The 113,554-nt window shown below is 74.6% G+C and carries 105 protein-coding genes and 5 pseudogenes (2 of these 110 only partly in view); 76 read left to right on the top strand and 34 right to left on the bottom strand.

Annotation, left to right across the window (positions count from 1 at the left end):
* Together AFB00_RS28700 and AFB00_RS28695 are read right to left on the bottom strand one after the other, a co-directional pair.
* Positions 1-227: the beginning of an SRPBCC family protein gene (locus AFB00_RS28700; protein WP_068799772.1), read on the bottom strand. 259 nt of this gene lie to the left of the window's left edge; the window shows 227 of its 486 coding nt (coding positions 1-227); it begins with the start codon at positions 225-227; its stop codon lies beyond the left edge, outside the window.
* The gene (locus AFB00_RS28695; protein WP_068799771.1) at positions 224-595 is read right to left on the bottom strand and encodes an ArsR/SmtB family transcription factor; all 372 of its coding nucleotides are present in this window, start codon (positions 593-595) and stop codon (positions 224-226) included. Before AFB00_RS28695 ends, AFB00_RS28700 begins: the two co-directional genes overlap by 4 nt.
* A gap of 133 nt (positions 596-728) precedes the next feature.
* On the opposite strand from AFB00_RS28695, the gene AFB00_RS28690 reads away from it, so the two are divergent.
* A complete protein-coding gene (locus AFB00_RS28690) occupies positions 729-1,610 on the top strand; it encodes an SMP-30/gluconolactonase/LRE family protein (RefSeq protein WP_068799770.1) in 882 nt (293 codons plus the stop codon).
* A 9-nt stretch (positions 1,611-1,619) separates the two neighbouring features.
* Here the strand turns inward: AFB00_RS28690 and AFB00_RS28685 are convergent, their stop codons facing one another.
* Positions 1,620-2,327, bottom strand: a complete 708-nt coding sequence (locus AFB00_RS28685) for an alpha/beta fold hydrolase (RefSeq protein ID WP_231974121.1) — start codon at positions 2,325-2,327, stop codon at positions 1,620-1,622.
* Positions 2,328-2,455: 128 nt separating this feature from the next.
* Here AFB00_RS28685 and AFB00_RS28680 point away from each other — a divergent pair, with 128 nt between their 5' ends.
* The gene (locus tag AFB00_RS28680) at positions 2,456-2,932 is read left to right on the top strand and encodes a nuclear transport factor 2 family protein (RefSeq protein WP_442965830.1); all 477 of its coding nucleotides are present in this window, start codon (positions 2,456-2,458) and stop codon (positions 2,930-2,932) included.
* Positions 2,933-2,939: 7 nt separating this feature from the next.
* Here AFB00_RS28680 and AFB00_RS28675 read toward each other — a convergent pair.
* From AFB00_RS28675 to AFB00_RS28665, 3 genes and pseudogenes are all read right to left on the bottom strand, one after another.
* Positions 2,940-3,315 (bottom strand): annotated as a pseudogene (locus tag AFB00_RS28675) (MmcQ/YjbR family DNA-binding protein).
* Positions 3,312-3,692 (bottom strand): VOC family protein, encoded by a 381-nt coding sequence (locus AFB00_RS28670; RefSeq protein WP_068799767.1) that lies wholly within the window; start codon positions 3,690-3,692, stop codon positions 3,312-3,314. The pseudogene AFB00_RS28675 and the gene AFB00_RS28670 overlap by 4 nt, the downstream one beginning before the upstream one ends.
* A gap of 103 nt (positions 3,693-3,795) precedes the next feature.
* Complete coding sequence (locus tag AFB00_RS28665; RefSeq protein ID WP_068799766.1) at positions 3,796-4,623, bottom strand: helix-turn-helix domain-containing protein; 828 nt, start codon at positions 4,621-4,623, stop codon at positions 3,796-3,798.
* Between the two features lie 254 nt (positions 4,624-4,877).
* On the opposite strand from AFB00_RS28665, the gene AFB00_RS28660 reads away from it, so the two are divergent.
* From AFB00_RS28660 to AFB00_RS28645, 4 genes are all read left to right on the top strand, one after another.
* The gene (locus tag AFB00_RS28660) at positions 4,878-5,411 is read left to right on the top strand and encodes a CAP domain-containing protein (RefSeq protein ID WP_231974120.1); all 534 of its coding nucleotides are present in this window, start codon (positions 4,878-4,880) and stop codon (positions 5,409-5,411) included.
* Positions 5,412-5,531: 120 nt separating this feature from the next.
* Positions 5,532-6,449, top strand: a complete 918-nt coding sequence (locus tag AFB00_RS28655; RefSeq protein WP_156819885.1) for a metal ABC transporter substrate-binding protein — start codon at positions 5,532-5,534, stop codon at positions 6,447-6,449.
* Complete coding sequence (locus AFB00_RS28650; protein ID WP_068799764.1) at positions 6,446-7,189, top strand: metal ABC transporter ATP-binding protein; 744 nt, start codon at positions 6,446-6,448, stop codon at positions 7,187-7,189. The genes AFB00_RS28655 and AFB00_RS28650 overlap by 4 nt, the downstream gene beginning before the upstream one ends.
* Positions 7,189-8,046 (top strand): metal ABC transporter permease, encoded by an 858-nt coding sequence (locus AFB00_RS28645; RefSeq protein ID WP_068799763.1) that lies wholly within the window; start codon positions 7,189-7,191, stop codon positions 8,044-8,046. Before AFB00_RS28650 ends, AFB00_RS28645 begins: the two co-directional genes overlap by 1 nt.
* 12 nt (positions 8,047-8,058) lie before the next feature.
* On the opposite strand, the gene AFB00_RS35900 is transcribed toward AFB00_RS28645, so the two are convergent.
* Together AFB00_RS35900 and AFB00_RS35895 are read right to left on the bottom strand one after the other, a co-directional pair.
* A complete protein-coding gene (locus tag AFB00_RS35900) occupies positions 8,059-8,196 on the bottom strand; it encodes a hypothetical protein (RefSeq protein WP_335726586.1) in 138 nt (45 codons plus the stop codon).
* 107 nt (positions 8,197-8,303) lie between these two features.
* Positions 8,304-8,585, bottom strand: a pseudogene (locus AFB00_RS35895) (LysE/ArgO family amino acid transporter); the annotation flags it as partial.
* A 143-nt stretch (positions 8,586-8,728) separates the two neighbouring features.
* Here AFB00_RS35895 and AFB00_RS28635 point away from each other — a divergent pair.
* Positions 8,729-9,679, top strand: coding sequence for an ArgP/LysG family DNA-binding transcriptional regulator (locus AFB00_RS28635; protein ID WP_197519695.1), 951 nt, complete (start codon positions 8,729-8,731; stop codon positions 9,677-9,679).
* Here AFB00_RS28635 and AFB00_RS28630 read toward each other — a convergent pair.
* From AFB00_RS28630 to AFB00_RS28620, 3 genes and pseudogenes are all read right to left on the bottom strand, one after another.
* Positions 9,633-9,845 carry a hypothetical protein gene (locus tag AFB00_RS28630; protein WP_156819761.1) on the bottom strand — a complete coding sequence of 71 codons (213 nt, stop codon included), beginning with the start codon at positions 9,843-9,845 and terminating at the stop codon, positions 9,633-9,635. The two genes, AFB00_RS28635 and AFB00_RS28630, sit on opposite strands and share 47 nt — an antisense overlap.
* 35 nt (positions 9,846-9,880) lie before the next feature.
* A pseudogene (locus tag AFB00_RS36475) lies at positions 9,881-10,818 on the bottom strand (IS5 family transposase).
* Positions 10,819-10,885: 67 nt separating this feature from the next.
* Positions 10,886-14,029, bottom strand: a complete 3,144-nt coding sequence (locus AFB00_RS28620; protein ID WP_231974119.1) for a transglycosylase domain-containing protein — start codon at positions 14,027-14,029, stop codon at positions 10,886-10,888.
* A 496-nt stretch (positions 14,030-14,525) separates the two neighbouring features.
* Here AFB00_RS28620 and thrS point away from each other — a divergent pair, with 496 nt between their 5' ends.
* From thrS to AFB00_RS28580, 8 genes are all read left to right on the top strand, one after another.
* Positions 14,526-16,577: a threonine--tRNA ligase gene (gene thrS / locus AFB00_RS28615; RefSeq protein ID WP_068800777.1), complete on the top strand. Its 2,052-nt coding sequence runs from the start codon at positions 14,526-14,528 to the stop codon at positions 16,575-16,577.
* Positions 16,578-16,603: 26 nt separating this feature from the next.
* On the top strand, positions 16,604-17,164 hold the full coding sequence (locus AFB00_RS28610; protein ID WP_068799760.1) for an HIT family protein: 561 nt from the start codon (positions 16,604-16,606) through the stop codon (positions 17,162-17,164).
* 43 nt (positions 17,165-17,207) lie between these two features.
* Positions 17,208-17,822, top strand: a complete 615-nt coding sequence (gene pgsA / locus AFB00_RS28605; RefSeq protein WP_068799759.1) for a phosphatidylinositol phosphate synthase — start codon at positions 17,208-17,210, stop codon at positions 17,820-17,822.
* Positions 17,815-18,735: a phosphatidylinositol mannoside acyltransferase gene (locus AFB00_RS28600; RefSeq protein ID WP_083275902.1), complete on the top strand. Its 921-nt coding sequence runs from the start codon at positions 17,815-17,817 to the stop codon at positions 18,733-18,735. The genes pgsA and AFB00_RS28600 overlap by 8 nt, the downstream gene beginning before the upstream one ends.
* Positions 18,732-19,868 carry a glycosyltransferase family 4 protein gene (locus AFB00_RS28595; RefSeq protein WP_068799758.1) on the top strand — a complete coding sequence of 379 codons (1,137 nt, stop codon included), beginning with the start codon at positions 18,732-18,734 and terminating at the stop codon, positions 19,866-19,868. The genes AFB00_RS28600 and AFB00_RS28595 overlap by 4 nt, the downstream gene beginning before the upstream one ends.
* Complete coding sequence (locus AFB00_RS28590; protein WP_068799757.1) at positions 19,865-20,446, top strand: hypothetical protein; 582 nt, start codon at positions 19,865-19,867, stop codon at positions 20,444-20,446. Before AFB00_RS28595 ends, AFB00_RS28590 begins: the two co-directional genes overlap by 4 nt.
* A 17-nt stretch (positions 20,447-20,463) precedes the next feature.
* Positions 20,464-21,381: a pyridoxal 5'-phosphate synthase lyase subunit PdxS gene (gene pdxS, locus AFB00_RS28585; protein WP_068799756.1), complete on the top strand. Its 918-nt coding sequence runs from the start codon at positions 20,464-20,466 to the stop codon at positions 21,379-21,381.
* A 569-nt stretch (positions 21,382-21,950) separates the two neighbouring features.
* Positions 21,951-23,522, top strand: a complete 1,572-nt coding sequence (locus AFB00_RS28580) for a glycoside hydrolase family 16 protein (RefSeq protein WP_156819760.1) — start codon at positions 21,951-21,953, stop codon at positions 23,520-23,522.
* On the opposite strand, the gene AFB00_RS28575 is transcribed toward AFB00_RS28580, so the two are convergent.
* Positions 23,506-24,060 (bottom strand): helix-turn-helix domain-containing protein, encoded by a 555-nt coding sequence (locus AFB00_RS28575; RefSeq protein ID WP_068799754.1) that lies wholly within the window; start codon positions 24,058-24,060, stop codon positions 23,506-23,508. The genes AFB00_RS28580 and AFB00_RS28575 overlap by 17 nt on opposite strands.
* Positions 24,061-24,114: 54 nt before the next feature.
* Here AFB00_RS28575 and AFB00_RS28570 point away from each other — a divergent pair, with 54 nt between their 5' ends.
* The 12 genes from AFB00_RS28570 to AFB00_RS28515 all read left to right on the top strand — a co-directional run bounded on the left by AFB00_RS28570 (position 24,115) and on the right by AFB00_RS28515 (position 37,550).
* On the top strand, positions 24,115-24,813 hold the full coding sequence (locus tag AFB00_RS28570; protein WP_068799753.1) for an AzlC family ABC transporter permease: 699 nt from the start codon (positions 24,115-24,117) through the stop codon (positions 24,811-24,813).
* Positions 24,810-25,118, top strand: coding sequence for an AzlD domain-containing protein (locus tag AFB00_RS28565; RefSeq protein WP_068799752.1), 309 nt, complete (start codon positions 24,810-24,812; stop codon positions 25,116-25,118). The genes AFB00_RS28570 and AFB00_RS28565 overlap by 4 nt, the downstream gene beginning before the upstream one ends.
* A gap of 47 nt (positions 25,119-25,165) precedes the next feature.
* Positions 25,166-26,653 (top strand): DUF2867 domain-containing protein, encoded by a 1,488-nt coding sequence (locus tag AFB00_RS28560; protein WP_068799751.1) that lies wholly within the window; start codon positions 25,166-25,168, stop codon positions 26,651-26,653.
* Positions 26,654-26,784: 131 nt separating this feature from the next.
* Positions 26,785-28,062 carry a DUF4032 domain-containing protein gene (locus AFB00_RS28555; protein WP_068799750.1) on the top strand — a complete coding sequence of 426 codons (1,278 nt, stop codon included), beginning with the start codon at positions 26,785-26,787 and terminating at the stop codon, positions 28,060-28,062.
* A 61-nt stretch (positions 28,063-28,123) separates the two neighbouring features.
* Positions 28,124-29,530 (top strand): NAD-dependent malic enzyme, encoded by a 1,407-nt coding sequence (locus AFB00_RS28550; protein ID WP_068799749.1) that lies wholly within the window; start codon positions 28,124-28,126, stop codon positions 29,528-29,530.
* 3 nt (positions 29,531-29,533) lie between these two features.
* Entirely contained in the window at positions 29,534-30,571 is a 1,038-nt protein-coding gene (locus AFB00_RS28545) for a LacI family DNA-binding transcriptional regulator (RefSeq protein WP_083275901.1), read from the top strand.
* Positions 30,555-31,616: a LacI family DNA-binding transcriptional regulator gene (locus AFB00_RS28540; RefSeq protein WP_156819759.1), complete on the top strand. Its 1,062-nt coding sequence runs from the start codon at positions 30,555-30,557 to the stop codon at positions 31,614-31,616. Before AFB00_RS28545 ends, AFB00_RS28540 begins: the two co-directional genes overlap by 17 nt.
* 102 nt (positions 31,617-31,718) lie before the next feature.
* On the top strand, positions 31,719-33,023 hold the full coding sequence (locus AFB00_RS28535; protein ID WP_068799748.1) for an MFS transporter: 1,305 nt from the start codon (positions 31,719-31,721) through the stop codon (positions 33,021-33,023).
* 34 nt (positions 33,024-33,057) lie between these two features.
* Positions 33,058-34,563, top strand: coding sequence for a sulfatase-like hydrolase/transferase (locus AFB00_RS28530; protein WP_068799747.1), 1,506 nt, complete (start codon positions 33,058-33,060; stop codon positions 34,561-34,563).
* Between the two features lie 46 nt (positions 34,564-34,609).
* Complete coding sequence (gene pdxT / locus AFB00_RS28525) at positions 34,610-35,224, top strand: pyridoxal 5'-phosphate synthase glutaminase subunit PdxT (protein ID WP_068799746.1); 615 nt, start codon at positions 34,610-34,612, stop codon at positions 35,222-35,224.
* A 498-nt stretch (positions 35,225-35,722) separates the two neighbouring features.
* Positions 35,723-36,967 carry an XRE family transcriptional regulator gene (locus AFB00_RS28520; protein ID WP_156819758.1) on the top strand — a complete coding sequence of 415 codons (1,245 nt, stop codon included), beginning with the start codon at positions 35,723-35,725 and terminating at the stop codon, positions 36,965-36,967.
* Between the two features lie 106 nt (positions 36,968-37,073).
* Complete coding sequence (locus AFB00_RS28515) at positions 37,074-37,550, top strand: hypothetical protein (protein WP_068799745.1); 477 nt, start codon at positions 37,074-37,076, stop codon at positions 37,548-37,550.
* On the opposite strand, the gene AFB00_RS28510 is transcribed toward AFB00_RS28515, so the two are convergent.
* The gene (locus tag AFB00_RS28510; protein ID WP_068799744.1) at positions 37,523-39,694 is read right to left on the bottom strand and encodes a heavy metal translocating P-type ATPase; all 2,172 of its coding nucleotides are present in this window, start codon (positions 39,692-39,694) and stop codon (positions 37,523-37,525) included. The two genes, AFB00_RS28515 and AFB00_RS28510, sit on opposite strands and share 28 nt — an antisense overlap.
* A 48-nt stretch (positions 39,695-39,742) precedes the next feature.
* Positions 39,743-40,021, bottom strand: coding sequence for a DUF1490 family protein (locus AFB00_RS28505; protein WP_068799743.1), 279 nt, complete (start codon positions 40,019-40,021; stop codon positions 39,743-39,745).
* A gap of 240 nt (positions 40,022-40,261) precedes the next feature.
* Between AFB00_RS28505 and AFB00_RS28500 the strand changes: the two genes are divergently transcribed.
* Together AFB00_RS28500 and polA are read left to right on the top strand one after the other, a co-directional pair.
* Positions 40,262-41,011: a YebC/PmpR family DNA-binding transcriptional regulator gene (locus tag AFB00_RS28500; RefSeq protein ID WP_068799742.1), complete on the top strand. Its 750-nt coding sequence runs from the start codon at positions 40,262-40,264 to the stop codon at positions 41,009-41,011.
* 86 nt (positions 41,012-41,097) lie between these two features.
* Entirely contained in the window at positions 41,098-43,902 is a 2,805-nt protein-coding gene (gene polA, locus AFB00_RS28495; RefSeq protein ID WP_068799741.1) for a DNA polymerase I, read from the top strand.
* Between the two features lie 19 nt (positions 43,903-43,921).
* Here the strand turns inward: polA and AFB00_RS28490 are convergent, their stop codons facing one another.
* Together AFB00_RS28490 and AFB00_RS28485 are read right to left on the bottom strand one after the other, a co-directional pair.
* Positions 43,922-45,073 carry an alpha/beta hydrolase gene (locus AFB00_RS28490; RefSeq protein ID WP_068799740.1) on the bottom strand — a complete coding sequence of 384 codons (1,152 nt, stop codon included), beginning with the start codon at positions 45,071-45,073 and terminating at the stop codon, positions 43,922-43,924.
* A gap of 47 nt (positions 45,074-45,120) precedes the next feature.
* The gene (locus tag AFB00_RS28485) at positions 45,121-45,666 is read right to left on the bottom strand and encodes a kinase (protein WP_068799739.1); all 546 of its coding nucleotides are present in this window, start codon (positions 45,664-45,666) and stop codon (positions 45,121-45,123) included.
* Between the two features lie 397 nt (positions 45,667-46,063).
* Between AFB00_RS28485 and ruvC the strand changes: the two are divergent.
* From ruvC to AFB00_RS28445, 8 genes and pseudogenes are all read left to right on the top strand, one after another.
* Positions 46,064-46,684 (top strand): annotated as a pseudogene (ruvC, locus tag AFB00_RS35240) (crossover junction endodeoxyribonuclease RuvC); the annotation flags it as partial.
* 323 nt (positions 46,685-47,007) lie between these two features.
* Positions 47,008-47,610 carry a Holliday junction branch migration protein RuvA gene (gene ruvA / locus AFB00_RS28475; protein WP_068799738.1) on the top strand — a complete coding sequence of 201 codons (603 nt, stop codon included), beginning with the start codon at positions 47,008-47,010 and terminating at the stop codon, positions 47,608-47,610.
* Between the two features lie 68 nt (positions 47,611-47,678).
* Complete coding sequence (gene ruvB / locus AFB00_RS28470; RefSeq protein ID WP_083276183.1) at positions 47,679-48,698, top strand: Holliday junction branch migration DNA helicase RuvB; 1,020 nt, start codon at positions 47,679-47,681, stop codon at positions 48,696-48,698.
* Positions 48,699-49,059: 361 nt separating this feature from the next.
* Positions 49,060-49,437 carry a preprotein translocase subunit YajC gene (yajC, locus tag AFB00_RS28465; RefSeq protein ID WP_068799736.1) on the top strand — a complete coding sequence of 126 codons (378 nt, stop codon included), beginning with the start codon at positions 49,060-49,062 and terminating at the stop codon, positions 49,435-49,437.
* 94 nt (positions 49,438-49,531) lie between these two features.
* Positions 49,532-51,325 carry a protein translocase subunit SecD gene (gene secD / locus AFB00_RS28460; RefSeq protein ID WP_068799735.1) on the top strand — a complete coding sequence of 598 codons (1,794 nt, stop codon included), beginning with the start codon at positions 49,532-49,534 and terminating at the stop codon, positions 51,323-51,325.
* A complete protein-coding gene (secF, locus tag AFB00_RS28455; protein ID WP_068799734.1) occupies positions 51,322-52,488 on the top strand; it encodes a protein translocase subunit SecF in 1,167 nt (388 codons plus the stop codon). The genes secD and secF overlap by 4 nt, the downstream gene beginning before the upstream one ends.
* A complete protein-coding gene (locus AFB00_RS28450; protein ID WP_083275897.1) occupies positions 52,485-53,054 on the top strand; it encodes an adenine phosphoribosyltransferase in 570 nt (189 codons plus the stop codon). The genes secF and AFB00_RS28450 overlap by 4 nt, the downstream gene beginning before the upstream one ends.
* Before the next feature lie 100 nt (positions 53,055-53,154).
* Positions 53,155-55,443, top strand: a complete 2,289-nt coding sequence (locus tag AFB00_RS28445; RefSeq protein ID WP_068800771.1) for a RelA/SpoT family protein — start codon at positions 53,155-53,157, stop codon at positions 55,441-55,443.
* Between the two features lie 6 nt (positions 55,444-55,449).
* Here the strand turns inward: AFB00_RS28445 and AFB00_RS28440 are convergent, their stop codons facing one another.
* Entirely contained in the window at positions 55,450-55,974 is a 525-nt protein-coding gene (locus AFB00_RS28440; protein ID WP_231974118.1) for a helix-turn-helix domain-containing protein, read from the bottom strand.
* A 64-nt stretch (positions 55,975-56,038) separates the two neighbouring features.
* Between AFB00_RS28440 and AFB00_RS28435 the strand changes: the two genes are divergently transcribed.
* Complete coding sequence (locus AFB00_RS28435; protein WP_068799733.1) at positions 56,039-56,410, top strand: hypothetical protein; 372 nt, start codon at positions 56,039-56,041, stop codon at positions 56,408-56,410.
* 18 nt (positions 56,411-56,428) lie between these two features.
* On the opposite strand, the gene AFB00_RS35680 is transcribed toward AFB00_RS28435, so the two are convergent.
* The gene (locus AFB00_RS35680; RefSeq protein ID WP_068799732.1) at positions 56,429-57,232 is read right to left on the bottom strand and encodes a peptidylprolyl isomerase; all 804 of its coding nucleotides are present in this window, start codon (positions 57,230-57,232) and stop codon (positions 56,429-56,431) included.
* Between the two features lie 151 nt (positions 57,233-57,383).
* On the opposite strand from AFB00_RS35680, the gene hisS reads away from it, so the two are divergent.
* Both hisS and AFB00_RS28420 read left to right on the top strand, forming a co-directional pair.
* Positions 57,384-58,661 (top strand): histidine--tRNA ligase, encoded by a 1,278-nt coding sequence (hisS, locus tag AFB00_RS28425; RefSeq protein ID WP_068800769.1) that lies wholly within the window; start codon positions 57,384-57,386, stop codon positions 58,659-58,661.
* Positions 58,662-58,663: 2 nt separating this feature from the next.
* Positions 58,664-59,209, top strand: coding sequence for a class I SAM-dependent methyltransferase (locus AFB00_RS28420; protein ID WP_231974117.1), 546 nt, complete (start codon positions 58,664-58,666; stop codon positions 59,207-59,209).
* Positions 59,210-59,215: 6 nt separating this feature from the next.
* On the opposite strand, the gene AFB00_RS28415 is transcribed toward AFB00_RS28420, so the two are convergent.
* Positions 59,216-60,772 carry a YibE/F family protein gene (locus AFB00_RS28415; RefSeq protein ID WP_083275895.1) on the bottom strand — a complete coding sequence of 519 codons (1,557 nt, stop codon included), beginning with the start codon at positions 60,770-60,772 and terminating at the stop codon, positions 59,216-59,218.
* 132 nt (positions 60,773-60,904) lie between these two features.
* Here AFB00_RS28415 and AFB00_RS32460 point away from each other — a divergent pair, with 132 nt between their 5' ends.
* From AFB00_RS32460 to AFB00_RS28390, 6 genes are all read left to right on the top strand, one after another.
* Positions 60,905-61,846, top strand: a complete 942-nt coding sequence (locus AFB00_RS32460) for a hypothetical protein (protein WP_231974116.1) — start codon at positions 60,905-60,907, stop codon at positions 61,844-61,846.
* The gene (locus AFB00_RS35230; RefSeq protein WP_068799731.1) at positions 61,731-63,125 is read left to right on the top strand and encodes a hypothetical protein; all 1,395 of its coding nucleotides are present in this window, start codon (positions 61,731-61,733) and stop codon (positions 63,123-63,125) included. The genes AFB00_RS32460 and AFB00_RS35230 overlap by 116 nt, the downstream gene beginning before the upstream one ends.
* Before the next feature lie 11 nt (positions 63,126-63,136).
* Entirely contained in the window at positions 63,137-64,981 is a 1,845-nt protein-coding gene (gene aspS / locus AFB00_RS28405) for an aspartate--tRNA ligase (RefSeq protein ID WP_068800766.1), read from the top strand.
* Positions 64,982-65,022: 41 nt separating this feature from the next.
* On the top strand, positions 65,023-65,964 hold the full coding sequence (locus AFB00_RS28400; protein WP_068799730.1) for a DUF389 domain-containing protein: 942 nt from the start codon (positions 65,023-65,025) through the stop codon (positions 65,962-65,964).
* Positions 65,965-65,975: 11 nt separating this feature from the next.
* Positions 65,976-67,181: a hypothetical protein gene (locus AFB00_RS28395; protein WP_068799729.1), complete on the top strand. Its 1,206-nt coding sequence runs from the start codon at positions 65,976-65,978 to the stop codon at positions 67,179-67,181.
* Positions 67,182-67,271: 90 nt separating this feature from the next.
* A complete protein-coding gene (locus tag AFB00_RS28390; RefSeq protein ID WP_068799728.1) occupies positions 67,272-68,165 on the top strand; it encodes a helix-turn-helix domain-containing protein in 894 nt (297 codons plus the stop codon).
* Positions 68,166-68,207: 42 nt separating this feature from the next.
* On the opposite strand, the gene AFB00_RS28385 is transcribed toward AFB00_RS28390, so the two are convergent.
* Positions 68,208-69,023, bottom strand: coding sequence for an SAM-dependent methyltransferase (locus AFB00_RS28385; RefSeq protein ID WP_068799727.1), 816 nt, complete (start codon positions 69,021-69,023; stop codon positions 68,208-68,210).
* A gap of 214 nt (positions 69,024-69,237) precedes the next feature.
* On the opposite strand from AFB00_RS28385, the gene AFB00_RS28380 reads away from it, so the two are divergent.
* Complete coding sequence (locus AFB00_RS28380) at positions 69,238-69,459, top strand: DUF397 domain-containing protein (RefSeq protein WP_068799726.1); 222 nt, start codon at positions 69,238-69,240, stop codon at positions 69,457-69,459.
* 21 nt (positions 69,460-69,480) lie between these two features.
* Here the strand turns inward: AFB00_RS28380 and AFB00_RS28375 are convergent, their stop codons facing one another.
* The 3 genes from AFB00_RS28375 to AFB00_RS28365 are packed head-to-tail and all read right to left on the bottom strand — an operon-like array spanning position 69,481 to position 71,425.
* Positions 69,481-70,635, bottom strand: a complete 1,155-nt coding sequence (locus AFB00_RS28375; protein WP_068799725.1) for an aminotransferase class I/II-fold pyridoxal phosphate-dependent enzyme — start codon at positions 70,633-70,635, stop codon at positions 69,481-69,483.
* Positions 70,632-71,147, bottom strand: a complete 516-nt coding sequence (locus AFB00_RS28370) for an Lrp/AsnC family transcriptional regulator (RefSeq protein WP_068799724.1) — start codon at positions 71,145-71,147, stop codon at positions 70,632-70,634. The genes AFB00_RS28375 and AFB00_RS28370 overlap by 4 nt, the downstream gene beginning before the upstream one ends.
* A 56-nt stretch (positions 71,148-71,203) precedes the next feature.
* Positions 71,204-71,425: a hypothetical protein gene (locus AFB00_RS28365; RefSeq protein ID WP_068799723.1), complete on the bottom strand. Its 222-nt coding sequence runs from the start codon at positions 71,423-71,425 to the stop codon at positions 71,204-71,206.
* 175 nt (positions 71,426-71,600) lie between these two features.
* On the opposite strand from AFB00_RS28365, the gene AFB00_RS28360 reads away from it, so the two are divergent.
* Positions 71,601-72,728, top strand: coding sequence for a hypothetical protein (locus tag AFB00_RS28360; RefSeq protein WP_068799722.1), 1,128 nt, complete (start codon positions 71,601-71,603; stop codon positions 72,726-72,728).
* A gap of 40 nt (positions 72,729-72,768) precedes the next feature.
* Positions 72,769-74,130: a replication-associated recombination protein A gene (locus AFB00_RS28355; RefSeq protein ID WP_068799721.1), complete on the top strand. Its 1,362-nt coding sequence runs from the start codon at positions 72,769-72,771 to the stop codon at positions 74,128-74,130.
* 6 nt (positions 74,131-74,136) lie between these two features.
* On the opposite strand, the gene AFB00_RS28350 is transcribed toward AFB00_RS28355, so the two are convergent.
* The gene (locus tag AFB00_RS28350) at positions 74,137-75,198 is read right to left on the bottom strand and encodes a S1 family peptidase (RefSeq protein WP_068799720.1); all 1,062 of its coding nucleotides are present in this window, start codon (positions 75,196-75,198) and stop codon (positions 74,137-74,139) included.
* A gap of 256 nt (positions 75,199-75,454) precedes the next feature.
* Here AFB00_RS28350 and shbA point away from each other — a divergent pair, with 256 nt between their 5' ends.
* The 5 genes from shbA to AFB00_RS28325 all read left to right on the top strand — a co-directional run bounded on the left by shbA (position 75,455) and on the right by AFB00_RS28325 (position 81,505).
* Entirely contained in the window at positions 75,455-76,231 is a 777-nt protein-coding gene (shbA, locus tag AFB00_RS28345; protein ID WP_068799719.1) for an RNA polymerase sigma factor ShbA, read from the top strand.
* 18 nt (positions 76,232-76,249) lie between these two features.
* Positions 76,250-77,071 (top strand): hypothetical protein, encoded by an 822-nt coding sequence (locus AFB00_RS28340; RefSeq protein ID WP_068799718.1) that lies wholly within the window; start codon positions 76,250-76,252, stop codon positions 77,069-77,071.
* 77 nt (positions 77,072-77,148) lie between these two features.
* Entirely contained in the window at positions 77,149-79,809 is a 2,661-nt protein-coding gene (gene alaS / locus AFB00_RS28335) for an alanine--tRNA ligase (protein ID WP_068799717.1), read from the top strand.
* Entirely contained in the window at positions 79,806-80,237 is a 432-nt protein-coding gene (gene ruvX / locus AFB00_RS28330; protein WP_068799716.1) for a Holliday junction resolvase RuvX, read from the top strand. The genes alaS and ruvX overlap by 4 nt, the downstream gene beginning before the upstream one ends.
* 125 nt (positions 80,238-80,362) lie before the next feature.
* Entirely contained in the window at positions 80,363-81,505 is a 1,143-nt protein-coding gene (locus tag AFB00_RS28325; protein ID WP_083275892.1) for an endolytic transglycosylase MltG, read from the top strand.
* A 16-nt stretch (positions 81,506-81,521) separates the two neighbouring features.
* Here AFB00_RS28325 and AFB00_RS28320 read toward each other — a convergent pair whose 3' ends face one another.
* Together AFB00_RS28320 and AFB00_RS35540 are read right to left on the bottom strand one after the other, a co-directional pair.
* Positions 81,522-82,775, bottom strand: a complete 1,254-nt coding sequence (locus AFB00_RS28320) for a YcaO-like family protein (RefSeq protein WP_197519692.1) — start codon at positions 82,773-82,775, stop codon at positions 81,522-81,524.
* 64 nt (positions 82,776-82,839) lie between these two features.
* A complete protein-coding gene (locus tag AFB00_RS35540) occupies positions 82,840-82,965 on the bottom strand; it encodes a hypothetical protein (RefSeq protein WP_257785246.1) in 126 nt (41 codons plus the stop codon).
* 197 nt (positions 82,966-83,162) lie between these two features.
* On the opposite strand from AFB00_RS35540, the gene AFB00_RS28315 reads away from it, so the two are divergent.
* From AFB00_RS28315 to AFB00_RS28305, 3 genes are all read left to right on the top strand, one after another.
* A complete protein-coding gene (locus AFB00_RS28315) occupies positions 83,163-83,894 on the top strand; it encodes a class I SAM-dependent DNA methyltransferase (protein ID WP_068800764.1) in 732 nt (243 codons plus the stop codon).
* Positions 83,895-84,028: 134 nt separating this feature from the next.
* Positions 84,029-84,727, top strand: coding sequence for a DUF3291 domain-containing protein (locus tag AFB00_RS28310; RefSeq protein ID WP_335726548.1), 699 nt, complete (start codon positions 84,029-84,031; stop codon positions 84,725-84,727).
* A 170-nt stretch (positions 84,728-84,897) separates the two neighbouring features.
* On the top strand, positions 84,898-85,689 hold the full coding sequence (locus tag AFB00_RS28305) for a hypothetical protein (protein WP_068799713.1): 792 nt from the start codon (positions 84,898-84,900) through the stop codon (positions 85,687-85,689).
* Between the two features lie 19 nt (positions 85,690-85,708).
* Here AFB00_RS28305 and AFB00_RS28300 read toward each other — a convergent pair whose 3' ends face one another.
* Positions 85,709-86,578, bottom strand: a complete 870-nt coding sequence (locus tag AFB00_RS28300; RefSeq protein WP_068799712.1) for a spermidine synthase — start codon at positions 86,576-86,578, stop codon at positions 85,709-85,711.
* A 91-nt stretch (positions 86,579-86,669) separates the two neighbouring features.
* Between AFB00_RS28300 and AFB00_RS28295 the strand changes: the two genes are divergently transcribed.
* From AFB00_RS28295 to aroB, 4 genes are read left to right on the top strand one after another with little or no spacing between them, the layout of a single operon-like run.
* A complete protein-coding gene (locus tag AFB00_RS28295; protein ID WP_068799711.1) occupies positions 86,670-87,314 on the top strand; it encodes a prepilin peptidase in 645 nt (214 codons plus the stop codon).
* Positions 87,315-87,351: 37 nt separating this feature from the next.
* Positions 87,352-88,554, top strand: coding sequence for a chorismate synthase (gene aroC / locus AFB00_RS28290; protein WP_068800763.1), 1,203 nt, complete (start codon positions 87,352-87,354; stop codon positions 88,552-88,554).
* On the top strand, positions 88,551-89,258 hold the full coding sequence (locus AFB00_RS28285) for a shikimate kinase (RefSeq protein ID WP_068799710.1): 708 nt from the start codon (positions 88,551-88,553) through the stop codon (positions 89,256-89,258). The genes aroC and AFB00_RS28285 overlap by 4 nt, the downstream gene beginning before the upstream one ends.
* Entirely contained in the window at positions 89,255-90,376 is a 1,122-nt protein-coding gene (aroB, locus tag AFB00_RS28280) for a 3-dehydroquinate synthase (protein ID WP_068799709.1), read from the top strand. Before AFB00_RS28285 ends, aroB begins: the two co-directional genes overlap by 4 nt.
* Before the next feature lie 52 nt (positions 90,377-90,428).
* Here the strand turns inward: aroB and AFB00_RS28275 are convergent, their stop codons facing one another.
* On the bottom strand, positions 90,429-90,944 hold the full coding sequence (locus AFB00_RS28275) for a hypothetical protein (RefSeq protein ID WP_068799708.1): 516 nt from the start codon (positions 90,942-90,944) through the stop codon (positions 90,429-90,431).
* On the bottom strand, positions 90,941-91,660 hold the full coding sequence (locus AFB00_RS28270; protein WP_068799707.1) for an MBL fold metallo-hydrolase: 720 nt from the start codon (positions 91,658-91,660) through the stop codon (positions 90,941-90,943). Before AFB00_RS28270 ends, AFB00_RS28275 begins: the two co-directional genes overlap by 4 nt.
* 31 nt (positions 91,661-91,691) lie before the next feature.
* Between AFB00_RS28270 and AFB00_RS28265 the strand changes: the two genes are divergently transcribed.
* The gene (locus AFB00_RS28265; RefSeq protein WP_068799706.1) at positions 91,692-92,771 is read left to right on the top strand and encodes a M24 family metallopeptidase; all 1,080 of its coding nucleotides are present in this window, start codon (positions 91,692-91,694) and stop codon (positions 92,769-92,771) included.
* A gap of 15 nt (positions 92,772-92,786) precedes the next feature.
* Here AFB00_RS28265 and AFB00_RS28260 read toward each other — a convergent pair whose 3' ends face one another.
* The 3 genes from AFB00_RS28260 to AFB00_RS28250 are packed head-to-tail and all read right to left on the bottom strand — an operon-like array spanning position 92,787 to position 96,282.
* Positions 92,787-93,524, bottom strand: a complete 738-nt coding sequence (locus AFB00_RS28260) for a CPBP family intramembrane glutamic endopeptidase (RefSeq protein WP_083275890.1) — start codon at positions 93,522-93,524, stop codon at positions 92,787-92,789.
* 33 nt (positions 93,525-93,557) lie between these two features.
* Entirely contained in the window at positions 93,558-95,630 is a 2,073-nt protein-coding gene (locus AFB00_RS28255) for a sensor histidine kinase (RefSeq protein ID WP_068799705.1), read from the bottom strand.
* Positions 95,617-96,282, bottom strand: a complete 666-nt coding sequence (locus AFB00_RS28250; RefSeq protein ID WP_068799704.1) for a response regulator — start codon at positions 96,280-96,282, stop codon at positions 95,617-95,619. The genes AFB00_RS28255 and AFB00_RS28250 overlap by 14 nt, the downstream gene beginning before the upstream one ends.
* A 343-nt stretch (positions 96,283-96,625) precedes the next feature.
* On the opposite strand from AFB00_RS28250, the gene efp reads away from it, so the two are divergent.
* Together efp and nusB are read left to right on the top strand one after the other, a co-directional pair.
* Positions 96,626-97,186 carry an elongation factor P gene (gene efp, locus AFB00_RS28245; protein ID WP_068799703.1) on the top strand — a complete coding sequence of 187 codons (561 nt, stop codon included), beginning with the start codon at positions 96,626-96,628 and terminating at the stop codon, positions 97,184-97,186.
* 1 nt (position 97,187) lies between these two features.
* Positions 97,188-97,607, top strand: a complete 420-nt coding sequence (gene nusB / locus AFB00_RS28240; protein ID WP_068799702.1) for a transcription antitermination factor NusB — start codon at positions 97,188-97,190, stop codon at positions 97,605-97,607.
* Positions 97,608-98,097: 490 nt separating this feature from the next.
* Here nusB and bldD read toward each other — a convergent pair whose 3' ends face one another.
* Positions 98,098-98,589 (bottom strand): transcriptional regulator BldD, encoded by a 492-nt coding sequence (gene bldD, locus AFB00_RS28235; protein WP_068799701.1) that lies wholly within the window; start codon positions 98,587-98,589, stop codon positions 98,098-98,100.
* A gap of 543 nt (positions 98,590-99,132) precedes the next feature.
* Here bldD and pyrR point away from each other — a divergent pair.
* From pyrR to coaBC, 10 genes and pseudogenes are all read left to right on the top strand, one after another.
* A complete protein-coding gene (gene pyrR / locus AFB00_RS28230) occupies positions 99,133-99,723 on the top strand; it encodes a bifunctional pyr operon transcriptional regulator/uracil phosphoribosyltransferase PyrR (protein ID WP_068799700.1) in 591 nt (196 codons plus the stop codon).
* Positions 99,720-100,664, top strand: a complete 945-nt coding sequence (locus tag AFB00_RS28225; protein ID WP_068799699.1) for an aspartate carbamoyltransferase catalytic subunit — start codon at positions 99,720-99,722, stop codon at positions 100,662-100,664. The genes pyrR and AFB00_RS28225 overlap by 4 nt, the downstream gene beginning before the upstream one ends.
* A gap of 11 nt (positions 100,665-100,675) precedes the next feature.
* A complete protein-coding gene (locus AFB00_RS28220; RefSeq protein ID WP_068799698.1) occupies positions 100,676-101,968 on the top strand; it encodes a dihydroorotase in 1,293 nt (430 codons plus the stop codon).
* A pseudogene (gene carA, locus AFB00_RS35225) lies at positions 101,965-103,071 on the top strand (glutamine-hydrolyzing carbamoyl-phosphate synthase small subunit); the annotation flags it as partial. The gene AFB00_RS28220 and the pseudogene carA, both read left to right, overlap by 4 nt.
* 635 nt (positions 103,072-103,706) lie before the next feature.
* A complete protein-coding gene (gene carB / locus AFB00_RS28210) occupies positions 103,707-107,012 on the top strand; it encodes a carbamoyl-phosphate synthase large subunit (protein ID WP_068799697.1) in 3,306 nt (1,101 codons plus the stop codon).
* The gene (gene pyrF, locus AFB00_RS28205; RefSeq protein WP_068799696.1) at positions 107,009-107,881 is read left to right on the top strand and encodes an orotidine-5'-phosphate decarboxylase; all 873 of its coding nucleotides are present in this window, start codon (positions 107,009-107,011) and stop codon (positions 107,879-107,881) included. Before carB ends, pyrF begins: the two co-directional genes overlap by 4 nt.
* 419 nt (positions 107,882-108,300) lie before the next feature.
* Positions 108,301-108,615: an integration host factor, actinobacterial type gene (mihF, locus tag AFB00_RS28200; protein ID WP_068799695.1), complete on the top strand. Its 315-nt coding sequence runs from the start codon at positions 108,301-108,303 to the stop codon at positions 108,613-108,615.
* Positions 108,616-108,628: 13 nt separating this feature from the next.
* The gene (gene gmk, locus AFB00_RS28195; protein WP_068799694.1) at positions 108,629-109,249 is read left to right on the top strand and encodes a guanylate kinase; all 621 of its coding nucleotides are present in this window, start codon (positions 108,629-108,631) and stop codon (positions 109,247-109,249) included.
* Between the two features lie 48 nt (positions 109,250-109,297).
* A complete protein-coding gene (gene rpoZ, locus AFB00_RS28190) occupies positions 109,298-109,564 on the top strand; it encodes a DNA-directed RNA polymerase subunit omega (RefSeq protein WP_068799693.1) in 267 nt (88 codons plus the stop codon).
* A 9-nt stretch (positions 109,565-109,573) separates the two neighbouring features.
* Entirely contained in the window at positions 109,574-110,797 is a 1,224-nt protein-coding gene (coaBC, locus tag AFB00_RS28185) for a bifunctional phosphopantothenoylcysteine decarboxylase/phosphopantothenate--cysteine ligase CoaBC (RefSeq protein ID WP_197519690.1), read from the top strand.
* Positions 110,798-110,884: 87 nt separating this feature from the next.
* On the opposite strand, the gene AFB00_RS28180 is transcribed toward coaBC, so the two are convergent.
* Positions 110,885-111,385 carry an SH3 domain-containing protein gene (locus AFB00_RS28180; RefSeq protein ID WP_156819756.1) on the bottom strand — a complete coding sequence of 167 codons (501 nt, stop codon included), beginning with the start codon at positions 111,383-111,385 and terminating at the stop codon, positions 110,885-110,887.
* Positions 111,386-111,848: 463 nt separating this feature from the next.
* Between AFB00_RS28180 and metK the strand changes: the two genes are divergently transcribed.
* Positions 111,849-113,051 (top strand): methionine adenosyltransferase, encoded by a 1,203-nt coding sequence (gene metK / locus AFB00_RS28175; protein ID WP_231974115.1) that lies wholly within the window; start codon positions 111,849-111,851, stop codon positions 113,049-113,051.
* Positions 113,052-113,159: 108 nt separating this feature from the next.
* Positions 113,160-113,554 carry the beginning of a primosomal protein N' gene (locus AFB00_RS28170; RefSeq protein ID WP_083275889.1) on the top strand. The gene runs 1,699 nt beyond the window's last position, so only the first 395 of its 2,094 coding nucleotides appear in the window; it begins with the start codon at positions 113,160-113,162; its stop codon lies off the right edge, out of view.

Below are 113,554 nucleotides of genomic sequence, written 5' to 3'. Positions count from 1 at the left end.
AACTCCTGCTCGCCGTCGTGGTGGGTGTAGCGGTAGCCGCCGCCGGTCTCGGCGTCCCACCGCTGCACGGTCATCCGCAGCCGGCGCGGGCCGAGCCAGCGCCCTACCTTCTCGACGTCGACGTGGGCGTCGAACACCCGCTCCGGCGGGGCGTCGAACTCCCGGGTGATGCGGATGATCGGCAGGTCCGGGACGGCCTCGATGGTCGTGGGGGTGGTCGTGGTCATGATGCTGCTCCTTCGCTGTCCTGTCCGGTGCCGGTGGTCGCTGTGTCGTCGGTGTCCTCGGTGGCCAGCAGGTCGTCGAGGCGCCGGTAGCGCTCCTCGGCGTGGCGCCGGTACCGCTCGATCCAGGCCGTCATCAGGTCGAACACCTCCGCCTCGAGGTGCACCGGCCGCCGCTGGGCCTCCCGGCTGCGCCGGACCAGCCCGGCGTCGGCCAGCACCCTGATGTGCTTGGACACCGCCTGGACCGAGACGTCGTAGGGCGCGGCGAGCTCGTTCACCGTCGCGTCGTCGGTGGCCAGCCGGGCCACCATGTCGCGCCGGATCGGGTCCGCCAGCGCGGCGAACACCTTCGAGAGCCGGTCCTCCATGGTCGTTCTCCTTACTCAACCTCTCGGTTGAACATGACCGTAGCGGCTGCGGAGATCGTATTCAACCCGGAGGTTGAATGAAATGTCCCGCTAGGGTCACCGGTACCGCTGGTCGACGAGGACGGAGCAGGCGATGGAGCAGGCGACGGTGCTGACCGGGATGTCGTTCCTGGAGGGTCCACGCTGGCGTGACGGCCGGATCTGGGTCAGCGACTTCTACACCCACCGGGTGCTCTCGGCCCGGCCCGACGGCAGCGACCTGCGCACCGAGGCCGAGGTACCGGGCCGGCCCTCCGGCCTGGGCTGGCTGCCGGACGGGGACCTGCTGGTGGTGTCCATGCGGGACCGGACGATCCAGCGGCGCCGGGCCGACGGGACGCTGGTCGTGCACGCGGACCTGTCCGCCCACCTCTCCCCGCCGCTGAACGAAATGATCGTCGACGCCGACGGGCGGGCCTGGGTCGGCGCCTTCGGGTTCGACCTGATGAACGGCGCCCCGCGGGAGACCACGCCACTGGCCCGGGTCGACCCGGACGGCACGGTGACGACGGTGGGCGAGCCGCTGCACTTCCCGAACGGCATGGCGCTGGTGGGCTCCGACCTCGTCGTCGCCGAGACGTTCGGGAACCGGCTCTCGGCGCTGCGGATCGGCGCCGACGGGACGCTCGGCCCGCGCCGCGACCGGGCCCGGTTCGGTCCGGTGCCCGAGGAGCAGGACCCGCTCGTGGCGATCGCCGGGGTCGCGGTCGCACCGGACGGGATGTCGGTCCCCGACCGCGACGGCGGGATCTGGGTGGCCGACGCGGTCGGCAACCGGGCGGTCCGGGTGCTGCCCGACGGCGGGATCGCCGACGAGGTCTCCACCGGCGGGACCGGCACCTACGCCTGCCAGCTCGGCGGCGACGACGGCCGGACACTGTTCCTCTGCACCGCGCCCGGCTTCGCCGAGCACGAGCGGCGCGACACCCGGCTCGCGGAGCTGCGTGCGGTGCGGGTGGCGGTGCCCTCGGCGTGAGCGGCCGGCTCAGGGGAGCCCGTCGAGGAACCGGGTGACCACGGCGGTCGTCGTCGCCGGGAGCTCCAGGTGCGGGTCGTGCCCGCAGGGCAGCGTGGTCAGCGCGACCGGGCCCGCGGCGCGCTCGGCGACCGTGCGGACGTGCACGGCGCTGCCGTAGGGGTCGGCGTCGCCCTGGACGCCGAGCACCGGCGCGGTGATCGCGCCGAGCCGGTCCCGGACGTCCCACGCGCGGAACCCCGGGTCGAGCCACACGTCGTTCCAGTTGCGGAACGCCGCGTCCGGGTCGTCGTGGTGGCGGGCCATCCGCGCGCGCAGCCCGCCGTCGTCGAACGCCGTGCGGGCCGCCCGGATCGCGGTGAGCGCGAACTCCTCGACGAGCACGTGCGGGGCGAGCACCACCAGCCCGCCGACCGGCAGCACGGTCGCGGCGAGCAGGGCGATCGTCGCGCCGTCGGAGTGCCCGACGAGCACCGGCCGCTCCAGCCCGAGCGCCGCGCACAGCGCCGGGACGGTGCGGGTGGCCTCCTCACCCATGAACGACGGCGTGCGGGGCGAGCGGGGCGGGCCGGACCGCCCGTGGCCGGGGCGGGACCAGGCGACGGACCGCCGTCCGGTGGCCGCCGCGATCCGGCGGTGGAAGCCGCGCCACAGGCCGACGGAGCCGAGCCCCTCGTGCAGGAACAGCAGCGGGGCGCGCTCCCCGGTGCCCGGCACGTCGTCGTACTCGAGACCGACGCCGTCCAGCTCCAGGCGGGCGGCGCCCGGCCCGTGCGCGTCCGGGACGACGATGGCTCCTCCTCAGGACGATCGTCCTAGGCTAACCGGGAACGATCGTTCCGATCATGTCTGGAGCCGAGATGACCGACACCGGGGCCCGTCCGCCGTTCCCGCCGTTCGACGCCGGGTCCGCCGCCGCGAAGGTCCGGGCGGCGGAGAACGCCTGGAACACCCGCGACCCGCAGAAGGTCGCGCTGGCCTACACCCCGGACACGGTCTGGCGGAACCGGGACACCTGGCTCACCGGCCGCGCGGCCGTCGTGGAGTTCCTGACCGCGAAGTGGGAGCGCGAGCAGGACTACGCGCTGCGCAAGTCGCTGTGGGCGTTCTCCGGGAACCGCATCGCGGTGCGGTTCCAGTACGAGTGCCGTGACGCCGACGGGCAGTGGTGGCGCAGCTACGGCAACGAGAACTGGGAGTTCGCCGACAACGGGCTGATGGCCCGGCGGGAGGCCAGCATCGACGACGTCCGGATCACCGAGGCGCAGCGGCGGATCGTCGGGGCCCGGCCCGACGGCGACGACACCGACCTGCCGGTGTGACGCCCGGTCAGCCGTCGAGCAGCCGGACCAGGCGCGCGGGGGCGATGCACCGGTAGGCGTCGGTCACGATCTCGGTGATCTCGGACCGGTCGGGGGCGTCGTCGCCGGTCCCGTCGAGCACGACGCCGAGCCAGCCGCGATGGCCCACGTAGGCGGGCCGGAAGAACCCGGGCCGGGTCCTCGGCGATCAGCTCCTCCTGCACGCCGGGCGGCGCCGCGCACCAGAACGCGAGGTGCGGGTGCCCGTGGTGGCGGCCGACGTAGCTGACGAACATCCGGCCCGCGAACCAGGACGGCGATCCGTGGCTGACCCGCTCGGTCACCTCCGGCAGCGCGAGACAGATCTCGCGCAGCCACGGCAGCGGGTCCGCCGGCGGGGTCACGTGCCCGGCCGGTAGGTGCCCAGCGACCACACGTTGCCCTCCGGGTCGGCGACGGCGAACTCCCGCGACCCGTAGTCCTGGTCGGTGAGCCCCATGACCACGTCCGCACCGGCGGCGACGGCGCGGTCGTGCAGCGTGTCCGGGTCGTCGCAGGTCAGGTACAGCACCGCCCGGCCGGTGTCGAAACGGTCGTCCGGCCGGCGGGCACCGAGGGCGATCACCGCGGTGTCGTTGCGGTCGTCCCAGGCGAGCTCGGCGTGCACGAGGGTCCCGGCGTCGTCGGTGTGGATGTTCAGCTCGCGGAAGCCGAGCGCCGAGGTGAGGAACGCGATCGCGGCGCGCGGGTCGTCGTAGCGCAGTGTCAGGTGGATGCTCATGGCCGGTGATCCTCGCCGGTGCCGGGCCCGGTGTCTTGGACGGACGGGAACCCGGCACCGCGCGACTGCCCGGTGTACCCCTCCCGCGCGTACGGGGCGATCGTCACGACTGCCTCCCGGTCACCGGGTCGCCGAGCCACTCGCTGCGGAACCCGGTGGGTGTCGTCCCGGCGAGCGCGCGGAACTCCCGGGTGAGGTGCGCCTGGTCGGCGTACCCGCAGTCGGCGGCGATCCCGGCGAGCGCACCGGTCCCGCCACCGACCAGCCGGGCCGCGGCGGCGAACCGCAGCACCCGGCCGGTGGTCCGCGGGGCCAGCCCGATCTGCGAGCCGAACCGGTGCTGCAGGTGCCGCCGGCTCCAGCCGACCTCCGCGGCCAGCCGCCGGACCTGCACCGCCCCGCGGGAGCGGTGCAGGCACTCCCAGGCGTGGGCGACCTCGGGATCGGGACGGCGGGCGCGATCGGCCAGCAGCCGGGCCGCGAGAACCTCCGCCACGTGGGCGAACCGGTCCGTCCAGGTGGGCAGCTCCGCGAGCCGGTCGGGGAGCGCGGCCAGCACCGGGTCCTCCAGCTCGGCGAGCACCGGGACCGCACCGCCGGGCACCGGCCGCCCGCCGAGCAGGGTGAACATCCCGAGCGGGGTCAGGTCGACCTGGACACCGGCCTGCGGGCCGGAGAACTCGGTGAGCACCCAGGTGTCGCTCAGCCCACCGGCGAACGCGGCCGCCCGGGCCGTGCCGATCGCCGGGCCGGACAGGACGAGCGGATGGAAGCCGAGGATCAGCGCGACCTCACCGGCCGGGGCCTGGCGGCGGCGCAGCGGTACCGGCGCGTGCTCCCGGTAACCGAGGACGCGCCGGACGTAGGGCCGCAGCGCGGCCGGCGGCCGCCCCGACACGAACGCGGCCGGCTGCGCGCCGGTGTCCTCCACCCGGGCATCGTGCCAGCTCCGGGTGGGCGCCGGGTCCCGGAGTGCGCGGGTCGTCGTGGCGCAGCCTCAGGTGATGCTCCCGCCCGGTGACTCTCGGCGTGCACCCGGCCGCACCGGTGCGGGAGCGGTCGGGCACAGGAGCCCGCGAGTGCAGCGTCGGGCACCTTTCGTGCCACATCGGACCGGCACTCCCTGCGCGCGGCGCGCCCCGGTCCAGAATCAGGGCAGACCGGACGACGGAGAGGAACCTGCCTGTGCCCACGAGCCGCAAACGCAAGCGCTCGGACGGTTCCGTCGTCCGCATGCGCAGACGTGCCCCGGTGCGGAGAACGGGCACCGCGCCGGACGCGCCACCGCAGCCGGTGACGCCACCGGAGCCGGCCGGGCCGGCAGCACGGAGCCGGACCTACGCAGCGTCCAAGGAGGACGCCGTCGCGCGGCTCGTGAACGAGGCCAGGAAGCAGGCGGGCCTGGTCTCCCTGCGCACGGACGAGCAGTTGCGTACCGCGGCCAGGAGGCACAGCGTCGACATGGCCGAGCGGGGGTACTGCGCACACGAGAGCCCGGACGGCGTGACGCCGGGACAACGCATGCGGGCGGCCGGCCACCCCCGGCCCGGCGGTGAGAACGTGGCCACGGGGCAGGGGAGTCCGCACGCGGTGATGAGTGCCTGGATGAGGAGTCCCGGGCATCGCGCGAACATCCTCCACCCGGATTTCCGCACGATCGGTGTCGGCGTCGACCTGGGCCGCGGCGGTCCGTGGTGGACGCAGAACTTCGGTTACTGAGGTGCCCGGCCCGGGGTGAGCGGCAGGAGCCGGCGCGACCTCGGCCACAACCCCGGCCGGACGGTCTTGCTCGCCGTGGTGGCGTCCCGCATGATGTTCGCCGTGCCTAACTTCAAGAATATGGGCTGGCGAACTTCGTTGTTGCTGCTGGCTTGTACGGCGCTGGTCGCCGGGTGCGGGAGCCCGGCCGGGACCGCCGGTCCCGACGACGACCCGCGCCCGCTGGTCCTCGCCACCTTCACGGTGATCGCCGACATGGCCCGCGAGGTCGGGGGCGACCGGGTCCGGGTCGAGTCGATCACCCGGCCCGGTGCGGAGATCCACGACTACGAGCCGGTGCCCGGTGACCTGGTGCGGGGCGCGGGGGCCGATCTGGTCCTCGACAACGGCCTGGGCCTGGAGCGGTGGTTCGAGCAGTTCGTGGACCGTTCCGAGGCCCGCTCGGCGACGGTCAGCGACGGGGTCGAGGTCCTGCCCATCGTCGCGGGGGAGTACCGCGACCGGCCGAACCCGCACGCCTGGATGTCCCCCGACGCCGGCGTGCGCTACGTCGAGAACATCCGCGACGCGCTCGTCGAGCTGGACCCGGCGGGCCGCGACACCTACACCGCGAACGCCGCCGGGTACACCGAACGGATCCGGCAGGTCGGGACGGACCTGCGCGCCGAGCTGGGGCGGTTGCCGCAGGCGCAGCGGGCGCTGGTGACCTGCGAGGGCGCGTTCTCCTACCTGGCCAGGGACGCCGGTCTGCGGGAGTCCTACCTCTGGCCGGTGAACAGCGACGCCGAGGGCACCCCCGACCAGATCGCCGCCACGATCGGCTTCGTCCGCGACAACGCGGTGCCCGCGGTGTTCTGCGAGAGCACGGTGAACGACTCCGCCCAGCGCCAGGTCGCCGCGGAGACCGGGGCCCGGCTGGCCGGGCCGCTCTACGTCGACTCGCTGTCCGAGGACGGCGGCCCGGTCCCGACCTACCTCGACCTCCTGCGCCACGACGCCGGGGCGATCGCCGACGGCCTGACCGGGGACCGCCCGTGACGGCCGCGACCGGCCCGGTGCTCGCGGTCGAGGACCTGTCGGTGCGCTACGGCGAGGTGACCGCGCTGGACGGCGTGCACCTGCAACTGGGTCCCGGCACCGTCTGCGGGCTGCTGGGTACCAACGGGTCCGGCAAGTCGACGCTGTTCAACGCGGTCATGGGGCTCGTCCGCCCGTCCCGCGGCACCGTCTCGGTCCGCGGCGGGACGGTCCGTGCCGCCCGGCGCTCCGCGGCGATCGCCTACATGCCGCAGGCCGAGGCGATCGACCCGGACTTCCCGATCGTCGCGCACGAGGTCGTCATGACCGGCCGCTACGGCCACCTGGGGATCGGCCGCCGGGCCCGGGCGGGCGACCGCACGGCCGTCGCCGACGCGCTGGAACGGGTCGGGCTGACCGGGCTGGCCGACCGGCAGATCGGCCGGCTCTCCGGCGGCCAGCGCAAACGGGTCTTCCTGGCCAGGGCGATCGCGCAGGACGCGGCGCTGCTGCTGCTCGACGAGCCGTTCGCCGGTGTCGACCACGGCACCCGTGAGGCGATGACCGCGGTGCTGCACGAACTGCGCGACGACGGCCGGACCGTCCTGGTGTCCACCCACGACATCGCCGGTGTCGACCGGCTCTGCGACCGGGCCGTCCTGCTCGCCACCCGCCTGCTGGCCGACGGACCGCCGGCGGCGGTGCTCACCCCGGACGTGCTCGGCCGGGTGTTCGGCTTCGCCCCGGCGGGGGAGGCGTGATGGCCGCCTGGCTGCTGGAGCCGCTGCAGTTCGGGTTCATGCAGCGCGCACTGCTGGTCGCGGTCGTGGCCGGCACCGTCGGGGCGTTGCTGTCCTGCTGGCTGACCCTCGTCGGCTGGTCGCTGATGGGGGACGCGGTGTCGCACGCCGTGCTGCCCGGCGTCGTGCTGTCCTACATCGTCGGCATCCCGTTCGGGGTCGGGGCGTTCGTGTTCGGGGCGGGTGCGGTCGGCCTGATCGGGCTGGTCCGGCGCACGTCACGGGTGAAGGAGGACGCCGCGATCGGCGTCGTGTTCACCGGGCTGTTCGCGCTGGGGCTGATCCTGATCTCCCGCACGCCGAGCGACACCGACCTGTCGCACATCCTGTTCGGCAACCTGCTGGGTCTCTCCGCCGGTGACGTCGTGCAGATCGTGGTGCTCGGGCTGGTCACGATGGCGGTGGTCGCGCTGCGGCACCGCGACTTCACCCTGGTGGCGTTCGACCGGGTGCACGCGCACGCCGTCGGGATCGACCCGCGCCGGGTGGAGGCGCTGCTGCTCGGGTTGCTCGCGCTCGCCGTCGTCGTCGCGCTGCAGGCCGTCGGGATCGTGCTGGTGGTGGCGGTGCTGATCATCCCCGGGGCGACCGCATACCTGCTCACCGACCGGATGGAGCGGATGCTGCTGATCGCCGTGCTCGTCGCGGTGGGGGCCGGGGTGGTGGGCACCTACCTCAGCTACCACGCGAACGTCTCCACCGGCGGTGCGGTGGTGGTCAGCCTGGCGTCCGCGTTCGTGCTGGCGTACCTGTTCGGCCCGCGGCACGGCGTGTTGGCCAGGGCGCGCGCCGCCCGCCGCGCGTCCGTGGCCGGCTGAGCCGGGCCCGGCTCAGCCGAACGCCAGCCCGGCCGCCAGCCCGAGGACGACGACCGCGACGACGCCGTCGAGCACCCGCCAGGCGACCGGCCGGGCGAACAGGCCGGCCAGCCGGGCCGCGCCGAACCCGAGACCGGTGAACCAGACCACGCTGGCCGCGGCCACGCCCGCGGCGAACGCCACCGCCCGTCGGTGCCGTGCGCCGCGGCCAGCGAACCGAGCACGAGCACGTCCACCAGCACGTGCGGGTTGAGGAAGGTCAGTGCGGCCGCGCTGCCCAGCACGGGGGCGAGCGGTCGCGCCGCGCCCCGGGCGCCCGCGTCGAGCGTGCCGGGCCGCAGTGCCCGCCGGGCGGCGAGCAGCCCGTAACCCGCGAGGTAGACGACGCCGCCCCAGCGGGCCACCTCGGCCAGACCCGGCACCCGCGTCAGCACCAGCCCGACGCCGCCCACCGCCGCCGCGATGATCAGCAGGTCGGCGAGCACGCAGAACCCGACCACCGCCGGGACGTGCTCCCGGCGCAGCCCCTGACGCAGCACGAACGCGTTCTGCGCGCCGATCGCGGCGATCAGGGACAGGCCGGTACCGAAACCCACGACGATGCTCACCGGACGACCGTAGGTCGGCCCGGCCGGCAACCACGATCTCGTTCACGGATCTTCAGGACCCTAAGCTGTACTTCATGTACGACCGGGGCCGGCTGGCCGCGCTCAGCGCCGTCGTCGAGCAGGGCAGTTTCGAGGCGGCCGCGGAGCTGCTGTCGATCACACCGTCGGCGGTGTCGCAGCGGATCAGGGCGCTGGAGCGCCAGACCCGGCAGGTGCTCGTGCGCCGGTCCCGCCCGTGCGTGCCGACCGACGCCGGGCGGACGCTGCTGCGCCTCGCCCGGCAGGTCACGGTCCTGGAGGGCGAGGTCGACCGCTACCTCGCCGACGACCCCGACGGCGCGGTCCACCTCCCGATCGCGGTGAACGCGGACTCGGTCACGCACTGGTTCCTGACCGCCGTCGTGCCGCTGGCGGAGGCGCACGGCGTCCGGCTCGACCTGCACGTCGACGACGAGGAGCACACCGCGGCGCTGCTCCGCGAGGGCTCGGTGGTGGGCGCGGTCACGACGTCGTCGGTGCCGGTGCAGGGCTGCACGGTCCGTCCGCTCGGCGCCACCCGGTACCGGCCGGTGGCGGCCCGGGCGGTGTACGACCGGTGGTTCGCCGGACGCGATCCGGCGGCGGCGTTCCCGGTCGCGCCGCGCGTCGACTTCGGCCTGAAGGACCGGCTGCAGACCCGGTTCGTCCGGCAGCTCACCCACCGGCGGTGCAGCGGCCCCGCGCACCGGGTGCCGGCGGCCGACGGGGTACCACGCGGCCGTCCGGGCCGGGCTCGGCTGGGGCATGTTCACCGACGCCCCGGCCCGGGCCGCCGCCGACGCCGGCCGGTTGGTGCTGCTGAACCCCGACCGCTACCTGGACGTACCGCTGTTCTGGCAGCACTGGACGTTGCGGACCACCGTCCTCGACGCGCTGGCCGCCGCGGTCGGGACGGCGGCGGCCGGGGCACTGGTGCCCCCGCCGTGACCGGGCGCCGGGTCAGATCCCGGACCGCCAGGGCCGACCCAGCCGGATGTCGCAGGTGATCTCACCCGGCTCCATCCCGGTGAGATCGGCGATCAGGCCACGCACCGCGTCCTCCGCCGTCCGTGGGTCCTCGACCGTGGTCGAGGCCTCGATGCCCGGCACGTACAGGGTCAGCCTGCGGTCGGCCCGCCAGGCCACCACCTCGAAGTGATGGTCTCCGGTCACCGTGTCACGGTAGCCCGGCGCCGGGGCCCGGGGCACTAGGGCATGTCTCCCAATAGGCGTGACCAGGTGATGCAGGCGCTGAGGACGGTGGCGGCGCGATAGGTGATGGCGAGTTTGTCGTAGCGGGTGGCCAGCCCGCGCCACTGCTTGGTCAGGGTGAAGTGGCGTTCCACGACGTTGCGGCCCTTGTAGGTCTCAACGTCGAGTCCGGGTGGTCTGCCGCCGAGGGAGCCGCGGCGTTTGCGGGCGGCGATCTCGTCGCGTTTCTGCGGGATGACGGTGGTGATCGAGCGGCGGGCCAGTGCGCGCCGGTTGACCCCGGATGAGTAGGCCCGGTCGGCCACCACGGCGTCGGGTCGGGTGCGGGACCGTCCCGCGCCGAGGCGGGGGACGCGGATGTCGGCCAGGACCTGCTCGAGCATGGCGCCGTCGTTGCGCTGCCCGCCGGTCACCACCACCGCCAGCGGCCGGCCCCGCCGGTCGACCGCGGCATGGATCTTCGTCGTCAGCCCGCCACGGGAACGGCCGATGCCGTGACCTGCGGGTTCTCGCGGTCCGCCGAGCGGGCTGGGCATGAACCCGTCAGGGGATTTCGTGTAGTTCGACCGTGCCCCCTGTGTCCTGCTCGGGGCGGGTGGTGTTCGTGGCGTGCTGGTGCGCCCGGTTGATCGTGGCGTCCACCGACACCTGTCAACACCGTCCAGTCGATCTCGCCCTTGGCGTCGGCCTGGGCCAACAGTGCGGCCAGCACGGTGTCCCAGGTGCCGTCAGCGGCGTAGCGGCGGTGTCGCTTCCACACCGTTTGCCAGGGCCCGAACTGCTCCCGCGGCAGATCTCGCCAGGGGATCCCGGTTCGGTATCGGAAGATGATCCCCTCCACCACGCGGCGATCCTCGCCGAACGGGTGCCCACGCCGCCCGGCGTTGGAGGGCAGCAGCGGCCCGATCAACTGCCACTGAGCATCCGAGAGCAGCGCGAACCTCGACGAACTCACCGGCTCATCCTGCCGGCAGTCCGGACACCCATATGGGAGACACGCCCTAGCCGAACGTCGGCTCGGCGGCCCGGTCCTCGTCGTTCTCCGGGGGCTGGTCCTCGTCGGGAGCGCGCAGCGGGTCGAGGCCCGGGTCCGGCTCCGGGGTGCCGGTCGGCGCGGCGGGCGCCTCGGCCGGCGGCGGCTGCTCCGGCGGCTCCGGGGGCGGCGGCGCGGTCGTCGCGGTGGCCGTCGGTGTCGGGGGCGCGGTCGGCTCGTTCGCCGCGAGCTCGGACGGGGCGTCGCCGAGCGGCCGGAAGGTCGGGAACTCGACGGTGTCCCCGCCGCGGACGGCGTCGGCCATGAACCCCTGCCACACCTCACCGGGGAGGTCCTTGCCGTTGATCGGGTCGCCGGACGCGTTCTGGATCGGGTCGTTGCGGTCGGTGCCGACCCAGACGGCGGTCGCGATCCCCGGGGTGAACCCGGCGAACCAGGCGTCGTTGTTCTGGCCCTCGAACCGGGACTGGACCGTGCCGGTCTTCGCCGCGACCTCCTGGCCGCCGGGCAGCTCCAGGTCGTCGTTCGTCGCGACGTCCATCATCGCCTCGGTGACGTTGCGGGCGACCTGCTCGTCGAAGCGCTGCTCGCCCTCGCCGGGGGAGTACTCGTAGAGCACCCGGCCCTCGGAGTCGACGACCTTGGACACCAGGTGCGGGGCGTGCCACACCCCGCCGGCCGCGATCGTCGCGTAGGCCGAGGCCAGCTGGACCGGGGTGACCTCCTTGTTCCCGAGCGGGAGCCGGGCGTCCGGGTTCTCCATCGGGGCGGTGATCCCGGCGAGCCGGGCGGCGTCGGCGACCTTCTGCGGGCCGACCTGGGCCGCGAGCTTGGTGAAGACGACGTTGTTGGAGATCGTCATCGCCTGCTTGATGTCGCAGCGCTGGCAGTTGGCGCCGTCGGCGTTGCGCAGGCCCTCGCGCTCGGAGCCGTCGAACTCGGTGCCCAGGCCGACCGGCGGGTCCTCCAGCAGGCCGGCGAGCACCGCGAACGGCTTGAAGGTCGACCCCGGCTGCTTCATGACCTTGGCGTAGTCGAGTCCGGTCCCGTTCGCGCCGCCGTAGTAGCCGACGATGCCGCCGGTCTGCGGGTCGACGGCGACGGCCGCCGAGCGGAGCAGGTCGGGCTGGCCGTCCATCCCGGCCCGGACGGCGTCGGTGAGTTCCTGCTGGCGCTCCGGGGTGATCGTCGTGGTGACCTGCAGCCCGCCCTGGGCGAACGCCTGCTCGGAGATCCCGAGGGCACCCAGTTCCGAGCGGACCGCGTTCAGGATGTGCCCCCGCTCGTCGCCCAGCGACGAGGACCGGGAGGTGTTCTCCGGCGGGATCGTCTGCGGGAACACGGCCGCCGCGCGCTCCTCCGGGGTGAGCCAGCCCTGCTGGACCATGCCGCCGAGCACGAAGTTCCAGCGGTCGCGGGCCTTCTCCGGCGCGTTCGCGGGGTCCCAGTTCGACGGCGACTGGATGACCCCGGCGAGCAGGGCGCCGTCGCTCGGCGTCAGCTGCGCGGCCGGCTTGCCGAAGTAGGCGAGGCTCGCCGACTCGATGCCGTAGGCCCCGCGGCCGAAGTAGATCGCGTTCAGGTAGTCGTTGAGGATCTCGTCCTTGGACTTCTGACCGGAGACCTTCAGGGCGACGATGAGTTCCTTGTACTTGCGCCAGTACGTGGCGTCGTTGCCGACCAGCGTCGTCTTGACGAACTGCTGGGTGATCGTCGATCCACCGCCGACACCGCCGAGCACCTGGTTCATCGCCGCCCGCAGGATGCCGGTGATGTCGAAGCCCGGGTTCGAGTAGAACGACCGGTCCTCGGCGGCGAGCACGGCCTCGCGCACGTGCGGCGGGATCGCCTCCATCCCGACCTTGATCCGGTTGCCCTGTTCGGGCACCAGCCGGGCGAGCTGGCCCCCGTCGGCGAACGACACGGTGGCGATCTGGTTCTGCACGGCCTCGTCGGTGCTGGGGATCGGGAAGGCGATCCACCCGATCCCCAGCACCAGCAGCGGGACGAGGAACACCGACGCGGCGCCGCTGACGAGGGTCCAGCGGATCTGCTTGCGCCGCCGGGTCCGGCGCTGCTCCGGGCTGAGGGCGGCCTTCTGCTCGGCGTCGAGGATGCCGAGGCGGCGGCGGACCGGGCCGACGACCGGATCGGCGAACGCGAGCGCGCGCCCGACCGGGCCGCGGGCGGCCGGGGTGGGCTCGCCAGGGGTCTCCGGGCCGGCGGCCGGGGCCACGGCGGGGGCGAGCGCCGTCACCGGCTCCGGGGCGTCGTCGGGCTCCACCGGCGGGACGACCGTGGTGACCGGCCCTGAGGGCGGTGGCTCCGGACGGCGACGCCGGCCCGGGCGGGGTGCGGCGTCCGATCCGGCGCCGCCCGCCTCCCCGGCCAGTGGCCGCTCGCCGCGCCGGGCGGGGGCGGGCGCACCCGGCGGGACGGCGTCGTGCGGCGCTGCCGGCGGCGGGGCAGCGGCCGTGGCGGGGTCGTGCGGGCGCACCGGCGGCGGGCCGCCGGCCGGGGGCGAGTCGTGCGGGCGTACCGGAGCCGGGCCGCCGGGCGGGGGCGAGTCGTGCGGGCGCACCGGCGCCGGACCACCCGGCGGGAACGAGGAGTCGTGCGGGCGGGAGGGCCGCGGAACGGCCGGGCGCCGGGGCGCGACCGGTTCACGGGCACCGGGGGCCGGTGCGCCCCGGCGGGGGCCGTCGGGTGCCGGGGTGCCGGGGTCGCGGGGGACGGTGCCGCCCCGTACCCGCATGCCGACCTTGGCGGTGCCGTGCACACCCGTGCCGGGCTGCGGTCCACGGGCGGGCGGGGGCTGGGGGGCGCGGCGCTGCCCGCCGTCCGCCGGGCCACCCGCAGCTCCACTCGCCCCGTCGCCCGCTGCGTCGCTCTCCGCGCGCACGACGTCGGCGAAGGACCCCGGGCGTCCGTGCCGCGGCCCGCCCGGGCGGGGCTGCTCACCGGAGCCGTGCCGGCCGCCCTGCGGCGCACCGTGCCGGGGCGCGCCGCCGGACCCGTCCCTGGCGACCTGGTCGCTGCTGTGCCGCCCGGCCGGGCGCTCGTCGGTGCGCACGGCCCGGCCGCGGTCGTCGGCGCCGTGCCGGTCGGCGGAACGGCGGGACCGCGGTGGTGGGGGCGGGCCTGCGGTCAACCGCCTCTCCTCTCACGGGGCCAGTGTCCGGGCGGGGGCATGCGCATCCGGTGAACGAGTCACCGGCGGGGCGCGGTGTGCCCACCTGATCGACGTCACTCGATCGTCGGCACGTCATCGGGGTGTCGCGGCGGTGCGTGACCGGCTGGGGACGGTCCACTCCACCATGTGCACCAGCCTGCACGTTCCGCCGGGTGCGACGCGACGATGTGGATCAGTTCGTCGGGCAACGGCCGTCTGTATGCGCCGAGGCGCGGGCCCGCACGGAGGTCGCCGACCGGTGGCGCCCGGAGTGCGACGAGCAGCGCCGCCCCGGCGGTCGCCGGTTCCCGGCGGCGTGAGGTCCGGCCCGCGAAACCGGTTCGCGGTGGACTATTAGCATTCACGGGAACGCGCGGCCGCCGGATCTCGTCCGATGTTCCGGCCGCCGCGGAACCCACCCCCGCTGGAGGCCGTCACCGTGTCCGCACCGCCCGCACCGCCCGCGTCCGCCCCGATCCGGGTGCCGGCCGGGACGACCGCCGGCGCGCGCGTGCGGGAGGGCGGCCTGCCGACCACCGGGCCGGACGCGATCGTCGTCGTCCGGGACGCCGAGGGCGCGCTGCGCGACCTGGGCTGGGCCCCGGAGGCCGACACCGACGTCGTCGCGGTGCGGGCGAACACCGAGGAGGGGCGCAGTGTCATCCGGCACTCCGCGGCCCACGTGCTCGCCCAGGCCGTGCAGCAGCTGTTCCCGAAGGCGAAGCTGGGCATCGGCCCGCCGGTCACCGACGGCTTCTACTACGACTTCGACGTCGACACCCCCTTCACCCCCGACGATCTGAAGAAGATCGAGTCGGCGATGAAGAAGATCGTCAAGGCCGGGCAGCGGTTCGAGCGCCGCCGGTTCGCCGACAAGGCCGAGGCCCGCACCGAGCTGGCCGACGAGCCCTACAAGCTGGAGCTGATCGACCTCAAGGGCGGTGCCGACGCCGACGGCGAGGTCATGGAGGTCGACGCCAGCGGCGAGCTGACCGTCTACGACAACGTCCACGCCCACACCGGCGCCGTCGTGTGGTCCGACCTGTGCCGCGGCCCGCACCTGCCGACCACGAAGTACATCCCCGCCTTCACCCTCACCCGGTCCGCCGCCGCGTACTGGCGGGGCAACCAGGACAACGCCCAGCTGCAGCGCATCTACGGCACCGCGTGGGAGTCCCAGGAGGCGCAGGACGCCTACCTCGACCGGATCGCCGAGGCCGAGCGCCGGGACCACCGCCGGCTGGGCTCGGAGCTGGACCTGTTCAGCTTCCCGGACGAGATCGGTTCCGGCCTGCCGGTCTTCCACCCGAAGGGCGGGGTCGTCCGCAAGGAGCTGGAGGACTACTCGCGGCTGCGGCACGCCGAGTCCGGCTACGAGTTCGTCTACTCGCCGCACGCCACCAAGGGTCAGCTGTTCGAGCTGTCCGGGCACCTCGACTGGTACGCCGACGGCATGTACCCGCCCATGCAGCTGGACGAGGAGCGCGACGCCGACGGCAACGTCCGCCGGGCGGCCGTCGACTACTACCTCAAGCCGATGAACTGCCCGATGCACAATCTCATCTTCCGGTCCCGCGGGCGGTCCTACCGGGAGCTGCCGCTGCGGCTGTTCGAGTTCGGCACCGTCTACCGGTACGAGAAGTCCGGCGTCGTGCACGGCCTGACCCGGGCCCGCGGCTTCTCCCAGGACGACGCGCACATCTACTGCACCCGCGAGCAGATGGGCGACGAGGTCCGCTCGCTGCTGCAGTTCGTGCTGGACCTGCTGCGCGACTACGGGCTCGACGACTTCTACCTGGAACTCTCGACCCGCAACCCGGAGAAGTCGATCGGCTCCGACGAGTCCTGGGCCGAGGCGACCGAGGTGCTGCGGGACGCGGCGGAGAGCTTCGGCCTGGAGCTGCGCGACGACCCGGGCGGGGCCGCCTTCTACGCGCCGAAGATCTCCGTGCAGGCGCGGGACGCGATCGGCCGCTACTGGCAGATGTCCACCATCCAGGTCGACCTCATGCTGCCGGACCGCTTCGAGCTGGAGTACACCGCGAACGACGGGTCCCGGCAGCGTCCGGTCATGATCCACCGCGCGCTGTTCGGGTCGATCGAGCGTTTCTTCGGCGTGCTGACCGAGCACTACGCCGGTGCCTTCCCGGCCTGGCTGGCGCCGGTCCAGGTGGTCGGCATCCCGGTGACCGACGCCCAGGAGCCCTACGTGCGCGAGATCGCCTCGGCCCTGCGCGCGCAGGGGATCCGGATCGACGTCGACGCCGGCGACGACCGCATGCAGAAGAAGATCCGCACCCACACGCTGCAGAAGGTCCCGTTCCTGCTGCTGGCCGGCGGCCGGGACGTCGAGGCGGGCGCGGTGAGCTTCCGGTTCCGGGACGGCTCGCAGACCAACGGCGTGCCGGTCGACACCGCGGTGCGGGCGATCGTCGCGTGGGTGCGGTCGCGGAACAACGCCTCGCCGGACGCCGCGGCGTTCGCCGTGCAGCCCGCCCCGTCGTCCGCCGCGGACGCCACGGCCTGAGACCGGCGGGTCACTAGGATCGGCTCATGCCGCAGGAGTGGGTGCCGCAGGAAGGGGTCGGGACACCGGACGGGTTCGCCCGGCTGTGGACCCCGCACCGGCTCGCCTACATCAAGAGCACCACGGACACCGGCTGCCCGTTCTGCCGGATCGGGCGGGCGGAACCGTCCGCGGACGCGGACAACCTCGTCGTCGCCCGCGGTGACGCGGTGTTCGCGCTGCTCAACCTGCACCCGTACAACCCGGGGCACCTGATGGTGCTCCCGTACCGGCACGTCGCCGACCTGGAGGACCTGACCGATCCGGAGTCCGCCGAGCTGATGGCGTTCACCCGGCAGGCGGTGGTGACGATGAAGCGGGTCGCCGCACCGCACGCGTTCAACGTGGGACTGAACCTCGGCCACGTCGCGGGCGGGTCGCTGGCCGAGCACCTGCACCAGCACGTCGTACCGCGCTGGGGCGGGGACGCGAACTTCATCGCCGTCGTCGGGCAGACGAAGGTGATCCCGCAGCTGCTGGCCGAGACCCGGGCCCAGCTGGCCGGGGCGTGGGAGCCGCCCGGGCACGGAGGGGCCGACCGGGACTAGGCTGGCCCGCGTTCACCGTCCGCGAGGGAGAACGCCGCCCACGATGCTCAACCTGTTCGCCCGCGGGCACGTCAACCGGCTCACCGACCCGATCGGCCGGGGCCTGATCGGCCGCGGGATCAACCCCGACACGGTGACGATCGCCGGCACGCTGGGTGCCGTCGCCGCCGCGGTGCTCCTCCTGCCGTCCGGGTGGCTCGTCCTCGGCTCCGTGCTGGTGACGCTGTTCGTGCTCACCGACCTCGTCGACGGCGCCATGGCCCGGGCCCGCGGGTACGGCACGCCGTTCGGCGCCGTGCTCGACTCCACCTGCGACCGGATGGTCGACGGGGCGATCTTCGGGGCGCTGGCGTGGTGGGCGCTGACCGCGGGGGCCGAGCCGGTCGCCGGGGCCGCGGCGCTCGTCGCCCTGGTCGGCGGGCAGATCGTGTCCTACGTGAAGGCCCGGGCGGAGTCGGTCGGGCTCACGGCCGAGGGTGGGCTCGTCGAGCGGGCCGAACGGCTGATCCTCGGTCTGGTCGGTGCGTTCCTGTCCGGGATCGGCGTGCCCTACGCGCTGAGCGTGGCGCTCGGCGTGCTGGCGGTCGGGACGGTGGTGACCCTGGGCCAGCGGATCCTGGCGGTGCGCCGCAGCGCCCACGAGTCCAGCCGTGCCTGAGCGGACGCTCCCCGGCCCGGCGGCGCGCGCCCGCGAGATCCTCACCGCGGCGGCGTACGCGACCGGCTGGGCGGTCGCGGGCCGGCTCCCGGCCGGTGTCAGCGCGCCGGTGTTCGACGCCGGCGCCGACCTGTTCGCGCGGCGCCGCGGCCCGGGGGTCCGGCGGCTGCGGGCGAACCTGGCCGCGGTCCGGCCCGGCGCCGGCCCGGCCGAGCTGGACGCGCTCGCCGGGCGGGCGGTGCGCAGCTACGCGCGGTACTGGCGGGAGGCGTTCGCGCTGCCCCGCATGGAACCGGCCGCGGTGCACGCGGCCGTACAGCCGAACGTCCGGGGCATCGACGCCTCGCTGGCCACGCTGCGGGCCGGGCGCGGGGTGCTCTACGCGTTGCCGCACGCCGGCAACTGGGACGTCGCGGGCGTCTACCTCGTGCGCGAGCTGGACCGGCTCGGGCTGGAGCCGGGACTGACGACCGTCGTGCAGCGGCTGCGGCCCGAGGCGTTGTTCCGGCGGTTCGTGGCCTACCGGCGGGCCCTCGGCTTCGAGGTGGTGCCCGCCGACGAGCCACGGGCCGCGCACCGGGCGCTGACCGCGCGGCTGCGGTCCGGCGGCGTGGCGTGCCTGGTCGCCGACCGCGACCTGTCCGGGACCGGCGTCGACGTCCGGTTCCTCGGTGGCCGGGCCCGATTCCCGGTGGGGCCGGTCCGGATGGCCCGGCTGACCGGGGCGGCACTGCACCCCGCCTACCCGGTGTTCGCGGGCGACGCGTGGGGGGTGCACGTCGGCGCCGAGATCGCGGTCGCGGACCGGGCGGCCGAGCCGGCCGCGGTGCAGGCGCTCGCCGACGCGTTCGGAACGCTCATCGACCGGCGGCCCGAGGACTGGCACATGCTGCAGCCGATCGGCGCCGGATGAGGGTCGGGATCGTCTGCCCCTACTCGCTGGACGTGCCGGGCGGGGTCCAGAACCACGTCCTCGACCTCGCCGGTGCGCTGCGGGCGCGCGGTCACACCGCCGAGGTGCTCGCACCGGCGGTCGGGACCGTCCCGGAGTTCGTCACCCCGGTCGGCCGGGCGCTGGGCGTGCCGTACAACGGCTCGGTGGCCCGGGTGAGCTTCGGCCCGCGGACCCACCGGCGGGCCCGGCGCTGGCTCGCCGAGCACGACTTCGACGTCCTGCACCTGCACGAGCCGACGACGCTGTCGGTGTCGGTGTCGGTGCTCGCGCTGCTGCTCGCCGGCGGGCCGATCGTCGCCACCTTCCACACCTCGACCGAGCGCTCGCGCGCGCTGGCCGCGTTCGGCGGGATCGTGCGGCCGCTGATGGAGAAGGTCACGGCGCGGATCGCGGTCTCGGCCACCGCACGGCGGGTGCAGGTCGAACACCTCGGCGGTGACGCCACCGAGATCCCGAACGGCGTCGACATCGCCCGGTTCGCCGGCGGGCCCGCGCTGGACGAGCTGGTTCCCGGCCTGCGTCCGGGCGTCCGGGTCGGGTTCGTCGGTCGCTACGACGAGCCGCGCAAGGGGATGCCGGTGCTGCTCGACGCGCTGCGCCCGCTGGTGGCGGCCCGGCCGGACCTGCGGCTGCTGGTGGTCGGGCGGGGCGACGCCGGCGCGCTGCGCCACGCCGCGGGTCCCGCGCTGGCCGGGCGGATCGACGTGCTCGGTGCGGTGGACGAGACCACGAAGGCCGCCGCGCTGCGCGCGATGGACCTCTACTGCGCCCCGCACCGGCACGGCGAGAGCTTCGGGATGGTGCTCACGGAGGCGATGGCGGCCGGTGTGCCGGTGCTGGCCAGCGACATCGAGTCCTTCCGCGCCGTGCACGGCGGCGCCGGGCGGTCGGTCCCCCCGGCCGACCCGATCGCGCTCCGCGCCGCGCTGGCGGCCCTGCTCGACGACGGCGCCGACCGGGCCGCGATGGCGGCCGCCGGCCGGGCCCGGGTGGCCCGCTACGACTGGGCCGTCGTCGCCCGGGACGTGCTGCAGGTCTACCGGGCGGCGATCGCGGCCGCCCCGGTGCCGGCCCGGCGGCAGGCCCGGTGAGCACCGCCGTCCTCGGCCTCGTGGGGGTCGCGGTTCCGGTCGTGGCTGCCGTCACCGTGTGGTGCCTGACACGGGTGCGGCGGCTGCACCGGCTGCACGTGCGGGTCGATGCGGCCCGGGCCGCGCTCGCCGCGGCGCTCGAGGGGCGGGTGCGTCTCGCGCGCCGGGTCGCCGACGGGCTCCCTCCGCCGGCCGGGATGGCGCTGCGGAGGGCGGCGGACCGTGCGGCGCTCGGCCCCGCACCCACCCCGGACGGCCGGGACCCGGCCGGGACGCGGGCCCTGCGTGAGTCCGCCGAGAACGCGCTGACCAGGGAACTCGCCGCCGTCGGCCGGCCGGGACCGGCGAGGCTCGCCGCCGAGCTGCGCGACGCCCAGCACCTGGTCGTGCTGGCCCGCCGGGTGCACAACGACGCCGTGCGCGACACCAGAGCACTGCGGTCCCGGCGGCTGGTGCGCTGGTTGCGGCTGTACGGGACCGCCCCGGAGCCGGTGTACTTCGAGATCGCCGACCCGGAACCCGCAGCAGGTCCGCTCGGCGCTGACGTAGGATCGACCCGTCATCCGACAGCCATGTGAGGAGCTGGAGATCACCCGTGTCCGCAGCTGAGAACACCCCCGACAACGCCGGTCCGCAGCACGGCACCGCGCGGGTCAAGCGCGGCATGGCCGAGATGCTCAAGGGCGGCGTGATCATGGACGTGGTCACCCCCGAGCAGGCGAAGATCGCCGAGGACGCCGGCGCCGTGGCCGTCATGGCCCTGGAGCGCGTGCCCGCCGACATCCGTGCGAACGGTGGCGTGGCCCGGATGTCGGACCCGGACATGATCGCCGGGATCGTCGAGGCCGTGTCCATCCCGGTCATGGCCAAGGCGCGGATCGGCCACTTCGTCGAGGCCCAGGTCATCCAGTCCCTCGGGGTCGACTACATCGACGAGTCGGAGGTCCTGACCCCGGCCGACGAGGCGCACCACATCGACAAGTGGGCCTACACCGTGCCCTTCGTCTGCGGTGCCACCAACCTCGGTGAGGCGCTGCGCCGGATCTCCGAGGGCGCGGCGATGATCCGCTCGAAGGGCGAGGCCGGCACCGGCAACGTCGTCGAGGCGACCCGGCACATGCGGTCCATCCGCGCCGAGATCGGCCGGCTGGCGTCGCTGGACGCGGCCGAGCTGTACATCGCGGCCAAGGAGCTGCGGGCCCCGGTCGAGCTGGTGGCCGAGGTTGCCCGCACCGGCACGCTGCCGGTCGTGCTGTTCACCGCCGGGGGCATCGCGACCCCCGCGGACGCCGCGATGATGATGCAGCTCGGTGCCGAGGGCGTGTTCGTCGGCTCGGGCATCTTCAAGTCCGGTGACCCGGCGCAGCGCGCCTCGGCGATCGTGAAGGCCACGACCTTCCACGACGACCCCGACATGATCGCCAAGGTCTCCCGCGGTCTCGGCGAGGCGATGGTCGGCATCAACATCCCGGACATCCCGGAGGGCCAGCGGTACGCCTCGCGCGGCTGGTAGACCCACACCGCTCTCCACGGAGCCCCGCCCGGCAGCTGCCGGGCGGGGCTCTTCTCGTTGCCGGGCCACGAACCCGGCACCGCCGTCCTCCGACGGGCCGCCAGATCCGTACGGGTGAACAGGTTCGTCACTCGTCTGCGGGGTTGCGTCCGTTTCGTCCCATTGAAGCCTCCTCCGGGCAGGCGGTTGCTTACACAATCAGGTGACGTTGAGGCGCGTGGTGACGATGGGGCACTTATGTTGCTCAGGCAAGGATGGGACCAGTGAGGCGGAGGAGAGTGATGGGACGCTCTGTGCGAGTCGCTGCGGTCGCCGCCGCGATGCTGATCAGCCTCCCGGCGGCCGCGTTCGCCGATCCCGGGACGGCTGCCCGGCCCGGCGCGACGACAGCGGCCGTGGCGTGCCCGGAGCCGGACGCGGGAGCCCGGGACGGGGGTGCCGGGCCGGGGAAGCCCGACACCCCCGCCGACGGCGCCGTCGCCGCACCCGCTCCGGCGCCCGCGAACGGGAACGGGAACGGACCGTGTGAACCGCAGAGATCGGATGAAACCGGGAGCGTAGCCGGAGCCGTGGAGCCCGGGCCGGCCCCGGCGCCGTCGGAGCCGGACGACGTCACGCGAGTACCGGCCGATGCGCCGGCGGCGCCCCGTCCAGTCGCGGATCCCGGTCAGGACGAGCCGTCCGCCGCTCCGGCGTGCGCACCCGCCGACCCGGGCGCACCGGCGGACGCAGGGGCCGCGGGGCCGCCCGCCGAGCCCGGCGCGGACGAGAAGACATCCGACGGCTCGGCGCAGCCCGCCGAGCCGGCGGCTCCGCCCGCCTGTGCCTATCCCGGTGCGGACACCAGCGCCGCGACCCTGCTGGGCTGGGGCGAGCCGACGAAGGTCGACGACTTCGACGGGGACGCCCTGCAGGGCTGGAACCTCTACGACGGCGAGGGGCACGGCGGGAACGGGCGCCGGTCCCCGGACGCGGCCTCGGTGAAGGACGGCATCCTCACCATCAACGGCGACGCGGACGGCACCACCGGCGGCATGGCGTGGACCGACGGCAGCCAGAAGTACGGCCGCTGGGAGGGCCGGGTGCGGGCCCCGGAGTCGGACCCGTCGTACAACGCGCTGCTCCTGCTGTGGCCGACCGCGGAGGACTTCCCGGTCGGCGGCGAGATCGACTTCATGGAGATGACCGACCACACCCGGCAGAAGACCGAGCTCTTCCTGCACTACGGCGAGGACAACAGCCAGGTGCAGGGCGCGGTCGAGATCGACGGGACCGAGTGGCACAACTGGGCGGTCGAGTGGCGGCCGGACGGGGTGACCGCGTTCGTCGACGGCAAGGAGTGGTGGAGCACCGACGACACCTCGATCCTGCCCCCCGGGCCGATGCACCTGACGATCCAGCTCGACTGGTTCCCGGAGGGCGAGGGCGAGGTCGAGCCGTCGCTGATGGAGGTCGACTGGGTCCGGCAGTACGCGCTCCCGGAGTCCACGGGCAACGACCGGGAGTCCGGCTGCGGGGACGCCGCGAAGCCCGGCTCCGGTGGCGACGGGAAGTCCGGTCCGGGTGGCGATGGAGAGTCCGGCTCGGGCGGCGACGGGAAGTCCGGTCCGGGTGGCGATGGAGAGTCCGGCTCGGGCGGCGACGAGAAGTCCGGCTCGGGGGACGACGGCAAGGCCGCGCCGAGCAGCGACGGGAAGTCCGGCTCGGGGGATGAGGGCAAGCCCGTGCCGAGCGGCGACGGGAAGTTCGGTCCGGGCGGTGACGCCACGTCGGTCCCGGGCGCTGACGCGCGGTCCGGCTCGGCCGGTGCGGCCGAGCCCGGCCCGGGCGGTGTGGCCGAGCCCGGCTCGGGCGGTGGGATCGAGCCTGTTCCGGGTGGCGCCCCGAAGGCCGCTCCCGGCGGCGACCCGGCGTCGGATCCGGGGCCCGGTCCGGACGGCAACCGGCAGGAGCCCAGCCGGGCGGACCAGGAGTCCGCTCCCGCGGCCCCCGGTCCCGCACCGGTCCCCGGGACCGCGGAAGCCGCCCCGGGCGGCGGTGCCGAGGGGGCGCTCGACCGCCCCACCGGCCGGATCACCGAGGGTGCCCCGGACCCGGCGCCCGCGGTGGCCCCGCCGGCACCGGTCAGCGGTACTCCATGATCAGGACGGCCGCGGCTCCCGGGTCCAGCGCGCGGTAACGGTGGGGCCGGTCGGCGGGGAAGGTGATGTAGTCACCGGGATCGAGCTCGATCTCCTCGCCGTCCGGCCCGGCGACCCACCTCCCGGTCGCGACGACCATGTGCTCGATCGTCCCGGGGGAGTGGGCGTGCGCCTCCCGCGGCTCGCCCGGCTCCGAGGTGATCATGTGCACGTCGCGCCGGGCGCCCGGCGGGCACGCGGAGAGCAGTGCGCCGGCGAACGGTGAGTCCTGGGAGCGGATCGAGGGCCGGTCGGCCGCCCGCACCACCCGCACCGGCGACGACGGCGGCTCGACCAGCGTCGAGAACGGCACGTCGGCGACGACCGCGATCGCCCACAGCGTCTCCACGCTCGGGTTCCCGGTCCCGGCCTCGAGCTGGGACAGCGTCGACTTCGCGATCCCGGCGCGGCGGGCGAGCTCCGCCGAGGAGATCCCCAGCCGTTCCCGCTCGCGGCGGATGGCGGCGGCGATCGCGGCCAGGGGTGGCGTTCGATCCATCGGTACTCTCGTTCGGCTTGACGAACGGACACGGTCCCGTTCACTGTAGCGGTCATGCGTTCGGTGAAACGAACACGGCGCGCGGAGGACCGTTCGGATCTCCGCGACGCCGTGACGATCTCGGTGGCGGTGGGCCTGGTCGGCGTGTCGTTCGGCGCGCTCGCGCCGGCGGCCGGCCTCTCCCCGGCCATGACGATGGCGATGTCCGCGCTCGTCTTCGCCGGTGGTGCGCAGCTGCTGGTGACCGGCGTGCTCGCCGCGGGCGGCGGGATCTGGGCGGCGGTCGCCGCCGGTCTGGTGCTGAACCTGCGGCACCTGCCGTTCGGGCTGGCGCTGGCCCGGCACCTGGGCGGTGGATGGAGCCGGGTCCCGGCCGCCCACCTGGTCACCGACGAGTCGACGGCGTTCGTGCTGGCCCGCACCGACGGCGCCCCGGGCCGTCCGCGCCGCGCGTTCCTGACCCTCGGCGTGATCAAGTACCTGTTCTGGCAGGCCGGTACCGCCGGCGGGCTGCTGCTGGGCGCGGCGGTCCCGGACCCCTCCGCCTTCGGGCTGGACGCGGCGTTCCCGGCCGCGCTGCTCGCCATGCTCGTCCCGATGCTGCGCCGGATCGACGCCCGCCGGGTGGCCGGTGCGGCGGCCGCGGTCGGTCTCGCCTGCGCGCCGTTCCTCCCGGCCGGGCTGCCGGTCCTGGCCGGGCTGCTGGGAACGGCCGCCGCCGGGCGTCCCGGTCCGGGGGAGGAGTCGTCGTGACCGTCGCCGCGCTGCTCGTGCTCGCCGGGGGCACGTACCTGATGCGCCTGGTGCCGTTGCTGGTCCAGGGCCGGATCACGCTGTCCGAGCGGGCCGTGCGCCGGGTGGAGCTCGGTGCGGTCGCCCTGCTGGCCGCACTGGCGGTGACCGGCGCCGTGTTCGAGGGCCAGGAGCTCGCGGGCTGGGCACGGCCGGCCGGGGTGGCCGTGGCCGCGGCCGGGATCTGGCGGCGGCTGCCGTTCGCACTGGTCGTCGTCCTGGCCGCCGGGACGACGGCGGCGCTGCGCCTCGCCGGGGTGCCCTGACCCCGCCCCGCCGCGCGCCGACCCGCCGGGACGGCGAGGATCGGGCCATGCACGTCCTCGTCGTCGGCGCCACCGGCTACATCGGGTCGCGGCTCGTCCCGCGGCTGCTCGACGCCGGGCACGACGTCCGCGTCCTCGCCCGCACACCGCGCCGGGTCGACGAGCACCCGTGGGCCGGCCGGGCCGAGGTGCTGGCCGGGGACGCCCGGAACCCGGCCGACGTCCGGCGGGCCTGTGCCGGCGTCGGCGCCGTCGTCCATCTCGTGCACGCGATGGACGGCCCCGGCTACGCCGACCGCGACCGGGACGCGGCACGCGCACTGTCCGGCGCCGCCGCGGAACAGGGCGTGCGACGGATCGTCTACCTGGGCGGGCTGCAACCCGCCGACGACGAACGGCGCGTCTCGCAACACCTGCGGTCCCGGCGCGAGGTCGGCGAGATCCTGCTGGGCGGGCCGGTCCCCGCCGTCGTGCTCCGGGCCGGGATCGTCGTCGGCTCCGGGTCGGCGAGCTTCGAGATGATCCGGCACCTCACCGAGACGGCGATGGGTGGGCCGCTGCTGCTCCCGCTGCCGGACCGGGCCTGGAACCGGATCCAGCCAGTCGCCGTCGACGACGTGCTGCACGCCGTCGCCGGCTGCCTGGGGCTCGATCCGGCGGTGAACCGGGCGTTCGACCTCGGTGGGCCGGACGTGCTCACCTACCGCGGGCTCATGAGCGGCTACGCCGCGGAGGCGGGGCTGGCCCGTCCGGTGCCGCTGCCGGTGCCGCTGTCCGCGCCCCGGCTCACCGCCCGGGCGGTGGCCGCGCTCACCCCGGTACCGCGGGACCTCGCCGGGCCGCTTGTCGAGTCGATGCGGCACGAGCTGGTCGCCGACCCCGGCGACGTCGCGGACCTCGACGCACTGATCGGCGTCCCGCCGGGCGGTCACACGCCGTACCGGACGGCCGTCCGCCGGGCGCTCGACGGCACCGGAGCCGCCGGCACGGGCCCCGGAGACGCGCCCGGCAGCGGCCCGGCCGAGTGGGCGAGCACGGACGTCCACGACGTCGACGCCCCCGCGCACGCCGTGTGGTCGGTCGTCGAGACGCTCGGTGGTGCGCACGGCTGGTACACGGTGCCCGGCACGGCGACGCTGACCGGGATGCTCGACGCCCTGACCGGCGGTCCGGGCCGGGGACCGCGGGGACGGGCGTCCGGGCCGCTGCGCCCGGTCGTCGGGGAGACGCTGGACCGCTGGGTGGTGGAGGAGGTCGAGCCGGGCGCCCGGCTGCTGCTCCGCGCCACGACGGCGCTGCCCGGGACGGCGCGGCTGGAGCTGCGGATCGTCCCGACCGGACGGCTGGGCAGCCGCTACGAGCAGACGCTGCGGTTCCGCCCGCACGGCCTGGCCGGTCGGGTCGCCTGGCTCGCCGGTTACCCCGCTCACCGCTTCGTCCTGGCGGTGATGGCCCGCACCCTCACCGGCGTCGCCGAGACCCACTACGCACGCACCCTGCGCACCCCCGCCCCCGATCCACTCATGGAGCTCTAGCCCGGCCCCACCGGGCCGAAGCTCCATGAGTGGATCGGGATCGGCGCGGGAGTGGGGCGGGTCGTGATCGTTTCAGGGGCGGGGGTGCGGGCGGTAGGTTCGTGGGCCGACGGGTGAGGGGAGGGTGCCGGATGCAGGCACCGGAGCTGGTTCTGCGCAGCCCGGGGCGGGGGCTGCTCGCCCTGCCGTGGGAGCTGCCGCTCGCCGACTGGGACGAGACCGAGGTCCCGTTGCGCGACGTCGAGGTCGGCCCCAGCCGGCACCTGGTCCGGTTCGCCGAGACCGACGGCGTGCTCTGGGCGCTCAAGGACCTCCCGGAGCGCATCGCCCGGCGCGAGTACGACGTCCTGCGCCGGCTCGAGGACGACGGCCTGCCCGCCGTGCAGCCGGTCGGTTTCGTGGCCCAGCCCGAGCACGAGACCGCGATCCTGGTGACCCGGTTCCTGTCCGGGTCCTGGCAGTACCGGCGGCTCATCGCCCGGCTGCCACCGAACCGGCCGCGGCACCGGGCCCGGCTGTTCGACGCGATGATCTCGCTGCTCGTCGACCTGCACCGGCACGGCGTGTTCTGGGGCGACTGCTCGCTGAACAACACGCTGTTCGCCCGGGACGGGCAGACCCTGCAGGCCTACCTGGTGGACGCCGAGACGAGCGAGGTGCACCCGACCGGGCTGTCCGACGGCCAGCGGGAGTTCGACCTGTCGATCCTGGTGGAGAACGTCGCCGGGGGCATGATCGACCTGGCGGAGTCGCTGGACCGCCCGCCGGAGATCGTCCCGCAGCTCGTCGAGGAGGCGGCCGCGCTGCCGGACCGCTACGCCCAGCTGTGGGACGCGCTGCACGCCGCGCCGGTCTTCGCCTTCGGTGACCGGTACCGGGTCGAGGGCGTGATCCGCGAGCTGAACGACCTGGGCTTCGCCGTCGACGAGGTGGCCCTGCGCCCGCTGGGGGACGGCCGGTCCCGGCTCCAGGTCGCCGTCGGTGACCGGAACTACCACTCCGAGCAGCTGCGCCGGCTCGCCGGGCTCGACGTGGGGGAGGGGCAGGCCCGGATCCTGCTCGGCGACCTGGCCGCGCACCGCGAGTGGATGCGCCGGCGCACCGGTGAGGACGTGGCGGAGTGGGCCGCCGTGCGCAGCTGGACCGAGACCTGTCTGCACCCCGGGATGCGGTCGGCGCATCGGGCGCTGAACGGGGTCGGGTCCGAGGTGCAGGCCTACTGCGACCTGCTCGAGGTCCGCTGGCTGCTGTCCGAGCGGCACGGCGCCGACGTCGGCAACGAGGCCGCGCTGGCCGAGCTCGGTGCCGGGGCCCCGACCGACTCGGCCGCCAAGGGCGCCGTGGCGGACGCCCCGACCGGCGAGTTCCGGCTCTCGGCGATCGCCGACTACGCACGCGATCGCGAGTGACGCGTGTCGTCACACGGTTGACGCACCGGTAACCACACCGCCGGCGGTACTGTCCGCTCTCGTGTCCATTCCCGGTCCCGGTTACGCCATCACCGCTCGCGTCGACGCCCCTGCCAACCCCACCTCGACCGGCGACCTCACCGCCGCCGTCGGGCAGGTCGGCGGCGTCGTCACCGCCTACGACGTCGTCGAGGCCCGCACCGAGCACGTCGTCGTCGACATCTCGGTCAACGCGCGCAACACCGAGCACGTCGAGGAGATCAAGACCGCGATCGAGGCCCTCGACGGCTTCTCGGTCCGCAAGGTCTCGGACCGGACGTTCCTGCTGCACCTCGGCGGGAAGATCGAGATCAGGTCCAAGGTCAACCTCCGGACCCGTGACGACCTGTCCCGCGCCTACACCCCCGGTGTCGCGCGGGTCTCGATGGCGATCGCGGAGAACCCCGAGGACGCCCGCCGGCTGACGATCAAGCGCAACACCGTCGCCGTCGTCACCGACGGCTCGGCCGTGCTCGGGCTCGGCAACATCGGTGCCGCCGCCGCGATGCCGGTGATGGAGGGCAAGGCGGCGCTGTTCAAGCAGTTCGCCGGTGTCGACGCCTGGCCGGTCTGCCTGGACACCCAGGACACCGAGGAGATCATCCGCACCGTCCAGCTCATCGCCCCCGGCTACGGCGGCATCAACCTCGAGGACATCGCCGCGCCGCGCTGCTTCGAGATCGAGCGCCGGCTGCGCGAGCTGCTCGACATCCCGGTCTTCCACGACGACCAGCACGGCACCGCGGTCGTCGTGCTCGCCGCGCTGCGCAACGCGCTGCGGGTGGTCGGCAAGAAGTTCTCCGATGTCCGCGTGGTCGTCTGCGGCGTCGGCGCCGCCGGGTCGGCGATCATCCGGCTGCTCGGCTCGGAGGAGACCGCCGACGTCGTCGCCGTCGACGTCGAGGGCATCGTCCACCCGGGCCGCGAGGGCCTCGACGACAACCTCCGTTCGATCGCCGCGCAGACCAACAAGGAGGGCAAGCGCGGCTCGCTCGCCGACGCGCTGGTCGGCGCGGACGTGTTCGTCGGGGTGAGTGCGCCGAACCTGTTCGGTGCCGCCGAGCTGGCGACGATGAACAGCGACGCGATCGTGTTCGCGCTGGCCAACCCGGACCCGGAGGTCGACCCCTCGGTCGCGATGCAGCACGCGGCGGTCGTCGCCACCGGCCGGTCGGACTACCCGAACCAGATTAACAACGTGCTGGCCTTCCCCGGCGTGTTCCGCGGGCTGCTCGACGCGCAGGCGCACGACATCACCGACGAGATGCTGCTGGCCGCGGCCGAGGCGATCGCGAACGTGGTGGCCGAGCCGAACCCGTCGTTCATCGTCCCGAGCGTGTTCGACCAGAGCGTGGCCCCGGCCGTGGCCGACGCGCTGCGGGCCACCGCCACGAAGCAGGCCCGCAAGGGCCAGGTCGAGGCGGGCTGAGCGGTGGCCGCCCGCGGGCGTCCGACCCTGCGGGAGGTCGCGGAGCGGGCCGGGGTGTCCGCCCGCACCGTGTCGAACGTGGTCAACTCGGGCGTCCCGGTCCGGCCGGAGACCCGGGCCCGGGTCGAGCAGGTGATCGCCGAGCTCGGCTACCGCCCGAACCTGGCCGCGCGCCGGTTGCGGTCCGGTCGCTCGCACACCGTCGGGCTGGCCCTGCCCGGCCTGACCGTGCCGTACTTCCGCGAGTTCACCGACTCGATGCTGGCGGCGGCGCACCGGCACGGGATGTCGCTGCTGGTCGCCCAGACCGGCGGCGACGCCGACCGGGAGCGCTCCGTCGCCAGGGACCCGTACTTCCGCCACGTCGACGGCATCGTCCTGGCCGCGGTCTCGCTCGGGCACGACGACGTACCGGCGCTGTCCGGGCCGGTACCGGTGCTCGTGGCGGCGACCTCGTTCCGGCCCGCCGGGGTGGACACCGTGGACACCGACGCCGCGGGTGCGGCCCGCGCCGTGGTCGAGCACCTGTACGACGGTGGACGGCGGGCGATCGCCGCGGTCGTGCCCGGTGACGCCGGGCGGCCGACCGAGCAGGACGAGCGCTACCGCGGCTACGTCGCCGCCCTGCACGCGGCGGGCCTGACCGTCGACCCGCGCCGGGTGGTCGGCGCCGGCGCGGTCACGCCGTCCTCGGGTGCCCGCGCGGTCCGCACCCTGCTGGACCGCGCCCCCGAGACCGATGCGGTGTTCGCACTCGGCGACGCGCTCGGGCTCGGCGTCCTGCGGGGGCTGCGCGACGCCGGGCGCACGGTCCCGGATGACGTGGCCGTGGTCGGCTTCGGCGACGTGCCGGAGTCCGCGCACAGCAACCCGACGCTCAGCTCGGTGGACCCGGGCCAGCAGGAGATCGCCGGGCGCAGCGTCGCCCTGATCGCCGGGGGCCTGGCCGGACCACCGGGTGCCGCCGGACGCGCAGTCCTGCGGGAGACCGTCGGTTTCCGGCTCGTCGTGCGGGAGTCCTCACGTGCCCCGGGGGCCTGAGCCGGTGGCCGGGCCCGGCCGGATCCGGATGCGGGACGTGGCGGCGGCCGTCGGCGTCTCGGTGAAGACGGTGTCCGAGGCGCTCAACGGCACCGGCCAGGTGCGCGACCGGACCCGCGAGCGGGTGCTGGCCGCCGCGGCCGAGCTGGGGTACCGGCCGGACCCGGTCGCCCGCGGGCTCAACGCGGCCCGGACCGGCATGATCTGCCTGGCGCTGCCCCGGCTCGGCTACGGCTACTGCGCGCCGCTGGCCGCGGCGGTGTTCGACGCCGCCCGGGGGATGGGCCTGAGCGTCGTCCTGGAGCCGACGGACGGGGACCCGGTCCGGGAACGCGCGGCCGTGGACGGGGACACCCGGATCGCCGACGGCGTGCTGCTGGTCCCGCACGCGGTGACCGGCCGCGAGCTGGCCGCGACGGTGCCCGTGACCCCGGCCGTGGCGATGGGCCCGCGGCGCGTCGACGGTCCGTTCGACCGGATCCACTCGGCCGACGAACAGGCCGGGGAGACCGCGACCCGGGCGCTGCTCGACCGCGGCTGCACCCGGATCGTGCTGCTGGGCGGATCGTCGGGGGAGAGCGCGGGCGCGCGGGGTGCGGGCACCGACGCCGGTGCGGCGGGCCTGCGCAGCCGCGGGTACCGCCGTGCGCTGGTGTCCGGCGGACTGCCCGTCGTGCCCGAGCTGGTCGTGGGCGACGGTGCCCGGCAGGCCGGCGACGGCCGGGCCGCCGTCGCCGCGCTGCTCGCCGCCGGGGTCCGGTTCGACGGCCTGCTCGCACTCGAGGAACCCCTCGCCCACGGTGCGCTGCACGCGCTGCGGACGGCCGGTACGGCGGTGCCGGACGCGGTGCGGGTCGTGGCGTTCGGGACCGGCTCGCTCGCCGGGTACGCCACGCCGAGCATCACCACCGTCGAGCCGGACGTGTCCGCGATGGCCGGCCGCGCCCTCGCGCTGCTCGCCGGGCGGATCGGCGGGTACGCCGGCCCGTGGCGGACCGAGCGGACCGGGTACACCGTGGTCCATCGCGAGTCGACGGGGGCGTGACCGGCGCTCGGGAGGCATTGACGGCTCCGCGGACCGTTGCGTAGCGTCACGTTTCAACGGTTACGGTAACCGCTGCAGCGGCGCAGCGCGGACGGAGCGGACATGACACGGTCACGGACCCGGCTGGAGGCGCCGGCCCGGCGCACGGTGCTGGCGAGCTTCCTCGGCTCGACCTTCGAATGGTTCGACTTCGGGCTCTACGGCGTCACCGCCGCGCTGGTGTTCGACGAGGTCTTCTTCCCGACCGAGAGCATCGCGATCGGCTCGCTGCTGGCGCTGACCACCGTCGCCGTCGGCTTCCTGACCCGCCCGATCGGCGGCCTGGTCTTCGGGCACTTCGGCGACCGGGTCGGGCGCAAGAAGCTGCTCGTCCTCACGATGCTGCTGATGGGCATCCCGACGTTCGCGATCGGTCTGCTGCCCGGGTACGCGACGATCGGCGCGGCCGCACCGGTGCTGCTGCTGGTCATGCGGATCCTGCAGGGCATCGGGCTGGGCGGCGAGTACGCGGGCGCCGCGCTCGCCACCACCGAGTCGGTGCCGGGGGACCGGCGCGGGTTCTTCGGGTCGATCCCGCAGATCGGCAACCCGGTCGGCGGGATCCTCGGGACCCTGCTCGTGCTGCTGTGCACCACGCTGTCCACCCCCGAACAGTTCCGGGACTGGGTGTGGCGGCTGCCGTTCCTGTTCAGCGGGATCCTGCTGGTCTACGCGCTGTGGGCCCGGCGCCGGCTGACCGAGAGCGACGACTTCACCGCGCTCGCGAAGCAGGGCGGCGTGCAGAGGGCGCCGCTGGTGACCGTGCTCCGCGACCACTGGCGGCCGCTGCTGCTGGGCCTGGGCGCGCGTTCGGCGGACGCCGTGACCGGCAACATCGCCGGGCCCGTCCTGACCACCTACATCGTGACCTACCTGGGGCAGAGCGACAGCATCGGTCTGATCGGCACCGTCATCCCGAGCATCCTGGCCGTGCCGGTGATGCTCTACCTCGGGTCCCTCGGCGACCGCTTCGGCGCGCAGCGGACCTTCGTCGTCGGGGTGCTGTCGATGGCGCTGGCCACGTTCCCGATGTTCGGGCTGCTCTCGACGGCGTCGTTGCCGCTGATGGTGCTCGGCATCTCGATCTTCCGGCTCTGCAACTGCTCGCAGTTCGCGGTGCAGAGCGTCTTCCTCGCCGACGTGTTCCCGACCGAGGTCCGCTACACCGCGCTGTCGTTCGTCTACCAGGTCAGCGCGATCTTCGGTGGCCTCACCCCGCCGGTCGCGTTCGCGATCCTCGTGGCGTCCGGCGGCTCGCCGTGGTGGCTGGCGACCGGGATCGTCGGGGTGGTGCTGCTCAGCGCGGCCTGCGGTGCGGCGATGCGGACCACCTCGCCGGCTGCGGCCACGGCGACCGCCGTCCACTGAGACCGACCTCCGACCCCCGACAGGAGCCCGCACGGTGCCCGACACCCGTCCCGACATCGTCGTCGTCCTCACCGACCAGCAGCGGGCCGACCACAGCGCGCGCGAGGGACACCCGCTCGACACGACGCCGTTCGCCGACGAGCTGGCCCGCGAGGGCACCTGGTTCGACCGGGCGTACACGACCTCGCCGCTGTGCTCCCCGGCCCGCACCAGCCTGTGGACCGGCCGCTACCCGACCGCGCACCGGGTCACCCAGAACGCGGCCCGGGAGCACGCGGTGACCGGTGCCGACCTGTTCGGCGAGGCCAGGGCCGCGGGCTACACGACCGCGATGGTCGGGAAGAACCACACCTGGCTCGGCCCGGCCGACACCGACCACTGGGCCGAGTACACCCACGACGGCCAGGCGACCGGCGAGCCCGGCCCGGCGGAGCGCGAGTTCGACGCCTGGCTCGCCGGCCTGCGCCACCGCACCCCGGACGGCTCCACCCCGTTCCCGGTACGGGTGCAGCTGCCGCACCGCATCGTCGACGACGCGCTGCAGTGGGCCACGACCGTCGCCGACGACCGGCCGATGCTGCTGGTCGTCTCCTTCCCCGAGCCGCACAACCCGTACCAGGTGCCCGAGCCGTACGCCTCGATGTTCCCGCCGGGGGACCTCCCACCGGTGACCGCCGGGGCCGAGGTGCTGGCGGACAAGCCGTTCGCCTGGCGCTACCTGCGCGAGATCGGGGAGCGGTCGGTCGGCGACTACGAGGCGGCGATCGCCCCGTCCCGGTCGCACTACGCCGGGATGCTCCGGCTGATCGACGACGAGGTGCGACGCCTGCACGACGGCCTCGCCGCCCGGCACACCCGGCACGAGCGGCTGGTCGTCCTCACCTCCGACCACGGGGACTTCGCCGGGGACTACGGCCTGGTCCGCAAGGGTGCCGAGATCCCGGACGTGCTGGCCCGCGTCCCGCTGGTCGTACACGGCGACGGGGTCGCACCCGGCACCGGGTCGCGCCGCGACCACGTCTCGCTGGCCGACCTCATGCCGACGTTCTGCGAGGTCATGGGGCGGGACCTGCCGCCGGGGACGCAGGGCCGCAGCCTCCGGCCGATGCTGGCCGGCGAGCCGTACCCGGTCGCCGAGTTCGCCTCGGCCTACACCGAGCAGGGGATGGGCGGGCTGCCCTACGGCCCGGACGACGTCGGCACCGACCATCCCGGTCTGATCTACGACGAGCCGGGCGCCGCGCCCCGGTGGGACGAGCTCAACGCCGTCACCCAGAGCGGCCGGCGGCGCCGGGTACGCAGCGGCGACTGGTCGCTGCAGGCCGACGTGACCGGGGAGTTCCGGTTGTGCCACCTGCCCGGCGATCCCCTGGAACTGGTGGACCGGTGGGCGGACCCGGACGCGGCCGGTCCGCGCGAGGAGCTGCTGCGGCTGCTCGCGGTGTGGCAGATGCGGGCCGAGGACCCGTTGCCCGTCGTCGACGGCGGGTACCGGGTCAAACGGGACCCGCGCAACGTCGTCGCGGGGCCGTGGCGTTGACCTCGTCGGCGGGCCGGGGCCGCCGGGCCGTGGTTACCCTGGCGTCGTGTCCTCCCCGACCGTCGGCGTGCTCGCCCTGCAGGGCAACGTCCGCGAGCACGTCGCAGCCCTGACCGCTGCCGGAGCGACCGCGGTGCCGGTGCGCCGGCAGTCCGAGCTCGCCGCCGTCGACGGCATCGTGCTGCCCGGTGGCGAGTCCACGACCATGTCCAAGCTGCTCGACACCTTCGAGCTGCTCGACCCGCTGCGCGAGCGGCTCCGCGCCGGGCTCCCGGCCTACGGCTCGTGCGCCGGGATGATCCTGCTGGCCGACGAGATCCTCGACGGCCGCCCGGACCAGCACCAGCTCGGCGGGCTCGACGTCGTCGTCCGGCGGAACGCCTTCGGCAGGCAGGTCGACTCGTTCGAGACCGACCTGGAGTTCGACGGCCTGACCGGCGACCCGGTGCATGCGGTGTTCATCCGCGCGCCCTGGGTGGAGAAGACCGGCGGCGCGGTCGAGGTGCTCGCCACCGTTCCGGACGTGAACGGCGCGGGGGACGCGGCCGGGCGCCCGGTCGCGGTCCGGCAGGGCCCGGTGCTGGCGACGTCGTTCCACCCGGAGCTGACCGGCGACCGCCGGGTGCACGACCTGTTCGTGCGCATGGTGCGGGGGGCCTGACCCCCGGGCCCACGCGCCCTGGCCCGAGGCGGCGCGAGCGGGCCGTGAGCCGCCCCCGGGCCGCTGCGCCGGGATGCAGCTCGTGGGGGTCGAGCGCGCCGCCGGGCCCGCTCGCGTGCATCTCGGCGCGGACGCCCTCGGAACGCGGGGGTCACCTGCCGCGCGGCCCGGGGGAGGAGCCGCGGCGGACCGGGCTGGGCGTACGGCGGTGTGCCTCGGCCACAGGAGATCAGTCCGTCTCCGTGGTGTGCCCACACCCGGCCGTCCTGCCGCTCCTCCCGGGGAAGCAGGTAGATCGGGCGGCGGCAGTGTCGGCAGAGCGGTGCGACGGGCATGCGGAAGACCGTCACGGACCGGCGCTCCGGCGGGCAGGGGGCAGCGTGGGGTCACCGGTCGCGCTGTGGACAACCGGGGGCAGACGGCGCGGGGCAGCGGTGCCCCCACCGCAGCGGCAGCGATCGGCTCCGGCGGACGCCCCGCGCGCGGTAGCGTCGGCGCGTGCCCGACGATCAGCGTGAACGTCCGGAGTGGGCGTCCCGCCTGCGCCGCGCACGGGACGCCAGGGGCTGGTCGCAGGGCGACGCCGTCCGGGCGCTGCGGACGCACGCCGGCTCCCCGCTGCCGGACGGCCTGACCGATCAGTGGAAGCGGTGGGAGCGCGGCCGCAACCGCCCGGACGAGTTCTACCGCCCGTTGATCGCCGCGGCGCTCGGCACCGTCGTCGAGTCGTTGTTCCCCGAGGAACGCCCGCGGCCGCCGGAGCGGAACACCGAGGATCTCCTGCTCGCCCGCAGCGGTATGGGGACCGACGAACTCGTCGAGCGGCTACGGCGGTCCGCACTCGACACCGCCACCCTGGACGCGCTGGCGTTCACCGTCGAGCAGTTCTGCTGCGGCTACGCCCGCCGGGACCCGCTCGACCTGCTGTCGGAGACCCGCCGGTGGCTGTCGCGGGTGGCCGGCCTGCTGGAGCGGCGGACCACGTTCGCCGAGCACCGTGACCTGCTCGACGCGGCCGGGCAGCTCACCCTGCTCGCCGGTTGCCTGGAGTACGACGCGGGCCGGGCCGGGCCGGCGGAGGCCACCCGGCGCGCCGCGCTGGCACTCGGTACGGAGGCCGGCAACCCGCAGGTCACGGGCTGGGCGCACGAGATGAGGGCCTGGTTCGCGCTGACCGGCGGGCGGCACCGCGAGGTCATCGACGCGGCGCACGCCGGGCAGGACGCCGCACCGGGCCGCTCGGTCGCGGTCCAGCTGCACGCCCAGGAGGCCAAGGCGTGGGCCCGGATCGGCGACCGCCGCAACGTCCACACCGCGCTGGAGCAGGGCCGATCCCTGCTCGACGCGCTCCCGGCGCCGGATCGTCCGGATCACCACTTCGTCGTCGACCCGCAGAAGTACGACTTCTACGCGATGGACTGCCACCGGCTGATCGGCGACGACGCGCTCGCCGGGCTGCTGGCCACGGAGGTGCTGCGGCGGAGCGGCCCGGACGGGTGCGCCCCGTCCCCGATGCGGGCGGCGGAGGCCGAGATCACCCTCGCGGTCGTCGCGGCCCGCCGCGACGATCTCGACGCCGCGCTCGTCCACGGGACGAACGCGCTCGACGGCGCCCGCCGGTCCGCGCCGTCGCTGCGCATGGTCGGTACGGAGCTGGCCACGGCCCTGGAGGACCGGTTCCCCGTGGACTCGCGGGCCACCGACTTCCGGCGCGTACTGGACGAGGTCACCGCCCCCGTCTGACGCGCCGGGGGTGGGGGTGTCCCGACCCCGCTCGCGGGGGCCCGCCGTCTGGGGCCCGGCGCCCGGGGCGACGAGGCTGGACGGACCGTCGTCCAGGAGGTCCGTCATGAGCGCCACCGTCGCGGAGCGACCCGTCGATCCGGCCGGCCCGCCCGCCGCGGTGCGGCAGAGCGTCGTGCTGTGGCTGGGCGCGATCCTCGCCGGGGTCGCCGAGGCGCTCGTCCACCTCGCCGGTCCGGTCCCGCCGACCGGGCCGGAGCTGGCCGTGCGGGCCGGGATCTACCTCGTGCTCGCGGTGCTGGTGCTGCAGCTGCACACCGGCCGGGACGCGATCCGCTGGACCGTCGTCGTCGTGCTCGGGGTGTTCGGGACGCTGTCGCTGGTCGTCGAACCGTTCCGGGCGCTGCTCGCGGGGGCGTCGGCCGCGGAGTTCCTCGTCGCCGCGTCCGGCCCTGAACTGCTCGCGGCGGCACTGCGTGCGCTGCACGTCGCCGAGGTCCTCGCCGCGCTGGTCCTGCTGTTCCACCCGGCGGCGCGGCGGTTCTTCCGCGGTCCTCAGCGGGTCCCGGCGGGGATCCGGTAGCGGATCAGCCGGGAGCTGTTCGCGACGACGGCGACGCTCGACGCGTTGTGCAGGATCGCCGCGACCACCGGGGACAGCGCACCACCGGCGGACACGACCAGGCCCGCGGCGTTCACCGCGATCGACATCCCGTAGTTCTGCCGGATCAGGGTGATCGACCGGCGGCCCAGGTCACGCAGGTCGAGCAGGGCGTTCAGGTCGTCGGCGGCCAGCGCGACGTCGGCGGTCTCCACCGCGACGTCGGTCCCGGCCACCCCCATCGCGATGCCGATGTCGGCCAGCGCGAGCGCGGGGGCGTCGTTCGTCCCGTCCCCGATCATCGCGACGGTGTGGCCCTCGGCCTGCAGGGCACGGACCGCGTCCTGCTTCTGCTCGGGCATGACCTCGGCCCGGAACTCCTCGATGCCCAGCTCCGCGGCGACGGCCTCGGCCGTGCGCGGGTGGTCCCCGGTGAGCATGACGATCCGCGTGACGCCGTCGGCACGCAGCCGGTCGAGCACCTCGCGGGCCTCCGGCCGGACGGTGTCGCGCAGTGAGACCAGGCCGACCAGGGCACCGTCGACGGCGAGCAGCAGCGGGGTCTCGCTGGCGCGCTGCAACCGGCGCACCCAGTCGGCGGCCCGCCGGTTCACCGCGACGCCCTGGGCGCGGAGCAGCTCCCGGGACCCGATGAGCAGCACCCGCCCGTCGGCCTGCACCCGCATGCCCTGTCCGAGCAGTACCTCGCACTCCTCGTGCGGGGGGATCTCGATCCGGCGCTCCTCGGTGGACCGGATGACGGCCTGGGCCAGCGGGTGCCGGGAGTGGATCTCCGAGGACGCCGAGTAGGCCAGCACCTGCTCGGGGGTCCAGTCGTCGTGGAAGGAGATGACGTTCGTGACCACCGGGCGGCCCTGGGTGAGGGTGCCGGTCTTGTCGAACACGACCGCGTCGACCCGGCCGGCGGCCTCCAGGTGCGCACCGCCCTTGACCAGGATCCCGCGCCGGGCGCCGTTGCCGATCGCGGCGCTGATCGCGGTCGGGGTGGAGAGCCCGACCGCGCACGGGCAGGCGACGAGCAGCATCGTCATCGCCCGGCGCAGGTCCCGGGTCGCGACGAGGGTGAGCCCGGCCAGCAGGAACGACGCCGGCACGAACCGGCGGGAGAAGTTCTCGCCGACCGTCTGGATCGGGGCCCGGTCGTCCTGGGCCTGCTCGACCCGGTCGATGATCCGCCCGATCGCGGTGTCGGCGCCGACCGCGGTGGCCCGCACCACGAGCCGGCCGCGCAGCAGCACCGACCCGGCGTGCAGGGCGGTACCCGGCCCGACGGCGACCGGCAGCTGCTCGCCGGTGATCGCGGCCTGGTCGACGACACCGTCGCCCTCGACGACCTCGCCGTCGACCGGCAGCACGATCCGCTCGTGCAGCACGACCTCGTCGCCCAGTGCCAGGTCGGCGATGTCGACCTCGAACTCGGTGGCGGTGCCGTCCGGGGAGACCACCCGGGTCCAGGTGCGGGTGGTGGCACCGGTGAGCAGCTCCGAGATCGCCCGCCGGGACCGGCGCAACGTGAGGTCCTGCAGGTACTCGCCGATGTTGAGCAGCCACAGCACGGTCAGCGCGACGACGTTCTCCCGCAGCACCAGGCTGGCGAGCGTCGCCGCCGAGACGAGCGCGTCGGTGCCCGCACCGCGGCCGCCGGTCAGCGCGCGCAGCGCACCGCGCAGGAACGGGTAGCCGGTGAAGATCGTGACGCCGGTGGCGGCGGTACGGCCGGCCGTGCCGAGCACCGGCGGCCGGCGCAGCCCGTAGCGGCGGACACCGAGCGCGGCGAGTGCGATGCCGCCGACGATGAGCCGGGTCAGTTCCCCGGTGTGGGTGTCGGCGGAACGGGGGGTGCGGGCCGCGGTCGCGCCCGGGTCGGCGCCGAGCCCCTTGCCGATCGCCTCGACGAGCTCGGTCCGGTCGCAGCCGGTCCGGTACCAGACCACGACGTTGCCGGTCCGCGGGTAGGCGTGCACCTGGCGGACGCCGGTGACGTGGTCGACGGCGTCCTCGACGGCGACCGCCAGCGCGGCCCGGCCGCGCAGCTCCGGCACCGCGAACCGGACCCGGCCCGCCGCGTCACTGACCGCGTGCACCCCGGTGTCGGGGCTGCTCATCCGTTGCCCATCCGCGCTCGCCGGCTCCCGTCGGTACTGGTCTCGGGATCAGTGCTCGTGGCCGTGTCCCTGGCCGGAGCCGGGGGGCGGGGCCTGCTCGCCGATCCGCTCCCGGGCCTCGCTGACGATGTCCGCACCGGCCAGCCGGGCGCGTTCGGCGCCGGTCTCGGCGGCGCGGGCACCGCGCAGCCCCCACGCGGTGGCGGAGACGGCCGCCTCGCGGACCGCGCCGGAGCGCACGACCTTCTTGACGCCGTCGTACGCGACCGCGCCGGCCAGGCCGCTCACGACCAGCCCGACCGCCTTGCCTGCCACAGCTCCGAGCACGCGCCCGCTCCCCTCGTGGTCCTCCGGCCGCCACCGTAGCGCCGGGCCGCCCCCGGGCGCCGCGCGGCGGTGCCCGTCGTACCCGTGCGCGTGACGACCGGGCACCCGCCGGTAGCATCCAATGGTTCCCGCAGGTCGGGGTCACCCGGTCGGAACCCGGCCGCGGGACACGTCGGCCTGCCCCGGCCGCGCGGCCCGTGCCGGCGCCGGCCCGAGCACGAGAGGTGGGCAGACGAGCCGATGAGCGGCCACTCCAAGTGGGCGACGACCAAGCACAAGAAGGCCGTGATCGACGCCCGCCGCGGCAAGATGTTCGCCAAGCTGATCAAGAACATCGAGGTCGCGGCGCGCACCGGCGGCGGTGACCCCGAGGGCAACCCGACGCTCTACGACGCCATCCAGAAGGCGAAGAAGAGCTCGGTCCCGAACGACAACATCGACCGCGCGGTCAAGCGTGGTTCCGGTGCCGACGCCGGTGGTGCCGACTACCAGTCGATCACCTACGAGGGGTACGGGCCGAACGGCGTCGCGGTGCTCGTCGAGTGCCTGACCGACAACCGCAACCGCGCCGCGACCGAGGTCCGTACCGCCATGACCCGCAACGGCGGCACCATGGCCGACCCGGGCTCGGTGGCCTACCTGTTCTCCCGCAAGGGCGTCGTCGTGCTGCCCAAGGGCGAGCTGTCCGAGGACGACGTGCTGATGGCCGTGCTCGACGCGGGCGCGGAGGAGGTCAACGACCTCGGCGAGAACTGGGAGGTCGTGTCCGAGGCGACCGACGTCGTCGCGGTGCGCACCGCGCTGCAGGACGGCGGGATCGACTACGACTCCGCGGAGGCGACGTTCATCCCCTCCATGCAGGTGGAGCTGGACGTCGACGGTGCCCGCAAGGTCTTCCGGCTGATCGAGGCGCTGGAGGACTCCGACGAGGTGCAGAACGTGTACGCCAACTTCGACGTGTCCGACGAGGTCATGGCCGAGGTCGACTGACCGTCCTTCCTACACCCTGCGCGGCCGCGTCCCTCCACGGGCGCGGCCGCGTTCGTTGTCGGGGGTCGGTTCTACACTCGCCGCCGATGAGCCCCGCCACCCGAACCACAGCGAAGGGCGCAGCGCCGGGCCCCGAGAGCGCCGGCGCCGCGACCCGTCCCCGCCTGCTGCTGCTCGACGGCCATTCGCTGGCCTACCGGGCGTTCTTCGCGCTGCCCGCGGAGAACTTCCGCACCGGCACCGGTCAGACCACCAACGCGGTCTACGGCTTCACCTCGATGCTGATCAACCTGCTGCGCGACGAGGAGCCGACCCACCTGGCGGTGGCGTTCGACGTCTCCCGCACGACGTTCCGGTCCGAGCGGTACACCGAGTACAAGGCGAACCGCTCGGCCACGCCGGACGACTTCCGCGGCCAGATCGACCTCATCAAGGAGGTACTGGCCGCGCTGAACATCCCGGTGTTCGCGGTCGAGGGCTACGAGGCGGACGACCTCATCGCCACCCTGGCCACGCAGGCCGAGCAGCGGGGTTTCGGGGTGCTCATCACCACCGGTGACCGGGACGCGTTCCAGCTGGTGACCGACGACGTCACGGTGCTGTACCCGAAGCGCGGGGTGTCCGACCTCGGCCGGATCGACCCGGCGGAGGTCGACAAGCGCTACGGCCTCACCCCGACCCAGTACCCCGACTTCGCGGCGCTGCGCGGGGACCCGTCGGACAACCTGCCCTCGATCCCCGGGGTGGGGGAGAAGACCGCGGCCAAGTGGGTGCGCGAGTTCGGCTCGCTCGCCGAGCTGACCGACCGGGTCGACGAGGTGAAGGGCAAGGCGGGTGACAACCTGCGGGCGAACCTGGCGAACGTCCTGCTGAACCGGCAGCTCACCGAGCTGGTGCGCGACGTCGACCTCGGCTCCGAGCCGGAGCAGCTCGAACTGCGGCCGTGGGACCGCGACGCGGTGCACCGGCTGTTCGACGAGCTGGAGTTCCGGGTGCTGCGCGAGCGCCTGTTCGCCACCCTGTCCTCCGCCGAGCCGGAGGCCGAGTCCGGGTTCGAGATCTCCGCGGAGATCGTCGAGCCGGGTGCGGCGCGGGCCTGGCTGGCGGCCAACGCCCGCGACGGCCGGCGGATCGCCCTCGGTTTCGCCGGTGTCACCGGCCCGGTGGCGGGGCGCGACGTCGCGGGCATCGCGCTCGCCGTCGGCGAGCCGACCGTGGAGCAGCGGGCGGCCGGCGCGACGGCCGGCGTCCCGAAGGCCGGGTACCTGGCGCTGGCCGGACTGACCCCGGACGACGAGCAGGCGCTGGGCGACTGGCTGGCCGACCCCTCGGTGCCGAAGGCCGCGCACGACGTGAAGGCGGTGCTGCACGCGCTGCGCTCGCGCGGCTGGAGCCTGGCCGGGCTGACCAGTGACACCGCGCTCGCGGCGTACCTGGCCCGGCCCGGGCAGCGGACCTTCGACCTGGCCGATCTCGCGTTGCGGTACCTGCGCCGGGAGCTGCGGACCGAGGAGCCCGCGGACGGTCAGCTGTCGCTGCTCGGCGGGGTCGACGAGGCCGACGCCCAGGCCGCGGAGAAGGAGATGCTCGCCGCGTCGGCCATCGCCGAACTGGCGGACGCGCTCGACACCGAGCTCGCCGAGCGCGGCGGCACCGAGCTGCTGTCGGGGGTCGAGCTGCCGCTGGCGTTCGTGCTGGCCGACTGCGAGGCGGCCGGGATCGCGGTCGACTCCGAGGCGCTCTCGGACCTGGAGTCCGACTTCGGCGGGCAGGTCCGCGACGCCGCGCAGAACGCCTACCGGGTGATCGGCAAGGAGATCAACCTCGGCTCGCCGAAGCAGCTGCAGGTCGTGCTGTTCGACGAGCTGGAGATGCCGAAGACCAAGCGGACCAAGACCGGCTACACCACCGACGCGGACGCGCTGCAGAGCCTCTACGAGCAGACCGGTCACGAGTTCCTGCAGTTCCTCCTGCAGCACCGGGACGCGACCCGGCTGAAGGTCACCGTCGACGGGCTGATGAAGTCCGTCGCCGAGGACGGCCGGATCCACACCACCTACTCGCAGACGATCGCGGCGACGGGGCGGTTGTCCTCGACCGACCCGAACCTGCAGAACGTGCCGATCCGGACCGCGGCGGGCCGCCGGATCCGGGACACGTTCGTCGTCGGCTCCGGTCCCGGCGGTGCGCCCTACACCGAGCTGATGACCGCGGACTACAGCCAGATCGAGATGCGGATCATGGCGCACCTGTCCGAGGACGCAGCGCTGATCGAGGCGTTCCGTTCCCAGCACGACTTCCACGCCGAGACCGCGGCCCGGGTGTTCGGTGTCGACGCGGCCGCGGTGTCGGTCGAGCAGCGCGCCAAGATCAAGGCGATGAACTACGGCCTGGCCTACGGCCTGTCGGCGTACGGCCTGTCCGGGCAGCTGCGGATCTCCACCGAGGAGGCCAAGGGCCTCATGGACGACTACTTCGCCGGTTTCGGCGGGGTGCGCGACTACCTCGCGGGCGTCGTCGACCAGGCCCGCAAGGACGGCTACACCGCCACCATCCTCGGCCGCCGCCGCTACCTGCCCGACCTGACCAGCGACAACCGGCAGCGGCGCGAGATGGCCGAGCGGATGGCGCTGAACGCACCGATCCAGGGCAGCGCGGCGGACATCATCAAGGTCGCCATGCTGGGGGTGCACCGGGCGCTGCAGACCGAGAACCTGCACAGCCGGGTCCTGCTCCAGGTGCACGACGAGCTGGTGCTCGAGGTCGCCGAGGGCGAGCGGGAGCCGCTGGAGGCCCTGGTCCGCCGGGAGATGGCGGCCGCGGCCGAGCTGTCGGTGCCGCTGGAGGTCTCGGTCGGCTACGGCCGCAGCTGGGACTCCGCGGCCCACTAGCCCTCCGGCGGGGCACCGCTCACCGGCCGCCCGGGTCCTCCAGGAAGCGCAGTGCCGCCTCGCGGCCGAGCTGGGCGCCCGGGCTGCCGAAGGGCCGGTCGAAGACGTGGTCGGCGTACGGCACGGTCAGCAGCCGTCCCGGCACCCCGGCGTCGCGCAGCGCGCGGTCGTAGGCGGTCACCTCGTCCGGGAGCACGTAGTGGTCGGCGGAGCCGAGCAGGAGCAGGGTCGGCGGCAGGCCGGGCCGGACCTGCTCGGCGGGGGAGAGCAGGCGCACCAGACCCGGTGCCTGCTCCGCCGGGCCGCCGAACAGGGTCTGCTGCAGCTCCGGGTCGATCAGCGTGAGATCGACGGCCGGGTAGAACGCCAGGACGGCCGCCGGCGGGGGTCCCGGTGCCGGTGGTGCGGCGTCCGCCGGACCGGTCCCGCCGAACGCCGCGGGGGCCTCGGAGCAGGCCAGCGTGCCGTCGAGCAGCCCGGACGCCGAGCTGAGCGCGAGCGTGGCGCCCGCGGACTGCCCGCCGAGCACCAGCCGTGCCGGATCGAGCTCCCCGGCGATCCCGGCCCGGACGGCGTCGACCGCGCAGGCCACGTCGCGTTGCTGGTCACGGCCGATCGGCTCCGGGGGCGGCAGCCGGTAGTCGATCGCGGCGACCGCCCAGCCGCGGTCGGCGAGCCAGCGGTGCATCGCCGTGCGGTCCTCCCGGTCGCCGCTGGTCCAGCTGCCGCCGTGCACCCACACCATCGTGGGGTGCGGGCCCGGCCCGGCCGGCAGGTAGAGGTCCATGCCCCGGCCCGGGGCGTACTCGACCGACCGGTCCGGTGCACCGTCGGGCTGCCCGACGGTGGTCAGCGCCGCCGTCCAGTCCAGCCCGACGCCCTCGGCCGCGGCGGTGCGCCCCTGGGCCGCGAGCACCGCGACCATGCCGATCGTCGCGGCCAGCCCGACCGTCGCGGCGACCCAGCCGACCACCCGCGCACCGGCCCGGCGCGCCGCGAGCCCGATCAGGATCCCGGCGACGGCGGCGATGGTCGCGTGCAGCGGGTACCAGCCGGTGACGAACGACCCGGCGAACCCCGCGACCGGGATCTCCGGACGGAACGCGCCCAGCAGCACGAGCAGCAACAGCGCCGCCCAGACGAGCGCGAACCAGCGGAGGAAGGACGTCACCCGCGCACCCTGCCATCCCGGCGCGGCCCGGCCGGGTAGCGACCCGGCTACCCGGAGCCCAGCTCCGCGAGGATCCGGCGGACGACGTCGTCGAGGCCCGCCCGCCCGTCGATGACCTGCTCGCCCTCGACGCCGAGCAGGTCGTGCGGGCGGTACCAGCCACGGACGTCGTCGGCGGTGAACTCCCCGGCCTGCGGGCGCCCGGCGTGCCGGCGGAGGGTCTCGGCGAGCGGCACTTCCAGGTAGTGCACGGTGGTCCTCCCGGCGTGGTCGCGGACGAGCCGGTGCAGCATGTCGCCGTAGCGGTCGGCGGCGAGGATGCCCTCGCACAGCACGTGGTGGCCGGCGTCGAGGGCGAAGCGGGTCACCGTCTCGACGAGACCCGCCGCGTTCCCGCCGGGAACGTCGCGTTCGCGGAGCACGATGCGGCGCAGGTAGTCCTGCTCGACGAGGGCGAGACCGCGGCCGTGACGTCGGCGGACCTCACGCGCGATCGAGGACTTCCCGGCGCCGGAGTTCCCGCGCAGCACGACCAGCCGGGTGCCCGGGTGCCCGGTGGGAGCCGGTCCGCGCGGCCCGGACCCACGGGTCATGCCGCTCCACCTCCTCGACCGCGCGCACGGCACGGACCCGGTCATCATCCCGGCGACGCGCCCCGGCCGGGTTCGCGCGTCCTCCTCCGGCGTGCCGCGCCCCACCAGACGGGTGCGGCACGCCGGAGGAGGGAACCGCACGAGGGCCGGGGGCGCGGCACGCCACGGGGCGGGAGTCGTGCGCCGCCGGCGGCCGTGTCCGGTCGCCGATGCCGCGGCCGGACGCGCCGAGGTGCAGCGCAGCGGGCCGGGCACGCTCCCGGACCCCGCTCACGTGCATCTCGGCACCGGCGATCCGGGGCCGGTGGACCGATGCCCTCGGGCGCGCCACGGGCGGGTCCGGCGGGCGCGGCCGGTAACGTGCGCGTTCGAACGGACGTGCGGGAGGGGTGGCGCGGTGCGGGTGCTCGGGGTGGACCCCGGCCTGACCCGGTGCGGGATCGGGGTCGTCGAGGCCGGCGCGGGACAGGCGGTGTCGTTCGTCGACGTCGGCGTGGTCCGCAGCGGCCCGGACGTACCGCTGGAGCAGCGCCTGCTCACCGTCGCCGAGGAGGTGGAGCGCTGGATCGCGCGGCACCGGCCGGACGTCGTCGCCGTCGAGCGGGTCTTCAGCCAGCACAACGTGCGCACGGTGATGGGGACCGCGCAGGCCAGCGGGGTCGTCGCGCTCGCCGCGGCGCGTGCCGGGCTGCCGGTCGCGTTCCACACCCCGTCCGAGGTCAAGGCCGCCGTGACCGGCGAGGGCCGGGCGGGCAAGGCCCAGGTCACGACGATGGTCACGAAGGTGCTCGGCCTGGACACCCCGCCCAAGCCGGCCGACGCCGCGGACGCGCTCGCGCTGGCCGTCTGTCACTGCTGGCGCTCGCCGATGCTCGACCGGATGGCCCAGGCCCGGGCCAGGGCGGACGAGCTCGCCGCGGTGCACCGGGCCCGGCTCGCCGAGGCCCGGTCCGCGCAGGACGGCGGCGCACCCACCGCCGCGGCGCAGTGGGCGGCGGCCCGGGCCGCCGCCGAGCGCTCCGGCGGGGCGTGGACCGCGGCGGCCCGCCCCGACGGACCTCGGCCCCCGGCCATCGGCAGGTCCCCCGGGGCGCGCCGGCCCACCGTCGGCGCGGCGCGGGCCGGTGCCCCGGGGCGCAGCGCCGCGGGCGAGGGGACACGGGCCGGCGTCCGCCGAGATGCCGCCGGCGACGGGATCGCGGCGGGGCCCGGGGCCCGGCGCGCCGGCGCCGCGGGCACGCCCGGTGCGGCCGGGCGGCCGGGTACGTCGGAGCGGGGACCGTCGGAGGTGCCCGGTAGCGTCCCGCCCGGCACGACGGCAGGCAGGAAGGGGACCGGTCGGTGATCCACTCGGTGCGGGGCCCGGTGCTCGGGATCGAGCTCGACCACGCCGTCGTCGAGGTCGGCGGTGTCGGCCTGGCGGTGCACGCCACCCCGGCGACGCTCGGCGCCCTGCGGCGCGGCGAGGAGGCCCGGCTCGCGACCACGCTCGTGGTGCGGGAGGAGTCGCTGACCCTGTTCGGCTTCGCCGACGCCGAGGAGCGCGAGCTGTTCCTGCTGCTGCAGACCGTCTCCGGGATCGGGCCGCGGCTGGCGCTCGCCACCCTCGCCGTCCTGGAGCCGGACACCCTGCGCCGGGCGCTGGCCGACGGGGACCTCGCCGTGCTGACCCGGATCCCCGGGGTCGGCAAGAAGAGCGCGGAGCGGCTGGTCGTCGAGCTGCGCGACAAGGTGACCGCACCGGCGGCCGCGACCGGTGCGCCCGCCGCGGCGCCGACCGCGGTCCTGGGTGTGCGCGAGCAGGTCGTCGAGGCGTTGCTCGGGCTCGGCTTCCCGCAGCGTGCGGGGGAGCAGGCGGTGGACGCGGTGCTCGCCCAGCAGCCCGACACCGGTGCGAGCGTGCTGCTGCGCACGGCGCTGTCCTCGCTCGGCCGGTCGCGGTGACCGGTCCCGCCGGCGACCCCGACGACACGGGCGACCCCTACGCCGAGGCGTTCGACCGGGTCCGCGAGATCGAGGCCGTCGCACTGCCCGGCGAGGCGGACGTCGAGGCCTCGCTGCGGCCGCGCTCGCTGCACGACTTCGTGGGCCAGCCCCGGGTGCGCGAACAGCTCGAACTGGTCCTGGAGGGCGCCCGGCGGCGCGGTGACCCGCCGGACCACATCCTGTTCTCCGGTCCGCCCGGGCTCGGTAAGACCAGCCTCGCGATGATCGTCGCGCAGGAGCTGGGCGCCTCGATCCGGCTCACCTCGGGGCCCGCGCTGGAACGGGCCGGCGACCTCGCGGCGATGCTGTCGAACCTGGTCCCCGGCGACGTGCTGTTCATCGACGAGATCCACCGCACCGCGCGCCCGGCCGAGGAGATGCTGTACCTGGCGATGGAGGACTTCCGGGTCGACGTCGTCGTCGGGAAGGGGCCGGGTGCCACCTCGATCCCGCTCGACGTCGCGCCGTTCACCCTGGTCGGGGCCACGACCAGGGCCGGATCGCTGACCGGCCCGCTGCGTGACCGGTTCGGCTTCACCGGGCACATGGAGTTCTACGAGGACGGCGAGCTGGAGCAGGTGCTGCACCGCGCCGCCGGGATCCTCGGCATCGACCTGCGTCCCGACGGGGCGGAGGAGATCGCCGGGCGCTGCCGCGGCACCCCCCGGGTGGCGAACCGGCTGTTGCGGCGGGTGCGCGACTTCGCCGAGGTCCGGGCGGACGGCGTGGTCCACCGGGACGTCGCGCGGGCCGCCCTCGCCGTCTACGACGTCGACGACCTGGGCCTCGACCGCCTCGACCGTGCGGTCCTCGGCGCGCTGGTCCGCTCGTTCCACGGCGGTCCGGTCGGAGTCTCCACCCTCGCGGTCGCCGTGGGGGAGGACCCGGGGACCGTCGAGGAGGTCTGCGAGCCGTACCTGGTGCGGGCCGGGATGCTGGCCCGCACGCCGCGCGGCCGGGTCGCCACGCCGCTGGCGTGGACGCACCTGGGGCTGACGCCGCCGGCCGACGCCCCGGCGGGCCACCGCATCGAGCCGCTGTTCTGACCCCGTGGGCCGGCCCGCCGCCCGGCATGGGGGTGAGCAGGCGCACGCGTCCGATCGGTGACATGGGAGAATCCGGACGGATCGAACGGAACGGGCACCGGTTCGCCGTCCGTCGAGGCATCCTGGACCGTCCGCACGTCGCGCGACGGCAGCCGGGTGCCGAGCGGAGCCGCAGCCACTGCGGTGGGCGCACCGGGACGATCCGGGCATCGGGATCGTCCCGGCACGGGTCGGACGCCGGGTTCCGCCGTTCGACGTGGTGCGCCGCGACGAGCGGTCCACCACCGGGAGGGGGCCGCCCACCGGCCCCGGTCCCGGCTGGCACACTCACGATTACGAGACGAGACGGAGTACCCGCACCATGGATCTGATCCTCGCGCAGGAGGCCGGCGGTTCCAGCCTGTTCTCCCTGTTCCCCTTCGCCCTCATCCTGCTGCTGTTCATCCCGCTGTTCCTGAACGGCCGCAAGCAGCGCAGGCAGATGGCGGAGACCCAGTCCATGCAGCAGGCGCTGGAGGACGGCGACGTCGTCGTCACCACCTCCGGGCTGCGGGCCACCGTCGTCGACGCCTCGTACGAGGACACGCTCGACCTCGAGATCGCCGACGGCGTGGTCACGACCTGGCTGCGCGCCGCGATCCGGGAGAAGGTCGTCTCCGACGAGACCGCCGAGGTGCAGGTCGAGCCGGAGAAGGCCGAGCAGCCGGAACAGTCGGAGAACAAGCCGACCATTCACTGAGCACGCCGGGAGCGGGCCACGGGGCCCGTTCCGGCGGTCGCGGCGCACCGGTGGGGTGCGGCCGTCGCGCGAGTCGGATTCGGGAGAACACCACGTGGCAACGTCGTCGGGGCAGCAGCGTGTGCGCCCCTGGCGCTACCTGACGGCCTTCCTGGGCATCGTCGTCGTCCTCTACGCGCTGGTGCTGTTCACCGGCGGCGGGAACCTGGCGCCGAAGCTCGGGATCGACCTGCAGGGCGGCACCCGCGTCACACTGACCGCCCGCACCACGGACGGTGAGCCGCCGCCGCGGGACCAGCTGGTCCAGGCGCAGGAGATCATCGAGCAGCGGGTGAACGGGCTCGGGGTCAGCGGCGCCGAGGTGCAGCTGGACGGCAGCAACATCGTCATCACCGTGCCCGGCGACGAGGGCGAGCAGGCCCGCTCGCTCGGCCAGACCGCGCAGCTGCGCTTCCGCGAGGTCGTCCAGCAGGTCCCGGCGTCGGCGACCCCGCAGCCGCCCGGGGGGACCGCGCCCGGCGCGCCCCCGGCAGCGGGACAGCAGCCGGGTCAGGCGCCGGCCCAGCAGCCCGCACCGGCGCCGGCCGGGGAACCCGCACCCCCCGCCGGGCAGCCCGCCCCACAGCCACAGGGCATGGGCGATCCGGCCGCGCAGGAGCGGACGGTCGCGCCGGTGGCGCACACCGCCCCGCTGCAGGACCCGCCACCCGCCCCCGCGCCCCCGCCGGGCGGCGGCGCCGCACCCACCGACCCCCGGGTCGCGGCCGAGGTCGAGCAGTTGCGCGCGACCCGCCAGAGCGACGACCAGGCCGTCCAGCTGCAGGCGGTCCTCGCGCTGGACTGCAACGCCCCGGACCCGCTGCAGGGCTACGACGACCCGGCGAGGCCGCTCGTCACCTGCGGTGACGGCGGTGCGAACAAGTACGTGCTCGGCCCGTCGTTCATCGAGGGCACCGAGATCGCCTCGGCCCAGGCCCAGCAGGCCCAGAACGGGGCGGGCTGGGTGGTCAGCCTGACCTTCAAGCAGCCCGCCGCGGACCAGTGGGGCCAGTACACGACGGCGAACGTCGGCAAGCAGACCGCGTTCGTGCTCGACGGCGACGTCGTCTCCGCACCGCGGGTCAACGGCCCGATCTTCGGGCCGACCGAGGTCTCCGGGCAGTTCAACCAGGAACGCGCCCAGGACCTCGCGCAGACCCTGCGCTACGGCTCGCTGCCGCTGGCCTTCGACTCCGGTACCGCGCAGACGGTCTCGGCGTCGCTCGGGCTCGCGTCGCTGGAGGCCGGGCTGATCGCCGGGGCCGTCGGCCTCGCGCTGGTCTTCCTGTACTGCCTGTTCTACTACCGGCTGCTCGGCCTGCTGACGATCCTGTCGCTGGCCCTGTCCGGGATCGTGGTCTACGCGGTGCTGATCCTGCTCGGCCGCTGGATCGGGTTCACTCTGGACCTGGCCGGGGTCGCCGGGTTCATCATCGCCATCGGCATCACCGCCGACTCGTTCGTCATCTTCTTCGAGCGGCTCAAGGACGAGATGCGCGACGGCCGGACGTTCCGGTCCGCCGTCCCGCGGTCCTGGGAGCGGGCCCGGCGGACGATCCTCACCGCCGACGCGGTCAGCTTCCTCGCCGCGGCGGTGCTCTACATCCTCGCCGTCGGCGAGGTCCGCGGGTTCGCGTTCACCCTCGGCATGTCCACCGTGCTCGACCTCGTCGTGGTCTTCCTGGTGACGTTCCCGCTGGTCGTGCTCATCTCGCGGTCCCGGACGCTCGGCCGCCCGGGGCTGTCCGGCCTGGCCGCCGTCGACCGGATCGGAGCCCGGCACCGCCGGGACAAGCCGGTCGTCGGCCGGCGTGCCACCACCTCGACCTCGAAGGGGGCGGGAGCATGACGGCCCCCGAGCGGCTGTCGGGCTGGACCCGGCTGACCACCGGCACCGCGAACGTCGACATCGTCGGGCGCAAGAAGGTCTGGTACGTCGGCTTCGGCGTGCTGATCCTGGTGTGCCTGCTGTCGCTGGTGCTGCGTGGGTTCAACCTCGGAATCGACTTCACCGGCGGGTCGCAGGTCCAGATGCCGGCGACCGGTGCGAACGGGCCGATCTCGGTCCAGCAGGTGGAGGACGTCTACCGCGGCATCGTCGGCACCGACCCCGAGGTCGCGCAGTCGGTCGGTACCGGTGACGCGGCGTCGATCGTGCTGCAGTCCGAGCCGCTGACCTCCGAGCAGCTCGTGCCGCTGCGGGAGGCCCTGTTCACCCAGCTGCAGCCGCTGGGCGGGGACGGCGTGCCCAGCCAGGGCGCGATCAGCGACTCGCAGGTCTCCGGTACCTGGGGCGGCGAGGTCACCACCCAGGCGTTCATCGCGCTCGCCGTGTTCATCGTGCTGGTCACGCTGTTCCTGGCGGTGTACTTCGAGCGGGCGATGGCCGGTGCGGCGCTGGTCGCGCTGATCAACGACATCATCGTGACGGCGGGCGTCTACTCGATCATCGGCTTGGAGGTCACCCCGGCCACCGTGATCGGCCTGCTCACGATCCTCGGGTTCTCGCTCTACGACACCGTCGTGGTGTTCGACAAGGTGCGGGAGAACTCCCGTGGCCTGCTGAAGCTGACCAGACGGACCTACCCCGAGGCCGCGAACCTGGCGCTGAACCAGACGCTCATGCGGTCGATGAACACCTCGCTGATCGCGATCCTGCCGGTGCTGGGCCTGCTCGTCATCGGGGTCGGGCTGCTCGGGGTCGGCACGCTCGCCGACCTCGCACTGGTCCAGCTCGTCGGCATGATCTCCGGCGTCATCTCCTCGCTGCTGCTCGCCACCCCGGTCCTGGTCGACATCAAGATGCGGGACAAGCGGTTCCGCGACCAGGCGGACCGGGTCGCGGCCCGGCGCGCCCGTTCGGCGGCGGTACGCAACGGCGAGGCGGTCGCCGAGTCCGAGGAGCGCGCGGAGCCGACGTACGCGGCCGTGAGCAGCAGCTCGCGCTCGGCGCCGGCCGCCCCGCGCCCCGGTGCGCGGCCGACCGGGAAGAACCGCCGGAGGGGCCGGTGAGCGCGGTGACCGACATCCTCGTCGGTACCGGCGTCGATCCGGACTCGGCCGACGACCTGGCCCGGGTCGCCGAGCTCGTCCGGTCGGTGCCCGACCACCCCGAGCCGGGGGTGCTGTTCCGCGACATCACGCCGGTGCTCGCCGACGGTGCGGCGTTCGCCGTCGTCACGACGGAGCTGGCCGCCCACGCCGGCGACGCCGAGCTCGTCGTCGGGGTGGAGGCCCGCGGCTTCCTGCTCGCGGCACCGGTCGCGCTGGTCGCCGGTGTCGGGACGGCGCCGGTCCGCAAGGCGGGCAAGCTGCCCGCCGTCGCCGCGTCGCGCAGCTACGACCTGGAGTACGGCAGCGCCACCCTGGAGCTGCCCGCCGGGGTCGTCGAGCCGGGCACCCGGGTCTACGTCGTCGACGACGTCCTGGCCACCGGCGGCACCGCCGCGGCGGCCTGCGCCCTGCTCACCGACGCCGGTGCCGACCTGGTCGGATTCGGCGCGCTGATGGAGCTTCCGGCGTTGAACGGCCGGGCGAAACTGGGTGGCCTCCGGGTGGACGCCCTGTTGCGCGGCTAGGGACTATCCTTCCGGGACGGATCACTCCCGCGACCGGGCACGACGAGGAGGTGCGGTGACCGAGGTCGACCGGGCGAGCGCCCATCCCGCGACACGGCCGCTGACGCCGGCGGACGACGAGCCGCCCAGGCCGTCGGCCACCCGGCGGGTACGTGCCCGCATCGCCCGGCGGATGACGCCGCAGCGGGTCGCGATCGTCACCCCCGTCCTGGAACCGCTGGCCGCGGTGCACCGTTCGCTGCACCCCAAGGCCGACCTGGTGCTCCTGCAGCGTGCCTACGACGTCGCCGAGACCCAGCACGAGGGCCAGACCCGCAAGTCCGGCGATCCCTACATCACCCATCCGCTCGCCGTGGCCACCATCCTCGCCGAGCTGGGCATGGACACCACGACGCTGGTCGCCGCCCTGCTGCACGACACCGTCGAGGACACCGACTACGCGATGGAGCGGCTGCGCGCCGACTTCGGGGACGAGGTCGCGCACCTGGTCGACGGCGTCACCAAGCTCGACAAGGTCGAGTTCGGCACCGCGGCCGAGGCCGAGACGATCCGCAAGATGGTCGTCGCGATGGCCCGTGACCCCCGGGTGCTGGTCATCAAGCTGTCCGACCGGCTGCACAACATGCGCACCATGCGCTTCCTGCGGCCGGAGAAGCAGGTCAAGAAGGCGAACGAGACCCTGGAGGTGTTCGCCCCGCTCGCGCACCGGCTCGGCATGGCCACGGTGAAGCTGGAGCTGGAGGACCTCTCCTTCGCGATCCTGCAGCCGAAGAAGTACCAGGAGATCGTCCGGCTGGTCGCCGACCGGGCGCCGTCCCGGGACACCTACCTGCGCCAGGTCATCGACGAGGTGACCTCGCAGCTGGACTCGGCGCGGATCCCGGCGAAGGTCGAGGGGCGTCCGAAGCACTACTACTCGATCTACCGCAAGATGATCGTCAAGGGCCGCGACTTCGACGACATCCACGACCTGGTCGGCGTCCGGGTACTGGTCGAGGAGGTCCGCGACTGCTACGCGGCGATCGGCATGGTGCACGCGCTGTGGCAGCCGATGCCCGGCCGGTTCAAGGACTACATCGCCCAGCCCCGGTTCGGGGTCTACCAGTCGCTGCACACCACCGTCATCGGGCCGGACGGCAAGCCGCTCGAGGTGCAGATCCGCACGCACGCGATGCACCGCACCGCGGAGTACGGGATCGCCGCGCACTGGCGCTACAAGGAGATCAAGAACGGGCAGAGCAAGGAGGTCGAGGTCGAGGAGATGGCGTGGATGCGCCAGCTGCTCGACTGGCAGCGGGAGGCCGCCGACCCCGGTGAGTTCCTCGACTCGCTGCGGTTCGACCTCGCGGCCCGGGAGATCTTCGTCTTCACCCCGAAGGGCGACGTCGTCACGCTGCCCACCGGCTCCACCCCGATCGACCTGGCCTACGCGGTGCACACCGAGGTCGGTCACCGGTGCATCGGGTCCCGGGTCAACGGCAAGCTCGTCGCGCTGGAACGCCAGCTGACCTCGGGCGACGTCGTCGAGATCTTCACCTCCAAGGCCGAGGAGGCCGGTCCCAGCCGGGACTGGCTCGCCATCGCCAAGTCCCCGCGGGCCAAGGCGAAGATCAAGCAGTGGTTCGCGAAGGAGCGCCGCGAGGAGGCCGTCGAGGAGGGCAAGGAGGCGATCACCCGGGAGGCGCGCCGGACCGGGATGCCGCTGCAGCGGCTCATCTCCGGCTCGGCGATGTCCGCGCTCGCCCGGGAGATGCACTACAGCGACGTCTCCGCGCTCTACGCCGCCGTCGGCGAGCACCACGCCAGCGCCCAGCACGTCGTGCAGCGGCTGGTGGCCTGGTTCGGCGGTGAGGAGGAGGCCGAGGAGGAGCTGGCCGAGCGGGCGACGCCGTCCACGGTCCGGCACCGCAGGCCCGCCGGCAACGCCGGGGTCGTGGTCCAGGACTCCGACGGCCAGCAGATCGACGAGCTCTACGTCAAGCTCGCCCGCTGCTGCACCCCGGTCCCCGGTGACGAGATCCTCGGCTTCGTCACGCGCGGCGGCGGGGTGAGCGTGCACCGCACCGACTGCACCAATGCCGACGACCTGACCGCCCGCGAGGAACGCCTGGTCGACGTGGCGTGGTCGGTCTCGCCGGAGTCGGTGTTCCTGGTCGCGATCCAGGTCGAGGCGCTCGACCGGCACCGGCTGCTCTCCGACGTGACGAAGGTGCTGGCCGACGAGAAGGTCAACATCCTCTCCGCGTCGACGACGACGTCGCGCGACCGGGTCGCGGTGTCCCGGTTCTCCTTCGAGATGGGGGACCCGAAGCACCTCGGGCACCTGCTGCAGGCGGTCCGCAACATCGAGGGCGTCTACGACGTCTACCGAGTCACCAGCGCCGCCTGAGCCCGTTCACCGGTCCGGCATGAGCACCGTGGACAGGATCCGGCGGGTGCGCCCGGGTTCCTCGGTGTGCCCGAGGAACGGCTCCAGCGCCTCGACCAGCCGGGCCTGCATCCGGTCGACCTCGTCGTCGGAGAGCCAGAGCGCGGCCTGCCGGAACCCGACCCGGTCCCGCAGCGGCTCCGGCTCGCCGGTGGCCAGGTAGCGGTCGAAGTCGCCGGCCAGCCCGGCGAGGTAGACGGTGAACATCGTCCGCAGCTGATCGGGGCCGGGTGCGGTGTTGTCGGCGTCGGCCGCGGAGGTCTCCAGCTCGTAGGTCCGCTCCACCGCGCCGCGCACCCGGCGTTCCTCGGTGACCCGCAGGACCCCGGCCCGCACCAGCACGCCGACGTGCCGGTACAGCGTCGTGGTCGGGACGTCGGGCAGCTGTTCGGCGAGCTGGGTCGTGGTCAGCGAGCGCCCGATGAGGGCCTGCACCAGCCGCCACCGGACCGGCTGGTGCAGGAGGTCGGCCAGGGAGATCTCGGATGCCACACTCGTACTCCGTTTCCACTTCTGGTACCGTTCCCAGTGTTGGAAACAGTATAGGGGAGGCGACATGGCAAGCGTGCACGTCGACGACACGGCCGTCACGGTGGTGCTGTCCCGGGTGGAGTCGTGGTTCTGTGGCGGGCGGTCCCGGCTGGTCGTGCCGCTGTCGGAGGTCCGTTCCGTCGAGCGGGTGGACCGGCCGACCCGGGCGTCGGCGACCGGGATCGGCCGGGCCGGGCTCGCAGTGACCGGTGTGGTCAAGCTGGGCCGGTGGGGGATCGGGTCGCCGGTCAACCGGTTCGTCAGCGTCCGGCGGTGGACGCCGGCGCTGCGGGTGGTGGTCGGTGAGACCTACCGCCCGCAGCTCGGCTACCACGAGATCCTGGTCAGCGTCGCGGACCCGGACCGGGTGCTCGCGCAGCTGCCGGTGTCGCGCTGAGGACCGCCCGTGGCCGGGTCACTGCCCGGCCGCGGCCGCCTGGATCTCCACGGGGACGGTCGGGGCGCCGTCCCCGGACCCGGTCGACTCGCCACCCGCGGCGACCTTGTCGACGGTGGCCAGGCCCTCCTGGCCGATGGTCCCGAACGCGGTGTAGCTCGGCGGCAGCTGGGCGTCGCCGTAGATCATGAAGAACTGGCTGCCGTTGGTGTCCGGTCCGGCGTTCGCCATGGCGAGCACCCCCCGCTCGTAGGACGGCGGCGGGTTCAGCTCGTCGGCGAAGCTGTAGCCGGGACCGCCGGAGCCCCGCCCGGTCGGGTCACCGCACTGCAGCACCTGCAGGCCGGGCGTGGTGGTGAGCCGGTGGCACGAGGTGCCGGTGAAGTAGTCCTGCGCGACCAGGCTCTCGAAGCTCGCCACCGTGCACGGGGCCTTCGCCCGGTCCAGCGTCAGGTCGATCGGGCCCGCGCTGGTGGTCAGCGTGACCGGCACGGTGCCCTGGTTCGACACCGGACCGTTCGGCGGGGCCTGCACCGGCTTCGCCGCCGGCTCACCGGGGGAGTAGCTGCAGTTCACGGTGCCCGGCGCGGCCGGTGCGGCCGGTGCCGCTGCGGGCGCCGCGGCCTCGGGAGCCGGCTCGGGGCCGCTCCACGCGCTGGTCACGGCCCAGAGACCGGCCGCGACGATCGCGACGACGGCGACGGTGGCGACCACCGAGATCGTCGTCGTCCGCCGCCGCTTCGCCGCCCGCTCGGTCCGGTTGACCTCCTGGGCCGCGAGCTTCCGCTTCGCCGCGTCCCGGCGCTGCTCGTTCGTCGCCACGCTCCGCAACTCCCTGTTTGATCATTCGTACGCCGAGGGCGAGGGTAGCGAGGCGACCTGAGAGGAAACCTGAGAGACGGCGGTTCTAGGGTGGGGCCAGTCGTACCAGGAGGACGTGGAAGTGACCGCTGTGCCGTCAGCCGAGCAGGGGGTGCGGACGCGCCGGCCCGAGCCGTTCGCCGCGCCGAAGGGCATCCCCGAGTACCTGCCCACCGACTCGGCGGGCTTCACCCATGTCCGGGACACCCTGCTCGGGGCGGCCGACCGCGCCGGTTACGGGCACATCGAGCTGCCCGTGTTCGAGGACACCGGGCTCTACGCGCGCGGCGTGGGGGAGTCGACCGACGTCGTCTCCAAGGAGATGTACACCTTCGCCGACCGCGGCGACCGCTCGGTGACGCTGCGGCCCGAGGGGACCGCCGGCGTCGTCCGGTCGGTGATCGAGCACTCGCTCGACCGCCAGGGGCTCCCGGTGAAGCTGCGCTACGCCGGGCCGTTCTTCCGCTACGAGCGGCCGCAGGCCGGTCGCTACCGGCAGTTGCAGCAGGTCGGGGTGGAGGCGATCGGCATCGACGACCCGGCGCTCGACGCCGAGGTCATCGCCGTCGCCGACGAGGGGTTCCGGGCGCTCGGGCTGACCGGGTACCGGCTGGAGCTCACCTCGCTCGGCGACGCCGCGTGCCGCCCCGCGTACCGGGAGCGGCTGCAGGAGTTCCTGGCCGGGCTCGACCTCGACGAGGCAACCCGGGCGCGGGCCGCGATCAACCCGCTGCGGGTGCTGGACGACAAGCGCCCCGAGGTCCGGGCCGCGATGGCCGACGCGCCGCTGCTGATGGACCACCTGTCCGACGCCGCCGCCGAGCACCACGCCCGGGTGCTGGAGCACCTGGACGACCTCGGCGTCGCCCACACCGCCAACCCGCGCATGGTCCGCGGCCTGGACTACTACACGAAGACCACGTTCGAGTTCGTGCACGACGGCCTCGGCGCGCAGTCCGGGATCGGCGGCGGCGGCCGCTACGACGGGCTGATGGCGACCCTCGGCGGCGCCGAGCTGTCCGGTGTCGGGTTCGGCATCGGCGTCGACCGCACGCTGCTGGCCTGCGCCGCGGAGGGCGTGCAGCCCTGGTCGACGGCGCGCGCGGAGGTCTTCGGGGTGCCGCTCGGGGACGCGGCGAAGCGCCGGCTGGTCGCTGTGGCCGCGGCGCTGCGGGCGCGCGGGATCCGGGTGGACCTGTCCTACGGCGGGCGCGGGCTCAAGGGCGCCATGAAGTCCGCCGACCGCTCGGGGGCCCGGTTCGCGCTGGTGCTGGGCGAGCGCGACATCGAGGCCGGCACCGTCGGTCTCAAGGACCTCGGCAGCGGGGAGCAGCAGGACGTGCCGCTGGAGGCGGTGACCGACGCCGTCGTGACCGCCCTCGCGGGCTGAGCGTGGCGCTCGCCGACCAGGAACGGTGGGACGCCCGGCACCGCAGCGCCGGTCCCGGGGTGCCGATGCCGCCGGACGCGGTCCGCGGGCACCTGGACCTGGTGCCGGGTGCGGGGCGCGCGCTGGACGTCGCCTGCGGCCGCGGGTCGGTCGCGGTGTGGCTGGCCGCGCGGGGGCTCGACGTCGTCGCGGTGGACGTCTCACCGGCCGGTCTCGCCGCCGGCGCGACGCTGGCGGCCGGGACCGTTCCGGACGCCCGGATCCGCTGGGTGCGGGCCGACCTCGACCACGGTTTCCCGGCCGCAGACGACCGCTACGACGTCGTCGTCTGCCAGCGATTCCGGGCGCCGGAGCTGTACCCCGCGCTGGCGGCCGCCCTCGCTCCCGGCGGGCTGCTCGTCCTCACGCTGCTCTCCGCGGTGGACGACGAGCCGGGTCCGTTCCGGGCCGAGCCGGGGGAGCTGGTGCGCGCGTTCGCCGGCCTGGACGTCGTCGAGCACCGTGAGGGCGGCGGGGAGGCGCACCTGCTGGCCCGCCGGCCCGGCTGAGGCCGATCAGCGACGCGCGACGACGAGCGCGGCCAGGCCGGTCGTCACCGGGACCGCCGCCACCAGCCCGATGCTGCCCACCAGCGTGCGGACGATCTCGGTCGCGACGTCCTGGCTGGTGAGCACGTCGGCTACGCCCCCGGCCGCGACCGAGAACAGCAGCAGCAACGGCAGCGCGGCACCGGCGTAGGCGAGGACGAGCGTGTTCACCGCGGACGCCACGTGGTCACGGCCGATCCGCATCCCGGCGGCGAACAGCTCGCGCACGCCGAGGTCCGGGTTCGCCGCACCCAGCTCCCACACCGCGGAGGACTGGGTGACGGTGACGTCGTCCAGCGCACCGAGCGCCCCGATGACCAGGCCCGCGAGCACCAGCCCGCGGGGGTCGATCGGGACGCCGGGGCCGAGCGTGCCGATCAGGTTGGCCGTGGTGTCGTCGAGTCCGGTGAGCCGGGTCGCCGTGGTGAACAGCTGACCGAGGACGCCGATCAGCGCCAGCGAGGCGAGCGTCCCGAGCACGGCGCACGAGGTGCGGGCACTGAACCCGTGGGTCAGGTACAGCACCACGAACATGATCAGGCACGAGCCGGTGACGGCGACCGCCAGCGGTGGGCCGCCGGACAGGATCGACGGCAGCACGAACCACAGCAGCACCGCGAAGCTCAGCAGCAGGCCGACCAGCGCCGCGAGCCCGCGCAACCCGCCCAGCACGACCACCGCGAGCGCGAACACCGCGGCCAGCCAGCCCAGCGGGGGACCGCGCTGGAAGTCGTTGAGCTGGTAGGAGCCCGCCTCGTCCGGATTCCCGCCGGACCAGGCCATGGTGACCGGGTCGCCGACCGCGAACCGCGGGCTCGCCGGTTCGTTCGGGACCAGCTGGACCAGCTCGCGACCGGCCCGCGGGCCGTCGGACATGCCGACCGTGACCCCGGTGCAGGCCCCGTCGCCGGATCCGGGGGAGCAGTCGGCGACCTGGACGGCACTCACCGTGCCGTGCACCTGCCGGGTGGGCGGCAGGTCCGGCTCGGGTGCGGCACCCGGCCACAGGAGCACCGTCCCGGCGAGGGTCGCCAGCGCGCACGGGACGAGCAGCGCGACGAGCAGGTTCCGGATCCGCCGCCCGGCCGGTGACGGCGGGCCGTGCCCGTGTCCGTGTCCGTGACCGGCGGACCGCGGGGCGGTGGGACGGGCGGTCCCGGCCCGGCGGCGCCGAGGCGCGCCGGCGACGTCGTGTGCCCCGTCGTGCGGGGGCCGCGCGCCGCGGTGGTCCGGTTCGGCCGGCGGGCGGGGGTGCTCCCGGTGCTCCGGTCCGCGTGGACGGCCCGCCGGCCCCTCCCCGTGCGGCGTCCGGCGGTCCTCCGGCCGGCCCCGGCGCCCCGGCGCGGTCTCGTGCGGTCCGGCCGGTGGCGCGGCGGCGGGCCCCGGGACGGCGCGCGGATCGTGTCCGGGGGGCCGCTCGCCGTGCCGGGGGCGGCTGCCGTGGCGCCCGGACCGCTCCGCGGCACCCGCCTCCCGGTGGTCACCGCGCCGCGGGGGCCGGGGAACGGGATCGTCGGGATGCACACCCGCATCCTCGCAAGACGGTGCGCGGGGCTCCGACCGGTCCTCGCCCGGCCCGCACCGCCGGGCGACGACCGGTTGCCCGGTGTTCGAACTTGTGTTCGACTCGGGATCGTGCGGTGGGACGGACAGCAGGTGGGAATCGACGGGATCGGCGCGGACGCGGCGCTGCCGGGCATGCGCGGGCTGCTGCGCACGGTGCGCACGCCGGAGTTCGCGGGGACGGTGTTCCACGAGGTGGAGGCGCGGTCGGTGCTCAACCGGGTGTCCTCGTCGTCGCCGGTGCCGTTCGGGTGGACGGTGAACCCCTACCGGGGGTGCTCGCACGCGTGCACGTACTGCCTCGCGGGTGACACCCCGGTGCTGACCGGTGACGGCCGGACCCGGCCGATCGCCGAGCTGAGGCGGGGTGACGAGGTCGTCGGCACGGTGGCCGACGGCGCCGGCCGGCGGCGGTTCGTCCGTACACCGGTGCTCGCGCACTGGTCGACCCGGCGGCGTGCGCAGCAGGTGTCGCTGAGCGACGGCACGGAGCTGGTCACCTCCGCGGAGCACCGCTTCCTCACCCGGCAGGGCTGGGCGCACGTGCGGCCGGGCCGCTGCCGGGCGTCGGCGGACCGGCCGCACCTGCGCCCGGGGGCGGAGCTGGTCGGCCCGGGGGCGGCGGCGCTCCCGCACCGTGCGCACCCGCCGGGATACGAGGCCGGATACCTCTGCGGGCTCGTCCGGGCGGACGCGGTGCGCGGCCGGGTCACCGCCGAGCCGTTCCCGTCGGCCTGGGTCGAGCTGGAGGCCGTCGCCAGGGCGCATCACCTGCTGACCCGGGGCGTCGACGCCCCGGACCGGTCCGGGGCCGGCCGGACCCGGACCGCCGTCGCCTGCGGGGCCGGTGCGGCCGCGCCGGTGCGGACCCGTCGTGCGCCGGCCGGTCCGTCCGTGGTGTGTCGCGGACCGGCGCACGGTGCCGGCGGGGCCGGCCCGCCCGGCACCGGGACCGTCGCCGACGCAGTGGCCGCAGCGGCCCGGCCCGGGCTGGTCGGCCGGGTTCCTCGGCGGGATCCTCGACGCGTGCGGTGAGGTCTCCGCCGGGGTGTTGCGGATCGTGCCGGTCGACGCCGGGCTCACCCGCGCCACCGTCGACGCGCTGCGCCGGCTCGGCTTCCGGGTCGCGTCCGAGGCGTCGGGGCGGCCGGGCGTCCGTGCGCTGCGGGTGCTCGGCGGCGTGGCGGAGCAGCTCCGGCTGGTCGGGATCGCCGACCCGGCCGTCTCCCGCGTGCGCGACGTCGGCGGCGCCCTGGTCGAGGAACCGCCGGACGGTGCGCCGCGGGTGGTGGGGGTGCGCGACACCGGCCGGATCGTCCCGATGTTCGACATCACCACGGGCACCGGTGACTTCGTCGCGGCCGGCGTGGTCAGCCACAACTGCTTCGCCCGCAACACCCACACCTACCTCGACCTCGACGCGGGAGCCGACTTCGACTCGCAGATCGTGGTCAAGGTGAACGCGCCCCGGGTGCTCGAGCGGGAGCTGGCCAGGCCGTCCTGGCGGCGCGAGCACGTCGCGATGGGCACCAACACCGATCCGTACCAGCGGGCCGAGGGGCGGTACCGGCTCATGCCGGGGATCATCGCGGCGCTGAGCCGCTCCGGTACCCCGTTCTCGATCCTCACCAAGGGCACCGTGCTCGGCCGTGACCTGCCGGACCTGGCCGCGGCGAACCGGGACGTGCGGGTCGGGACCGGGGTCTCGGTCGCCCTGCTGGACCGCGAGCTCGGCTCCCGCCTCGAACCCGGGACACCGAGCCCGCAGGCCCGGCTCGATCTCGTCCGGCGGATCACCGCCGCCGGGCTGCCCTGCGGCGTCATGGTCGCCCCGGTGCTGCCGTGGCTCACCGACTCCGCCGAGGCGCTCGACGCACTGCTCGGCGAGATCGCGGCGGCCGGAGCCGAGCGGGCCACGGTGCTGGCACTGCACCTGCGACCGGGGACCAGGGAGTGGTTCCTGCAGTGGCTCGCCCGGGAGTACCCGGCGCTGGTGCCGCGCTACGAGCGGCTCTACCGGCGAGGGGCGACCGCCGACCGGGAGTACCGCTCCGCGCTGGCCCGCCGGGTGGCCCCGCTGCTGGCCCCTGGCCCGGCACGGCCTGGACCGGGCCGAGGCCGCCCCGCGCGATCCGGGCTGGACCCGGCAGCCGGACCGGGTGGAGACGGCACCGCGGGATCCGGGGCGGGCCGGTCGCCCGGGCCCGTCCGCGCCGTCCGGCGACCGGGGGCGGGAGGGGAGCGGCGGGCAGCTGAGCCTGCTGTAACGGACGGGAGGAAACCTGGTGGCGGGCGGACCGGTACCGGCCGATAGCCTTGTCCGTCGTGATGCGAACCCACCCCGTCGGCACGTTGCGTGCCGAGCACACCGGCCAGACCGTGACCCTCGCCGGATGGGTGGCCCGCCGCCGCGATCACGGCGGCGTGATCTTCATCGACCTGCGGGACCGTTCCGGTTCGGCCCAGGTCGTGTTCCGCGAGGGCGAGATGGCCGAGCGCGCCCACCGGCTCCGGTCGGAGTTCTGCGTGCAGGTCGTCGGTGAGATCGTCCGGCGCCCCGCGGGCAACGAGAACGCCGAGCTGCCCACCGGCGACATCGAGGTCACCGTCACCGAGCTGACCGTGCTGTCGGAGGCGGCCCCGCTGCCGTTCCCGATCGACGACCACACCGGCGTCGGCGAGGAGATCCGGCTGACGCACCGCTACCTGGACCTGCGCCGGTCCGGCCCGGCCGCGGCGATGAAGCTCCGCAGCGACGTGAGCAAGGCGGCCCGCGACGTGCTCGCCACCGAGGACTTCATCGAGGTCGAGACCCCGACGCTGACCCGCTCGACGCCCGAGGGGGCCCGGGACTTCCTGGTCCCGGCCCGGCTGCGCCCCGGCTCCTGGTACGCGCTGCCGCAGAGCCCGCAGCTGTTCAAGCAGCTGCTCATGGTCGGCGGCCTGGAGCGGTACTACCAGATCGCCCGCTGCTACCGCGACGAGGACTTCCGCGCCGACCGGCAGCCGGAGTTCACCCAGCTCGACATCGAGATGAGCTTCGTCGAGCAGGACGACGTCATCGCGCTGGCAGAGAAGGTGCTCGTCGCGCTGTGGAAGCTGGTCGGCTACGACGTGCCGCTCCCGATCCCGCGGATGAGCTACGCCGAGGCGATGGCGCAGTACGGGTCGGACAAGCCCGACCTGCGTTTCGGCTTCGAGCTGACCGAGCTGACCGACTACTTCGCGGGCACCGGGTTCCGGGTCTTCCAGAACCCCTACGTCGGCGCCGTCGTCATGCCGGGCGGCGCGTCCCAGCCGCGCAAGGTGCTCGACGGCTGGCAGGAGTGGGCCAAGCAGCGCGGCGCCCGCGGCCTGGCCTACGTCCTGATCGGCGATGACGGGCAGGTCGACGAGCGCGGCCCGGTCGTCAAGAACCTCTCCGAGACCGAGCGTGCCGGGCTGGCCGCCGCGGTCGGCGCGAACCCCGGCGACTGCATCTTCTTCGCCGCGGGCAAGCCGAACGACGCGCGTGCGCTGCTCGGCGCCGCGCGCGGGGAGATCGCCCGCCGGACCGGTGCGATCGACGAGTCCGCGTGGTCGTTCCTCTGGATCGTCGACGCCCCGCTGTTCGAGTCCGCCGCCGACACCGACGACGTCGCCGTCGGCGGGGGTGCCTGGACCGCGCTGCACCACGCCTTCACCTCGCCGACCCCGGAGTGGATCGACACCTTCGAGAAGAGCCCGGGCGACGCGCTGGCCTACGCCTACGACATCGTCTGCAACGGCAACGAGATCGGCGGCGGATCGATCCGTATCCACTCGGCCGACGTGCAGAAGCGCGTCTTCGAGGTCATGGGGCTGTCCGAGGCCGAGGCGCAGGAGAAGTTCGGCTTCCTGCTCGACGCCTTCGCCTACGGCCCGCCGCCGCACGGCGGGATCGCCTTCGGCTGGGACCGGATCACCGCGCTGCTCGCGGGGGTCGACTCGATCCGCGAGGTCATCGCGTTCCCGAAGACCGGTGGCGGGTTCGACCCGCTGACCCAGGCCCCCGCGCCGATCACCGCAGGCCAGCGCAAGGAGGCCGGTGTGGACGCGAAGCCGGCCGGTACCGCGCCCGGTGGGGCCGCTCCCGGGAAGCCGGGGGAGACCGGTGGCGGGGCGCCGGAGAAGCCCGGTCCGGCGGCGTAGGCCCCGGATCGGTCCGGCGAGGTCTGAGAAGGGCTGAGTAGGTGCTGCACCTGCGGGTCGTCTGCCCGTCCGAGCGGACCGCGGACGTCTGCGCGATCCTGACCCGCGAGCCCGGGGTGGCCCATCTGGTGGTCCACCCCGGGGCCGCGGTGCGCCCGCCCGGCGATCTCGTGGAGGCCGACGTCGCCCGCGAGTGCGTCGACGACCTGCTGGGCGGCTTCGCCGATCTCGGCATCGACCACGACGGCGGGATCAGCCTGGAGCAGCTCGACACCGTGCTCTCCGACCGGGCCGACGCCGCCGAGGAGGCGGCCCCGGGGGACGGGGCCGACGCCGTCGTGTGGGACGAGCTGATCATGCGGACCGGCGAGGAGTCGCGGTTGTCCGCCACGTTCCTCACCTTCCTGACGATCGCCTGCCTGCTGGCGGCCGTCGGCGCGGTCACCGACTCCCCGGTGACGGTCGTCGGTGCGATGGTGCTGGGGCCGGAGTTCGGCCCGATGGCCGCGGTGGCCGTGGGGCTCGTGCTGGGGCGTGCCGACCTCGTCCGGCGCGGCGCGATCGCGCTCGCCGTCGGCTTCCCGTTCGCGATGGTGGTGACGGCCGGGGCGACCCTGCTGTTCGACCTGTTCGGCTGGCTGTCCGCGGCCTCGCTCGACGACCTCGAACAGATGGACTTCATCTACGAGGTCGGCCCGTTCTCGCTGGTCGTGGCGGTACTCGCCGGGGCGGCCGGCATGCTGTCGCTGACCTCGGCGCGCTCGTCGGCGCTGGTCGGGGTGTTCATCTCGGTGACGACCGTGCCGGCGGCCGCCTACGGCGCCGTCGCGGCCATCGAGGGGCGGTGGACCGAGGCCGGTCTGTCGGTGCTGCAGCTCGGGCTCAACCTGGTCGGAGCGGTCGCCGCCGCGGCGGGAGTGCTCCTGCTGGCCCGCTCCGGATCCCGGCGTCGGGGGGCCGACCGCACGCTCTCCGAAGGGTAGGATCTTCGGCGATGACCGATCCGCAGGCGACCGACGGCGTGGTCGAGGCGGTGGCCGGGGCGGTGCGTCTGCTGTCCCGCCGGGCCGGCTCGGACGTCGAGCTCTCCGAGCCCGAGGACCTCGGCGGCAGCAGCCGGTCGGTGGTGGCCAGGGCCCGGATGGGCCAGAACCCGTTCACCGACCATCGCAGCGTGGTGATCAAGCACTACTCGCCGCGTTCCGGGCGGGAGGACCCGGCCGGCGTCGACCCGTTCCGCTGCGAGGTCGCGTCGTGCCAGCTGTTCACCGCGCTGCCGACCGACGTCCGGCCCAGTCCGGTGCTCATCGCGCACGATCCCGAGCAGCGGATCCTCGTTCTCGAGGACCTCGGCCGCACCATGACCCTGGCCGACAAGCTGTTCGGGCCCGAGCGCGACGCCGCCCGCAGCTGCCTGCTCGGGTGGGCGCGGGGGCTCGGCCGGATGCAGGCGGCCACGGCCGGGCGGGAGGGCGACTTCGGGGCCCTGCTGCGCCGCCTGGGCCAGCAGGTCCAGCGCGATCCGGTCGCCGACCAGGCCAGGGCCGCCCTGGCCGGGCTGCCCGAGCTGCTGGCCGGCACCCTCGGTGTCGAGGTGCCCGAGCTGGCCGTGCTGGAGGCCGGCGCCGGGATCCGGCTGCTCGGCAGCACCGGGTTCCGCGCGTTCAGCCCGTCCGACACCTGCCCGGACAACAATCTCGTCACCAGCCGGGGCGTGCGGTTCGTCGACTTCGAGGGCGGTTGCTTCCGTGACGTCCTGCTGGACGCCGCCTACGTCCGGATCCCGTTCCCGTCCTGCGCCAGCAGCTACGCGCTCCCGGACCCGCTGGCCGAGCAGATGCTCCAGGCGTGGCGGGCCGAGGTCGCGCCGGTGTGGCCGGAGCTCGACGACCCGGAACTGCTGGAGTCACGGCTGGTCGACGCGCAGCTGCTGTGGGTCTGGTGGTCGACCTGGCTGCTGCTTCCCCGGCTGCTGGAGCGCGACGGGCCGATCGGTGACGTCGCGGGCCGGTCGCCGCGGATCTCGACGGCGTTGCGCCACTACTGGCGCGGGCTGGGGGCGGCGGCCGCCGTCACGGACCGTCCCGCGACGGTCGAGCTGGCCGCCGCGCTCGTGGCCGTGCTCGACGACCGCTTCCCCGACGCCCCGTCCGAGCTTCCGCTGTTCCCGGCGTTCCGCACCGGGGATCGGCAGGTGTGAGCCTGTCGTCAGTCGGGGGAGCCTCGGATACCCTGGGCCGTCCGCATGGCACACTCTGTGTGTCCGAGCGCCCACGTCCCGAGGTGGTTGATGGATACCGGTGAGTCCCGTACCCGGGGTCCCGCATCGGCGGAGTCCTCGACCGGGCCGGTCGCGCTGCGGATCCTGGTCGGCACGCACCTGAAGCGCTTCCGCGAGGCAGCCGGGGTCAGCAGGCCGGAGTCGGCGGACCTGCTCCGTGGCTCCGAGGCGAAGATCAGCCGGATCGAGTCCGGGCGGGTCGGCTTCAAGCAACGCGACGTCGCGGACCTGCTCACGCTCTACGGCGTGACCGACGAGACCGAGCGCACCGACTTCCTCGCGCTGGCCCGGCGGGCGAGCGAGCCCGGGTGGTGGCAGCCGTTCAGCGACGCCATGCCGGAGTGGTTCTCCACCTACGTCGGGCTGGAGCAGGCCGCGGTCTCCATCCGCACCTACGAGCCCCAGCTCATCCCGGGCCTGCTGCAGACCGAGGGCTACGCGCGGGCGGTGATCGAGCTGGGCCGCCCGGCGCCGCTGGAGGACATCGACCGCCGGATCGCGTTGCGCATGGGGCGCCAGGAGATCCTCGAGTCGGCCACGGCACCGGGGTACTGGGCGGTGATCGACGAGGCGGCGCTGCGCCGGCCGATGGGCAGCGACCAGGCCATGCGGGACCAGCTGGAGCACCTGCTGAAGGTCTCGGACCTGCCGAACGTGTCGCTGCAGGTGCTGCCGTTCAACAAGAGCGGCGCGGCGGCGGCCGGTGGCCCGTTCATCCTGCTCCGGTTCGCCCACGCCGATCTGCCGGACATCGTCTACCTGGAGCAGCTGACCAGCGCGCTCTACCTGGACAAGACCTACGACGTCGAGACCTACCGGGTGCTCATCGACCGGCTCGCGGCGGTGGCCCTCACGCCGCAGCGGTCGCAGGCGATGATCGCCTCGTTGCGCGGGATGTTCTGACCCGGCGCGGGGCCCGGTGCACCGCACCGGGCCCCGGCGCGGTCACTTCTTGAAGGCGATGCCGCCGTACTCGATCCATTCCCGGGTCGTCTGCCGCTCGGGCTCGACGCCGTCGGGACGCCAGGTGGAGATCTCGACGAGCCCGGGCTCGACCACCGAGAGCGGGCCGAAGAACTTCTCGATCTCCTCGGGCGTGCGGACCCGGCCCCAGCTGCCACCGGTGTTGGCCAGCATCATCTCGGTGAGCTGACGGCGGACCTCGGGGTCGTTGCTCGCCAGGTGCGACATGACCACCGCGCTGCCCTTGGGCAGCCGGTCCATCACGCCCTCGACCAGCGAGGCCGGGTCGTCGGCGTCCGGGATGCAGTGCAGGAACGACACGAACAGCGCCGCCGTCGGCTTGCTGAAGTCCAGCATCCGGGCGACCTCGGGGTCGCTGTAGATGGTGCCGAAGTCACGCACGTCGGCCTGGACGACGGTGGACGCCTCGTCCTGCTGGAGCAGCGCGCGGCCGTGGGCCAGGACGATCGGGTCGTTGTCGATGTAGATCGTCCGCGACTCGGGAGCCACCGACTGGGCGACCTGGTGCACGTTGTCCTGGGTCGGCAGGCCGGATCCGTGGTCGATGAACTGCCGGATCCCGTGTTCCCGGGCGAGGTACCGGACCGCGCGGATCAGGAAGCGCCGGTTGTTGATCGCCAGCGCCGCGGTGCCGGGTGCGGCGTCGGACAGCGCCGCACAGGCCTGCCGGTCGACCTCGTAGTTGTCCTTGCCCCCCAGGTAGTAGTCGTACATCCGCGCCACGCTCGGGGCGCTGACGTCGACCTCCGACGGAGTGGCCGCCCGGGCTCGATCCATACCTGCATCGCTCCTGACCTCGTCGTACGTCCAGGTGTCCGGTGCCACATCGTGCACGCACGGTGCACGACCGGCTCCGTGCTGCTGACGATGGTAGCGGCCGCCACGCACTGTGAACGTCGCACCCGGAGGACCGCCTGCGCAACTGGCGGATGATCAAATAGCTGCTACGGTTGCAATTGCATCCGTACTTGACGTTGGAAAGGTGCATCCGATGAGCGAGATGGAACTCCCGGGCGACCTGCGGTGGCGCAAGAGCGTCCGGAGCAACCCCAACGGTGCCTGCGTCGAGGTCGCCGCCCTCCCCGGCGGCGGTGCCGCCGTGCGCAACTCCACCCGTCCGGACGGGTCCTACGTGACCTACACCCGCGCCGAGATCACGGCGTTCCTGCAGGGCGTGCACGACGGCGAGTTCGACGACCTGATCGCCCCCTGACCCGGTGACCGGTGCGGCGGATCAGAGCCGCCGCAGGAAGTTCCCGATCCGCGTGACCGCCTGCTCCAGCTGGGGCAGCGCGGTCGCGTACGAGCACCGGACGTGGCCCTCACCGGAGGGGCCGAACACCGTCCCCGGTACGACGGCCACCGACTCCTCCCGCAACAGGCGCTCGGCGAAGGTCTCGGAGTCCAGCCCGGACGCCCGGATCGAGGGGAACGCGTAGAAGGCGCCGGCCGGCTCGGCACACTCCAGCCCGGCCTCGCGCAGCCCCTTGACGAAGACCCGGCGTCGGCGGTCGTAGTCGGCGACCATCTCCGCGACGTCGCCCTCGGCGCCCGACAGCGCCTCCACCGCCGCCACCTGCGACACGTGCGGGGCGCACAGCATCGTGTACTGGTGCACCCGCAGGCACAGCTCGGCGATCCGCCGCGGCGCGGCCAGCCAGCCCACCCGCCACCCGGTCATCGCCTGGGCCTTGGAGAACCCGCCCAGGACCACGGTGCGTTCGCGGGCCCCGGGCACGGCGCCCAGACAGGTGTGCGTCCCGGTGTAGGTGAGCCGGTCGTAGATCTCGTCGGAGAGCAGGTACAGGTCGTGGCGCTCGGCGAGTGCCACGAGCTCCCGCAGCACCTCGGGTGGCTGCACGGCGCCGGTCGGGTTGGCGGGGGAGCCGATGAGGACCGCCTTGGTCCGCGGCGTGACGGCGGCCTCCACCGCGGCGACGTCGATCGCGAAGCCGTCCTCGGCCCGGGTCGGCACACCGACCGGCGTGCCACCGGCGAACGCCACGCACGGCTGGTAGGCCACGTAGCAGGGTTCGGGCACGATCACCTCGTCGCCCGGGTCCAGCAGCACCCGCAGCGCGAGGTCCAGCCCCTCGGAGACACCGGTGGTGACCAGGCACTCCGTGGCCGGGTCGTAGTGCGCGCCGTACCGGCTCGCGAGGTCGGCGCAGATCAGCTCGCGCAGCCGGGGCAGCCCGGCGTTGCCGGTGTAGGTGGTGTAGCCGTGTTCGAGCGCGTAGATCCCGGCCTCGCGGATCCGCCACGGCGTCACGAAGTCCGGCTCGCCGACCCCGAGCGAGATGACGTCGTCCATCTCGGCGGCGATGTCGAAGAACCGCCGGATCCCGGACGGCGGGATCGCGCTGATCGTGGTGTTGAGCGGCTTCACGGGGTCACCGGGAGCCGGTGGTCCGCCTCGGGCTCGGCGAAGGCGTCGCCGTCGCGCTTGTGCGTGGCCAGCACGAAGTGGGTGGCCGTGGACCGGACCCGGTCGATCGTCGACAGCTTCTGGGACACGAAGTCGCTGACCGCGCGGATGTCCGGGCCGACGACGGTGCAGCGCAGGTCGTGCCCGCCGGAGACGAGGTAGCAGTCGCGGACCTCGGCGAAGCGGGAGATCCGGGCCGCGACGTCGTCGAAGCCGACGCCGCGTGCCGGGGCGACCGCGACGTCGATGAACGCGGTCACCGCGGCGCCCGAGCGCCCGGCCCCCTCGACGCCGTCGGCGCCGTCCTCGTAGCGGCCCCAGTCGACGACGGCCTTGTGCCGGCGGATCACGCCGGTGCGCTCCCAGCCGGCGATCAGGGCATCCACCTCGGACCGGGGGAGGCCGACCATGGTGGCGACGGTGTCGTGGCTCAGCGACGCGTCGCGTTCGAGCAACTCGAGGATCTCGCGCACCCCCGCGACCCTACGGCGCCGCCGGCCGGTCCCCGGCGGTGGTCACCCGGTCGCGGTCAGGCTGCGCGGTGTTCCGCCGGCTGCGCGACCGGCGGCACCGGCCGGGTGCGGACGGGGTCGAGCAGGCCGCACTCGAGGTCGGCGAGCCCGGACCGGGTGCACGGCCCGCAGACGTAGCCGACGCCGGACGGGCCGTGGTGGCTGCTCCAGGCGAGCCCGCGGGCGTCGGCCGGGGTGCGGGGGCGGGAGCAGAGCGGGCAACCCGAGAGCGTGTCCATGTCCGGTGAGCATGCACCGCGACCGTTGCCGGGCGGTGACGGGGTGCGTCGGGAGCGTTGCGTTCCGGCGACGATCCGGGGTCGTCCCCGATCGGGCGGCACCGGGTCACGAGACGGGTTCGACCCGGCGCACCGGGTCCCCCGCGGAGCCGGTGCGCGACTAGGGTCCGCGCACATGAGCACCGAACCGCCGCAGGGCGGCGATCCCTCGCCCGGCGCCGGGAGCCCGTCGGCGGACCGGCCCTCCGCGCAGCCGCAGGGCTACCCGCCGCCGTACGCGGGTGGGCCGTACGGCGGTGCCCGGCCGTACCCCGGGCAGCAGCAGCCGTACGGCTACCAGGAGTACCCCGCCGGGGTCCGCTACGGCGAGGGACAGCCGCCCGCCGGGCCGTACGGGTACCCCGCGGGGGCGTACCCGCCGCCCCACGGCGGGCACCCGCCCTACGGCGGCCCGCAGCAGGCGCAGGTCGGCCACCCGTTCCCGAGCACCTCGCCGGACCCGCTGGTCCCGTTCTCGCTCGGCGACTGGTTCGCCAAGGTCGTCGGCACCGTGGGCCGCAGCCTGAAGCCGCTGCTGCTGATCCAGGCGCTGGTGTTCGTCCCGATCCTGCTGACCCAGCTGGTGCTGCTGTTCCTCGGGCTGAGCACGGGGCCGGGCTACCTCGGGCGCGGCTTCGCGAGCGCGACGGTGCTGAGCGGCGCGACGCTGCTCGTCGCCCTGCTCACGGTGCTGACCGTCGTGGTCTACGCGCTGGGCGCGGTGGCGTCGGTGTTCGTCGTGGTCCGGGACGCCGCGCGCCGGCCCTACACCCGCGACCAGGTGCTCGCGTTCGTCCGGCACCGGTCGTTGCCGGCCATCGGCTGGACCGTCGCCGCGGCGGCCGTCGTGTCCGTCGGGGGTGCCGTGCTGGGCGGGCTGCTCGGGTTCTTCTCGCTGCTGCCGGTACTGGCCGGCTCGCTCTACGCCGGCACGGTGCTGAGCGCGCTGCCCGGGGTCGTCGCGGTCGAGCGGGGCGGGATCGCCCGGATCTTCACGCTCACCCATCCCCGGTTCTTCCCGACGCTGGGCCGGCTCGTGCTGGCCGGACTGGCGTCCGTGGTCGTCGTGGTCGTGATCGGGGTCGTCGCCGGGCTGGCGTCCGTCGTGGGCCCGGTCGTCGGGACCATCGTCGGTGTGGTGCTGGCGGTGCCGGTCGCCGTCGTCGCGAGCGCGGTGGTCGTGGTGGTCTACGCGGAGAACCGGTTCCACGAGAACCACGCCGTGCACACGCCGGTGCTCGCCGACGAGATCGACCGACCCTGAGCACGCTCACCGGCCGGTCGCTCTGACAGGCTGGTCGGTGATGAGCACCGACGGCCTGTTCGACATCGACCCCGGACCGGACGGCGACCCGGACGCGGCCGACGACGGCCCCCGCCCGGACGCACCGCTGGCGGCCCGGATGCGCCCGCGCAGCCTCGACGAGGTCGTCGGGCAGTCCGAGCTGCTGGCCCCCGGTGCGCCGCTGCGCCGGCTGCTCGACGGCGGCGCCGCGGCGTCGGTGCTGCTCTACGGCCCGCCGGGGACCGGGAAGACGACCCTGGCCCGGCTGATGGCCGGAGCGGGCGGCGGGCAGCGGCACTTCGTCGCGCTGTCCGCGCTCTCGGCCGGGGTGAAGGAACTGCGCGCCGTCATCTCCGAGGCGCGGACGCGGCGGGACCGCAGCGGGACCTCGACCGTGCTGTTCATCGACGAGGTGCACCGGTTCTCCCGCACCCAGCAGGACGCGCTGCTCGGCGCGGTGGAGGACCGGCTGGTCCTGCTCGTGGCGGCGACGACGGAGAACCCGTCGTTCTCCGTCGTGTCCCCGCTGCTGTCCCGCTCGCTGGTGCTGCAGCTGCAGTCGCTCGGCGAGGACGACGTCCGGGCCCTGCTCCGCCGCGCCGTCGCCGCCGAACGCGGGCTGAACGGCACCGTCGTCCTCGCCGAGGAGGGCGAGGACGCACTCGTCCGGCTGTCCGCGGGGGACGGGCGGCGGGCGCTCACCGCGCTGGAGGCCGCAGCGGACGGCGTGCTGGGCGCCGGCGGGGACGCCGTCGTCGACCTCGACGCGGTCGAGCGGGCCGTGACCGAGGTGGCGGTCCGCTACGACCGGGCCGGTGACCAGCACTACGACGTGATCAGTGCGTTCATCAAGTCGATCCGGGGCTCGGACCCGGACGCGGCGCTGCACTACCTGGCTCGGATGATCGTCGCGGGCGAGGACGCCCGGTTCATCGCGCGCCGGCTGATGGTGCACGCCTCGGAGGACGTCGGACTGGCCGATCCCACCGCGCTGCCCGCCGCGACGGCGGCCGCGCAGGTCGTGCAGCTCGTCGGGATGCCGGAGGCGCGGATCGCGCTCGCCCAGGTCACCGTGCACCTGGCGACCGCGCCGAAGTCCAACGCGGTGATCACGGCGATCGACGCGGCGATGGCGGACGTGCGCTCCGGCAAGGTCGGCGGGGTGCCGCCGCACCTGCGCGACGGCCACTACGCCGGGGCCCAGAAGCTCGGCAACGCCGTCGGCTACCGCTACCCGCACGACGACCCGGACGGCGTGCTCCGCCAGCAGTACCCGCCGGACGACGTGGTCGGGACCGACTACTACACGCCGTCCGGCCGCGGGTACGAGCGCACGCTCGCCGAGCGCCTGCCGAAGCTGCGCCGGGTGGTGCGGGGCTGACCCGGCTCAGCCGGTGCTCAGCGTGACCCCGAGGGCGTCGGTCGCGGTCGCGATCGGGGTGAAGTAGCTGGTGCAGTTGTCCGGGCCACCGGCGCCGGTGTGCACGCCCTGGGCCTGCCCGCCGGAGGTGATGTAGGGCGCGCCGGAGTCGCCCTCCTGGGCGCAGGTCGCCACCGAGGTGAGCCCGGACTGCTGCTGGCCCTCGAAGTTCACGGTGACGTCGGTGCGCTCGACGGGACCGCAGGACCGGCCGCTGGTCGAGCCGTAGAAGCACACCGAGGCGCCGACCGGGGCCGCGGAGCTGCCGGCGACCGGGGTGCCGGCCACCGTGGGCGACGCCGTGCCGGACTCGACGGCGATCATGCCGACGTCGATCCCGCCACCGGCGGTCCGGCTGGTGCTCCCGATCGGGTTCTGGGCCTCGTCGTACCAGGTCGCGGAGCCGCCGCGGGTGCAGTGCCCGGCGGTCAGCAGCCAGTCGCCCGCCGAGTCCGAGGCCACGAACCCGGCGGTGCAGCGCTGGGCCCCGTCCCGGATCGTGTCGCCGCCGGACACCGCCTGCCGGTGCGGTGCGGCGGGCACCCGCTCGACCCGGTACGCGGCGGGGTCCATGCCCGAGGTCAGCTCGCCGGCCAGCGTGTCCGCCCCGGGACCGTCGACCATCTCCAGCACGACCTGCTCGGTCCGCGGGTCGACGCCGTAGGCGGCCAGCCCCTCGGGCATCGCGTCCGCCGTCCGGGCGGCCAGCTCGCCGAGCACAGCGGCCGGGTCGCGGCGCGGCTCGTCCCGCACGACCGGGGTGGCGCCGAGCCCGCTCAGCACCGGGGCGAGCGCCGGGTCCCAGGTCCCGGCCATCAGCTTCCCGTCCTCGAACCAGGTGCCCGCCAGCGCGCCGCCGCCGGCCTCGGTGACCGCGGGGAGCAGACCGGCCGCGGCGTCCTCGGTCAGGGCCGGCAGGCCGACCGGCAGCGTGGGGGCCGCCGTCGCGGGGACGGCCACCCCGATCCCGATCGCGGCGGTGGCGCCGAGCACGGTGAGGAGCAGGCGGCGTGGGTGACGCAGGGGCACTGAGGATCCTTCGGCAGGGAGCGGGCGGGGGGAGCGGACACGGACATCCGGCTCAACGACGCGGACCCGGCCGGGTCACGGTTGCGTTCGTATCTCGCGAACCCGCCGGACGGCGCTCGCGGCGTACCGCAAATTGAGCATCTGCATTGACCCCGTTCGGAGGCGTGGCCAGGGTTGAACGCAGGCCGGACGGATGGTCCGGCACGGGGGGACGGGCGCGGCGGGCAGGTCGCACCCGAGGGGAGCTCTGGACAGGATGCCGGACCGGGCCGCGGCCGTCGCCGCACCGACCGTCGTCGACGGCGGTCGTGGAGCACCGGGCCGGGCCCCGGGCGCCGAACCGTTCCCGGCCGAGCTGCTGGAGTCGGCCGTCCACGGTGATCCGGACGCGGTGGCGCTGCTGCTGTCCCGGGTCCATCCGCTGGTCCAGCGGTTCTGCCGGGGCCGGCTCGGCCGCCGGGAGACGGTCGCCGGGTCGGCCGACGACGTGGCCCAGGAGATCTGCATGGCCGTGCTGGCCGTGCTGCCCGGCTACACGCTGTCCGCGCTCTCGTTCCGCGCGTTCGTCTTCGGCATCGCCCGGCACAAGGTCGCCGACGTGTTCCGGGCGATGGCCCGCAACCGGTGCGACGCGGTGGAGGAGCTGCCCGAGCGGACCGGCGACGCGGACGACCCGGAGCAGGTGCTGCTCGACGCCGAGCGCAGCGAGCGGCTGAGCGGGCTGCTGGCCGTGCTCGGCCCGCGGCAGGCCGAGATCGTGACCCTGCGGATCGCCGTGGGGATGACGGCGGAGGAGACCGCCGAGGCGGTCGGCTCCACCCCCGGCGCCGTGCGGGTGGCCCAGCACCGGGCCCTGCAACGGCTGCGCCGCGAGCTCGACGCGCTGGAGGTCCGCCGGGAGAGCGCCCGGCCGGGCCCGCCGGTGCCGGTCGCGGTCCCGGCCCAGCGGTCCCGGTCGTCGAGTGACCGGTTGATCACGAAGCGTGCTCTTTCGGGTATCCCTCCGGCGATCCCGCGGGCCCGGGAGGCGTAGCCGTCTACGTTGCGCGCCATGGCCGATCGCTACGACACTGCGCCGCCCCCGCCGGACGACCCGCTCGTCGCCCGGGACCTCGGTGCCTGGTTCGGGCGGAGCGTGGCGGTCACCCGGCGCAGTCTCGTGCCGTTGACGGTGATCCAGCTGCTGGTGTTCGTCCCGGTGGCGCTGGTCGTCGGGGTGCTGGGCGGCCTCGGGGTGTTCGACGGTGCCGAGGCGCTGGCCCCCGGCTACGGGTTCGACTACGCGCTGTCGACCGACGTCGGCCTGGTGCGTGTGGTGTCCGCGGTGCTGGGCACGCTGGGACTCACCGCGTCGGTCTTCGTGATCGTCCGGGACGCGGCCGGGGTGCGGTGGACGCCGGGCGAGGTGCTCGGGTTCGCCGGTCGGCGGTTCCTGCCGCTGCTGGGCTGGACCGTCCTCAGCGCCGTCCTGACCGTCATCGGGTACGTGCTGCTCGTGCTGCCCGGCGTGTACCTGACGATCGTGTTCGGCGGGGCGCTGCTGGGCGTCGTCGCCGTCGAGCGGTCCGGACTCGGCCGGACGTTCACGCTGGTCAACCAGCGCTTCCTCGGCACCGTCGGCCGGTTGCTGACGCTGTTCGTGATCACGGTCGGCTACGGCGTCGCCGCCGTCCTGCTCGGCGGGCTGTTCTCGCTCGGCTCGTCGCCGGGGGACCCGGAGCTGGTCGTCAGCCAGCTGGTGATCAACCTGCTGACGATCCCGCTGGTCGTGTTCACGACCTCGGCGCTGGTCGTCCTGTACTGCGGGCTGCGCGCCGACGAGGCGCCCGGGACCGGCACCCGGACCTTCCTGGCGGAGATCGACCGCCGGTGACCGGCGGAAACCTCCTCGCACACGGGGAGTAGCCTCGAACCGCCAGCCATCGCCGTACCCGTCACGAGAGTCCTCCGGTGCAGACCCACGAGATCGTCCGTCGTTTCACCGCCCACTTCGAGGGTGCCGGGCACACCCCCGTCCCGAGCGCCTCGCTGATCCTCGAGGATCCGCAGCTGCTGTTCGTCAACGCGGGCATGGTGCAGTTCAAGCCGTACTTCCTCGGTGACGTCCCGGCTCCGTACCCGCGGGCCACGTCGATCCAGAAGTGCGTGCGCACGCCGGACATCGACGAGGTCGGCAGGACGACCCGGCACACCACGTTCTTCCAGATGGCCGGGAACTTCTCCTTCGGCGACTACTTCAAGCGCGGCGCCATCGAGCTGGCCTGGACGCTGATCACCAACAGCCAGGCCGACGGGGGTTACGGCTTCGACCCGGAGCGGATCTGGGTGACCGTCTACAACGACGACGACGAGGCCATCGGGATCTGGCGCGACGTCGCGGGGCTCCCCGAGGAGCGGATCCAGCGTCGCGGCGGCGACGACAACTACTGGGACATGGACGTGCCCGGTCCCGGCGGCCCGTGCTCGGAGATCTACTTCGACCGGGGCCCGGAGTTCGGCGCCGAGGGCGGCCCGGAGGCCGACGAGGACCGCTACCTCGAGATCTGGAACCTCGTCTTCATGCAGGACGAGCGCGGCGAGCTGTCCCCGAAGAAGGGGCACCCCCCGATCGGCACGCTGCCGCACAAGAACATCGACACCGGCATGGGCGTCGAGCGGGTGGCCTTCCTGCTGCAGGAGGTCAACAACGTCTACGAGACCGACCTCGTCCGCCCGGTGATCGCCAGGGCCGAGGAGCTCTCCGGCCGGCGCTACGGCGCCGACGAGGCCGACGACGTCCGCTTCCGGGTCATCGCCGACCACGCCCGGTCCAGCCTGATGATCGTCGGCGACGGCGTCACCCCCGGCAACGAGGGCCGCGGCTACGTGCTGCGCCGCCTGCTGCGCCGGATCGTCCGCTCCGCCCGGCTGCTCGGCATCACCGGGCCGTGCCTGGGCGAGTTCGCCGCCGTCGTGCGGGACACGATGGCCCCGACCTACCCGGAGCTGGCCGCCGACTTCGAGCGGATCTCGGCCGTCATCCTGGCCGAGGAGGAGACCTTCCGCGGCACGCTCACCGCCGGGGAGAAGATCTTCGCCGGGGCCGTCGCCGAGGCCCGATCGGCCGGGCGTTCGACGCTGCCGGGCGACCAGGCGTTCGCGCTGCACGACACCTACGGCTTCCCGATCGACCTCACCCTGGAGATGGCCGCCGAGGCCGGGCTCGCCGTCGATCGCGAGCGCTTCACCGCGCTGATGGGGGAGCAGCGGGCCAGGGCCAAGGCCGACGCCGCCGGGCGCAAGGTCGGTTTCGTCGACGCCTCGGTGTACCGGGCCGTGCTCGACACCCACGGGGTCACCGACTTCCTCGGCTACCAGACGCTGAACTCCGAGGCCCGGGTCGTCGGCCTGCTCCGCGACGGGCAGACCACCCCGGTCGCCGAGGAGGGGCAGCCGGTCGAGGTCCTGCTCGACCGCACGCCCTTCTACGCCGAGGCCGGTGGCCAGCAGGCCGACACCGGCGTGCTCCGCGGCGGGTCCTTCGAGGTCCGGGTGGACGACGTGCAGGCCCCGGTGGCCGGGCTGCGGGTGCACCGCGGCGTGGTCACCGCCGGCACCGTCACCCTCGACGCGGAGGTCGTCGCCGAGGTCGACCCTGCGCGGCGCACTGCGATCTCCCGCGCGCACACCGCGACCCACCTGGTGCACGCCGGTGTGCGCGGTGCGCTGGGCAGCTCCGCCGCCCAGGCCGGCTCGCTGAACGCCCCGGGCCGGCTGCGCTTCGACTTCACCTCGCCGACCGGGGCCGTCTCCCCGGCCGCCCTGGTCGAGGTCGAGGAGGAGGTCAACACGGTCCTGCAGTCCGACCGTGAGGTCCAGACCTACGAGACCTCGATCGACGAGGCCCGCACCCTCGGCGCCATGATGTTGTTCGGCGAGAAGTACGGCGACCGGGTCCGCGTGGTCGACATGGGCGACTACTCCCGCGAGCTGTGCGGTGGCACCCACGTGCGCCGCACCGGCGAGCTGGGCCTGGTGCGGGTGCTCTCCGAGTCCTCGATCGGTTCCGGTGTCCGCCGGGTCGAGGCCCTGGTCGGGCTGGACGCGTTCCAGCACGCCACCACCGAGCACCTGCTGGTGAACCAGCTCGCCGAGCAGCTCAAGGCCCGCCCGGAGGAGCTGCCGGACCGGATCTCCGGCCTGGTGGAGCGCCTGCGCACCGCCGAGCGGGACCTGGAGAAGCACCGTGCCGACGCCGTGCTCGCCTCCGCGGGGAGCCTGGCCGGTGCGGCCGAGGACCTGGACGGGACGGCGCTCGTCGCCGTCACGGCTCCGGACGGGGTGGCCGGCAACGACCTGCGCACCCTCGCCGCCGACGTCCGCGGCAAGCTCGGCGACCGGCCCGGCGTGGTCGCGCTGTTCGCCGTGGCCGACGGCAAGGTGTCCTTCGTCGTGGCGACGACGAAGGCCGCCCGGGACGGCGGTGTCGCCGCCGGGAAGCTGATCGGCGAGTTCGCGCCGGCCGTCGGCGGGCGCGGCGGAGGCAAGCCGGACCTGGCCCAGGGCGGCGGCACCGACCCGTCCGGGATCGACGCCGCGGTCCAGAAGCTTCGCGCCGCGCTGCGCCCGTGATCCGGCCCCGCGGCCGGCGCCTCGGGATCGACGTGGGCGCCGTCCGGGTCGGGGTCGCGATGTGCGACCCCGACGGGATCCTCGCCACCCCGGTGGAGACCGTCGCGCGCGACGTCGAGAACGGCTCGGACGTGCGCCGGATCGCGGAGCTGACCGCGGAGCACGACGTCGTCGGCGTGGTGCTCGGGCTGCCCCGCAACCTGCGCGGCGAGGACGGCCCGGCGGCGCTGGCGGCCCGGGAGTTCGCCGACGCGCTGACGGCCGGGCTGGACGTGCCGGTCGAGCTGACCGACGAGCGGATGACGACGGTCGTCGCGAGCCGCCAGCTCTCCGGCCGCGGGGTGAAGGGCCGCCGGCAGCGGGCCGTCGTCGACCAGGCCGCCGCGGTGCAGATCCTGCAGGGCTGGCTGGACCGCACCCGGGGCTGACCGGCGGATTCAAGATCGACTTTCCCGGGTGCCTGCCGCGCGTGGAACTCCGACCGTTACCCTCGGAGGCGTGACGGCCCCGGCGAGAAGCACGTGAACCGACGTACCCGGGCACGGGCCCGGGTGTGAGCACCCCGGTGACCGCGCCGCCCGTCCGCCACCGCTCGACGCCCGTCGACTTCCGACGTCGCCGGCTCGCGCTGCTCGCGTCCGCGTTGCTCGCGGGCGCGGTGCTGGTCGCCGTCTCGGTGATGCTGCTCGGCCCGGACGACTACCCCGGCGCGGGCAACGGTTCGGTCGTCGTGCGCGTCGCGTCCGGCGACTCCACCAGCGCGATCGGGGACGCCCTCGTCGCGCAGGGGGTCGTCAAGTCGCGCGGGTCGTTCGTCTCGGCGGCCGCGGAGGAGCCGGGAGTCGCCCGCGTCCAGCCGGGGTTCTACGAGCTGCGGGCGCAGATGTCCGGCGCGGCCGCCGCCGAGGCGCTGGTCGACCCGCAGCGCCGGGTCGGGTTCATGGACGTCAAGGGTGGTGTGCAGCTCGACGACACCCGCGCCCCGGACGGCACGGTCAGCCCCGGCGTGCTCTCCCAGATCTCGCAGGCGACCTGCCTGGGCGCGGCCGACGGCGACGCCGAGTGCACGGCCGTCGAGGACCTGCGGGCGGCGATGGCCGCCGCGGACCCGGCCGCGATCGGGGTCCCGGAGTGGGCCCGGGCCGGATTCACCGCCGCGGCCCCGGAGCGCAGGCTCGAGGGCCTGGTCGCCCCCGGCACCTACGACGTCGACCCGCAGGGCTCCCCGGAGGACCTGCTGCGCGAGGTGCTGGCCGTGTCCGCGGAGCGGCTCGCCGACGCCGGGCTGTCGGGCGAGAACGCCTACCGGACCCTCGTCCTGGCCTCCATCGTGGAGAAGGAGGCGCTCGTCCCGGACATGCCGAAGGTGGCCCGGGTGATCGAGAACCGGCTCGCCGTCGACCAGCGTCTGGAGATGGACTCCACGGTCAACTACCCGCTCGACGTCCAGGCGCTGCGGACGACGGCCGAGGCCCGGGGGACGGCCGGCCCCTACAACACCTACATGACCACCGGGCTGCCGCCGACGCCGGTCGCGTCGGTGTCGACGGCGGCGCTGCAGGCCGCCGAGGCGCCGGAACCGGGGCAGTGGCTGTTCTTCGTCCGGTGCACCACCGAGGGCACCTCGTGCTTCGCCGTCACCTTCGACGAGCACCGGGCCAACGTGACCCGGGCCCGGGAGGCCGGCGCGTTCTGAGCCGGCTCCGATCCGGTCACCGGCGCGCGGCGGCCCGGCCGCGGGCGCCGGGCACGACGATCTCGTCGTCACCGACGATCATGAACCGCTCCAGCCCCGGCACGTGCACGGTGACCACGGCCAGGTGCTCGCCCACGTACTGCTCCCGGGCCCACACCTGGTGACCGTGCCCGGCGAGGAGGTCGAGCAGCCGGTCCCGGTGTCCCCGCGGTGTGCCGGGCGTCTCCCGGCCGGCGAACGGGACCCGGGTCGCGCCCGGCAGCCGGTCGGACAGATCGGCCAGGTAGCAGCGGTGCAGCGCCGGGTACGCGGCCGTGCGGACCGGCTCGGTACCGCTCGCCGACGGGGTCGCGTGCAGCCCGGAGTGGCACTGGACGAGCTCGTACAGCGCCCGCTCGACGGCGTAGCGGGGTGACAGCGACGCCCCGCAGCCGCGGAACCGGGACGGCTGCCCCGGCGTGGGCGCGACGTAGGCCCAGTAGGCGGGCACGCCGAGGTCGGTCGTCATGTCGAGCAGCCACACCCGGGTGCCGACGACCCGTTCGGCCGTCGCGTGCAGCTCGGCGAGGCCGCCGGGCAGGGTGGCGGGATCCAGCACCGACAGGGTCCCCGGCGGGTCGGCGAGGAACTGCCGGACCAGCAGCAGGGACATGGCGTCCCGCTCGACGATCTCGTTGAGGGCGTGCACGACGGCCTCGTCCGGGGTGCGCCCGGCCGCCCAGCCGTTGTTCGTCGAGTACCGGGCGACGACGCCGTAGTCGTAGGTGTCACCCGCCGCCGCGCGTACCGCGGGCGGCTGCAGCAGGTACCCGGGCATCGAGACGAAGGCCGGTACGTCCAGGTCGGCACCCCCGGTCAGCGAGCGGTGGGGCAGGCAGGCCAGCGGCCGGTCCGGCCCCTCGGCCAGCAGGGCGAGCAGGGCGTCCCCCGCATCGGCGGGGACGGCGACCTCGTGCGCGGTCCGCAGCACCAGCTCCCGGGGGTCGGGCACACAGCCCAGATGGTGTTCCAGCGCCTCGTAGACCGCCCCCACCCGGGCGGCCGCATCCGCACCCTTCCCGGAGCCGCGTCCGTACTCCAGGGCGACACCGTCCCGGTGCAGGACGCAGTGCCAGGCGCCGGTGCCGAGACCGGGCCGGGCGGCGGGGACCGGGGTCAGCTCGGCCGTCAGCCCGAGTGCGGCGACCGCGGCCAGCGCGTGGTGGTGGGCCTCGGCGAGCGGGTGCGCACGCTCGCCGTCCTGCGGTGCGTCGACGTCGGTGATGGGCACGGGACTCCCGTCGGTACGCGGGTGACGGTGGTGGTGCGGGAGGTCCCGCACCACCACCCGGACGTCAGGCCGAGCCGGAGGTGTCCGGCCGGTCCCGGCCGGCGTCCCCGGTCAGCTCGGCCAGCAGCTGCTCCTCGCTCGCGGCGAGCTGCACCTCCTCGCGGGGCGGCGGGAGACGGTCGATACCCATGTGCAAGCCCATGTCGATCACCTTTCGCGTGGTCGCCCACCGGGTCCGATGGAGCCCCGAACGTCGCACGCACGGTCGTCGCCACGCCCGGCGCGGACGCGGGACGGGTACGCATGCCGCCCGTGCGGGCAGGAACCGGGCACCGTGGTGGAGGGAATCCCGTCGCCGCGGGCCGGGTCGGTGCCTACCGTGACCGGATGCCCGACGCGCTCTACGACCATCCCCGGCTGGCACCGGTCTACGACGCGTTCGAGCCCGACCGCCGGGACCTCGACGCCTACGTGGACCTGGCCCGCGAGCGCGGGGCCCGCCGCATCGTCGACCTCGGGTGCGGGACGGGCGTGCTCGCACTGCGGCTGGCGGGTCCGCGGCGTCACGTCACCGGTGTCGATCCGGCCGCCGGGTCGCTGCGGGTGGCCCGGTCGAAGCCGGGTGCCGACGCCGTCGGCTGGGTGCACGGCGACGCGCGCGCGATCCCGCCCGGCTCCGACGTCGACCTGGTGACGATGACGGGCAACGCAGCCCAGGCCGTCCTGACCGACGACGGGTGGGCCGCGATGCTGCGGCACGTCCGCGCCGCGCTGCACCCGGACGGGTGCTTCGTCTTCGAGACCCGCCGCCCGCAGGCGCGGGCGTGGGAACGCCGGGCGGGCGACGGGGTCGAGACGGCCGAGGTGGCGGGGATCGGCCGGGTGCAGCGCCGGCACCGGCTCACCACGGTCGACCTGCCGCTGGTGACGTTCACCTACACGTACCGGTTCTCCGCGGACGGCACGACGCTCACGTCGGAGTCCACCATCCGGTTCCGCGAGCGCGACGAGATCGAGCGGACGCTGCAGGACGCGGGCCTCGGTGTGCACGAGATCCGTGACGCGCCCGACCGGCCGGGGCTGGAGTTCGTCGTCCTGGCGGTCCCGCGGGGCGGGTGACCCGGGCACGGTCTCGACTGCAACGTCCGGCGGAACCGCACGGTGGGAACTCTGCTTCTCGGTCGGCGCCGCTACGACCACTTCGCGCCGTTCTGGTGTTCCGGAGTTCGGAATCTCGGCTCACAGTGTGCTCGATGGAAAGCGGAATCCTCGACGAGATCCGCATTCTGGTACACCTCGTCCTGCCAGGTCACGGACATCGCATGCTGGCCGGTGCAGGGCGGCGGACGGCGTTCACGGCCGGCTTCCCGGCGGCGTGCTCATCGGGAAACGTGCTCACCACCTCTCGGCCGATCGAAAGGCGTTCCGGGCTGTATAGAGTTCTCGGTATGGCCGACTGGGAGATCGCACAGGTGAACATCGGACTACCCACGACCCCGTTGACGGAACCGGAGATGGGGTGGTTCACCGGGGCGCTGGATTCGGTCAACGCGGTCGCGGACTCCGCACCGGGATTCCGATGGCGCCTGCAGACCGAGGACGGCGACGCGACGGCGATCCGGGCCTTCGGGGACGACCGGCTGATCGTCAACATGTCGGTGTGGGCCTCGGTGGAGGCGCTCGCGGACTTCGCCTACCGGAATCCGGAGCACCTGGCTGTGCTGCGCCGGCGACGGGAGGGCTTCCGCCGCCTCGGCCGGCCGCACCAGGTGCTGTGGTGGGTTCCGCGGGGCCACCGGCCGTCGGTGGCCGAGGCCGAGGAACGCCTGGACCATCTGCGCGAGCACGGCGCGACGGCCCGGGCCTTCACGTTCCGGGAACCGTTCCCCGCTCCCGGGGCCGTCGTGGAGCAGGCCCGGGCCGGCGACCCCGGGTGGCGCTACACGGTCTGATCCGCGGTGGCGGCCACCACCCGCGCGCCCGCCGCGGAGAGCACGAGCGGATCCGCCGACCGGCCATCGTCATTCCGCCACCCGGCGCACCCGTTGCGTGCCAGAATCCCGCCGGGGTGCGGGATCGACCTGCCGGAACGTCCTCCGGCGGCCCGGCCCGAGGGGGAATCATGCGTATCCGACCGTGGGCGGTCGCCACCGCCGTCCTGGCGCTCGCCGCCGTCGCGAGCTGCTCGGGGCCGGCCGCGACGGCCGATCCCCGCACGGAGCTCGCCGGCCAGGTCGAGCAGGCGCGCTCGGCGGGCTCGGTCCTGTTCGACACCCGCTACGAGTCCCCGCAGACCCCGCCGCTCGCGTTCACCGGGGGCCTGGCCTGGGCGGACGGGCTCACCGGCGAGATCAGCGGCTCGGGGATGACGGTGCGCATCACCCGGGACGCCCTGTACTCGCCGCTGCCCCAGGGACTGCCCGCGATGGGCCCGCTCGCCGGGAAGTCGTGGATCGAGCAGAGCTTCGCCGACCTGGAGCAGCAGTTCGGTCCGCTGGGCACCACGTTCCGCGCCGCCTTCGAGCGGACCGACCCGATCCGCAGTGCCGCGCTGCTGGTGCAGGCCGGGGACCTGCGCGTGGTCGGCGAGGAGGACCGGGGCGGGGTGCCGACGACCCACTACGCCGGCACCCTCCGCTTCCACGAGGCCGTCGTGGACCTCCGGCTCGGCCTGGACCAGGCGACGCTCGACGGCCTGCGCGCGCAGTACCCCGGCGACGACAGCCAGACCCTCGACCTGTGGGTCGACTCCGACGGGAAGCCGGTGCGGGCGGAGAACCGGGCTCCGGACGGCACGGTGATCAGCGCCGACTACCGGGACTACGGCGCCCCGGTGTCGGTCACCGCGCCACCGGCCGACGAGGTCGTCGGGGCCGATCAGCTCCGCTCGGCGTTCGGGCTGCCCGGCAACTGACCGTCGGCGGGCCGGGGCGTCACTGCCCCCAGAAACCCGCCGGCGGCCGCGGCGACGGCACCGCCGTCGCGTCGGTGACGACGGTCCCTGCGTGCGCGCGGACGGCGGCGTCGTCGAGCACCCGGGCCGGGAACGGGTCCGCCGCAGCCCGGCGCACCAGGTCGTGGACCGGCAGCGCCCGGTCGGCGCCGACGAGGACGAGGTTGCCGAAGCGCCGTCCCCGCAGCACGTCCGGCGCGGCGATCGCGGCCAGCTCCGCGAAGGCCGAGCCCAGGGTGGCGACCTGGCCGGGGAGGAACGGCCACGGGGCGCCGTCGCCCAGGTTCGCGACGTACACCCCGTCCGGTGCGAGCACCCGGCGCACCTCGTGCAGGAACTCCACGGTCGTGACCTGGGCCGGGGTCCGCGCGCCGGCGAAGACGTCCAGGACGACCAGGTTGTACGCCCCGGCCGCGAACGACGCCAGGCTCGTCCGCGCCTCGGCGGTCACGACCTCCAGCCCGTCGGAGTCGCCCGGTCCGGGCAGCCGGTGGGCCACCATGTCGGCCAGCGCCGCGTCGAGCTCGACGACCGTCTGTGCCGAGCCGGGCCGGGTCGCCGCGAGGTAGCGGGCCAGCGTCCACGCGCCGCCCCCGAGGTGCAGCACGCGCAGCGGCACCGCCGGTACCGCCACCAGGTCCGTGACGTGCGCGATCCGCCGGACGTACTCGAACTCCAGGTGCTCGGGATCGGCGAGGTCGACGTGCGACTGCGCGGTGCCGTCGAGCAGCAGCGTCCAGGACTGCGGCCGGTCCGGGTCCCGGACCAGCTCGGCCACACCGTGGTCGACCTCGGCCCGGATCACCGCCGCGGCGTCCCGTTCCGCCGCCCGTGACGCGCCGCTGTCCATGCCGCCATCCTGCCCGCCCACCGGTCGCGGAGTTGTCCACAGGTACCGGGATCGTGGGTGCAACCGGCTCCGCAGGCGGCAGGCTCGATCCGTGGACCTCCTCGCCGCACTCCCCGTCGTCCTCACCGCCGCCGTGGCCGGGGCGCTGTCCGGCGCGCTCACCCGGCGGTGGCTCGCGCGCCTGCGGCGCGGGGCACCGGTCGCCACGGGGTGGTGCGAGACCGGCCTGGGCGCGCTGTGGGCGGCCGTCGCGCTGCTCGTCGCAGACGGTGTGGTCGCCGCGGCGTGGGCGCCGGTGCTCGCGGTGCTGGCCTGGCTCGGTGTCGCCGGCTCCGCGACCGACCTGTTGCGCCGGCGGCTGCCGAACGCGCTGACCGTTCCGGCCCTGCCCCTGGTGGTGCTCGCGCTGGTCCCGGCCGGCGGTGCCGCGGTGCTGCGGGGCCTGGTCGGGGCCGTGCTGCTGGGCGGGGCGTACGCGACGGTCCACCTCCTGGTGCCCGGCTCACTCGGAGCGGGTGACGTGAAGCTGGCCGTTCCGGTCGGGGCGGCGGTCACGGGTCCCGCCTGGGGTGCGCCGGTGCTGGTGGCGTGCCTGGCCGCGGTGTTCTCGCTGATCGTGGCGGGCTGGGCGGCGGGTACCGGCCGGGCGCACTGGGGCGACGGGCTGCCGCACGGCCCGGTGCTGCTCGCCGCCGCGCTGCTGACGGCCGGGGCCGGTGCGGCGGTCCGAGGCTGACCGGGGTCGCGGAAGTCCGGGTGGAAGAATGAGCGCCGTGCTGCGATGGATCACCGCCGGGGAGTCCCACGGTCCGGCCCTGGTGGGCGTGCTCGAGGGCATGGTCGCCGGAGTCGGCGTCACCACCAAGGAGCTGCAGGCCGAGCTGGCCCGCCGCAAGCTGGGCTACGGCCGGAGCCCCCGGATGGCGTTCGAGGCCGACGAGCTCGAGGTGATCGGCGGCCTCCGGCACGGCGTCACCCAGGGCGGGCCGGTGGCGGTGCGTGTCGGCAACACCGAGTGGCCCAAGTGGGAGACGGTGATGTCGGCCGATCCGGTCGATCCGGACCTGATCGCCCACCGCGCCCGGAACGCGCCGCTGACCCGGCCGCGTCCCGGCCACGCCGATCTCGCCGGGATGACCAAGTACGGCTTCGACGAGGCCCGCCCCGTGCTGGAGCGCGCCAGCGCCCGCGAGACCGCGGCCCGCGTGGTGCTCGGCACCGTCGCGAAGGCGTTCCTCGACCAGGCGCTCGGTGTGAAGATCGTGTCGCACGTGGTCGGGATCGGTGCCGTCGACGCGCCCGACGACGAGCCGCTGCCCGGCCCCGAGGACCTCGACCGGATCGACGCCAACCCGGTGCGGGCGTTCACCGACGGGACCGGTGCCCGGATGGCCGCCGAGATCGACGCCGCGCACGACGCGGGGGACACCCTCGGCGGGGTCATCGAGGTCATCGCCTACGGGATGCCGGTCGGCGTCGGGACCTACGTGCAGGCCGACCGCCGGCTCGACGCGCAGCTCGCGTCGGCGCTGATGGGTATCCAGGCCATGAAGGGCGTCGAGATCGGGGACGGCTTCCGCACCGCGCACCGCCGTGGCTCCGTCGCGCACGACGAGATGGTCCCGGCCGGTGCGCCGGGCGAGGGGCCTGCGGGCACCGTGCCGGTCACCCGGGTCAGCAACCGCGCGGGCGGCATCGAGGGCGGCATGACCAACGGCGAGCCGGTCCGCGTGCGGGTCGCGATGAAGCCGATCTCCACCGTGCCCCGGGCGCTGCGGACCCTGGACACCGTCACCGGCGAGGAGGCGACGGCGATCCACCAGCGGTCGGACGCCTGTGCCGTCCCGCGGGCCGGGGTCGTCGTCGAGACGATGGTGGCGCTGGTGCTGGCCAACGCCGCGCTGGAGAAGTTCGGCGGCGACTCGCTCGCCGAGACCCGGCGCAACGTCGCCGCCTACCTGGCGGGGGACCGGTGAGCGGCCCCGGCCCGGACGCCGAGGGTCGCCCGTACCTGGTGCTGGTCGGCCCGCCCGGCTCGGGCAAGTCGACGATCGGCACCCTGCTCGCCGATCGGCTCGGGCTCACCTTCGCCGACACCGACGCGGCGATCGTGCAGCGGATCGGCAAGCCGATCTCGGAGATGTTCGTGCAGGAGGGCGAGCCTGCGTTCCGGGCGCTGGAGCGGGAGGTCGTCGCCGAGCAGCTGCGTGCCGGGCACGGGGTGCTCGCACTCGGCGGGGGTGCGGTCCTCGCCGCGGAGACCCGGGCCGTGCTCACCGGTCACCGGGTCGTCGCGCTCGACGTCGACCTCGCCGACGGCATGCGCCGCACCGGGATGTCGACCGCGCGCCCGCTGCTCGCCGGGGTGAACCCGCGGGCGACGTTCCGCGCGCTGCTCGCCGAGCGGACCCCGCTCTACGCCGAGGTCGCCACGGTGCAGGTGCAGACGGCGCGGCGCAGCCCGAACCAGGTCGTCGCCGCGGTGCTGGCCGAGTTCGGGCTCCCCGGCGGGGCCGGCGCGGACACCGCCGCCGATCCGCACGCCGCCGATCCGCACGACCGGCCCACCCCGCGCCAGGACGCGGCGCTGCCGACCCCCGGCTTCGGAGCCGCGTCCGGGCCGTCCGACGGCACCACCGACGGCACCGACGGCACCGACGACCGGGTGGAGGCCCGATGAGCACCGACCTGCCCGACACCTCCGGCACTCCCGGCGCCGACGGCGCCGTCCGGATCGACGTCCGGGCCGAGCGCCCGTACCCGGTGCTGGTCGGAGCCGGAACGTCGTCGCGCCTCGCCGCGACCGTCGCCGGGACCGGGGCGGGCCGCGCGCTCGTCGTCCACCCGCCGACGCTCGCCGACCGGGCCGCGGCCGCCCGCGACGAGCTGAGGGCCGCCGGGATCGCCGCGAGCACCGTGCAGGTCGCCGACGCCGAGGCCGGCAAGTCGCTCGACTCCCTGGCGACCTGCTGGCAGGCGTGCGCGGACGCCGCACTGAGCCGGTCCGACGTCGTCGTGGGGCTCGGCGGGGGCGCGGTCACCGATCTCGCCGGCTTCGTCGCCGCCACCTGGATGCGCGGCATCGGCGTGGTCCAGGTGCCGACGACGCTGCTGGCGATGGTCGACGCCGCCGTCGGCGGGAAGACCGGGATCAACACCGCGGCCGGGAAGAACCTGGTCGGGGCGTTCCACGAGCCGTCCGCGGTGCTCGTCGACCTCGACACCCTGCGGACCCTGCCGCGCGCCGAGCTCGTCGCCGGCTCGGCCGAGGTGTGGAAGGCGGGCTTCATCGCCGACCCGGTGATCCTGGACCGGGTCCGGGCCGATCCGACCGCCGCGCTGGACCCGGCCGGGCCGGTGCTCGGGGAGCTGGTGCGCCGCTCGATCCGGGTGAAGGCCGACGTGGTCGGTGCCGACCTGCGCGAGTCGCACCTGCGGGAGATCCTCAACTACGGCCACACCCTCGGCCACGCCATCGAGCGTCGCGAGGACTACCGCTGGCGCCACGGCAACGCGGTGTCGGTCGGTCTGGTGTTCGCCGCCGAGCTGGCCCGGGCCGCCGGCCGCCTCGACGACGCCACCGCGGACCTGCACCGCGAGGTGCTGGAGCTGGTCGGCCTGCCGACCTCCTACCGGGCGGGTGTGCTCGACGAGCTGACCGAGTCGATGCGCGGGGACAAGAAGTCCCGTGCCGGCACCCTGCGCTTCGTCGTGCTCGACGGGCTCGCCGAGCCGGGGCGGCTGGAGGCGCCGGAACCGGCGCTGCTGGAGGCCGCCTACGCGGCCGTCAGCGGCTGAGTCCGGCCCCGGCAGCGGGCGGACGAGCCGAGTCGGGCGCCGGGCGGTCCGGTCAGAGCCCGAGGTCGTCGAGCACGGCGCGCAGCGGCGCCGGGACGGCCTCCGGGGCGAGCGCCGCGGCCAGCAGCGCGCCGTAACGCTCCTTGCGCCCGGACCGGGTGCCGAGGAAGCGGTGCAGGTGCTGGGCCGGGCTGCGGTCGCGGTGCGCGGGCTGGCGCTCGAGGATCTGCAGGCCGGTCAGCTCTCCCTGGCCGGCCACGATCTCCCGGACCCGCTCGACGCCGAGCGCGCGGATCAGCTCGTCCTCGAGATCGGTGTGGCATACCCGGCAGCGCCCGTCCTCGCCCAGCGCCCGGCGGACCCAGGCCTCGGCCCCGGCGTCACAGAGTACCGTGACCCGGGCGGGTGCGGCCGGGGCCAGCGCCCGCAGCGCGCTGCCCAGGTTGGTGTAGCCGTGCAGGACGACGATCGCGACGCCGTCGACGGGGCGGCCGCCGCGCCGGGCGAGGGTCTCGATCGCCGCGGCGTCACTGGCCCCCTCGACCAGGACGACCGCCCGCGGCGTCATCCCCCGAAGGCAGCCACGAACTGCTCCGCCGAGCCGGCCCGGTAGACCGTGTTGGTGCGCTGCACGTCGGCCAGCGGCGAGTGCGCCGCGTCGGTGTAGCGGTGGCCGGGGTACACGGTGGGGTTCCCCTTCAGCGCGGCGAGCTGCTGGAGCGAGTGGTACATCTGCGCCGCGTCCCCGCCGGGGAAGTCGGTGCGCCCGCAGCCCTGCAGGAACAGCGTGTCGCCGGCCACGAGCTTGTCGCCGCCGTCCGGGTCCGGCACCAGGAAGCACTGGCTGCCCGGGGTGTGGCCGGGGGTGTGCAGCAACCGGATCGCGACGGCGCCGACCTCGAGCACGTCGTCGTGGTCGTGCGGGGTCAGGTCGGTGGCGGACAGGCCGGTCACCCGGGTCACGTAGTCGGCCTCCGGGTGCTGCACGTGGATCGGCACCGGGTGGGTGCCGAGCAGGTCCGCCACCCCGACGAGGTCGAAGCCCATCATCGAACCGCCGACGTGGTCGGGATGGTGGTGGGTGGCGAGCACGCCGGTCAGGCGCATGCCGTCCGCGTCGAGGGTGGCGAGCAGCTCGCCGGGGGAGTAGGCCGGGTCGACGACGACCGCCTCACGCGTCTCCGTGTCGCCGATCAGGTAGGAGAAGTTGACCATCTGCGTGGCCACCGGGTCGCCGACGGCATAGTCCTGGCCGGAGAGCAGCTGGCGGAAGTACAGGCCCATGCGGCGCACCCTAGGACATAGGGTCGGGCGCATGGGCCACACCGACCGCCGCGCGGCGCTCCGCGCCCACCTGCACACCGCCGGCCTGGACGCGGTGCTGGTCACCGACCTGCTCGACGTCCGCTACCTCACGGGGTTCACCGGCTCGAACGCCGCCGCGGTCGTCGCCGCCGAACCGGCCGGCGACCTGCTGTGCACCGACGGGCGCTACCGGATCCAGGCCGCCGAGCAGTGCCCGGACCTGGAGGTGCTCGTCGACCGGCCGAGTGCGCCGGCCGCCGCCGCCCGGGTCCCGGCCGGGCGGGTGCTGGGCTACGACTCGGCCACCCTGACCGTGGACGGGCTAGCCGCCGTCCGCGACGCCGTCCCCGGCCGCCGGCTGCGCCGGGCACCGGGGCTGGTGGCGGCGCTGCGCGCGGTGAAGGACGACGCCGAGGTCGCCGCGGTCCGTGCTGCCTGCGAACTGGCCGACACCGCCCTGCTCGACCTGCTCGCCGCGGGGGGACTCGCCCCCGGGCGGACCGAGCGGGCGGTCGCGACGGACCTGGAGGACCGGATGCGGCGGCTCGGCGCGGCCGGACCGGGGTTCGAGACGATCCTCGCCGCCGGGGCGCACTCGGCGATCCCGCACCACCGCCCCGGCCCCGCCGAGCTGCGCCGCGGTGACCTCGTGAAGATCGACTTCGGGGCGGAGCTGGACGGCTACCACTCCGACACCACCCGCACGTTCTGCCTGGGTCCGGCCGCGGACTGGCAGCGCGAGCTGCACGCGCTGGTCGACACCGCGGCGGCCGCCGGGCGGGCCGCGCTCGCCGACGGGGCCGGGACCGCCGAGGTGGACGCCGCCGCCCGCGGGGTGATCGAGCGGGCCGGGCACGGTGCGGAGTTCCCGCACGGCCTCGGGCACGGAATCGGCCTGGCGGTCCACGAGCCGCCGTGGCTGTCGCGGGCGGGTACCGGGCGGATCGCGACCGGCCAGGTCGTCACCGTCGAGCCGGGGGTCTACCTGGAGGGTCGCGGCGGGGTGCGGATCGAGGACACCCTGCACGTCGTCGCCGGCGGGCCGGCGGTGCCGCTCACGACACTGCCCCGCGAGCTGGTCGAGATCTGATCCACGACCGGCGTACTACGACAGCAGCGCCGCCAGCAGGAACCCCGACGCGTTGAACACGGCGTGCGTGACGACCGCCGGCCAGATCGACCGGCTGCGCTCGTAGAGCAGCGCGCACACGACACCGAGCACGAAGGCGACCGCCAGCACGATGTTCAGGCCGTGTGCGAGAGCGAACAGGGCCGCGGCGGCCGGGACGGCCACCCGTGCCCCGTACCGGCGCAGCGCGCCGTAGCCGATCCCGCGGAACAGCAGCTCCTCGGCGAACGGCACGAGCAGCGCCCCGGCCAGCATGACCCCGCCGAGCGTCACGAGATCGCCGCCCGCGAGCGACGTGCCGATGAACGCCTGCGGGTTCGAGGTGTCCCCGGTGAGCTGCTGGTAGCCCCAGCCGATGCCGGCCGCGACCACCCGGGTCAGCAGCCCGGCCGCGACACCGGCGAGCACCCAGCCGGTCGTCGTGCGGCGCAGGCCGGCAGCGGGCAGCCACCGCACGCGCAGCGCGAGCACCGCGCAGGCCGTCAGCAGCGTGCAGGCGCCGCCCAGGGCCAGCACCGGCACGGCGGAGCCGAGCACGTCGCCGCCGCCGACGACGTACAGCACGATCCCCGACGCCCCGCTGAGCAGCAGGTAGAGCGGGATCGCGACCAGCAGCTCGGTCCAGCCGACGGACGGCCCGCCGGCCCGGCCCGCCCCCGGTACCGGGACGGCACCCCTCGTCGCCGTCCCGGTCGTGTCCGTCGTCCCCGTCATCGCCCACCGCCCCCGTCGTCTCCCGGGACGAGGCTAGGGATCCGACGGGTCGGTCCGGATCGGCGCGGAGGACGAGATCGGGGCCGCGCCGACCTCGTCCGCGCGGAGGAGCGGCGTCCGCGGCAGGACCGCGCGCACGGTCCAGCCGCCGTCACCGCCGGGGCCGGCGTCCAGTGATCCGCCGAGCAGCTCGACCCGCTCGCGCATCCCGACCAGCCCCAGGCCGGAGCCGTGCCGGTCGCCCCGGTGCCCGGGGACGGGGCCGCGGTCGGTCACCTCGACCAGGATGTCCTCCGGCCGGTGCACGATCCGCACCCGGGTCGGTGAGGGGCCCGCGTGCCGGAGTGTGTTGGTCAGCGACTCGGTGACGATGCGCTGGGCGAACAGGTCGGCGTCGCCGTCGGGGGCGACCGGCTCGCCGTCGACGCTGACCGCGACCGGGAGCCCGGCCTCCCGCGACGGCCCGACGACCGCGCCCAGCCCGGTGTCGTCGAGCACGATCCCGTGCGGGTCCGGGGTCAGCCCGGCCAGCTCCGGCAGCGCCTCGGCGACCCGCCGGCCCGACTCGACGACGTGCGCGACGGCATCGGCCCGGGCCGCGGGATCGGCGACCATCCGGGCCGCGCCGGCTTGCACGGCGATCGCACTGACGTGGTGGGCGACGACGTCGTGCAGGTCCCTGGCGACCCGCAGCCGCTCGCGGGCGACCGCCTCCCGGTCTCCCGCCGCGGCCCGTTCCCGGTGCCGGCGCTCGGTCTCCCGGCGGTGCCGCCGCACGAGCACCCCCGCGATCCACACCGGGACGGAGCCGAGGCCGGCCAGTACCAGCCCGCCGGGGCCACCGGCGGCGTACGCGTACCCGAAGACGACGCCGCCGCCCACCCAGACCGCCGTCGAGACCACGATCGCCACCGCGGACCGCCACGGCGGCGCGTACGCGGCGGCACCCCAGAGCAGCACCAGCCAGGAACAGTCCGCGACCAGGTTGGTGGCCCCCAGCCCGGCCGAGACGACGCTGGCCACGCACGCCAGTACGAGCGCCGGGGCGGGTGCGGTCCGCCACCAGGCGACGAGCACGAACTGGGTGGCGACGGTCAGCAGACCGAGCGGGGAGTCGAGGGGCAGCGCCATGGCCCGCAGCGGCGCGGCGAGCGCCGGGTCGAGACCGGGTGGCACCGTGACCGCGGCCAGCGGCAGGGCGACCAGGATGACGGCGGCCTGCACGACCAGCCCGGCCCGGTCCGGCAGCGGCAGCACCGGCCGGCGGCGGGCCGGTCCGCCGCCGGGGCCCGGCGCCGGCGGATGCTCCTGGGGCTCGGACGAACGCAGGACGCCGAGCACCCGCCGCATCGCGGCGAGCACCGACCGTGCCCGGTCCCGGACGTCTCGCAGTTCCGCCTCGGTGGCGGCGGGGGCCGTGGCGCCCGGCCCGGCGGGCGCCCAGCGCCGGGTCAGCTCCACCAGCCGGCCGAGCCCGGCCAGCACGCCGCTGCCGATCTCCTCGGCGATCCGGGCCCGCTCGGCGTGCAGCGCGGCGGCCCGGCGGGCCTGCTCACCGGCCGTCCGCTGCCGCTCGGCGCGCTCGGCCGCGGCCCGGGTGTAGCGGCCCGCGAGCGCGCCGGCGAGGATCATCACGCCCAGCACCCCGCCGCCACCGACCGCGGCGCCGAGTGCCGTCGCCGGGTCCCCGAACACTCCGGCACCGGCCGCGGCGAACCCGGCGACCAGCGCCAGCCAGCCCGCCAGCAGCGGGAGCAGCGCCCGTCCGGGTGCCCGGGCCACGGCGAACGCGACGACCGGCCAGACGTAGGTGGGGGGCACGGCCGCCGCGACGTAGAGCAGCACGGAGACGACCCCGGCCAGCGCGAACGCCTGCCGGGGCCGGTACCGGCGCAGCAGGACGGCGCCGGCCTGCCCGAGCGCCCCGGCGGTCCCGGCGACCACCGCGGCGGTGCCGGACAGCAGGGCGGGCAGGATCGGGACCCCACCGGGCCGGGCGGAGAGGAACTCCACCAGCGCGATGAACAGGATCACCGACGCCAGCGCCGCGTCCCCGGCCCGCGTCCCCGGCACCTGCGCCGGGCGGCCCGCCTCAGCCGGTGTCACCGGCCGGTCCCACCAGGCCGTGCTCGTAGGCGAACACCACCAGCTGCACCCGGTCGCGCAGGTCCAGCTTGGTCAGCAGATTCGACACGTGCGTCTTCACCGTGGTGCCGCCGAGGACCAGCCGGTCGGCGATCTCGGCGTTCGACAGGCCGGTCGCGACGAGTGCGAGCACCTCACGCTCGCGCTCGGTCAGCCCGCCGGCCGGTCCGGTGTCCGGCCCCGGGTCGGCCGGGACGAACGACCCGACCAGCCGCCTGGTCACCGACGGCGCGAACAGGTCGTGGCCCGCGTGCACCGTCCGGACCGCGACCTGCAGGTCCTCCGGCTCGACGTCCTTGAGGACGAAGCCCGACGCCCCGGCCCGCAGCGCGTCGTAGACGTGCCGGTCCAGGTCGAACGTGGTCACCACCAGCACCCGGACGCCCGGATCCCGCAGCGCCCGGATCCGCCGGGTCCCCTCGATGCCGTCGGTACCGGGCATCCGCACGTCCATCAGGACGACGTCCGGGCGCAGGTCCTCGGCGAGCTCCGCCGCGGCGGAGCCGTCGGAGGCCTCGCCGACGACCTCGATGTCGGGTGCGGCCGCCAGCACCGTCCGCAGCCCGGCACGCACCACCGCCTGGTCGTCGGCCACCACCACCCGCACCGTCATGTGGCCATCCTCGCAGGCCCGCGGCTCGCCGCGCCGAGATGCAGCACAGCGGGCCGGGATCGCTCCCGGAGCCCGCTCACGCGCATCTCGGCACCGGCGCGGGTCGCTCCGGGGCCGGCACCGGCGGCCTGCGGGGCCGTCCTCGCAGGTGGCCCGGAACGGGCAGGTCGACCGCGTGCCGGTACCCTGTGCGAGCAGGTGCGCACCGCCCGCGCGGGAGGGTGTGCCCGATGCACCGGCGGGTCCCCCGCGATCCGGCGAGCCCGTTCCGGCCGCCGTCCGCGCGGGCCGGGATCCCGGTGCCGACCAGCGACACCGACCACCTGATCAGGAGAGCGCGCACGTGGCGACCACGAACGACCTGAAGAACGGCCTGGTGCTGAACCTCGAGGGCCAGCTGTGGGCCGTGACGGCGTTCCAGCACGTCAAGCCCGGTAAGGGTGGCGCCTTCGTGCGCACCACCCTGAAGAACGTGATGTCCGGCAAGGTCGTCGACAAGACCTTCAACGCGGGCACCAAGGTCGAGACCGCGACCGTCGACCGGCGCGACATGACCTACCTGTACCGCGACGGCAGCGACTTCGTCTTCATGGACGGCGACACCTTCGAGCAGATCCCGATCTCGGAGAAGGCGGTCGGCGACGCCGCCCGCTACCTGCTGGAGAACGCCGGGGCGCAGGTGTCGCTGCACGAGGGCGAGCCGCTGTTCATCGAGCTGCCGACCTCGGTCGAGCTGGTCATCGACCACACCGACCCCGGCCTGCAGGGCGACCGCTCCACCGGCGGCACCAAGCCCGCGACGCTGGAGACCGGCGCCGAGATCCAGGTGCCGCTGTTCCTGGAGAGCGGCACCAAGGTCAAGGTCGACACCCGGGACGGCCGGTACCTCGGCCGCGTGAGCTGACGTGCGCGCACGCACCAAGGCCCGCAAGCGGGCTCTGGACATCCTGTTCGAGTCCGAGGCCCGCGGCGAGGCGCCGCTGGACGTCCTCGTCGCGCGCCGGGAGACCGACGACGCGCCGCCGGTGCAGGACTACGCGGCCCGGCTGGTCGAGGGCGTCGCCACCCACCGGGAGCGGATCGACCAGCTCCTCGCCGAGCACGCCGAGGGCTGGGACGTCGACCGCATGCCCGCGGTGGACCGTGGCCTGCTCCGGATCGGTGTCTACGAGCTGCTGTGGGTGGACGACGTCGACGACCCGGTGGCGATCACCGAGGCCGTGGAGCTCGCGCGCACGCTGTCCACCGACGACTCGCCGCGCTACGTCAACGGCGTGCTGGGCCAGATCTCGGACATCGCGGAGCACCTGCGCGCCACGCTCTGACCCCGCCCCGTACATCTCCACGGAGCCCCCTCCGACGACACGTCGGTGGGGGCTCCGTCGTGTCCGCACCACGCTGACCAGGGACGCGGCGCCGCACGGGTCCGAGCGTGATGGCGCAGGACGGCACGAGGACGGCGTGAGGACGCGACGATGACGGCGTCCGTGACGGTGGTGATCGTCCGGCCCGGATGGCGGCTCACGCTGGCGGCCCCGCAGCGCAGCGGGGCGGGTGGACCGGGTGCCGGGCCGACCGTCAGAGGGGGATCGGTGGGATCGAGGGGGTCCCACCGGCCCCTGTCCCCGTTGCGGAGGGACGCCCGCCGCTCGACCCGGACCGCGGCCCGGCGTTCAGGACGCGGGCCGGGACGCCCGGCCGACGGATGTCGGTTCGGGCCGGCGGCGGCCGGGAGACTGTGCAGATCGCCGGCCGCCGCCGACAGTGGGCGCCGACCGCATCACCCTTCCCCTGGGACGCGTCCGGCGCAGGCCATCATGCCACCGGCTGCCCGGGCCTCGCCTCGGGCGGGAGCACACCCCACTCGATGAGCTGGTCGGTCAGCTCGCCGGGGGACATGTCGTAGATGATCGCGAGTGAGCGCAGGTCCTCGGCGCGGATGGACAGCACCTTGCCGTTGTAGTCACCGCGCTGGCTCTGGATGGCCGCGGCGTAGCGGGCCAGCGGGCCCACCTTGTCCGCCGGGAGCTGTTGCAGCCGCTCCAGATTGATCACGATCTTGGTGGCGGGCTCGCTGCCGGACGGGATGCGCCCCTCGGGGAGCAGTTCCGCCACGGGCACGCCGTAGAAGTCGGCGAGTTCCGCCAGCTTCTGCACGGTGACCGCCCGGTCGCCGCGCTCGTAGGAGCCGACGACGACCGCCTTCCAGCGGCCACCCGACTTCTGCTCGACGCCGTGCAGCGACAGCCCCTGCTGCTGTCTGATCGCCCGGAGCTTGCCCCCGAGCGCCTTGGCGTAGTCGCCCATCGATCCCCTCGTTCCTCCGGTCCGTGCGACGCCCCCGCCGCTCACCGGTGGTGACCCGGTGGGCGGTGAGGTAGGTCGCCCCTGTGGGTGGTCCCCGATCGGGGCGGCCGCTCCGGCGTCGTCCGGCTCACGGCCGTCGCGTGCACCGCGGCAGGCCGGCACGTTCCCTCGTTGATACGGAGAGTAATCCTCCGGGTCCGGTCCGGCGCGGTCAAGCTCGACCCCCTGCTCGGGGGGTTGACGAGCGGTTTCCCACACGAACGGGGCAGTGATCGTCCCTCGTCTGCGGTAGCGCAGGGTGTGAACGGGCCCCGGTGCACGGTGCCCCTGTGGGTGGGGCGCCGCGGAACCGGGTCTCGTGGGTCCCGGCCCCGAAGCCGGTCGCTCATCGCTGATCGTCACCGGACCGTGATCTCCGACGGGTGATCGCTCACGTGTGACGCGATGCGCCCGGGCCGCCGCCGGGGCACCGCGATTGCTAGGTTGGTCGCGCACCATCGTCCTTTAAAGCCCGTCCGGTGAGGCGGGGAAGGAGTCCCTCTCGTGGCGCTGAACCGCCGCGGGGACGTCGGAGCCCAGGATCCTGGGCGAGAGCTGCTCTCGGCGGCCGACGTGACCCGCACCGTCGCGCGCATCGCGCACCAGATCATCGAGAAGACCGCGTTCGGCACCGACCGGCCGGACGACCTCGTCCTGCTCGGCGTCCCGACCCGCGGGGTCCATCTCGCGCACCGGCTGGCCGCCGCCATCACCGACTTCGCGGGCGTCGCCCCGGCCGTCGGCTCGGTGGACGCCACCCTCTACCGCGACGACCTGCGCCGCGGCCCGGCCCGTGCGCTGGAGTCGACCGCCATGCCCGAGGGCGGCGTGGACGACAAGCTGGTCGTGCTCGTCGACGACGTCCTGATGTCGGGCCGCACCACCCGTGCCGCGCTGGACGCCCTGCGCGACGAGGGGCGGCCGCGGATCGTGCAGCTGGCCGTGCTCGTCGACCGCGGGCACCGCGAGCTGCCGATCCGGGCGGACTACGTCGGCAAGAACGTCCCGACCTCCCGGTCGGAGCAGATCCTGCTCTCGCTCACCGAGATCGACGGCAGCGACGGCGTGTGGGTCGGTCGGGGGGAGTCCGCGTGAGGCACCTGCTCTCGGTCGCCGACCTCGACGCCGGCGAGGCCACGGCGCTGCTCGACACGGCCGACCGGCTGCGCCAGGCGCTGCTGGGCCGCGAGGTCCGCAAGCTGCCCACGCTGCGCGGGCGGACGGTCATCACGATGTTCTACGAGAACTCCACGCGCACCCGGGTCTCGTTCGAGATCGCCGGCAAGTGGATGAGCGCCGACACGGTGAACGTCTCGGCCTCCGGCTCGTCGGCGGCCAAGGGCGAGTCGCTGCGCGACACCGCGCTCACACTGTCGTCGATGGGGGCCGACTGCGTGGTCGTCCGGCACCCGGCCTCCGGCGCGGCACACCGGCTGGCGCACTGGGTGGACGCCCAGCGCGACGTGACCGGGACGCCGACGGCGATCGTCAACGCCGGTGACGGGACCCACGAGCACCCCACCCAGGCGCTGCTGGACGCGGCCACCCTGCGCGACCGGCTCGGCACCATCGCCGGGCGCCGGATCGCGATCGTCGGTGACGTCCTGCACTCGCGGGTCGCGCGGTCGAACGTGCAGCTGCTCGCGACCCTCGGTGCCGAGGTGGTGCTGGTCGCGCCGCCGACGCTGCTGCCGGTGGGCGTCGAGTCCTGGCCGTGCCGGGTCTCGCACACCCTGGACGCCGAGCTGCCCTCGGTGGACGCGGTCATGATGCTGCGGGTGCAGGCCGAGCGCATGCACGGCGGCTTCTTCCCCTCCGCGCGGGAGTACTCGGTCCGCTACGGCCTGTCCGAGGACCGGGCGAGGCTGCTGCGCGACGACGCCGTCGTCCTGCACCCCGGCCCGATGATCCGCGGCATGGAGATCGCGCCCGCCGTCGCCGACGCACCGTCCGCGGCGGTGCTGCAGCAGGTCCGCACCGGCGTGCACGTCCGGATGGCGGTCCTCTACCACCTGCTCGCCGGAGCTTCGGAGTGAATCGAGAGAGCATGGCCGACCTGCTGATCACCAACGCCCGGCCCTACGGCGAGGACCCGGTCGACGTGCTCGTCACCGACGGCGTCGTGGCCACGATCGGGACCGGGCTGACCGCCCCCGACGGCGTCGAGGTCCTCGACGCGAAGGGTGCGGTCCTGCTGCCGGGCCTGGTGGACCTGCACGTCCACCTGCGCGAGCCGGGCGGCGAGGAGTCCGAGACGATCGAGACGGGCAGCCGCGCCGCCGCGCTCGGCGGGTTCACCGCGGTGTTCGCGATGCCGAACACCGACCCGGTGGCCGACTCCGACGTCGTCGTCGAGCACGTGCACCGCCGCGGCGCCGAGATCGGCCTGGTCGACGTCCACCCGGTCGGCGCGGTCACCGTCGGCCTGGGCGGGACCCAGCTCGCCGAGCTGGGCACCATGGCCGACTCGCGGGCCGGGGTCCGGATGTTCTCCGACGACGGCCGCTGCGTGAACGACCCGCTGATCATGCGCCGCGCCCTGGAGTACGCCTCCGCGCTCGGTGTCGTGATCGCCCAGCACGCCGAGGACCACCGCCTCACCGGCGGGGCCCAGGCCCACGAGGGTGCGGTCGCCGCGCGGCTCGGCCTGGCCGGCTGGCCCGCCACGGCCGAGGAGACGATCGTCGCCCGGGACTGCGCGCTGGCCCGCGAGGCGAACGCCCGGCTGCACGTGTGCCACATCTCCACCGCCCGCACCATCGACGTGCTGCGCGCGGCGAAGGCCCAGGGCGTGCAGGTGTCCGCCGAGGTCACCCCGCACCACCTGCTGCTGACCGACAGCCGGCTGTCCGGGTACGACCCGGTCAACAAGGTGAACCCGCCGCTGCGCACCGCGGAGGACACCCGGGCGATGCGGGAGGCACTGGCCGAGGGCGTGATCGACGTCGTCGCGACCGACCACGCCCCGCACGCGTCGCAGTACAAGGACACCGAGTGGCAGGCCGCGAAGCCGGGCATGCTCGGCCTGCAGACCGCGCTGTCGGTGCTGGTCGAGACCATGGTGGAGCCGGGCCTGCTGGACTGGCACGGTGTCGCGCGGGTGCTCTCCGAGCGCCCCGCGGAGATCGGGAGACTGCCCGACCAGGGCCGTCCGGTCGCGGAGGGGGAACCGGCCACGTTCGCGCTGGTCGACCCGGACGCGGTGTGGACGGTCCGGGGGGCGAACCTGGCGAGCAAGGCGGCGAACACGCCGTACGAGGGAATGCGGCTGCCCGGAGCGGTGGTCGCGACGATTCTGCGTGGCCGGATCACGGCGCAGGACGGGAAGGTTCTCAGATGAGCACGACCATGACCGCGGTCCTGGTACTGGAGGACGGGCGGATCTTCCGCGGGGAGGCCTTCGGCGCCACCGGGGAGACACTCGGCGAGGCCGTCTTCACCACCGGGATGACCGGTTACCAGGAGACCCTGACCGATCCGTCGTACCACCGCCAGATCGTGGTGGCGACCGCACCGCAGATCGGCAACACCGGCTGGAACGACGACGACGACGAGTCCTCCGGCATCCAGGTCGCCGGTTACGTCGTCCGCGACCCCGCCCGGCGGGCGTCGAACTGGCGCTCCACCGGGTCCCTGGAGGACGCGCTGCGCGGGCAGGGCGTCGTCGGCCTCTCGGGGATCGACACCCGCGCCGCCGTCCGGCACCTGCGTGAGCGGGGTGCGATGCGCGCCGGGATCTTCTCCGGCGACGCGCTGGCCCCGGACGCCGAGCTGGTCGAGCGGGTGCAGAAGAGCCCGCAGATGGAGGGCGCCGACCTGTACGGCGCCGTCACGACGGCCGAGCCCTACGTGGTCCCCGCGGTGGGGGAGAAGCGGTTCGTGGTGGCCGCGCTCGACGTCGGCATCAAGTTCAACACCCCGCGGATGATGGCGGCGCGCGGCATCGAGGTGCACGTGCTGCCCGCGTCGAGCACGATCGAGACCATCGAGGCGCTCAGCCCGGACGGGTTCTTCCTCGCCAACGGGCCCGGTGACCCGGCGACCGCGGACGGGCCCGTCGCGCTCGCCCGGGAGGTGCTCCAGCGCCGCATCCCGCTGTTCGGGATCTGCTTCGGCAACCAGATCCTGGGCCGCGCGCTCGGGCGCGACACCTACAAGCTGCGCTACGGCCACCGCGGGATCAACATCCCGGTCGTCGAGCACGCCACCGGCCGGGTCGCGATCACCTCGCAGAACCACGGCTTCGCCGTGGCGGGCGAGGCGGGCGAGGAGTTCGACACCCCGTACGGCCGGGCCCGGATCACCCACACCTGCCCGAACGACGGCTGCGTCGAGGGCATGGCCGGGATCGACTTCCCGGCGTTCTCGGTGCAGTACCACCCCGAGGCGGCGGCCGGCCCGCACGACGCCGCGGACCTGTTCGACCGGTTCGTGCAGCTCATGGCCGACCATCCGGTCGGCTACGCCGGCGTCGCCGGGCAGCGGCCCGAGGGCGTCGAGCCGGTGCCGTACCCCGAGGTGGAGGTGCTGCCCGAGGAGGCGGCGGAGCTCGCCGCCGCACCGGCGCCGGGCCCGGCGCCCGCGGAGCGGGACGCCCCCGAGGCCACCACCCGCCCGGCGCCGGACGCGGCGCCGTCGGCGACCGCCGGTCCGTCGGTCCGGCTGGACCCCGGGCGCCCGGAGACCGGTGCCACGCAGGCGGGGCCGATCGAGCCCGGCAGCCCGGAGGGGCCGCACCAGACGCCGGACACCGGCGAGCACACCACCCGGCTGCCGGTCACGCCGTCCGCCGGGACCGAGCCGGCCACCGGCCGGCTGCCCGTCGTCGGGCGGACCGGGTCGCCGGACCCGCTGACGGCGCCGTTCTCCGACGTGGAGGACTCCCTGCGCCGCGACGGTGAACCCGCCGCCGCGGAGACCCCCGAGGGCGCCGACCCGGTGACGGGCCGGTCCGGCCCGGTCACCGACCGGCCGTGGCCACCACCTCCGGCCGGTTCGGCCGACCCGTCCGACCCGTCCGACCCGTCCGACCAGGACACCACCAGCACGTCCGACCAGGCCCGGCAGGAGGACCACTGATGCCCCGCCGCGACGACATCAACCACGTCATGGTGATCGGCTCCGGGCCGATCGTCATCGGCCAGGCCTGCGAGTTCGACTACTCCGGGACCCAGGCCTGCCGGGTGCTGCAGGCCGAGGGCATCCGGGTCTCCCTGGTGAACTCCAACCCGGCGACGATCATGACCGACCCGGAGTTCGCCGACGCCACCTACGTCGAGCCGATCACCCCGGAGTTCGTCGAGAAGGTCATCGCCGCCGAGCGCCCGGACGCGATCCTGGCCACCCTGGGCGGCCAGACCGCGCTGAACACCGCGATCGCCCTGCACGACAACGGTGTCCTGGAGCGCTACGGCGTCGAGCTCATCGGGGCCGACGTCGACGCCATCCAGCGCGGCGAGGACCGGCTGAAGTTCAAGGACATCGTCACCGGGATCGGCGGCGACGTCCCGCGCTCGAAGGTCTGCCACTCCATGGAGGAGGTCCGGGAGGCCACCGCCGAGCTGGGCCTGCCGGTCGTCATCCGGCCGTCGTTCACCATGGGCGGGCTCGGCTCGGGCCTGGCCCACTCCGCCGAGGAGCTGGAGCGCCTGGCCGGTGCCGGGCTCGCGGCCAGCCCGGTAACCGAGGTCCTCATCGAGGAGTCGGTGCTCGGCTGGAAGGAGTACGAGCTCGAGCTGATGCGCGACCACCACGACAACGTGGTCGTCATCTGCTCCATCGAGAACCTCGACCCGATGGGCGTGCACACCGGGGACTCGATCACCGTCGCCCCGGCGATGACCCTCACCGACCGCGAGTACCAGCACATGCGCGACGTCGGCATCGCCGTGCTGCGCGCGGTCGGCGTCGAGACCGGTGGCTGCAACATCCAGTTCGCGATCCACCCCGAGACCGGCCGCCTGGTCGTGATCGAGATGAACCCGCGGGTCTCCCGGTCCTCGGCGCTGGCGTCGAAGGCCACCGGCTTCCCGATCGCGAAGATCGCCGCCCGGCTCGCCGTCGGCTACAGCCTCGACGAGATCCGCAACGACATCACCGGCGAGACCCTCGCCGCGTTCGAGCCGACGCTGGACTACGTCGCGGTCAAGATCCCGCGGTTCGCGTTCGAGAAGTTCCCCGGCGCCGACCCGGAACTGACGACGACCATGAAGTCGGTCGGCGAGGCGATGGCGCTGGGGCGCTCGTTCCCCGAGGCGCTGGGCAAGGCGCTGCGCTCGATGGAGCGCGACCAGGCCGGTTTCTGGACCACGCCGGACCCGTCCGGCGAGCCGGACTACGCGACCCCGGTCGACGGGCGCATCTACGAGCTGGAGCGCGCACTGCGCTCGGGACAGTCGGTCGACGACGTCGCCAAGACCTCCGGCGTCGACCCGTGGTTCGTCGACCAGATCGCGCTGCTCGGTGAGATCCGGGCCGAGCTGGAGGCGGCACCGGTGCTCGACGCCGACCTGCTGCGCCGGGCGAAGCGCTACGGCCTGTCCGACCGCCAGCTCGCCGCCGTCCGGCCGGAGTTCGCCGGTGAGGACGGGGTCCGGTCGTTGCGCCACCGGCTCGGCATCCGGCCGGTCTACAAGACCGTCGACACCTGCGCCGCCGAGTTCGCCGCGAAGACGCCGTACCACTACTCGGCCTACGAGACCGACCCGGCGGCCGAGTCGGAGATCGCCCCGCAGACCGAGAAGCCGAAGGTGCTCATCCTCGGGTCCGGCCCGAACCGGATCGGGCAGGGCATCGAGTTCGACTACTCCTGCGTGCACGCCGTCATGGCACTGCGCGACGCCGGGTTCGAGACCGTGATGGTCAACTGCAACCCGGAGACGGTCTCCACCGACTACGACACCGCCGACCGTCTCTACTTCGAGCCGCTGACCTTCGAGGACGTCCTCGAGGTCGTGCACGCCGAGCAGGTCTCGGGCACGGTCGCCGGGGTCATCGTGCAGCTCGGTGGCCAGACCCCGCTGGGGCTGGCGCAGAAGCTGACCGACGCCGGCGTGCCGGTCGTCGGCACCTCGGCGGCGGCGATCGACCTGGCCGAGGACCGCGGCGCGTTCGGTGAGGTGCTGGGCAAGGCCGGGCTGCCCGCTCCGGCGTTCGGCACCGCCACCAGCTTCTCCGGTGCCCGGGAGATCGCCGAGCGGATCGGCTACCCGGTGCTGGTGCGGCCGTCCTACGTGCTGGGCGGGCGGGGGATGGAGATCGTCTACGACGACGCCACCCTCGCCGGGTACATCGCCAGGGCGACGACGATCTCCCCGGACCGCCCGGTGCTCGTCGACAAGTTCCTCGACGACGCGATCGAGATCGACGTCGACGCCCTGTGCGACGGCGAGCAGGTCTACCTCGGTGGTGTGATGGAGCACATCGAGGAGGCCGGGGTGCACTCCGGTGACTCCTCCTGCACGCTGCCGCCGATCACGCTCGGCTCCTCGGTGCTGGAGAAGGTCCGGGAGGCGACGACGGCGATCGCGCACGGCGTCGGTGTCCGCGGCCTGCTCAACGTGCAGTACGCGCTGCACGGCGACGTGCTCTACGTGCTGGAGGCCAACCCGCGGGCGTCGCGGACGGTGCCGTTCGTCTCGAAGGCGACGTCGGTGCCGCTGGCCAAGGCCGCGGCCCGGATCATGCTCGGCACCACCATCGCCGAGCTGCGCGCCGAGGGCGTGCTCCCCGCGACCGGGGACGGCGGGCAGCTGCCCGCGGACTCGCCGGTCGCGGTCAAGGAGGCGGTGCTGCCGTTCAACCGGTTCCGCAACACCGCCGGTCAGGGCGTCGACCCGCTGCTCGGCCCGGAGATGAAGTCCACCGGTGAGGTCATGGGCTTCGACTCCGCCTTCGGCCGGGCGTTCGCCAAGTCGCAGGCAGCCGCGTACGGCTCGCTGCCGACCTCCGGCCGGGTCTTCGTGTCGATCGCCGACCGGGACAAGCGCGCGATGGTGTTCCCGATCCGGCGTCTCGCGGACATCGGGTTCGAGATCCTCGCCACCGAGGGCACGGCAGAGGTGCTGCGCCGCAACGGGATCGACGTGACCCCGGCGCGCAAGCACTCGATGGGCTCCGGGCCGGACACGCCCACGATCGTCGACGAGATCCTCGCCGGCTCGGTCGATCTCATCGTCAACACGCCGGTCGGCAACCCCGGCCCGCGGGTCGACGGCTACGAGATCCGGGCGGCCGCGGTCTCCCGCGGTGTCCCGTGCGTGACGACCGTGCAGGGGGCCGCGGCCGCGGTCCAGGGGATCGAGGCACTCGCCTCCGGCGGTCTCGGCGTCCGGTCGCTGCAGCAGGCACACGCCGAGCTGCGGGCCGCGGAGGAACGCTCGTGACCGACTTCGGCAAGCGCCTGGTGGAGGCCGTCGCCACCTACGGGTCGCTCTGCGTCGGCATCGACCCGCACCCGGCGTTGCTGGCCCGGTGGGGGCTCACCGACGACGCGGACGGCCTGGCCGGGTTCGCCGACACCTGCGTCGCCGGGCTCGCCGGTGCCGTGGCCGTCGTGAAGCCGCAGTCGGCGTTCTTCGAACGGCACGGGGCAGCCGGTGTCGCGGTCCTGGAGCGGTTGCTGGACGACCTCGCCGAGACCCCGACACTGAGCCTGCTCGACGCCAAGCGGGGTGACATCGGCTCCACGATGGACGGCTACGCCGACGCCTACCTCCGGGTCGGTGCCCCGCTCGGTGCGGACGCGGTGACGCTGTCGCCCTACCTCGGGTTCGAGGCGCTGGAACCGGCGTTCGTCGCGGCCGGCGAGGCCGGACGCGGGGTGTTCGTGCTGGCCAGGACGTCGAACCCGGAGGGGGCGCCGGTGCAGCTGGCCACCGTGCCGGGCGGCGGGACGCTGGCCCAGTCGGTGGTCGACGCCGCCGCGGCCCGCAACGCCGGTGCCGGTGCCTGCGGCGCCGAGACCGATCCGGGCGGCCCGCAGCCGTGTGGTGACGTCGGCGTCGTGGTCGGCGGGACCCGCGACCACGGACTGGACCTGTCCGGGCTGTACGGCCCGGTGCTGGTGCCGGGGCTCGGGGCGCAGGGTGCCAGCCCGGCCGACGTCGTCTCCCGGTTCGCCGGCACCGCGGGCCCGGTGCTCCCGGTGGCCGCGCGCTCGGTGCTGCGGGCCGGGCCCGACGCCGGCGCGTTGCGGGACGCGGCGCGGGCGCTGGGGGAGGAGCTGACCTCGGCGAGCGCCGGCTCGCACTGATCCGCGCCACCCGGACCGGCGGCGCCCGCCGGTGCCGCCGGCCCGGGTGCGTACGCGGCGCGCCCGGGTGAGATTGGGCGCACCCGGTGGGCTGTCCGGCGCAGCCGACGGCACGCCGGGCGGTACCTCGTGGCCGACGATGCGCCGACCCGACGTCCGGGGGAGCCGGGCGGTGCCCGGCGTCCCGGCACGCCGATCGTGCCCATGATCACCTTCGCGATGGCGAATCCGGAGGTGGGACCCCCATTGACGTGGCTGTGGAGGGCGTGGGTACGTTCGATTCGGCTCCGGGGACATCCCCCGGACGGGTCGGTGCGTCACAGCACCGCCCGGTCGCCGTCCCCCGCGGGCGGCGACGAGAACGACGGTGCACGACATGCTGCACGGCGTTGCACGACACGGACGTACGGAGGAACACCGTGGCCCTTCCCCAGCTGACCGAGGAACAGCGCGCCGCCGCGCTGGAGAAAGCTGCGGCCGCGCGCAAGGCTCGGGCCGAGCTGAAGGACCGCCTGAAGCGCGGTGGCACCACCCTGGAGGAGGTGCTCAAGAAGGCCGAGACCGACGAGGTGCTCGGCAAGATGAAGGTGTCCGCGCTCCTCGAGGCCCTGCCGAACGTGGGCAAGGTCCGCGCGCAGCAGATCATGGAGGAGCTCGAGATCGCGAGCAGCCGCCGGCTGCGCGGTCTCGGCGACCGCCAGCGCAAGGCCCTGCTCGAGCGCTACCCGAGCTGACCCGGCGGATCCCGTGACCGACACCTCCTCCGACGCCCCGGCGACCGCCGGCCGGTCCGGCCGTCCCGGCCGCGGGCGTCTGCTCGTGCTGGCCGGCCCGTCCGGGGTGGGGAAGAGCAGCGTGGTCGCGGGTCTGCGCGAGGCGTTGCCGGAGCTGCTGTTCAGCGTGTCCGCGACCACCCGGCCGGCCCGGCCGGGTGAGCTGGACGGCCGGGACTACCACTTCGTCTCCGCCGAGCGGTTCGACGCGCTGATCGAGCGCGGTGACCTGCTCGAGTGGGCCGAGGTGCACGGCGGGCTGCAGCGCTCCGGCACGCCGCGGGCCTACGTCGAGGAGGGCCTGGCCGCCGGGCGGCCGGTGCTCGTCGAGGTGGACCTGCAGGGGGCGCGCTCGGTGAAGCGGGTCCTGCCGGAGGCCGTCACCGTGTTCGTCGCGCCGCCCTCGATGGAGGAGCTGGCGCGCCGGTTGACCGACCGGGGCACCGACACCCCGGAACAACGGCAGCGCCGGCTGCGGACCGCCATCGAGGAGATGGACGCCCGCGGCGAGTTCGACCAGGTCGTGGTCAACGACGACCTGCAGGCCGTGATCGCACGGTTGGTAGCATTGGCGGTCGACCGCGACGCGGTGTGAACCGCCGGGCCTCCGCGGTCCCCCGATCCTTGCTTCTGGAGTGAGTACTTGAGCACCCCCATCGCCACCACCGCCCCCGAGGGCATCACCAACCCGCCGATCGACGACCTGCTCGGCCAGGTCAGCTCGAAGTACGCGCTGGTCATCTACGCGGCCAAGCGCGCCCGGCAGATCAACGACTACTACTCCCAGCTCGGCGAGGGCCTGCTGGAGTACGTCGGCCCGCTCGTCGAGCCGGGTCCGCGCGAGAAGCCGCTCTCGATCGCCATGCGTGAGATCCAGGCCGGCGTGCTCGAGCACACCGAGGGCGAGTAGGTCCCACCGATGGCCGAGACGGTCCCGGAGGTCCTGCTCGGCGTCGCCGGCGGTATCGCCGCCTACAAGAGTGCCGAGCTGCTGCGCCGGCTGACCGAGTCGGGCCACGCGGTCCGGGTGGTCCCCACCGAGGCCGCGCTGGAGTTCGTGGGCGCGGCCACCTTCGAGGCGTTGTCCGGCCGTCCGGTCGCCACCGGGGTGTTCTCCGACGCGCACGAGGTGCCGCACGTGGCACTCGGGCGCCGGGCCGATCTCGTCGTCGTGGCCCCGGCGACCGCGGACCTGATGGCCCGCCTGGCCCACGGCCGCTCCGACGACCTGCTGACCGCCGCGCTGCTCACCGCGCGCTGCCCGGTCCTGCTCGCGCCCGCGATGCACACCGAGATGTGGGAGCACCCGGCGACCCGGGACAACGTCGCCCTGCTCCGGGCCAGGGGCACGGTCGTGCTGGAACCGGCGTCCGGGCGTCTCACCGGTGCCGACACCGGCAAGGGCCGGCTGCCCGACCCGGCCGAGATCTTCGACGTGGCCCGGCTGCTGCTGGAGCGCCCCGACGCGCTGCCCCTCGATCTCGCGGGCCGGCACGTCGTCGTGAGCGCCGGTGGCACCCGGGAGAACCTCGATCCGGTCCGCTACCTGGGTAACCGCTCCTCGGGGCGGCAGGGCTGGGCGCTCGCCCGGGTCGCGGCGCAGCGTGGCGCGCGGGTCACCCTGGTCGCCGGGCACACCGCCGACCTCACGGTCCCGGCCGGTGTCGATCTCGTCCCGGCGGGGACCGCCGCGGCGATGGAGGCGGCCGTGCGGGGCGCGGCGACGGACGCGGACGTCGTCGTGATGGCGGCCGCCGTCGCCGACTTCCGGCCGGTCGCCACCGCCGCGGACAAGATCAAGCGCGGCAGTGCGGAACCGGAGCCGCTGCGGCTGGAGCAGAACCCGGACATCCTCGCCGGTCTCGTGCACGACCCGCCCCGGCCCGGCCAGGTGGTCGTCGGTTTCGCCGCCGAGACCGGGGACTCCGAGGGCGGGGTGCTGCACCACGGGCGCGCGAAGCTCGCCCGCAAGGGCTGTGACCTGCTCGTGGTGAACGCGGTCGGTGACGGCAAGGCGTTCGGGACCCTCGACAACGCCGGATGGCTGCTCGCCCGTGACGGCGGCGAGGAGGAACTCCCCATGGGATCCAAGGCCCTGCTGGCCTCCCGGATCTGGGACGCGGTCACGCCGCGCCTGCCCTGACCGCGCAGCGGACCCCGGGCGATCGGCCCGGTGTCCGGGGATCCGCCGGGGCCCGGGCCGCAACGGGCCCGGGCCGCGACGGGTGGCTCAGTCCTCGTCGTCCTCGGAGAAGATCGACGGGCTGCTGCTGCGCTCCGGGGTGGCCGACGGGTCGGCCGAGGACTCCGGCGAGCTGCTGCGCTCGGTGGAGCCGGTCGAGGAGCGGGGCATGCTGCCGGTGGTCGGCGACGCCGAGCGCTCGGCGCTGCTCATGCCGTCCGTGCCGCGCGGGCTCGTGACGTCCTCCGACGATCGGGTGTTCGGGGCCGTGGCGCCCGAGGTCGAGACGTAGTCGGCGACGGCCCAGCCGCCGTACTCGGGCAGCTCGACGAAGCCGTCCTCGGCCTCGCCGACCGACGTCGTCTCGCCCCGCTCGCAGACGCCGACGATCGGCGCCGTCTCGGAGGGCTCGGAGCGCACGTTGACGCTCGAGGTGCAGGTGCCGCTGCCGGCGGCCGTCGCGGTGCCGGCGACCACGCCGATCCCGGTCACGCCGGCCACCGCAAGGGCACCGGCAACGGCGGCGATGCGTCGCGAGTTCGGCTTCATGGTGGGTCTACCTCCGTGCTGACGGCGGCCGGGGAACCGCCGTCGTGTCCTGGTCTCGTCCGGTGTGTCGCACCCTCCGGTGCGGAAGGTGCGTCGCCCCGACCAACGAGTCGCGGTCCGAAGGATTCGTGACGGGGAGGGTCAATCACTCCATCCGGCGACGTTCCGCGTCCGTCCCGCCGTGATCGTCACTCTCCGTGTCGTCGTGCCCGGCCCCGTCCGCGGATCGCCGGGCACCGGACCGCCCGGCCCGTGGCTCCGGTCCCGCGGTGTGGCGCAACGCATCCCGTCCGTCCGGCCACGCTCCGCATGTGAGTTCCGTCCTCCGACGGTCCGTACGGATGGCGGATCTCGACTAGGGTTGCCTTCCGAGGGGCGCCCGTCATCGTGGTTGCGCCCGAGCGAGCGCGGCGACCGCGCCGCGCCGGAGTGGAGCAGTACCCAACGGATGGAGATACAGCGCGTGTCGAACACGAGCCGCAGGCTGTTCACCAGCGAGTCGGTCACCGAGGGCCACCCCGACAAGATCTGTGACGCGATCAGCGACACGATCCTCGACGCGATGCTCGCGCAGGACCCGAGCAGCCGGGTCGCGGTGGAGACCATGGTGACCACCGGTCAGGTGCACGTCGCCGGCGAGGTCACGACCAACGCCTACGTCGAGATCCCGCAACTCGTCCGGGACCGCATCCTCGAGATCGGCTACGACTCGTCCGCGAAGGGGTTCGACGGCGCGTCCTGCGGCGTCAACATCGCGATCGGTGCGCAGTCCCCGGACATCGCACAGGGCGTGGACACCGCCTACGAGAAGCGCGTCGAGTCCGCCGAGGACGAGATCGCCAGGCAGGGTGCCGGTGACCAGGGCCTGATGTTCGGGTACGCCTGCGAGGACACCCCCGAGCTGATGCCGCTGCCGATCGCGCTCGCGCACCGGCTGTCCCGGCGGCTGACCGAGGTCCGCAAGAACGGCACGCTGCCCTACCTGCGTGCGGACGGCAAGACCCAGGTCACCATCGACTACGAGGGGGACAAGCCGGTCCGTCTCGACACCGTCGTCCTGTCCTCGCAGCACGCCGCCGACGTCGACCTCGACGGCATGCTGACCCCGGACATCCTCAAGCACGTCGTCACCCCCGAGGTCGAGGCGCTCGGCTGGGACCCGGCGCAGCCGAAGCTGCTCGTCAACCCGACCGGGCGGTTCGTGCTGGGCGGCCCGATGGGCGACGCCGGGCTCACCGGCCGGAAGATCATCGTCGACACCTACGGCGGGATGGCGCGCCACGGTGGTGGCGCGTTCTCGGGCAAGGACCCGTCGAAGGTCGACCGGTCCGCCGCCTACGCGATGCGCTGGGTCGCGAAGAACGCCGTGGCCGCCGGGCTGGCCGGCCGGATCGAGGTCCAGGTCGCCTACGCGATCGGCAAGGCCGCCCCGGTCGGGCTGTTCGTCGAGACCTTCGGCACCGAGAACGTCGACCCGGCGAAGATCCAGGCCGCGATCGAGGAGGTGTTCGACCTCCGCCCGGCCGCGATCATCCGCGACCTGAAGCTGCTGCGTCCGATCTACACCCCGACCGCGGCCTACGGCCACTTCGGCCGGACCGACGTCGACCTGCCGTGGGAGGACACCTCCCGGGCCGACGCACTGAAGTCCGTCGTCGGCGCCTGAACACCGCCGCCGGCGCCTGAACACCGCACCCGTGGCCGGGACCGCTGCCCGCGGTCCCGGCCACGGGTGTGTCGGGGGCCGGTCGGTGCCGTCTGGTAGACCCTGGCCGTGAGCACTCCCGCGACGCCCCGAGCCGCCCGCCCTCGGCGTCCCGCGCGCAACCGCGGTGAGTGGACCCCGGCACCGGCGCGACCGGTCGCGCGGGTGGTCGTGGACGTCCCGCTGCCGCACCTGGACCGCACGTTCGACTACCGGGTGCCGTCGCACCTCGACGAGGCCGCGGTCCCCGGGGTCCGCATCCGGGTCCGCTTCGCCGGCCGGATGCTCGACGGCTACCTGCTGGAGCGGGCCGAGGACTCCGCGCACGGCGGGCGGCTCGCCTGGGTCGAGAAGGTGGTGTCGACCGAGCCGGTACTGACCCCGGAGGTGGCCGGTCTGGCCAGGGCGGTCGCCGACCGCTACGCCGGGGTGCTGGCCGACGTGATGCGCCTGGCGATCCCCGG

Origin of the sequence: Pseudonocardia sp. HH130630-07, assembly GCF_001698125.1 — a bacterium.
In the GTDB taxonomy this organism is placed as follows: Bacteria; Actinomycetota; Actinomycetes; order Mycobacteriales; family Pseudonocardiaceae; genus Pseudonocardia.
This window is presented reverse-complemented; position numbering and strand designations above follow the sequence as displayed.

What these genes read in the sequence shown, in the direction of transcription:
- AFB00_RS28695 (WP_068799771.1), bottom strand. Translation starts at nt 595, where the DNA reads ATGGAGGACCGGCTCTCGAAGGTGTTCGCCGCGCTGGCGGACCCGATC.
- AFB00_RS28690 (WP_068799770.1), top strand. Translation starts at nt 729, where the DNA reads ATGGAGCAGGCGACGGTGCTGACCGGGATGTCGTTCCTGGAGGGTCCA.
- AFB00_RS28680 (WP_442965830.1), top strand. Translation starts at nt 2,456, where the DNA reads ATGTCTGGAGCCGAGATGACCGACACCGGGGCCCGTCCGCCGTTCCCG.
- AFB00_RS28670 (WP_068799767.1), bottom strand. Translation starts at nt 3,692, where the DNA reads ATGAGCATCCACCTGACACTGCGCTACGACGACCCGCGCGCCGCGATC.
- AFB00_RS28655 (WP_156819885.1), top strand. Translation starts at nt 5,532, where the DNA reads ATGGGCTGGCGAACTTCGTTGTTGCTGCTGGCTTGTACGGCGCTGGTC.
- AFB00_RS28645 (WP_068799763.1), top strand. Translation starts at nt 7,189, where the DNA reads ATGGCCGCCTGGCTGCTGGAGCCGCTGCAGTTCGGGTTCATGCAGCGC.
- AFB00_RS28635 (WP_197519695.1), top strand. Translation starts at nt 8,729, where the DNA reads ATGTACGACCGGGGCCGGCTGGCCGCGCTCAGCGCCGTCGTCGAGCAG.
- AFB00_RS28610 (WP_068799760.1), top strand. Translation starts at nt 16,604, where the DNA reads ATGCCGCAGGAGTGGGTGCCGCAGGAAGGGGTCGGGACACCGGACGGG.
- pgsA (WP_068799759.1), top strand. Translation starts at nt 17,208, where the DNA reads ATGCTCAACCTGTTCGCCCGCGGGCACGTCAACCGGCTCACCGACCCG.
- AFB00_RS28595 (WP_068799758.1), top strand. Translation starts at nt 18,732, where the DNA reads ATGAGGGTCGGGATCGTCTGCCCCTACTCGCTGGACGTGCCGGGCGGG.
- AFB00_RS28575 (WP_068799754.1), bottom strand. Translation starts at nt 24,060, where the DNA reads ATGGATCGAACGCCACCCCTGGCCGCGATCGCCGCCGCCATCCGCCGC.
- AFB00_RS28570 (WP_068799753.1), top strand. Translation starts at nt 24,115, where the DNA reads ATGCGTTCGGTGAAACGAACACGGCGCGCGGAGGACCGTTCGGATCTC.
- AFB00_RS28560 (WP_068799751.1), top strand. Translation starts at nt 25,166, where the DNA reads ATGCACGTCCTCGTCGTCGGCGCCACCGGCTACATCGGGTCGCGGCTC.
- AFB00_RS28555 (WP_068799750.1), top strand. Translation starts at nt 26,785, where the DNA reads ATGCAGGCACCGGAGCTGGTTCTGCGCAGCCCGGGGCGGGGGCTGCTC.
- AFB00_RS28535 (WP_068799748.1), top strand. Translation starts at nt 31,719, where the DNA reads ATGACACGGTCACGGACCCGGCTGGAGGCGCCGGCCCGGCGCACGGTG.
- AFB00_RS28515 (WP_068799745.1), top strand. Translation starts at nt 37,074, where the DNA reads ATGAGCGCCACCGTCGCGGAGCGACCCGTCGATCCGGCCGGCCCGCCC.
- AFB00_RS28510 (WP_068799744.1), bottom strand. Translation starts at nt 39,694, where the DNA reads ATGAGCAGCCCCGACACCGGGGTGCACGCGGTCAGTGACGCGGCGGGC.
- AFB00_RS28500 (WP_068799742.1), top strand. Translation starts at nt 40,262, where the DNA reads ATGAGCGGCCACTCCAAGTGGGCGACGACCAAGCACAAGAAGGCCGTG.
- polA (WP_068799741.1), top strand. Translation starts at nt 41,098, where the DNA reads ATGAGCCCCGCCACCCGAACCACAGCGAAGGGCGCAGCGCCGGGCCCC.
- AFB00_RS28485 (WP_068799739.1), bottom strand. Translation starts at nt 45,666, where the DNA reads ATGACCCGTGGGTCCGGGCCGCGCGGACCGGCTCCCACCGGGCACCCG.
- yajC (WP_068799736.1), top strand. Translation starts at nt 49,060, where the DNA reads ATGGATCTGATCCTCGCGCAGGAGGCCGGCGGTTCCAGCCTGTTCTCC.
- secF (WP_068799734.1), top strand. Translation starts at nt 51,322, where the DNA reads ATGACGGCCCCCGAGCGGCTGTCGGGCTGGACCCGGCTGACCACCGGC.
- AFB00_RS28435 (WP_068799733.1), top strand. Translation starts at nt 56,039, where the DNA reads ATGGCAAGCGTGCACGTCGACGACACGGCCGTCACGGTGGTGCTGTCC.
- AFB00_RS28395 (WP_068799729.1), top strand. Translation starts at nt 65,976, where the DNA reads ATGACCGATCCGCAGGCGACCGACGGCGTGGTCGAGGCGGTGGCCGGG.
- AFB00_RS28390 (WP_068799728.1), top strand. Translation starts at nt 67,272, where the DNA reads ATGGATACCGGTGAGTCCCGTACCCGGGGTCCCGCATCGGCGGAGTCC.
- AFB00_RS28385 (WP_068799727.1), bottom strand. Translation starts at nt 69,023, where the DNA reads ATGGATCGAGCCCGGGCGGCCACTCCGTCGGAGGTCGACGTCAGCGCC.
- AFB00_RS28380 (WP_068799726.1), top strand. Translation starts at nt 69,238, where the DNA reads ATGAGCGAGATGGAACTCCCGGGCGACCTGCGGTGGCGCAAGAGCGTC.
- AFB00_RS28365 (WP_068799723.1), bottom strand. Translation starts at nt 71,425, where the DNA reads ATGGACACGCTCTCGGGTTGCCCGCTCTGCTCCCGCCCCCGCACCCCG.
- AFB00_RS28360 (WP_068799722.1), top strand. Translation starts at nt 71,601, where the DNA reads ATGAGCACCGAACCGCCGCAGGGCGGCGATCCCTCGCCCGGCGCCGGG.
- AFB00_RS28355 (WP_068799721.1), top strand. Translation starts at nt 72,769, where the DNA reads ATGAGCACCGACGGCCTGTTCGACATCGACCCCGGACCGGACGGCGAC.
- shbA (WP_068799719.1), top strand. Translation starts at nt 75,455, where the DNA reads ATGCCGGACCGGGCCGCGGCCGTCGCCGCACCGACCGTCGTCGACGGC.
- AFB00_RS28340 (WP_068799718.1), top strand. Translation starts at nt 76,250, where the DNA reads ATGGCCGATCGCTACGACACTGCGCCGCCCCCGCCGGACGACCCGCTC.
- AFB00_RS35540 (WP_257785246.1), bottom strand. Translation starts at nt 82,965, where the DNA reads ATGGGTATCGACCGTCTCCCGCCGCCCCGCGAGGAGGTGCAGCTCGCC.
- AFB00_RS28315 (WP_068800764.1), top strand. Translation starts at nt 83,163, where the DNA reads ATGCCCGACGCGCTCTACGACCATCCCCGGCTGGCACCGGTCTACGAC.
- AFB00_RS28310 (WP_335726548.1), top strand. Translation starts at nt 84,029, where the DNA reads ATGGAAAGCGGAATCCTCGACGAGATCCGCATTCTGGTACACCTCGTC.
- AFB00_RS28305 (WP_068799713.1), top strand. Translation starts at nt 84,898, where the DNA reads ATGCGTATCCGACCGTGGGCGGTCGCCACCGCCGTCCTGGCGCTCGCC.
- AFB00_RS28300 (WP_068799712.1), bottom strand. Translation starts at nt 86,578, where the DNA reads ATGGACAGCGGCGCGTCACGGGCGGCGGAACGGGACGCCGCGGCGGTG.
- aroB (WP_068799709.1), top strand. Translation starts at nt 89,255, where the DNA reads ATGAGCACCGACCTGCCCGACACCTCCGGCACTCCCGGCGCCGACGGC.
- AFB00_RS28275 (WP_068799708.1), bottom strand. Translation starts at nt 90,944, where the DNA reads ATGACGCCGCGGGCGGTCGTCCTGGTCGAGGGGGCCAGTGACGCCGCG.
- AFB00_RS28270 (WP_068799707.1), bottom strand. Translation starts at nt 91,660, where the DNA reads ATGGGCCTGTACTTCCGCCAGCTGCTCTCCGGCCAGGACTATGCCGTC.
- AFB00_RS28265 (WP_068799706.1), top strand. Translation starts at nt 91,692, where the DNA reads ATGGGCCACACCGACCGCCGCGCGGCGCTCCGCGCCCACCTGCACACC.
- AFB00_RS28260 (WP_083275890.1), bottom strand. Translation starts at nt 93,524, where the DNA reads ATGACGGGGACGACGGACACGACCGGGACGGCGACGAGGGGTGCCGTC.
- AFB00_RS28250 (WP_068799704.1), bottom strand. Translation starts at nt 96,282, where the DNA reads ATGACGGTGCGGGTGGTGGTGGCCGACGACCAGGCGGTGGTGCGTGCC.
- bldD (WP_068799701.1), bottom strand. Translation starts at nt 98,589, where the DNA reads ATGGGCGACTACGCCAAGGCGCTCGGGGGCAAGCTCCGGGCGATCAGA.
- AFB00_RS28220 (WP_068799698.1), top strand. Translation starts at nt 100,676, where the DNA reads ATGGCCGACCTGCTGATCACCAACGCCCGGCCCTACGGCGAGGACCCG.
- carB (WP_068799697.1), top strand. Translation starts at nt 103,707, where the DNA reads ATGCCCCGCCGCGACGACATCAACCACGTCATGGTGATCGGCTCCGGG.
- coaBC (WP_197519690.1), top strand. Translation starts at nt 109,574, where the DNA reads ATGGCCGAGACGGTCCCGGAGGTCCTGCTCGGCGTCGCCGGCGGTATC.
- AFB00_RS28180 (WP_156819756.1), bottom strand. Translation starts at nt 111,385, where the DNA reads ATGAAGCCGAACTCGCGACGCATCGCCGCCGTTGCCGGTGCCCTTGCG.